Here is a 115,343-nt window from a genome sequence, read left to right as displayed (position 1 = left end):
CTTTTTCCAACTATAGATTGTTTCCTTTGTTTATATTTTCATTAGTTGACATTTCACTATGTTAAATAATATAATAAAAAATGTTCTTATAGAAAATATTAACGAGGTGAAATATTAATGTGAGGTGAGAATAATTTGACTGATGATGAAGTACTGGAATTTGTCAATGCTATGCACTTTTGTTTAAAAAAATCTCTTCCTATCCTGCATAAGCACTTCAAAAAATATAACTTAACCATTCCACAAGGACAGGTTTTAAGGTTGCTCCACCAAAAAGGTTCCTTATCGATGGTCGAAATCAGCAGGGAATTAGATTTCAAACCGAGTTCTGTAAGTGGTGTGATTGATCGTTTGGAGAAATCAGAGATGGTTACTCGCAGGAGAGATGATAAAGATCGACGAGTGGTTTGGGTTGATTTAAGCCAGAAGAGTAAAAAATTATTTGCTAACTTCCCTGCTACACAAGCTCACTATTATCGGACATACCTAGAAAAACTTACAGATGAAGATTTTCGACAACTCTCCGTTCATCTTGAAAAGCTTGTTGGGATATTAAAGGAAGGATAATCCAATGAAACGATGGTTAACTACAATTGTCGTGTTTATCGTGGTGGTGGGAATTGGGGCATTTGGTTATCAATATGTGTCTGATCAACAAACCTATATTTCTACCGATAATGCAACAGTACAAGCAGATCTATATTCATTGAATGCGACACAAACCGGTGTGTTATCTGATTGGAAAGTACAAGAGGGTGACACTGTAAAGCAAGGAGACGTTGTAGGACGCATTTCAAATAAGCCGTTAGCAACTAAGATGGATGGAACCATTGTAAAAACCAGTGTCTATGTAAAACAAAAAGTCTTTCAAGGTCAAACCATCGCGCAAATAGCTAATTTAAATGATGCCTATATACTGGCTTATATGGATGAAGATAAAATTAGCCGCATCAAGGAAGGTAAAGATGTAAAAGTGACAATCGAGTCCTTATCTGATGAATCTTATGATGGAAAAGTTGTAGAGGTTGGCTCAGCCACTGGAGAGTTCTATCAAGATTCTTCTGCTGATACAGCTAGTTCTACCGAAAAAGAAGTACAACGAATTCCGATAAAAATATCTGTAAGTAATTTACCGATTGATCGCTTAACCATTGGTGTACATGCCGAAGTAAAAATCGAAAGATAAGGTGAGATAAGAAAATGAAAACAGGAAAACTCATTGCTATCAATACATTTATATTTTTGGTTGTAGTAGTGGTTGGTATTGTTGGTATTAACTATTACCAAAATTCTGCCAATTTCATTTCTACAGACAATGCGAAAGTTAGTGGAGATATGGTCCCAGTTACCTCTTTAAGTAGCGGGAAAATAACAGATTGGAAAGCAACTGTTGGTCAACAGGTAACAGAAAATGAAGAGATTGGAAAAGTTACTGGAAAAAGCACTGTTTCAATCACATCTCCAATCGAAGGATCTATCGTTTTAAATAAAGGAATCAAAGGCGAAACGATAGCACCTGGTCAAACTCTTGCACAAGTTGTGGATCTTAACAAATTGTACGTTATTGCAAATCTCGAAGAAACCGAAATAAAAAATGTAAGTGTCGGGCAAGACGTAGATGTAGTTATAGACGTAGACAACGGTACAACCATCAATGGGAAAGTAAAAGAAATCGGCAAAGCGACAAACTCAGAATTTTCCTTGCTGCCATCTCAAAATGCCAGTGGCGATTACACCAAAGAAGTAGAGTATGTACCTGTTAAAATTGAACTTGAAAATTATTCTGATCAAGTAGTACCTGGCATGAATGCTACCATTAAGATACATCGCTAAAGGATGTGAACAAATATGACAGAACAAGCCAATCATTCTATTCGTTCACAAATTCCTTTGCTGGCCGTTATTATGCTGGGGATGTTTCTATCCGTGTTAAATCAAACATTATTAAATGTAGCCATCCCGCATTTGATTACAGAGTTTAACGTATCAACAACGGATGCAGGATGGTTGTTGACCGGATACATGCTTGTGAGCGGGATCTTGACTCCTTTATCTGCTTTTCTGATACAGCGGTTTGGGATGCGTAACTTATTTCTTACTGCCATGCTCTTTTTTACAGGCGGCTCTATTGTTTGTGGATTAGCACCTATTTTCTCTTTTTTGTTGGTTGGAAGACTGATACAAGCAGTTGGTGCTGGAATATTGATGCCATTATGTATGACTATGGTATTGTCCATTTTCCCTCCTGAAATGAGAGGGAAAGGGATGGGGATTTTTGGTCTAGGAATCTTGTTTGCCCCTGCCATTGGTCCAACACTTTCAGGTTGGGTATTAGATCACTACAGTTGGAGATTATTGTTTTATGGTATCGCTCCACTTGCTTTAGTGATATTGGTCATTTCCAGTTTTCTTTTGAAAAACTTAGGAGAAACAAATAAAAAACTAAAACTTGATTATGTAGGAACTGTTCTTTCTACCATTGGTTTTGGCGCAGCACTCTACGGGTTGAGTGAAGCAGGAAGTAGAGGATGGAACGATCTTATCGTAGATATTTCGATTGTCGTTGGAGTAGTTTGTATTATCTTGTTTGTCTTCCAACAATTGAATTCCAAACGTCCAATGCTAGATTTTCGGATTTTAAAATATCCAATCTTCACCTTATCCAATATCATTAGTATGATCACTACCATTGGGATGTATGGTGGTATGTTCCTTCTTCCTATTTATTTGCAAAATCTCCGAGGATTCACTCCATTGGAGTCGGGATTGCTTATGCTTCCTGGTGCAATTCTCATGGGAGTCTTATCGCCCGTTTCTGGTATCTTGTTTGACAAAGTAGGGCCTCGTCCCCTTGCCGTCGTAGGGATGCTGATCAACCTTGTCACAACCTATGAATTTACCAACTTAACGATAGCATCCAGTTACCAATATATCATGGTTCTTTATATGATCCAGATGATTGGTATGGGGTTACTCATGATGCCGATTCAAACAGCCGGTCTGAATCAGCTCCCTAGCGAAAAGAATCCCCATGGTACCGCATTGTCCAATACGGTACGATCCATTTCGGGATCAGTTGGTATCAGTCTCATGACTACCATCTTTACCAGTCGCACCAGCTTTCATATGGGGATATTCCGAAGCTCAGCCAATACAATGGACCCCCAATTTCAACAATCATTTCTAGATCAAGTGATCCAAATGGCTCAGCAACTCAGTATTCCTATCGAACAAGCAAAGGTTGCACTAACTAATATGCTTTATGGACAAATTGGAATACAAAGCTCTATGGCTGGAATTCAAGATTCATTTTATTGGTCTGCAGGTATTACGGTTGTAGCATTGATTCTCAGCTTCTTCTTAATAGATGTGCGCAAAAAAAGAAAAGTTGATCCCTCCGAAACAGTTCCTTCATCTTTGGAGAAACCAAAAGAGGAATCAAAAGAAGCATTAAAACCAGTAGCTACTTCATGATAAAAAAATTGCGATTGTGAATAATAAAAAACATGGTCCAAAATCAAGGCAAATAATAACGACATTAGAATCTCAAACTACACTATCCAGCTTACCTTTTCTTCTTGTTCAAACATGTGATTTGGGTACCCTACTCTAAAAAGCCCCCCTAAGAAAGGAAGATCGTTATGAATACTTCAGATCAAACCATGCAAGAAAAAACAGCATTCCGTATGTTTAGTGGTGACGGCAGCGAAAATCCATTTCCTGCATTTGCGCAGATGCGAGCAAAGGGAGCCGTTATTCCTATCTCGTTTCCGATGGGAGGGACAAATCGTCAAGCTTGGATGGTCACACGTATGGAAGAGGCAATGCAGGTTCTTAAAAATCACACCCTTTTTACTGTAGATCCCAGCTCTATTGATGGCAACAACGACTTACATCAAATTGCTACCGGAAAAGTTGACGCTACTCCTAGATTCTTGGGCGATTCCATGCTCTCTGTCGATGATCCTGATCATCGTCGGTTGCGACAATTGGTATCCAAAGTCTTCACACCCAGATTCATGGAAAGCTTACGTCCACATGTGCAAAAGATTGCTGACGAATTACTTGATCAGGTACAAGAACAAGGTGAAATGTCTCGTAAAAAACTATGCCTATCCCTTACCAATCAACGTCATTTCTGACATGCTTGGAGTGCCTCTAGCAGATCGGACAAAGATCCTTAACTGGTCTGGTGTGATCGCAAATGGTCTTGGACTTGGAAAACTAGAGCCTGGGGTTGCGGAGAACATACAAGCTTTCAACGAATACATTGCGCAGCTTGTGGCCGACAAACGCCAGTATCCTGTTGATGACTTGATCAGCCAGTTGGTAGCTATTGAAGAAGAGGGGGATCGACTCAGCGAGGCAGAACTGCTCTCTATGATTACGTTATTAGTCTTTGCTGGCCATGAAACAACCTCAAATTTGATCGCTACTGGTACTCTGATGTTGTTGGATCATCCTGAGCAATTGGAGAAACTAAAAGCTGATTTCAGTCTAGTTCCTTCAGCCGTTGAAGAACTGCTCCGCTTCAATGGGCCCTCTACAATGACGGGACCACGTTTTGCTATGGAAGATGTCGAGCTTGCCGGGCAGCAGATCAAAAAGGGAGATATGGTCATTCCTTTATCGAAATCAGCAAACCGTGATGAGTACCAGTTTGAGCATCCAGAGGCACTGGATATTACACGTAAGATCAATCGGCATCTCGCCTTTGGACATGGGATTCATAAGTGCCTAGGGGCGCCCTTGGCCCGTGTGGAAGCAGATATTGCGTTTACCACCCTTCTGAAACGTATGCCTAACCTCCATCTCAACATCCCTAGAGAAAACGTTATCTGGCACTTCACATTGTCCTCACAGGGATTAACAACTTTGCCTATCGCTTTTTAGCAAATGGAAAAGAGCTACTGGAGATATTGCCACAACAATTAAGAAATGGGAAAACCTTTATTTGTTTGGGATACAGAACGGTGGAGTAACCCACCGTTCTGTAGTTTTGCTCAAAATTCCCCAGCATAGTAGTGTTTGATCTTCCGATTATTCCTTTTTCTGCCCCATTATCTTAAATTTCTCTCGTGAGTACAAGCATTCATTGTTATCGAACTTCAAATACTTTACCTTTATGTGATTTGTGCTTTTTATATTCCTAATATTCACAATGTCTTTGTATCCATTTTTGCTTCTAAGAACCCATATCAAAAGGAAAGATACCAATGTCATATTAATCAATTTATACAAATTTTCCAGATATTCATACTCCGTTCATATAATAAAGTGATACTATGTGTATATTTTGAAATGAGGTGTTGAAAATGTCCAGAGTATTAATGGTCAATTATATGGGGGAAGGACACATTAATCCTTCTATTGGTTTCATAACAGAATTAGTAAGACGTGGAGAACATGTCACCTATTACACAAGTGATCACTACAAAGACAAGCTGGTACAAACAGGTGCAGAAGTTCGCTCGATCTCTTCAAAGGCACAAACCTTGATGAATGAGCTTATAGCAAGCTTCTTCCATAACCAAAAGGATCAAAACAGGAGTCCTATGATTGGTAATATGGACAAAATGATGCAGTCCATGGAATGGATTACAGATGAAATTTTAACAGACATTCAAAACGAAGTTTATGATTATGTTCTATTTGATGCGATGAATTCTCCTGGAAAATGGATTGCGGACATGAAGAAGTTACCATCTTATGCGATATGGTCTTCCTTTGCCTCCAATCAAAAATCCGACTTTTTCAAAAAAGTAACGGAAAAATGGTCACCCGAAACAAAAAAAGCATTTGAAGAAAAAAAAGAACAAATGATACAGCTAAACAAAAGACTAGAAAAAAAATATGGAATTTCCATCGCTGGTTTTCTAAATGGCATGACTGTGGAAGCTGACGCCCACATTGTGTTTACTTCTCGATTGTTCCAGCCTGAGTCTGAACTTTATGGAGACGATTACCTCTTTGTCGGACCTTCTCTGATAGATCGAAAAGACCAAACGGATTTCCCTATCCATGAGCTGCAAACAGAACCGGTAGTTTACATGGCTCTCGGTACAATTGTCAATAAACGAGCCGATTTATATCAAATGTGCATGGATGCATTAAAAGATCTGGATATAAAAGTGGTTCTCAGCATAGGCAATCATTTATCCCCAACAGATATTGGGCCTATCCCTGATAATTTTATCGTGCGCAATTATGTACCACAGCTAGAAGTCTTAAAACACAGTGATGTTTTTATCACCCACTGCGGGATGAACAGCACAAGTGAAGGATTATACTTTGGAAATGCCCTTGTCATGTTACCACTCGTAAATGATCAGCCTATGGTAGCAGAACGGGTAGAAAAATTAGGGGCCGGCCTCTTGCTTGATCCAGAAAATTTACAGGTGGATTCATTGCGGAATGCAGTACTAGAAGCGTTAAACAACCCCTCCTACAAACAAAACAGCTTAAAAATCAGCCGTGCTTTTCAAGAAGCTGGTGGATATGTCAAAGCTGTGGATGAATTATTAAAAAGAACAAAAAAAGACAACAAATAATATAAAAGATCAACAAAGAAACTCCTAATTCCATAACCAAAAGAATACTTTCAAATTGATGAAAAGCACTTCTGAAAAAAATTCCAGAAGTGCTTTTTCGATTTAGATCGTCATTTTAGTTTGTTTTCCATTCACTTCAGATCCGATGAACAAAATCTCAATTCTTCTTATATACAGTAAGCTCTACTAATTCTAATCCGTCTTTTCTATCCGTTACATTTGTCCAATGAATATCTATTAGGTTTTTTCCCGACTGATACGTTTCATAGATTTGCCCAGCACCTTGATCATGATCGATCGGTTCACCTAACGCTTTATGAACCTCATCATGTGAGAGCGCAAGTACTCGTTTATCTGTTGTCGTCACTTTGGATACTATACCCTTGGTAATGGTAAAGCTCACTTTACGCTTTTTGTATTCCAAATATTCCTGATAACCTTTGTATTCCTCCTTATTTTCGGGTTGTCCCCATTTTTTTATAATATCTTCCTCTTTAGAACCCAAACCAAACTGTTCACTATTGATCACTTTTCCTTGAGCAGCCAATTTTACTATTTTATCAATGGTTTGTTTGTGATCTTTTGATGTTTTATTCGTTGCATGTTGATATGCAGCATGTGCATCTGGAATCGATGTGATAACTGGAACGGCAGCTGTTACTAAAAGAGTAGTAGCAAGTAACGTTTTTGCTATTTTTTTCATCGTATCTACAACCTTTTCTTGTATATTGGGAGATATCAAATCATTCCCTTTATTCATAAATATATAATACTTACAATGGGAAATGGTTTCCAAAAAGTTAATATTTCAAAAATTAATGGAATGAATATTGAAAATGAATCAAGTTTGGCTAACCACTTGAATTTATCAGCAGCATTAATTAAGATGAAATAGAAATACAATTATAATTTGAATAGAACTAGGGGTGCCGTTAATGGTCGGCTGAGATTAAGACACGATAGTCTTTGACCCTTTAACCTGATCTGGATAATGCCAGCGTAGGAAAGTGAGCGAGTGAATACATCTAATTTTGTATTCCTAACATCGATTTGTTCGAGCACAAGTCCTCATGAGGGTTTGTGCTTTTTTATGTTTACTTGCAGGCCACTTCTTTTATCTGGAAATAATCAAGTTCTATTCACAAAGAAAGGAGCAGAGAAAATGAAAAAAGTATTAACAATAGCCGGTTCTGATTCAAGTGGCGGTGCAGGTATTCAAGCGGATTTGAAAACTTTTTCCGCTCATGGTGTTTATGGAATGAGTGTGATTACAGCAGTAACAGCTCAAAATACGCAAGGGGTGTTTGCTGTTCAAGACATGACGCCGGATTTGATTGCCAGTCAGCTTGATGCCATTTTTCGTGATATTGAAGTAGATGCCGTGAAAATAGGGATGGTCTCACAAATCGAAACGATAAAAGTAATCGTGGAAAAATTAACAAAATATGCACCAAAGCATATTGTTGTCGACCCCGTTATGGTTTCAAAAAGTGGATATGATTTATTGAGTCCAAATGCAAAAGAGGCTCTCATTCATGAACTTATCCCGATCGCAACACTTATAACTCCTAATCTGCCAGAAGCAGAAGTGATAACAGGTAGAAAAATCACTCTGCTTAAAGAAATAGAAGAAGCTGCTATTCAAATGCATGCATTGGGGGCGAAAGCTGTGCTTGTTAAAGGCGGACACCGTGAGAATGATGCAACCGACATATGTTTTGATGGTGAAGAATTTACTTATTTTCATGCAGCAAGAATAGACACAGCAAACACTCATGGTACAGGTTGTACATTATCGTCAGCAATTGCTTCTAATCTAGCAAATGATTTTCAACTAAATGCAGCGATTAAAGAAGCAAAAGATTATATCACACTTGCAATTCAGCACTCTTTTTCAATTGGAAAAGGTGTTGGGTCAGTACATCATTTTTACTCCTTGTATAACAGGGCAGGGAAACACCATGTCTAGCAATCATCTTGAAGAAATAACGAAATGGAATTTTGCAACACTATGGTTCGGAGCTGCCGTTTCCGTAGCGGAAATAATGACAGGAGCACTCATTGCACCTCTAGGTTTCTATAAAGGTTTAACCGCTATCTTATTAGGACATGTAATGGGAACGCTGCTACTTGTTTTGGGAGGAGTAATTGGATCGCGTGAACGTTTAACGGCAATGGAATCCACTAAAATTTCATTTGGGAGTTATGGCAGTTACCTATTCTCCATCTTAAACGTTTTGCAGTTACTTGGCTGGACTGCAATTATGATTTTAACAGGTGCCCAATCTGTCAATTTCGTGACTTCCAATAACTATCATGTTAATCAGCCATGGGTTTGGTGTCTGGTAATTGGTTTCTTCATTTGTATTTGGCTGTATTTTGGTCAAAATGCCTGGAAGAAGTTAAATAGTATAGCTGTGTGTTTATTATTCGTTTTAACAATCGTATTGTGTTTTGTAGTTTTTAAAAATGATGAAATTCTTTTAAAGCCAAGTACCTCAGGGTTATCTTTTGGAGCAGCGGTTGAATTATCTGTCATTATGCCATTGTCATGGCTTCCATTAATCAGTGACTATACCCGATTCGCCAAATCAACTTCGGAAGGTGCAATTGGAAGTTTCCTGGGCTATATGGTTGGCAGCTCATGGATGTATACAATTGGGCTTGGTGCTGCACTTGCATTTCATGAGTTTGATCCAGTAGCAGTACTAATGAGTGCAAACCTCGGTTTATTCGCTGTAGGAATTGTTGTTTTGGCAACTGTTACGACAACTTTTATGGATGCTTATTCTGCTGGTATTTCCGTTACAACCATCTTTCCAAAATTAAATGGAAAGCATGTAGCAATGATCCTTACGATAATGGGAACTCTGCTTGCCATCGTTTTTCCGATGGAGAGGTATGAAGGATTTTTATATACAATCGGTTCTTTTTTTGCACCACTATATGCGATCTTATTAACCGATTACTTCATTTTGAAACGCTCCAAAATACGAAAAACATTGAGATTAGATTGGCTTGCTATCGTTACTTGGATCATCGGGGTAGTTATTTATTTTAAATTCGTAGAGATCGATAGTTTTCTTGGTGCAACAGTGCCGAGTATGGTATTGATTTGTGTCATTTATATTGTTTTACAATTTTTGATTCGTACATTTGTCAGGAAACCATTAGGGAGAGATAAACATGTCCAAGATTAATGACATTAGTGAATTAGTAGCCTGTGTAAAAGAAAAAAAGCCGTTAGTTCATCATATAACAAACTATGTAACGGTAAATGATTGTGCAAATATAGTTTTAGCCTTAGGGGGTTCTCCTGTCATGGCAGATGATATAGCAGAAGTGGAAGAAATGGTAACTTTTGCATCTGCATTGGTCATTAATATTGGTACGCTTAATGATCGAACCATTCCATCTATGCTGACAGCAGGGAAAAAAGCCAATCAATTAGGTATTCCTGTCATCTTAGATCCAGTAGGTGCAGGGGCTACAACTCTTCGAACAGATACGGTTGCAAAACTTTTAAAAGAAGTCCAGTTTGCAGTTGTTCGCGGCAATATGTCAGAAATAAAAATGATTGCTGGCTTAGAAGTTCAGATTAAAGGCGTTGATTCCATTGCTGATGAAGAAAATGGTGTTGCAATTGCCAAATCACTATCAGCAGAGTTAGGATCTGTTGTTGCCATTACAGGTGCAGTTGATATTGTTGCAGATACAGATAGAGTGTGCACCATTTCAAATGGAGATAAAATGTTAGCAGATGTGACCGGAACTGGATGTATGAGTACCTCATTAATAGGCACTTATGCAAGTATAACAAATGATTATTTCCTTGCAGCAGTTGCCGGAATTACAACAATGGGTTTAAGTGGTGAACGGGCGAAGCAGCGCCTGACGGATCGAGAAGCAATTGGAACATTTAAAGTGAATTTATTTGATGAAGTGTCCAAGATGTATGCAGATACATTGTTACTTGGAGGAAAAATGAAATGGCACTAACCAAACCAATTGATTACAAACTATATTTAGTCACGAACCGGGATATTTTAGGGTCACGAGATCTCATTGAATCTGTTGAAGAAGCAATAAAAGGTGGAGTAACAATCGTTCAACTAAGAGAAAAAAACTGTAGTAGTTTAGAATTTTATCATCTAGCAATGAAAGTAAAAGAAATCACTTCAAAATACGATGTCCCACTTGTTATCAATGACCGTCTTGATATTGCATTTGCAATAAATGCTGAAGGATTGCATATCGGACAGGAAGATTTACCTATATCCGTTGCACGGAAACTTATTGGTGAAAAGATGTTTATCGGCGTGTCAGCAACTACATTAGACGAAGCCGTTCTTGCACAAGAACAAGGGGCAGACTACATCGGTATTGGTTCGGTGTATCCTACAAATACAAAGCTAGATGCAAAAAATGTATCCTTAGATGAACTTCGCATAATTCGCAAAACTCTATCGATTCCGATTGTAGGTATTGGTGGGATAAAGGAAGAAAACATATCCGAAATAATGGAAACAAATATAGATGGTGTTGCAATTGTGTCTGCAATTCTAGGGAAAAAGAATATAAAATTGGCAGCGGAAGAACTACTGAAAAAAATAAATGCTTGAACTGATCCGATTTTTACTTTCATTAAAATAATATTTACCAAAAGAACGCTGCTGTCAGCGCTCTTTTGGTGGTTATTTATTTTCCAGTACATAAACAGCACGACTTCCCCCGATTAACTTCGGTCTGGTTCTCGCCATCGTAACATAAGCTTTTCCAATATAAGGATTTTTGGGGCGTACGGGAACTGCCACAGGCTTTACATGCATTCCGATTAACGTACTGCCTATATCTATTCCCGCATCTGCCGCTATGGATTCTACTAATATACTATCGGCTAAATGACGATATGCATAAGATGCCATCGCCCCTCCAGCATGTCTTACTGGTACTGCTGCAACCTCTGTTAGATGTAATCGTGCCGCTGTTGCCCTCGATACAACAAGTGCTCGGTTGAGATGTTCACAGCATTGAAAAGCGAGCATAAATCCAAATCGCTGCATATATTCGGAGAAGACCCCATAAATAGCTTCAGCAACTTGATCACTTCCATAGCTCCCTATTCGCTCACCTAACACTTCACTCGTACTCACACCAACGACAAGCAATTTCTGGTCATCAAGTGGAAATGCATCAAGCAAATCTTGAAGAGCTGCTGCTGTTTCCTGATGAATCTGTTCCATTTAACGTAATTCCTCAAGTTTAGCGATCTTCTCGATACGCCTTTCATGTCTATTACCTTGGAAAGAAGCTTTGAGCCATGCATCCATAATCGACAATGCCAAATCTCGTCCAACTACGCGCTCACCAAGACAGAGAATGTTGGCGTTGTTGTGTTCGCGACTCATTTTTGCAGAAAACTCATCAGAAACGACTGCTGCACGAATCCCTCTAATTTTATTTGCCGCGATGGACATGCCTATGCCTGTCCCGCAAACCAAAATACCTAAATCCACTTCTTTATTTACCACTTTATTTCCTACAGGAGCTGCATAATCGGGATAATCGACAGACTCTTCCACATATGCACCACAATCTTCAAAATCGATTTCTTTAGACTTCAGATAGGCGATAATCTCTTTCTTTAAATGAATACCACCATGATCCGAACCAACTGCTATTTTCATTTTTTGAACTACTCCCTCGACCATTTTTTTATTAGGTCTTCCAGATGCTGATATATCTCTTCTGCACATCGACGATATACTTCAACAGAAGAACCATATGGGTCCATAATATCAAATGAATCATCTGTTATATATTCTGTTAGTGTATAAACTTTTTTATCCGACGCAGGTGATTCTAATAAGATTGCATTTTTATGTTGTTGTGTCATAGTAAGAATCACATCTGCCCATTCGAGTAGTTCATAATCTAACCTTTGAGCTTGATGATCTGTTTGGATACCTTCCGAAGTAAGTACTTCCTTTGCCTGTGGGCTAATATTGTCTCCAGGTACAGCATAAATTCCCGCTGAACGAACCTCTAGCGGGAATTGTTTTTGTTTCGACATATGCGTAAGAATTGCTTCTGCCATCGGGCTTCGACATGTGTTACCTGTGCAGACAAACAAAACACGTTTCAACTTATTTCCCACCTTTCTTCATTCCTTTCAGTGGGTATGCGCAAAAAAGACCCCCACTACTCATGTATAACACATTCCAAAAGTATTTGACAAATACTTACCAAATAAATTGGACTCCCAGTGTAATGAGAACAAAACCACCGAATACTTCTCCATATTTCCCGATCCAGCTACCCATTAAACGCCCAAAATATAATCCAAACCAAGACATTATTCCTCCAGCCAATCCGCACAAAAAGACCGTTAACATCGGGTCTGTTGCAAAAAAGCCTAAACTTAACCCAGCGGATAGGGAATCCAAACTTACACTGAATGCAATCAATATGACCCCAATAATCGTTTTATCACTAAATGGTAGAGTTTCTTCCCTGTCTTGAATACTCGACCAAAACATCTGTAGACCGAGTAAACAGAGCAATGCACCACCAATAATAACTGCAATATGATGAAAATAAAGACTTAAATATTGTCCAATCCAGATTCCAATCAAAGGCATGAAAACATGAAAAATAGCAATAAAACTACTGATTAATACAGCTTTGTTACGGGTAGGTTTACGCATGCCAAGACCCAATCCAAGTGAAAAAGCATCCATTCCTAAAGCGATAGCGATGATGCTGAGTGTGAAAATTTGTCCCCATGCCAATGTGCTAATATTCATGGTGAACCTCCTTGTCCTTGGTTCATAAGACAAGGTTATGCAGAGAAGAAAAAAGATAGAATGGATAAAATGGAAGACATACGAATGAGTATAAATTACGTTCCATTTTCTAGCACTAAGTTATTGTTCTTACAATTTCTACTTTTAATATCTTGAATATGCTATTATTTCATTATCATTAATTTATATTTAATGTAATTATCAATCTTCAAAAGATAATTAGTAATTCCTATTGATTTTTCCAATTTTTATCGGAAGACTCCATGAAAGGATGAACAAAATGGATTTTCATGACAAAGTTGTGATGATCACTGGAGCTGCAGGAGCGATCGGGAAAGTATTAAGCAAACGTTTTCACGAGGAAGGGGCAATCTTAGTACTTATCGATAAAGACCAGAAAGGTTTAGATGCATTAAAAGATTACCTACCAAAAGATGTAGAAGCCCTATACTTCCATGCAGATTGTACAAATGAAGAAATGGTAAAGCACTACGTAAACAAAACAATAGATTTATTCGGTGGGATTGAAGCATTTGTCCATTGCGTAGGTATTACAGGTGATGTAAAACCAGCAACCACACTTGACACATCTCATTTGATGGAAATTTACCAATCAAATGTTATAACCGCATTTTTAAATTATAAATACGTTTACCCAGTAATGCAGAAGCAGCGCTATGGTTCTATTTTGTTTACATCTGCTGTGCACGGTCTTCGCGGCCTGCCACATTTTGCAGCTTACTCTACTGCTTGTCATGCTTTGCTTGGATTTATGAAGTCCGTAGCACTTGAAGCAGCACTCACGGGTGTAAGAGTAAATGCGCTGATACCTGCTCCAACTAACTCTCCTGTGATGGAGGAAGTAGAGAAGGCACTATTCCCAAGTGATCCGCACTTAGGACGAAAGCACATTTTAGGATTTCTTCCTTATGGTCGATATGTAGAACCAGAAGAAATAGCGGAAACTGCGGTGTATATGTCTTCCCATCGAGCAAAATATATTAATGGTACATCTCATATTATTGACGGCGGTATGTTAGCAAAATAATGTATGTAAGTTTAAAATCACAACTACCTTTTCTATCATTGGTTTGTAATAGATAAATTGTGAGCAACAAACAGCAAAATGGATATACCCTATCTATTATCAAGTAAACAAGGTTGCTATACATATCCGAAGAATATAAATTCAAAAACATAAATACAAAGGGAATTCCAGCACTATTCATGTGCTAGATGTAACTGCACACTGGAAATGATTCGCTCATAAATTACTGTATTTTCCTATTTGTTTATTCAAAATAAAATAAATAGAGAGGATGGATTTAGGTGGAATTCAAAGATAAAGTTGTGATGATCACTGGAGCTGCGGGAACACTTGGGACATCATTGAGTAAACGATTTCAAGAAGAAGGGGCTTTTCTAGTCCTCATTGATAATGATAATGAAAAGTTAGATGAACTAAAAGAACAACTGCCAAATGGATCGGATTCCATTTTTATTCCAGCTGATTGCAGAGATGATGAACAAGTAAAACACTATGTTGATAAAACAGTTGATTTACTCGGTAATATTGATGTCTTAATCAATGGTGTAGGTATTTATGGCCCTATTACCCAAGCTTCTGACATTTCATCACATTACATAATGGATACGTTTGAAACCAATGTATTGACTTCTTTCTTGAATTACAAATATGTGCTGCCAGTCATGCAAAAACAACAAAGCGGATGTATCCTTTTTGTATCAGCTGTTTTTGGATTACGAGGATTGCCATTCTTTTCTGCCTATTCTATGGTATCTCATGCACTGCTTGGATTTATGAAGTCGGCTGCATTGGATTGCGTCTCATCAGGAGTAAGAGTAAACGCAGTAATTCCGGCACCTATGAAATCTTCTATGATGGATGATGTGGAAAGAATTCTCTTCCCTGATGATCCAATGATGGGAAGACAACAAATTTTAAGCTTACTTCCAATGGGACGTTATTTGGAAGCAGATGAAGTAACAGAGAGTGTTTTATTTTTAGCTTCTGACAAAGCGAAATACATCACTGGAACATCTCACATTATTGATGGTGGAATGACTGCTAAGTAGTAGGAAACAGATGGTCAAAATTAATAAACTTAATATATAACTTGATTTCTACCCACTTATTTTAAAAGTGGGTATTTTCTGCTGAATTCCTATAAAGTACAGTTAAAGACAGTATAGAATTTACTGTCAATTGGTCTACTTTTTGAAATCCCAAAGAAAGATACAGGTTAATTGCTGGTATATTAACAGAACCCGTTTGAACTTTAAATCCGCTCACTTGATTTTCATATTTATGAAATAAAAATTGGAGCATTGTTCTAGCTATTCCCCTGCGAAAATAAGTCGGATGAACGAAAACACGATAGATATCTAACACCTCTTCGATGATTTGAAAACTAATCACACCAACAAGTATTTTCTCATGATAATACCCAAAAAATGTTTCTGTTGAGCTTTGCAAACTCTCTATTGTATCTTTTAACGGCGGTATATCATCCATCCCTATTATTCGTGCTTCCACTTGGTATGCTGGAATTTGTAGTTGTAAAACTTGCTCAGCAGTGTACCTATCCGATACATCTAGCAGTTTTATCATAGCATTCTCCTAATCATGAGATTGTTCTTCCTTCTGCTGCTTTGTTTAATCGATTCATTACAGACAAATATAAACCATGCAATGGGAACGTTTCAGATAAAATAAAGTCTATATCCATTGCATCAAACTTACGTAATGCATCATATAATCCTTTTGCCACAGATGCTGGATAAGTACGACTTCCACAAACTACTATTTGAACTCCCACATATTTATCTTCATTTTCTGATGTAGTTAATATACCGACACGGTATCCAGATTTTATCTTTTCCCGGGAAATAGTTTGAATCTTTTCTGCCATGTCTTCACCTGTCACCAACCACATTTCCCCTTTCGGAGCATAATGGCGGTATTTCATCCCAGGTGATCGAGGTTTTTCTTGTAGAGCAGTATCCACTAATACATCTCCTGCTACTGCCTGTAAATCTTCTAATGTAATTCCACCTGGCCTCAGTAAAACAGGAGTCTCCCCTGTTACATCAACAACAGTAGACTCTACCCCAACTGTCGTACTTCCCCCATCTAAAATGAGATCGATGTTCCCACTCAAATCTTCTGCTACATGACTTGCACTAGTAGGACTTGGGCGGCCAGACCGATTGGCACTTGGGGCAGCAATTGGCACATTCGCCAATTCTATTAATGCTAAAGCAAGTGGATGATCAGGTATACGTATACCCACAGTAGAAAGTCCAGCAGTTACACCTGCTGCAAAACCCTCTCGGTGTTTCATTACATAGGTGATAGGACCAGGTGAATATCGCTCCATAAGTTGTCTAGCAACACTAGGGACTTCCCTTACCCACTCTTCGATCTGCTCCATCTCAGCTAGATGTACAATCAGCGGGTTATCACTAGGTCTACCTTTGGCTTGAAAAATCCGACGGACTGCTGCTTCATTGGTGGCATCTGCACCCAATCCATAGACTGTTTCAGTCGGAAATGCAACTAAGCCGCCTGTTTGTAAAAGATGGGCGGCTTTTTTTATATCGGAATGTTGAAGATAAAAGTCTCGTTTTTGATCATAGGTAAGGTTAATTACAGTTGTCACTTTGATACCCCTTGTTTTCTTATTATCTTTTCAAGGTATCGGATTGTGGATGAAAATGCAAATTAAGGATGGAGTGGATAGCTTAATAACATGCCATTTGAAGCTACTTGTCTGTAATGGGTTGAATTTACTATACTTTCCGGTACTTTCTCTGACGGTGTGAAACCCAAATCCAGCAGCCATTTCGATGTCGGTGGAACAACCAAGCAGAGTTGTTTTTTTCCTTGTTTCTGACAATACATCATCAAGTGATCGAACAAAGCACCCAATTGTTCTATTGTTGGCGTCCCATTTGCAAACCGCAGCGAATGCAAGTATCCTACGCTCTCATGTAACTCAATCGCCAACATTCCAATTGGTTTTTGATCGAGAAAGGATTGCACAATAAAATAATCATCGATTTTATGTACCGGCTCACCAGATACACTTAAATTACAAGTATTTATCCATTTTCGATCTTCTTCCACTGCTTTGCGTAGAAAAAACATCCCAAAACTCCCTTTGTTCATAGTCTTGATTTCAATCTATGAGACAAAAGCTTATTTATACCTATTTTTCTAGATGATAGACTTATATATTTTTTATAAAATGAATAACATGACTCTTTGTATAAATCCATGTTATGATGAGAAGAGAATCCCAGTCGAAAGGACACTCATGACCTTCAGTCAGCACGACTTGACGCTCGCATTCGCCAAGGCGGCGATGGGACAGACCGACAACTCCTCCCCACTCGGCAGGCAGATCGCCGGGTACGTGGAGGAAATCCGTTCCACACAGCAGTCTGGTCAGGAGCAGACGACTCGTTCCGAGCGTCAACAGACAACTCAACCCGCACAGACCTTCCAGCAGCGGCTGGCGGCGGTTCGATCCGCGCAGCAGCCCGGTCAGGAGCAGCAGCGACCGGTTCAACCCGCGCAGCAGCCTGGCCAGGAGCAGCAGCGACCGGTTCGATCCGCGCAGTCCGGACAGCGGCAGCAGCGGACCAAGACTCTGGTTGTTGGCGTGAACCACGGGAACGGCTTCACGCCTGCCCCCGGTTCCGAGATCGTCGAAGTCCAGGCGGATCGTGTTGTCTTCGGGATCAACTACAGCTGACACCTCTGTGCCAGCACAGGCGGTTCTGCATTATCCATGTGAAAACATGTCGATAAAGCAGAGCCGCCGCGACGTTTGTAAGGCTTTTTTTACTTTATTTCACCATCAATAAATGTATTCTTTTAGGAATTTGTTTAATCAAACCACGCACAATCTTTCGTGATACAATCATTTTTATCTTATTTGGAAAAAAATAAAAGGAACTCCTTTTCTAAACAATCTTGATATATTATCTAAACAATAAGACTTTAGTCTCAAATTATATCAGTCTATTGTTTGTTTTTAATATCATCCTACTGTTATATGCTCTATTTACATAATATTCAGAGGTGATCTCCTATGTCTTTCATTAAAACTTTTAAAAACACTTATGTTCAAGAGAAAGGGTTAGTTTGGACAGGTTTTATCGGTATTATAGTGGCAATACTATGTGGATGTTTGTTTATCTTTCATGGTAGTAATGATATACCTCCCGAAGGAAAATTCTCAAATGTAATTTCTTTTGATCTTGCGATTGGAATCTATGCCTTGACAACTGCCGTTCTTCTGACCACGTTACAACTTACAACACCCTTACGAAAAAAAATACTTGTGTATCCCTTAATCGTCACAGCATTGGTAGCATACATTTGTGAAACGGTACAAAACTTAAGGGGAATAAATGCCAGATTTACCCACACGAACCTTCCATTTTCTTTTTTGAATGATCTCATTACAAATGTGGCAGCCATACTGATTCTATTATTTATTATTTTTACGGTTATTATTTTCCGAACAAAAAAAGAAGAGCACCCATTGCTTCTCCTCTCTGTTAAATATAGTTGTATTGCAGTTCTTTTAGGCGGGATTGTATCAGGTTTATGGATGAGTATGGAGCAAGGAAGATGGGTTGGGGAAGCAGGAAATATTATGATCATACATTTTATAGGCTTTCATAGCATGCAAACTCTCCCGATTATAGGATGGTTCCTTCAAAATTCAACTATTTCTTTGCATAAAGCTCGAAAAGCTATCCATACTGCTGGAATTACCTGGATCGTACTCATTCTATTTTTGTTCTTACAAACAGCTTCAGGAAAATCAATTTATGATCTCACCATTTACTTGATAATCATCATTCTTTGCCTCTTGGTCTGGTTTATTTGCTTATTGTGGAGCTACTTGAAAAATCTACAGTCTCCAAGTGAAATGTAAGGCATTCTTTTTCATGAGTGTCTTTTCTAACTAATTAAAAAGGGTTTTCATTTTATCCAACAACAAGAAACGAACTTCTAAATGATTTGCTTTGACCTGTTTCTCATCTTTACCAGCCTCTGCATATACTTCCCTTTCTGGAACATCGGTAGAGAGAACCGCACCACTGTCGTTTTTCGGAAAAGCCTCTCCTTTCCCCATATCAACAAAACACAATGGAGGAAAAAGTACACACCACCAGTTACCACCCTTACCAGAGCCTATTGTTACTAAGAGAGCTTCATAATTGCCAGCTGCATATACTTGATCACCATATAATTTTGTTGGAAAAGGAACTTGTCCAAATTGGACTTTGACTGGATACGAAAAGCCGTATTTCTTAATTGTTTCTTTCGCTAGTTGTTGAAACAATGGCAGATGTTGACGAACCATTTGTCGAGCTTCCGCTATGTTTTTTGGTTTATGTACCCATGTTTTCATTTCAGTTACGATTTCATTGCGAACTTGACGCTTGAGCCACTGGTCTTGAACAGAATCACTATTGGCGAGAATTCGCAGCCTCACCGCTTCATTTGGAATACTTGGTACACTGGATTCTACTATATGGTGACTTGATACAATCCACATCGATAAGAAAAATGTTATAAGTGCAAAAAACTTTTTCATCACTTTCCCTCCTCCCTATTCAGTATGGACAAGTGAGGGGAAGTTTAGTCGTGTTATCATTCGGAAAATTTTGTTATAATTGTTATAAATACTTATCGAGGAGGAACTTCTAATGCGTATTTATCTCCTTCTGTTACCTTTTTTGCTGTCTTCACTCACAATAGGATGTACATCACACGCATCCAAACAAGCCGTAGCAACGTTGATTGATTCCAAAGGAATGAATGTAGGAACGGTGAAAATAACGGAGATTCACGATGGGGTACAAGTAGATGTTAAAGCACAAAATTTACCCGCAGGCCCTCATGCCTTCCATGTTCATGCAGTAGGTAAGTGCTCTGCACCGGATTTTAAATCAGCAGGACCTCATTTTAATCCAACAGGAAAACAACATGGCCATCTCAATCCACTAGGAAATCATGCAGGGGACTTGGGGAATATCACAGTCAAAAATGATGGAACATTTCAATTAACCAAAAAACTCGAAGGAATTACACTGGAAGCCGGACAAAAAAATTCACTCTTTCAAAGTGCAGGAACTGCTTTTGTGATTCATGAAAAACCAGATGACGAGAAAACAGACCCAACTGGAAACGCTGGTAATCGTATCGCTTGCGGGGTAGTAAAGGTTTCAAAATAAATAGTACATATCTTGTTCCATATAGAGCCGGCTCATGAAGACAAATGGATATGTCTTCATGAGCCTTTTATCCCTTATTAGAGGAGGATCGGAATACCACTTAGCTCCATCCGCTGGAGACCCTCCTTAGCTTCTGTACTGCCTAGTGGTGAAAGAAGGTAGTGTATGTTTTTATTTCTCAAGAACTTCCCTACCAATTCCTCGTGATACAACCTTTCGAGAAATGTGTTGGTGGCTTCAGGAATCTTGTCTACCTGTATTTCATTTTCACCTTGCAGCAAAAATAGGAGAACCTTCAACCGTGATTCTATAAGCAACCTATCTGAACTTGTTTCCAGTGCTACTACCAACCCCATAAACTGGTCCACCGTAATAGAAGTATTGGTTGAGCCTACTTCGATCACAGAAAGCCGGTTACTCTTCAAGCGGATTCCCAGAGCCTCGACGTATTCGGAAAGCTGCTTTATTGACCATCCATGCTTTATCCTCTCTTCACGAACATTGTCGCCAACGACTCTGGCATAATAGTTTTTCGGATAGGGGACAAGGTCTTCTCTCTCCAGAATGACAAAGTCTCCTGAATGAATCTCGTCTGAGTGATCCGTTAGCAGCCACTCAGGAGTGGTTCGAAATATTTTTGCACAGCCTATGAGCTGGTCTATGGTCAAAACAGGTGCGGACTGACCAACAGATACAGCTCTTTCGATTTCAGAGAGGCTGCTGATTCCCACTCCCAGCAAGCGAAGCATATGCTCACACGCTTGCTGGGACCAGCCCCAGTACTCCCTCTGTAGGGCGATATTCCTTCCCGCCACTCCTGAATAGTAAGTTTCCATTTCCGTACGAGGGCCATTACTCCATGCAGATGGCATTTTTTCTCCTTAAGGGATAACGACAATACAAAATGATTATACTGAAAAAGAATAGTTTTATAAATATAAATAAAAAATCACTAGTGAAATTCCATTATTAAACAGATAAAATAAAGTTTGATATAATCGATCAAACATGTTAATCTGGCCCAAAAAACAGCTGTGAGGACAATCAATGGTAAATATTCTCATCGTAGAAGATGATATTCATATTCGAAATATGCTTGCATTTTATTTAAAAAAAGAAGGTTTTGAAATTCATCAGTCGGAAAATGGCGATCATGCTCTCACTATAATATATTCTAGGCCGATCGACCTAGTAGTGCTAGACATTATGTTACCTGAAAAAGACGGATGGGAAGTTTGTCGAGAAATTCGTAAAGCACATGACACCCCAATTTTAATGGTAACTGCAAAACAGGAAATGGATCAGAGGATCAAAGGATTGGAAATCGGGGCGGATGACTATATCACAAAACCATTTGATCCATTGGAACTTGTGGCACGGGTAAAAGCGTTACTCCGACGTGCCCGCATGACATCCCGTAACTGGGTAGAAATAGGTGATACAGTTATTGATGCCAATAGTTATACCGTCAACATAGGACATCAAACGATAAAGCTCCCTCCAAAAGAATTTGAGCTTCTGTTTCAATTAGCCAGTTACCCTAGTCAGATTTTTACAAGAACCCAATTGATTGAAAGAATCTGGGGAATTGACTTTGTCGGCGATGAACGAACAGTCGATGTCCATATCAAGCGGCTTCGTCAACGCTTTGATCAAGAAACAAACGCTTTTCAAATCACGACGATTCGAGGTCTTGGCTACCGATTGGATGTGCCCTCATGATGCGCACTCTTTATTTTCGGTTGGTCATTACCTTTATTGGTGTTGTCATTATAAGCTTAGTCATTTCTTTTTTTATTGCTGATATACTGTACCGCCAAGACTTAGAAAAGCAAATTCAGCAAACTATCGTTCGCCAAGGGAAAGAAATAATATCTTTGTACCAGCAAAACCCTTCAAAAAACATAGATACCTATTTGAATAGCATTTCCCTCCTCCATTATGATATTTGGTTATTTACCAACTCAAAAAATGGAAAATATTTTAGTTTGAATCCCAAAAAAACAAGTCCACCTTTTACAAATAATGATATTCAATTTGTAAAAAAAGGAGGAATTTATTATGGAAAACCGAATACGAAATCAGTTCAAGTGGTAGGGTTACCATTCCAAATCAATAACCAGCCTTATGCACTCTTCATTAAACTAAATGAACTGAGATTTAGTGAAAAAATAAATCAAATTGTACATACCGTTCTCTACAGCGTTTTTATCATAGGCAGTATTTTGATATTAATTGCATCTCAATACCTTGTAAGACCGTTAAAAGCGATGACATCGGCAACTAAAAAACTATCCCAAGGCAACTTTGATATCCATCTGGAAGTAAAACAAAAGAACGAGCTCGGCACACTTGCACATAGTTTTAATCGAATGGCTAAGGAATTAAGTGAGCTGGAACAAATGCGCCAAGACTTTGTATCCAATGTATCTCACGAAATCCAATCGCCTCTCACTTCCATACGAGGATATTCTGAAATGTTAAAAGACCAAACCATTTCAATCGAAGAACGAACTGCATTTCTCGATATTATCCAGCAGGAAACCGAAAGATTATCTCGCTTGAGTGAAAACTTACTAAAATTGGCTTCCCTTGAATCCAATCACCACCCCTTTCACCCTGAATCTTACCGTTTGGATGAACAACTTCGGAGACTCGTAGCCTTCTTGGAACCGCAATGGTCAGAAAAACAGTTAAAAGTAACGGTGAAGCTAGAAAAAATAACGATCTTTGCTGATCAAGACCAGCTCAGTCAAGTATGGCTAAATCTGCTCAGCAATAGTATTAAGTTCACCCCAGATGAAGGCAGCATTCACATCCAACTTACAAGTAGAGAACGACAAATCATTGTCCGAATAACAGATACAGGCATTGGTATCCCAAAGGATATCCAACCGCATATTTTTGATCGCTTTTACACAGGTGATCCTGCTCGAAGTCGTCTAAAATCTGGTAATGGACTTGGATTATCCATCGTCAAAAAAATAGTAGAATTACATGATGGTGAAATAATAGTTGAAAGTGAAGAAGGGAAAATGACAACATTTACCGTTATCTTACCAGAGCAAGTATAAAGCAACCTTTTCCCAAAGGTTGTTTTTTTCATTCACTATTTTGTCAAAACTATAGTTGTTTGTTCATACTGTGTTCATCTTGAACGACTATTTTTATAACAGCAAAATAAAGGAGGAGCCCTTCGTGACAAAATGGAGCTTAAAAAATAACATTGTTATTATCTTGCTCGCCATTATTGTGATTGTTTCTGGTGTACTGGTTACTGGCAAACTAAAACTAGAAACAATCCCAGATGTAAGCAATCCGATACTTACTGTACAAGCCAATCAACCCGGTGCTAGTGCAGAAGATATAGAAAAAAATGTAACAAAACCGCTTGAAGATACGATCAAACAACAAAATGATTATGAGAGCTTTACAAGTACCTCAAGCGATAATGCAACAAGTATTCAAATCACCTATGCATATGGAACGGATTTGGATAAAAAAGAACAAGAGTTAAATAATAATTTCGCAAAAGTGGCATTGCCTGAAAAAACAGATGTTCAAATTAAACGCATCAACCTTGAAGACTTGCCAGTTTATACCGCTGCCCTTTCCACTAAATACGAAGCGGATTTGCAAAAAGAATTAGAAGATAAAATCATCCCTGAACTAGAAAAAACAGATGGGGTTAATGAAGTAACCCTGAAAGGAACAAAAACAACCAAGGTCGCAATCCAGGTAAATCTCGAGAAAGCTCAAGCAAAAGGGCTGACGCTAAATAGCATTCAACAAGCTATCCAAAACGAAGATTATGCACTGCCTGCTGGTTCAGCTGAAACAAAAGACAATACGATTGCAGTTCGTTTAGTCGGACATATTAAAAAAGCAGCTGATTTGAAAAATATCCCGATCACCCCAGCATCAGCAGGAGCAAACTCACAACTTGCTGTATCCGCAAAACCAGTCAAACTGGGAGATATTGCGGAGATTAAAACGATCTCAGAACAAAATGAGATCAGCAAAGTTAATGGAGAAAACGCCTTTCAGATCGAGGTCACAAAAGACCAAGATGCCAACACAACGGACGTCTCCAAATCTGTACGGGATATACTGACGAAGTACCAGCAAAATGTGGCTTTTAAAATCCATACGATTTCGGATCAAGGAGATGCTACGGAAAAATCCATTTCCAGTTTGATTCATGAGGCCTTATATGGAGCAATATTTGTCGTGTTGATCATTGCCCTCTTTTTGCGCAATATCCGGGCGACCATCATTGCCCTAATTTCTATTCCGATTTCCATTTTAGTGACGTTAGACTTGATGGAACCGATGGGATATACCTTAAACATCATGACCCTCGGTGGATTAGCCGTAGCTGTTGGACGGATTGTCGATGACAGTATCGTGGTAATCGAAAATATTTTCCGTTGGAAACAGCTAAAAGGAAATGAACTTTCCCAGAAGCAAATCGTACTAAGAGCAACCAAAGAAGTGGGAACTGCTGTAGCTTCTTCTACCTTTGTTACGATCGCTGTCTTTCTTCCACTTGCCTTTGTCTCTGGTATGATTGGAGAAATTTTCCGTCCCTTTGCATTAACAGTGGCTATCTCTATCCTAGTATCTTTGATCGTCGCCTTTACCTTAATTCCTATGCTGGGAGCATCGTTCTTTAAAAAAGTTGCTCATCATTCCGAAGAGACAAGACTTTCGCGCATTTATGGAAAATTACTACATGGTGCTCTGCGTCAGAAGACGTTGGTAATCATTGCGTCCCTATTCATATTGATCGGTTCGCTTGCGATGATTCCTCGTCTAGGATTTTCTTTCTTACCATCAGGAGATGCAGAACTTGTTACCTCTGAGATTACTTTACCTACTGGTACAACCCTTGGAGCTACTGAAGAACTAGCAGATAAGTTAGAGGACAAAATCAAAGACATGAATCTCTTTGATAAACGACAAGTGACAATTGGTATGTCCAATACGTTTCAGATGGCACAAACGAATGAACAAAAGATAACATTTACATTGGAATTGAAAAACGGCGAATCTGTCGATGATGCCTTAACCAAAGTAGAAAAAGAAATGACGAAAATCAGCCAAGATAAATATCCAAAAGCAAAAGTCAAAGTATCTGAGCAAGCACATGCGGGGCCAAGTTCAGGAAATGATGTCGAGGTTAAACTGTATGGAGATAACCTAAAAAATTTAACAACAGCATCGAACCAGATAGAAGATCTTTTCAACCAAAATAAAGACTTAAAAAACGTTACCAATAATAGTCAAGAAACCCGTAAAGCATGGAACATCACCTTAAATCAAGAAGGAAAAGAATTAGGTCTTACCCCTGGCCAAGTAATGCAGACAGTTAGCGAACATCTTCAACCATTAGATGTTGGAACGTACACATTAGATGGAGTGGATAAAAGTCTCGTTCTCGAATATAACGATAAAATTTCATCCGAAACACAGATAAAAGCGATAAAAATCCAAACGGCAAAAGGAGAAAAAGCATTATCGGAAATCGCAGATGTAAAATTGAGCAATGTCCCTGCATCGGTTTTGCATGAAAATGGTGAAACATATACCAAAGTAACTGCCTTAGTGAAAGGTAACAATACGTTAAAGGTCACTGATCAAATCAAACAAGATATTGATGCCTTATCTCTCCCGAGCGGCATTACTGTACAAATTGGCGGTGGGAATGAAGATATTACGGACGGACTCACCAGTCTAGGTATCTCTATAGCCATAGCGATTGGATTGGTATTTGTCATCTTGAGCATGACCTATGGTGGATTACTCACCCCATTGGTAATCTTATCCTCGCTCTTGTTTGTTCCCATTGGGGCAATAACAGGATTATTGATTACCGGACAACCAATATCGATGAGTGTAATGATCGGCTTACTGATGTTAGTAGGGATTGTCGTAACCAATGCGATTGTGTTATTAGATCGAGTCGAAAAGAAACGAAAAGCTGGCTTAGAGTTACAACAAGCCATCATGGATGCAGCAAAAACGCGTCTGCGTCCGATCTTGATGACAGCACTGGCTACCATCTGTGCCTTGATCCCATTAGCTCTGTCTACCGATTCTAGTTTGCTTATCTCCCAAGGTTTAGCAATTACAGTTATCGGTGGATTGACAACTTCAACGCTTCTTACATTGTTCTTCGTTCCGGTGCTCTATTCTCTGGTCGGAAAGTTTCGGAAAATCGAAGTTGACTCAGCAGAACTTGAGTTAGAGCAAAATGTTAATCCAGAAGAGGATAACAAGGAAAAAGCAAGGGAATTGGTAGAAGTTTAATTAAAAAATATTTTCATTCACTGATCTGCACCCCAAAAGTTGGACTAAAAAATCTAACTGGAAGGGTGCATTTTTCATGACAAAAATAGATAACGTACAAAATGTAACTTGACAATCAAACTAAATGTAACTAATATGGTTACATCAAGAGGTGAGAGAATGAGTTCCAACAGTCGATTTACAATTGCTTTACATGTTTTATCAAGAATATCAGTGGCAAATAAAAAGAATGAGGATTTTATTACATCCGATCAAATAGCAAACAGTGTCAACACGAATCCGGTATTTATCCGGCGTATCTTAGGAATGTTAAAAAAAGCAAACTTAGTGATTGTCCAGAAAGGCAGAATTCGGTCTGGTTGGAAATTAGCACGCTCACCTCTAGAAATTACGATGCTCAACGTATATGATGCAATGGAAGAAAAACCAATATTTGAAATGCATCATAGCCCTCCTAATCAAAGTTGTCTGATAGGAAAAGGAATCCAACCAGCTTTAAAAAAATTTTACAGTAATATAGACATCGCGATGAGAGATCAAATGAAGAATGTTACATTGGCAGACATAATGGAAGAAGCACTATCTTACTCAACTGATGGTCAGTTACTCTGACTGTTTCCCATATAACATAATCTTTATGTTCTTATTAATTGCGATCATTTCACTCTCCACGAAAACTATGTCCTTTAGCACTCAATAGAAGATTTATTCCTTAAGCAGCTATTTGAATGAAGATTCAATAGCTATTATTTCGGCTTTAAATGTAACTAATCCAGTTACAATAAGAGAGATTTTCATGCAAACAATAATGCACTTAAGAGAAATGAATACAGGGTTTGGTTAAGTCATTTTTGTTATTTACTATCGAGTTTTCAGCTCAGAAATTTTTCGAAAAGATAAGGAGGATAAGATTTTGAAACGTATATTACTTGCAATTGCAATCATAGCAACAAGTGCAAATATGGCTGTGACCTTATTTCCCATTTATCAAGAAAAGTTTCATACGACCAGTTTTACGATGACGAGTATCTTTGTAGTTTATATTTTGTTTTTATTGCCTTCGTTATTAGTAGCAGGTCCGCTGGGAGATTTGAAAGGATATAAATTTGTTGCCATAAGTGCCACTTTAATCGATATATTAGCTGTTGCAGTATTTGCAACTGCGACGAATTTGTGGGAAATATTTTTGGCCAGGGCCTTATCTGGAATCTCTGTTGGCTTATTTTTAGGAACAGGAAATGCTTTTCTATTGCATCATACTCCTAAATCGAAGGTTCCTTTCTCATTAAAATTTTCAGGCATCGCGACGATGGTTGGATTTGGATTAGGTCCTGCCACTAGCGGTTTAGTTCTTCAATACAGTTTGTGGAATCCAGATAGATTAGCTTTTATGTTGCTTTTACTAGCTTTAGTTATGTCGGCAATTCTTTTATTTACGGTGAAACATGCAACGGATTCCAAGAAAGAAAAGATAAAATTTCAAATAAAGCTTGGAATTCCTCAGTCTCATCAGCAACTATTTTGGCTTTTTGTCGGCCCTATTGTTTTTGCTTCGTTTGCTTTAAATGGAACAGTATTGGCCATGATGCCGATGTTTGTAAAAACAGTCCTGCACTCCTCTAATCATGCAGCTGTTGGTTTACTATTACTGCTGTTATTTGGCGGAGGAGCAATCCTTCAGTTTATTCCTATTCTAAAGAATACAATGCACCGAGCAAGGGTAGGCTTTTTATTTTTGCTGGCAGGTACATGGTTCGTGATCATGTCCGGATCGAAGGAAAGCATGAGTTTACTATGGATTGGAATGGCACTTCAAGCATTTGGAACCGGATGGGGATTTCAGGCTTGCTTAAAACTGATTGGTGCAATGGGAACTGCTTCTGATAGAGCTCGGATTTTCTCCACCTTTTATAGTTTGGCTTATCTAGGTATGTCCTTACCTACATTGGGTGTGGGTTTCCTGATGCTCAATTGGACTCTTATCCCATCGCTGATTTTACTAGGCAGTATCATGACAGCTTTTGGTATAGGAATTATAGGTATTTCTTTTGCCATATTCAAAAAGAAAGATTCTGTTGGATGGATGAAATAATTTTGATTTCTAGTAAAACACTAAGGTAAATCAGGTGCATGAAAAACCAAATTTAAAAATGATGCAAAAGAGAGGGCGAGAACGATGAATAAAAAAGTAGCATTAATTACAGGAGCAAATAGAGGATTAGGTTTGGAGATCGGAAGACAACTTGCTCAAAAAGGCATCACTGTGCTTCTAGCGTCCAGAAATTATGATAATGCAGTTGAAGCAGCTAAAACGTTGCAAAAAGAACAGTTAGATGCCCATGGTGTAAAATTAGATGTTACCAATAGCGATCATATTACTGCTGTTGCACAATGGATAAAAGAGGAATATGGTGAGCTAGATATTCTGATTAATAATGCGGGAGTTTCCTTAGATCGTACAGGTAGAAATATAGATACTCTGCGTAAAACATTTGAAGTCAATGTGTTTGCTGTTTATGAATTGACAGAGGCACTACTGCCTCTCTTAAAAGCAAGTCCCAATGGCAGAATTGTAAATCAATCGAGTATCTTTGGTTCGATTGCATCTGTTTTATCAAACAGTGAGCGATTAGGAAATCTTCCTGCATATTCAGCTTCCAAAGCAGCTCTCAATATGTTGACAGTTACTTGGGCTAATGCATTAAAAGGGACAAACGTGAAAGTAAATGCATGTCATCCAGGCTGGGTAAGAACAGATATGGGGGGGCAACATGCAGATTTAGATATCTCAGAGGGCGCGGAAACCGCTGTTCGTCTAGCCATGCTTCCAGAGGATGGACCTACAGGTGGATATTATCACAAAGATGAAGTATTACCTTGGTAAGCCATTTATAACAATATGGTAAAACGCTTGATTTCGCATAGATCAAGCGTTTTTATTTTGCTTGATGACAAATCTTTTTGAGCCATATATTCGTTATCTTGACATAGTCATATTTATACTAGTAATATTATTACTATGAAAACCCAAATAAAAAGATCACCGATTGCCTTAGCCATTCTTTCATTCTTAGTCGAAGAACCGATGCATCCATATCGTATGCAGCAATTAATTAAGGAAAGGGGAAAAGACGAGGTCATTAATGTCCGTCATCGAGCGAGTATTTATCAAACCATTGACCGCTTACATCGAGATGAAGCCATCGTTACAAAAGAAAAAACGAGTAATGAGGGGAAACCAGATCAAACCGTTTATGAAATAACAGATAAAGGGAAGAAAATCGCGTTCCATTGGATCAAAGAAATGCTGTCTACACCCAAACAAGAATTTTTAGATTTCCCAGCTGTGCTTTCTTTTCTTGCTCTTTTACCACCTGAAGTTGTTTTAGAACAGTTAAAAAAAAGAGCTAGAGCACTTGAAGAGATACAGATTCAAATCGACGATCAGTTTCAGCAATCCAAGCAGATCAATCTTCCACGTTTGTTTTTACTGGAAACAGAGTATCAACAAGCAGTTATCACAGCAGAATTAAAGTGGGTGCAGTCCATCATTCATGATATAGGAACCAAAGAGTTAGATTGGAATGATGAGTGGCTCCAAGAGATAAAACAAATATTTTCCCAATCTCACTCGTCATAAACATAATAGGGAAGGAGAAGGTTTCCACTATGTCAACATCAAATCATGCTCTTATTATTGGCGGAGGCATTGCAGGTGCTGCTATGGCGCTCTTCCTCAAGGAAATCGGCTGGACAGCTACGATATACGAAGCATACCCGCATCGTGATGATATTGGAGGAGGATTGCAAATTGCTCCTAATGGCTTAAAGATACTTCAAGCTTTAGGTATCGCAGATGAAATCATCAAAAAAGGCTCCGTTGCTTCTGAGCTATGTTTTCGTAATCAAAAAGGGAAAATATTAGCACGGATAAATAAAAATATGAGAGAAAAATTTGGGCAGCCATCTCTCAACATCTTACGATCTGCTTTGCATACAGTTATAGTGGATGAAGTACACAAACAAGGAATCGAAATCAAGTACAATAAGAGGCTTGTCAACCTCATTGATCGGGAAAACGAGCAGGTAGAAGCACTTTTTGAGGATGGTACAGTTGAACAAGGGGATATATTGATTGGTGCCGATGGTATCCACTCCCGTACAAGAGCAGCCATTCTTCCAAATGGTCCGAAGCCTGAATATACAGGTTTACAATGGATTGCTGGATTTTCGCCCAAATCAAGCATACCAGCGATTGATCCTTCCGATCATAAACTTCATATGATATTTGGACTCAAAGGATTCTTCGGATATGGAAACTTCTGTGAAGAAGAGGAAACCATCGGCTGGTGGGTCAATTTATCACGTGAGTCGGAATGGACAAGAGAAGAGATGGCAAACATCCCAACCGAAACATTGCGAGCAGAACTGCTTGAAATGTGCAAAGGATGGCATGGGCCGATAGAGCAACTGGTCGCGAATACTCCGGCGTTTATGAAAGGAAATGTACATGACATCCAGTCACTTCCAACATGGTATAAGGGTCGAGTCGTGCTGATCGGTGACGCTGCACATGCGGTTAGTCCAAATTCTGGACAAGGGGCATCGCTTGGACTTGAAGATGCTATGTACCTTGCCAAATTAATTCGTCAATTTCCCGGGAAATGGGATTTCGTATTTGAGCAATTTGAACAAGAGCGTCGGCCTCGCGTAGAAAAAATTATAGCTCAAGGTCGGAAAGCTGGGGATGATAAAAAAGAAATGACACCATCTTCCGCCTGGATTCGAGATCGAATTTTGTCCATTGTCCTTCCGCTGTTTGCAGAACGAGGAAACCGCTGGGTATATCAGTACAATATCCAGTGGGATGACGAATAGTAAAAAGAAGTTATAGTCTGTTATCCGATATAGCGTTTTTTATGAAGTTTCCACCATCTTTCCTAAAATTAACCATAAATTCCATCTTCATATAGATTTATATTACATGAAATAAAAAGACACCTCTTCTATCGGATATCGGTAAAAGAAGGTGTTTGTTTTATGAAAGAATACTTTATAAAATCAGGTTTATTCTATCCGAAAAATCGATATAATAAAATAGGATCAAATGATCCAAGATGTGTTCCTCACAGGGAGGCAAATATGCCGAGTGATGAAGCGACCGATGCCCACATGGCGTTGCAGGTGAACGCCGTAAAGGACAGGGTTCCTGCCGGCAAGTCGCAGGAGAGTGCAGATGCAAACAAGGCACTCTCCAAGTCACAGAATCCGGAGAACAGTGGGTCTAACAGCTAGCTCATGACTCACTTCCAATCCAAGTCATCTGCGGATCGACTTGGACTGGTGCCATTTTTGATCTAAATGAAGTTAATATTTTGTATTACACTATCACCTAGTGATGCCTCCCAATAAATCGTTTCAAACTTTCTTTAGATAGTATTCCAAACTCCTTATCTACCGGTTTTCCATCTTTAAACAAAACGACGGCAGGTATACTCCTTATTCCGAACTTCGCAAATGTATCTACATTTTCATCAACATTCATTTTTATAATTTTAACTCTCCGTTTCTCTTCTGCACCATATGCCTCAAGAATAGGAGCAAACATCTGGCATGGTCTGCACCAAGGCGCCCAAAAACTCACCAGTGTCAAACCTTTATTCTGTATATCTGCTTTAAGTGAAGCATCTGTCCCATGATAGATAGTCATTTAAAGTTTCCTTTCTGCTTTGATCATATTTTTATTTATATGAGTCCCTGTTTCATTGGTGAGGCTATTTCAGAACTTGTACAGATACCTATTGCTGGGACACGAACAAATGAATTTGTTACCAGCTGAATCACATCAAAAGGAAAATATGAAATCAAATTCTCCTATTCAAAAAGCAATAAAAGCATTTTTAAACAATAAAAAAACGATAAGACTCCTAGCCTTAACGTTTTTTATATCAAACACTACACCCTGACTTTTTCTAACAGTCGTTTATACTTACGCTGCCGTCTCCCATTAACCAACGTTTCTGCACATTTACTTCCCTTTTCCAATAAGGACACAGAAGGATTGTGGATCTTCTGAAACAGATAATGCCCTTGCCAAAAGCTCTGTTTTGCTAGTTTCTTTTTCTTTTGCAAATAAAATTCAAGGCTTATGTCAAACCATGTCTCAGTCAACGATTTCCCTAAGTCCGTCTCCCTCCAGCCCTGAAAATTCCTCAAGTATTTACCCCATGTTTTTGCGGTTAAAAATGCATTCCTATAGTCTTCCACAGAAATATAGAGCTTAACAAGTTGGTGAATAGCAACTACTCTATCCCAATCAATTTCTATTTCCTCTATATGTCTAATTTGATAGTGAATCGCCTTCTCTATAATTCCGGCATCTTCTGTATAATGGGATAACTCTTGATCACTTTGTTCTTCTTGGTTTTCCACTTGGACAAATAGCTTCTCTGCCTCAATGGTATCCTTTGATAGAACAGCTTGTTCGAGGTGAGTAGTTATATCTTCGTCTTCTTTTTCTCTTGGGTATCTCTTCTCCATCCCTTCGAGAAACAAGTCTATGGATTGTTCTGTATACATCCCCCGAAGGTGATCTCGATGCTCCCATAAATAAAGGTTGTCTTCTGTTATTTGCTGCTCCTCTATATACTCACATGTCACTTTTACCCCTGCTGAAAAAATAAACTCCGCATCATATCCACAGTATGTATCAAAATTCGCATACTTCGCTTTTTCAAATAGCCAGACATTTTCTACTTCTCGGTAAGAAGCCAGTAGATACGATAACAGAATAAGTGCATCGCTGTTTCCTTGGAAGGGATCACTCTGCCTGCCCTCCACCTCTTGTTCTAGTAAATATTTGATTAATGATTTATCTGATGGTAGATGATCGTATTGCAATGCGGTTGCCAATACAAATCTTTTCTGGTAGTTCACATCTTCTAACTGATCGTTTTGGACAAATGCAAACTCATCCCATAATTGTCGTGTTTTTCGGATATTGGAAATATTATTTTCCACTTCCTTTATCTCCATAATCTCACCCTTCTCTTGTTGTCTATCATAATTTTACACTTAATAAACGAAAAATTACGAAAAAATATCGAAGTTTTTACCAATTATCAACATGGTTCCATTCCTATCGTTACTTTGAAATATCGAAAATCATACTCAATCGTTTGATTTCATCTATCTTTGGTGAATCACTTACCACATCTCATTTTTTCTCTATAAAAATCGGAATTCATCAAATTTATTGCAACTAAATCATAAAAAAAATATGATAAAGATAAGTCAATAACCACCACCTACAGGAGGTTCCTGTGTCGGCTGACATGATCAACGAGCTTTTGGGAGTCGCTGTCTCGGATGACGAATTGGTGTACCCGAACTCGGGTGTCTACCTCTTCGAAGGGTATCTGTACTTCGTGGACATCGATGACGATGTCAAACCGTACCCGGTTGGAGATCCCGTCCCCAGAGTGGACCTGATCACGGGAAGGGAAATGACGGTCTTCCACATCCCGAACACCGAGCACTTCTTCTCTGTGTACCCGAATGGCGAAGTCGAGTTGAACGGCATCCTTCTGAAGAAAGCCGCCCCCGCCGCCACGAGCTGAGTCACAGGAAACTCCTCCTGTAGATGTCCCTCATCAAGGACACCTGAGCAACTGCACCCGCAGCTGCTCGGGCTCGATTATAACATTTGTTCACATAAAGAAAACCGTATGAAAATAATAGTTCATACGGTTTTTGCTATATGTAAAATCTGTATAACAACTATGTCAATGCCGTCTTCGTCTGATAAATGTCGCAGCAACATAAACGATAATAATGAAAGCAAGAAAAAAATATACAAATATGCCAGTAATTCCACTGTCTCCATTGATGTCGTTACCATGGGAAATACTTGAAGTATGGGAGTGATAGGAATGATGCGATTTAGCATAGCTTTGTTCGGTTTGAAATAATAAGAGAACAACGATAAGGGTCAAGGAGAGTAATAAAGATGTAAGACGCATCAAATAAAAACCCCCGTTAAATTAAGATAAATCTATTTTACATGAATAAAAGAAAAATAGAAGTTAGAAATAGATCAATAGAATATCAATGATTTTCAGAAGCATGTTAGAACCCCAATTTTTTCAATGCAAGCAATCATCATGCAAAAATATCAAAGTTTTTACCGATAATAAGCATCGTTCCATTCATATCGATAACCTTGGAATCTATTAAATCAAATTCAATCGTTTGCTGTTCATCTACCTTTAACGAAACCCTTTTGATATCTCGTTTTTCTTCTTTTAAAAATCGTGATTCATCAAAATAATATTCCACCCGCATTTCTACTGGGCTAATAAAGTAGTTGGATCGATCGTAAAAACGATATGTTTTATAACTATGAATCTCTTTGATAAAATCCCGCACTTTTTCATTTTCTCCTTCTACGACCAGCTTCAAAGCCATCTCATCCCCGCCATTTCCATATGTGAAATTCTTACTAACAGTCTATTAATTCACATAATATTTAGCAATAACAACATATTTTCACTTTTATTTTGTTATTTATTTATCAATTTGTAATTTATTTCAAATTCAGATAAAATCACCGGAAAACCTATTAACTATTACGGAGGAAAAAGGAGAATGGCAAAATGAGAAAAGATATCGTAGGGCCTGTCTTACTTGAAGAGAGAAAGAAACAAGGAAAAACGCAGCAAATGATGGCAGATGCCCTTGGAATAGGAACGACCACCATCAGCAGCATCGAACGAGGATTGCCAACGGTTGCCGATGAAAAATACATCGAATATGCGAAGTTTCTTGGGAAAGCAGAAGAATTATTTGGGATTATCGATGAAATGATGGAGCGGGAAAGAGGTGTGATGCAGGAATTACAGCATATCGAAGATGTCTTAACTGCTGTTCCTGAAACCGCCCTTAAGCGGATAGATGAATTCTCAGACTTACATTTGTTTCGTGATGCCAGTGCATTTGCCTCTTTCTTACGAGATCGTGCCTATTATGAACAAAAGAAATATGGCAAGGCAAAAAAACAGTTGGAGTTGACATTAAAAGCCCTTGACCAATGTCCCAATCTATCAAATTCTAACCTGCCTCCTATTTGTTATAACGACCTTGCACGTATCGCTTTTTATGAGAGTAATGATTACGAAACAGCTTGGCAAATCACCCAAAAAGCGATTGACTGCTTTGTAGATGATGGTAAAAGAAAATATTACAAGACGTATTTGTATTTCAATCAAGCACTCTATTTAGAACAACTGGGTAGAATCGAAGAAACATGTCAGTATTTGGAACACTTATTAGAAATGATAGATTTTCTCAAAGATAATTTAAAAATTCAGGTTTATGAACGTTATGCTAATCTATTAGTACGACTAGGAATGCCCTTAAAAGCTCTTAAATATGTCGATAAGGGTTTGCAAAAGCATGGGAAAATAGATCATATAGGCGATTATTTTCTGTATGGTCAACAAAAGCCCATATTTTATCTGTATTAGGAGAACTAGAAGAATCAAAAATTCGATATCGTAAAGCTTTAGATTTACTAGCTTTTGTATCCAAAAACCATTTTCTTGTTGCTGACACTTGTTATCATTATGGAAAATTATTAATCGAAATGAAAGAGTATGAGGAAGCAGAAAAACAACTGTTAAATGCTGTAGAATACTGCGATAAATCCAATGATATTGATATAAAATTGAATAATTACGCAACATTAGGAAATGTACAACTTAAATTAAATAAGAAATCATCAGCAAATGAGTCATTTAAAAAAGTAAAAGAAATACTCGATTCTGTTGGTGAAAACGTTGTACCAGTAGATATTTACATCATGACAAGTGACTTTTATAGTAGTATTGGGAATGAAACCAAGTCAAAGTTATATCAAGATCAAGCATGGAAAGCTTGGAGAAAAGGTGGTGTTTAAGTGTTGTATTATGTCCCGAAAGGTGACCCAGAACCAGATTAAGTGGAATTTTGTATGTTTATTATCCCTTGAAAAGAAGGCGGTGCTTAATATGTTGTACTATGACCCAAAAGGTGATCCAGAACCAGATAGCTAATAATTCGAAACCTTCTTACATCAGTAGGAGGGTTTTTTGTTCTCTTTACAGAGATCCACATCCCAGTCTACCGGAAAATGCAAATATTGGACTTCATAAATAGGAAAACAGCAAATCTGCGGGAAAATAATCAGAAAATGTTGATATTGTAATTATTTTATATATTATTTAAAATGTTGACAAATTTAAAAAATAGAAAACAATGGGAGGTGCTAAAATGAGTCTGTTTATTCCTAAAAGGGGTGGAGGTAATCCTTCTACCCCTAATTAGTTCATATGGGTGCGCCCCTTGAAACTTGGTTTCAAGGGGCGCAAGGAACCATGTCAGCCAAGCAGATCCCGCAGCATGTCGACGTGCGGGGCGAAGACGCGACCGCCCAGGTTGGCGATAGCGTTCTCCAGATCCGCGTAGTCGTTGGCGGGAAGCCACAGCGCCCGACGGGCGTCGTCGCTGCCGATTACCTCGGGTGGGGTGTCGGTGCGGAGGACAGCCACGCCGAGGACGGTGACAATCCAAGCGGCTCGGCCCCCGCGGGGGTCGGAAACGTACCGGCCCTTCTGCATGTCGAATTCGGACTCCGGCAGGATCAGACCGGTTTCCTCTTCCAGTTCACGAACCACCGCCTGTCGAGGCGTCTCATCCTTGTCCAGGAAGCCGCCAGGCAGAGCCCATCCGTGGCCGTCGCCCCGCTCGATCATCAACAGCTGCCGATTCCCGTCGTCGACGATGATCACGGAAGCGTCGGCCGTAACCGCCTCACCCCAGTGCCACAACTCGCCGCGACCTTCAGGTAGCCCCGGCTCGATGGGGTTAACCGGCACGCCCTTCTCGTCAAGCTCGAAGGGCACCAAGGCGCAACGCTGCTTCCCGGACCACTCGATCTCGCTGGGATCGCGGGAGTCCGGACCGTCCTGGGTGGTGAGATTGAACATGAGTCTCTCCTATCTGCTTGGTGGGTTGGCTCATCAGCTCCTGCAATTCTGCACACGAGCTGTTCGATCTTCGATCAAGCTCATTATACACAAAGCAAGGGTTCTGAGAAAGTGAAAGATACGTGGTTAATGGATTTCAAAAGGACATGTCTTTGGAATGAAAAAGGGAATCCAAGGTTAAAACTTTGGCTTGATCGTTTATTATCTGAAGGATATCCTTACCTTTTCCCCAGCAATATACTAGGTGATGGCTATCTATTTTTTCAAACCGAAGAAGACAAACAATATTACATAAATCTTATGAATGGGTTGAAAATAAATACCACCGAATATTGTTACAAATTAGGAAAAGTACTAGGATTCCCTCCGAAATCGGTAGAATTCTTCTCTGAGGTTTGGGATATGAAAGAAAACGGAATGAACACGGATCATTTGGATGATCAAACCATTGGTGCAACTGTTAGTGGTATTATGTTTTCTCTACATATACCCTATATATTAGAAGATATCACTTGGATGTGGAAAAGATATCATCAACCAGCAGCCAAGAAACACCCAACCATCTTGGATACATCATATGGTAAAATATTGATTTCACATGGAGATTATGAAGTACTTAAACATTTACATGGAAAATTAAATGAAGTTTATCATTAAGTTTGTCTTAATCAAACTAGCACTAGTCTTCTTGTTATCATCTATTTATATATCGTTAACTGCATTATGGAAAACACATTTTTTTCTAAATTTAAGGGAGAGTACTATTGTCCAAAATTAGTTCCATTGATGCTTTTCTATCGGGATATAAACCAGCTTATTTTACAACAACGGCAGTCGGTAATATAAAAGAGGAACTTTTAGCACTTGAGAGATGGAAAATATGCACTTCCCCTTACAGAGATCAAGCGGAACTCTCTATTTTGAAAGAAAAATCAATGAAGATTATCAATAATGCTCCTGTAGTTGATAAATAACAAATTCCAAGAAAAATAGAACAACCAAATAATAAGGGTTGTTCCTTTTAGGATGGGTAACTATTTTTGTTAATTACTTTATTTGATTTTATCTCTAGAAGAGGTATCTGGTAGATTAGGGTGTTGTGCGATCAAATATAAAATCTTTCCATTCAAATATATCATCTACAACCTTTCTGTACCCCCCTGCCGCTCGAAATGAATTCCCTATTTTTTGGGCATGTTGCTTGTATATGTCATCAGCTAATAGCAGCTCTGCTATTTCCCGCAAAACAGCTGGTGTTACTTGGTGGAAATCTAGCTGAATACCTGCTCCAACTTCCTCCACTCTTTTGGCAACCATCGGCTGGTCATTGGATATAGGCAGCACAGCTAATGGTGTATCAAAATACAACCCTTCGCTCACACTATTCATCCCGCCATGTGTGAAAAATACATCTGTATGCTGGAGTATTTCTAGTTGAGGTACATAGTTGCGAACAATAAAGTTATCTGGAATAGTTTCTAACTCCTCTATCTTTGTGTTCTTCCCAACAGAAAGGACAATTTTAGCATCCATACCAGCAAACGCTTGGAAACATTTTTGGTAGAACTCGGCTTGCTGATTCACAATCGTACCCATTGAAATATAAATCACTGGTTTCTCTTGTAGCTTTTCATATGGAAAGTTTTCTGTATCTTTTCGCAGGGCAATAGAGGGGCCGACAAATCGGAATGTTTCATCAAATTGTTCCGCATTTTTTTGAAAATAGTTCGATGTAAAGACGAAATTAAGGTCCCCCGGAAAAGACATGATACGCCTAAAATCATGTACAGGCATGGAATTCAAAGCATATATTTTCTTTACATCATTTAATATCTCTTTAGATTTAAGCAAGTATTCCCTATCTGCTTCGGTATAAGATTTCCGATCCACCTTCGTATTTCGTTGTTCTATCGCCAGCATGGAACAAGATGAGATTTTAGGAAGCTGCAAAATATCTGCGATGATCCAACCAGCAGCACAACTGCTGTCAAACACCACATAGTCATACTCTTCCTCTTGTACCTTAGGCAAGATCGTACGAATTCTATGTTCTGTATCCTGAAGCATGTAATAGATCATTGCCATACCAGCTATAGGGATATCAAGCGCTGTGGTTTCTTTATATCTTTTTTCATAGGCACGAAAGGTTGCACCTGTTTGTTCTATGCGATCCTGATACTCTCCAGAACAATAATACGTCACTTTCTCTCCTCGATTGACCAATTCTTTGACAATCCCCATTGTTGGATTTACATGACCATCTCTGGCGACATTAAAAAACAATACATTTGACATCACCTATACTCCTTATTGGAAAGCTGGGTTTTTATCATACACTCGTTGGAGGCATTGGCGTCTTCGACAGTAGACCAAGCGATGACCATCCGCCCCGCTCAGACTTTTGGTTTGAGCGGGGCGGCGCGCTTTTTCTACTTACCCGTTTCTAATTTATTTCCGATTTTGAACAAGGAACGATCGAACAGCGTTATTAGTATAAGAATAAAACTAATCCCACCACACAAAATAGCGACTTGGTGAATCCCTATTGTCATCGCACCTGATTTTAAAAATAATCCATTTGCCGCAGATGCAATCATAGCACCCATATACATAAATGTTCGTAACAAACCAGCAGAAGCTCCAATCTGCTCTGGGAGTGCTTGAAAAAAGACTGCATTTTGGTTGGCTAAATTCAGCAAACCTTGTGGCACCCCAAAGAGCAGAACAATCGCTACAAGAAAAATAAGATAGCTTGTAGAATTAGTAAACAGCAACAGAGCAATAGCGATGAGCTGCACCGTACTTCCAATAATCAACTTCAAACGTATGGTAAGACTTCTTTCTGTGATTTTAGAAACAATGATCCCTGTTAAAAACATAGGCAATAGCAATAAGCCTGCTTTTGCAGGAGGTAAATCCCTGCCTTTCTCCAGCCATTGAGAGAATCCATAAAGAATACTGTAGGTAACGGTAGACGAAAGTAAACCACGAGCATAAGTCAATAACAAGGGATAATTCCCTCGAAATAATCGAATATCGATAAACGGATTTTTTATATTCCACTCCAAAAAGACAAAAATGATGCCTGCAAAGATTGCTATCACTAACAAGTACAAATTCTTTATAGTCGGACCCATCAGAAAGAGTAAACCGAATATCAGAGTAATGATAAAAAGTACGATCCCCTTATAATCAATTGCCATTCTTTTTTTCTTCTCCCTATCGGAAACTGCTGACACCTTCGGGAAACGAAAATAACCCAAAAGAAGACAAGCCAAAGACAAAGGAATATTTACGAAAAATGTACTTTGCCAACCACCCATTTCAATAAGAAAACCGCCTAATGTTGGGCCAATAACAGCGATCGTTTGGGTGGCTATAGCTAATATGGTAAGAATACTTGTGGGACTTTCTTCTCCAGTTCGCTCTGCTTCTGTACGGATAAGATACATTGCAGTCGGATAGCCTGCACAAGTTCCCAAACCAAGTAGCACTCTGGAAACTACCAACCACCAGATGTTAGGAGAAAAAATCGCCATTACACTTGAGATGCCAACAAGAGATGCCGCCATTAAAAAAAGTGGCCTTGGACCATAAATGTCAACCAATCTTCCCACGATTGGTTGACCGATTGCTGTTGCTAGGTATAGAGCAGAAATAAGCCAAGCTGTTTGCGATGGTGGTGCACCAAATGCGCTCCCAATGGGAATTAAAGCAATGGAAATAATAGTAGAATTAATAGGATTCAATATCGAGCCTAAGACCATCGGTGCAATAAGTTTTCGATTAAATTGGTTATTTCTAGATGTATTCAAAACTATTCCTTCCTTCAGTAGTACCCTAGACTTCATTCAATGTGTCGATCCAAGAATCGACGGTGATAACTTCGGATTGGCGAGGGAATACTTTCTCCGTTAGGACACGATGAACTTCAGGATCGCTATCAAGACAAGCATCACTCAACACTGTTAAAGCGTAATCTTTATCTGCTGCTTCACGCAATGTCGACAACACCACACCACTTGTTGCAATTCCACTGAGAATAAGCGTATTTATTTGTTGGGAACGGAGGATCATTTCGAGCGTACTTCCGGCAAAACCACTCACCCGATACTTCGTAACTATAGGTTCATTTCCAACAGGTTTAACCGATTCATGAATTTGCGCTGCTTCATCTAAAGTAGTCATTCCTCCATATTTGGAAACATTTGAGAATGTCTTATTTTGCGGGCTTATCTCAGGATAGCCTTCACTAAATCCAAGGCGTACAAAAATAACCGAGATATTATGCTCACGTGCACTTGCCACAGCCTTCTGAACTGGAACTAACAATTCTTTGTTTTGAGCGAAACGAGATACAATCCCATTTTGCATATCCATGACCAAAAGTGCTGCTTTTTCTATATGCTTTTCCATTTGTTGCAATCCTCTTTTCATTAAGATAATCTTAAGCGGAGAACTCTATCACTTATTATAAAAGGAGAACTCTCCGTTTGTCAATGTCTGTCAGCGTATTAGGAGTGAAGATCATGAAAGACTTAGATAAAAAAAATAATCGTCTCGAACGACGTGATGCTGCTGAGAATCGTCAGCGTATATTAGAAACGGCAATGAGACTATTTGACCAATTTGGTGTAGAACAAGTGAGCATGAATCGAATAGCTACAGAGGCTCAGATCGGTCCTGGAACACTCTATCGCCGTTATCGAAACAAAGGGGAATTATGTTTAGATTTAATGAAAGATAATGTCGTTTTGTTTTTCGAAGATATTGAAACATATTTGAAGGATAACAAGAAGGAGTCGCCAGCTGCAAAATTAAAAGAGGTTCTCCATATATTCATTCGCTTTAGAGAAACGAAATCACAATTACTAAAAGGTGTAGAAAATTACGATTCGACTAACCAGTCGAAAAAGAGAACACAGAGCCCTTTATACGAAGAATTACACCAATTCTTTGTGGAGTTATTCGATGAAATGACGGAAGAAAGCAGCCAAAACAGCGTCTTTAAAACAGACATGCTACTCACAACTTTAAGAAGCGAGTTCTATTTATTTCAAAGGGAAGTAAGGGGATATTCACCAGAAGAGATTTTAGAACAACTCTATTCAGCATTTGTTCAGCATTAATTGGTTCATCTAGCAAAGTAACACAGAAAATTTCTAAGAAACTAAAAACGTCTAAAAAAAATTCATGGGATTAGTAGTTCCATGAATTTTTTTTAGATACAGGGTATATTTGTATTCTTTTGTAATAGCCCTTATCGCTAATCCCCTCTCCTATTCATAACTTCAATGAGGGCTGCAAACCGATAAATAAAAGGTAAGAGACTTTTCAGCCAATCTAGTAAATAAAGCTAAGAAAGCAGCGGGATTCCTCGTATCATCATATTTTTGCAACGTTTCATAGTAAGAAACTCGTTCCTCGACAGGCAAAATAACAGGCGGAAAGCCATGTTTCATTAGTTCAAGATTGGTAATGAGCCTTGCTGTCCGTCCATTTCCATCGATAAAAGGATGAATGCGGACAAAGTCACAATGCAAGTAAGCTGCTTGTTCTAAAGGATGAAGGGTACTCCACTGATCGTGGTATTGTTGGATGAGCTGTTCCATTTGAATTGGTACTTCCCATGGTTGTGGCGGAATATGATCACCAACCGTCACAGGTACACTTCGATATCGCCCAGCATCCGCTGGTCGAATCCGTCCAAGTACGATGGCATGCAAGTGTTTGATATGCATCTCACTCAGTCTTTCTTCTTTTTGGGCGAGTTCTTCTAAATAGAGGATTGCTTCTTTATGATCAATAGCTTCTAAATGATCTTTGAGCGATTTTCCGCCAACTGTCATTCCACTTTCCAATACTACTCTTGTTTCCATCAAAGAAAGGCTATTTCCTTCAATAGCATTCGAATGATAGGTCCAATCTACGATAAACTTCTCTCTGATACTATTTTCTGTTTCGGGATGAATTTTATTTTTTTGTCGAAGTGTTTGTAACTGCACCCTCATGGCGTCAATTTTAGCAAACATCGTATTGCTCCTCTTCTATGGGTTCCCCACAATTCTGAGAATTTGCTTTTAACTTGTATAATCCGAGTATACTTATGATTGCCCCTTTATTCAATTTCTTGTAAATAACAGATAGATATAACAGAATTGTCAATAGTTTAGCAAGTACGAGATGATATCTTTATTTGTACATCGTAGAGATGCTGGTATATCCTCACGATTAGAATATAAAAAAAAGTAAAAGTTATCAGCTTTATCCTGATATAAAACATGTCGCAATATATTTTTTTCACTCGCAAGTTTACTTATGATTTGCCCGAAAAATTCTCCCTGTGTTTCCATATCTACTGAACCTAAGTGGAATATTCCTTTTAGCTCATTCTCCATAATATATCGTAGTTGTTTTGCTAGATGAGCATCTGACAGATTATTACATACAAGATTGCTATATACATCTATTACTTTATCATTTTTTATGCTTTCTTTGATTAAATTCCATCTGGGAGAAGTTTTTCCCCATATAGCGGGAATTCGAATAATCATCACTCTCTCATCCAATATTTTTTTTAGCATATTCTCGCATTTTATTTTAAATTTCCCATAATCTGATTCAGAAATAGGTATATCTATTTCTGTGTGGGGTCTTGAAAGATCTCCATCAAATACATTTGTGGTAGAAAAGTAATACAAACGGCAACTATTATTTCGTAACACCTTAGCCAACTCTTCATGAAACTTAAATTGATGATCGAAATCTCCCCTTAAACAAGAAATCACAAAGTCAGGTTTAATTACTTGTATCATTTCCTTCATCTTCCCGATTTGCTGAACATTTAATTGGAACTGATGATGAAAGGGGAGATTGGATAACGATGAAAAGTACGTCCCATACAGTTCAAATCTAACTTTCAATTCTTCGATCAAAGCACTACCTACAAGACCACTTGCACCAAGAATAAGTACCTTTTCCATCAAAAATCCTCCCATTTATCAGTAGACGTTCTTGTCATTTATTTGGGCAAATCACACTTTGTGACATGGCTGCTGGTTCTTCTAGGCCCTACATGACAACCCCAATGCGGTTGTTCTCTTCTGTTGGCCAGAGGGGAAATTTATTTGGTGATGCCAAAATCCCTTCGATTGTTTTTGAGTACCGATGTATCGCTATCTGTGGAATCCTTGCTTCTTCATTAAGCTTGCCATGGATCGTTATCAGATTCGAGATGTTACTGCGATTCATCGTTTTCTCTTGCTCTTGTTGCTCACTTACATCTATTGCGAACGAGCGGGACATAACCACGTTTCGCAAGGGCTTTCGTTTCTTCACAGAAAGCGAAAACAGAGACTCACCGAATGGATTTATGCTCAAGCTTAGAAAGGAGCACCTTTTTCCGAAGTAAAACGTTTACTTATTATTGCTTAAAATTACATTTGGATATTTCTGTTAGTGAATTTGTTCATATAGAGTAAAAAGTTACTTTTTTCATTTTCCATTTTCAGTCGCTCTTTGATTCAAGTTACTTCTATTCATTCCCATAGGAACTTTTCTTGATGCATTAGGGGTTGCGGAGAGATACATGTAAAAATGAGACATAGGAATATTTACCAATCAATCTTAAAACGGTGGTTCTTATCTCTATAAAAGCATTCTGGCGGGGTGTTATGCATTTTTCATGCAACACCCCGCCAGAGAGTGAGCGGATCAGGGAGAACCATGAAACCATAGAGGGATACTCCACCGTTCACGATTTTCTCAGACACAGTTGCTCCTCCGCTCATAAAGTAGACTTACTGCTGGTACCTTCAATATAGCACTATCTACACTTTAAACAATTTAGATATTATGTCTAGATTGCACATGGAAATATTAAACAGCTTATGTCCTAAAATCACATGTATCTCCCCTGAACCCCAATAGAGTCCTTCTACATCCTAACTGCCATAGACAAGTTCATAACCTTAATCTAACCGTTGAGAAACCGCGTTCCTCAAAGAACGTTTGAAAGGCTTGAGCCATATGACGGGAAACTTTCACGTACGGTTCTTAGGGGGGAACGGCTCTGAAAGGAGCCTGACCTACCCGACACATAGCCTGGGGATATTTACCTATTAATCAAAGGATTCGTACACATTTTTTAGGTGAAAAGCCCATTTATAATCAAAGAGAAGGATCGTATATGATTTATCAAAATGCTTATCCTAAAAAATTTGCATATTATATAGGCACCTTCGACGAGGCATGCCAAATTGCGTTGGATGAATCATTCTGTAAACCGAATGCAACCTTTTGGATATAAAAAAGTTTACGGAATATGAATTCCGTAAACTTTTTTGTTTCCTGATCATTCATATCAATAGAAATATTCTCTAACACATATGGCATTTTCCTTGGTTGGTGAAACAACCAATATAAATTGCTTTGCCATTCTCACAAGCTCTAGCAACCCATTTTACTGAATCATGTAAGGTAACACCTTGGTGGTACTCCATCATGAAAACTGGAAATCCCAGTCCATTTGCTATTTAGGCTTTTGGGTCATCCCCTTTTATTGATGTATTATTTCCGCCAAAAATTCGTATGTTCTGCTTTATCCAGAATATTAAATGCAATCATTTTCTCCAGCAATTCGTAGTTTACTGGCTCATTCCAAGGAATTCGGAACAAGCCTTTGGTAGCACTATAGCCAGCTTGGGTGATATCATCCGCAAAATTCGTAATACCTGCTTCTTCGGGTGAAATGCTTAGATGATGCTTTGCTGTGGAAAAGCCGATAATAAAGGTGCCATGATCAGTAAACATGGGTGTATTCCATTTAATGTGTCGTTTGAGATGAGGGTATTTCGTAGCAATCCACGATAAGATTTCCTCTGTCCGATAGCGGTGTTCGGGATTGTCGATCCTAGCAAGATACGGTTCAAAAACTTCCATATTCCCCTCCTTTTATATCCCTTATATTAAATTTTATATCATTAATCTTATATTTGATGACAAAAGTGACCTGTTACTATTTTCCTCCGTTTTACCTCTATATGGGGTTGCGGGGAGATACGTGTAATTTTAGGGTGCGACACGAAGTCGCATCAGTAGCTGTGGGACATTTCGATTCCACCTGAGATTCTGCTCTCAGTTCCCTACCGAAACATGCGTATAGAGTAATCTAAAGGTTTGAAGCTTTCGGGACAATGTAGCCGCATCCATAGGATGATGTCTAAACCGTAAGGATTTAACATGACTGCTAGCACCAAAGCGGTTAGGAGCTAGGGATAGATGGTATGGTTAACGTAAGTGAACTGCTGGTAAACGTCGTGATACACAACGAGCCAAAGATGCTGGGCTCGAACCAAAAGGTAAATGGTTAGGAGCTAGGGTTCCTATTTCCCTAGACGCAGACACGAAAGTCATCGGTGGATAGGCCCCATCTGTGTACTGATGTGAAACGTGATAAGCCTCCAGTTTCCCTGTAAAGGAAGGGAAGACGTAAGTCGACCTGATGAAACTGGAGGTAAAGGAAGATGGAGAAAGCAAACGTCATTCTGTAATGGAATGAATAAGGATTGCGTTTTTTTAACAACATCATCCTATGCGAAAGCGGGCAGACTTCCATCCGGTCTTTCATCACGAAAGATTTGGCAAACTTATGAAAGGAGGAAAAGCAGATGACGGATCGCCAAACCGCAGGCGCGGTTTCAGTGACTGGTGCATCCTCCCACAAAGAGATAAACTTGGCATGCCATCGACTGGCACAAGGTTCATCTTTAGATATTATGTCTAGATTGCACATGGAAATATTAAACAGCTTATGTTCTAAAATTACATGTATCTCCCCTGAACCCCATATTTGGGTATATTCGTTGTTCCAACTTAAGTATACGAATATGAATCATTTCCTAAGCAACACTACCTAATACAAGTTACAAGACATAAAAAGACAGCAGGATAATATCCTCCTGTCTAAACTCTGTTCAATCAATCAATCCAAACACATACCGATCTCTGCCATTCATATCTTGTAATACTCTTACATCCTTACTTTTAGGCAATTGTTGTACAAGATCTGCTACCTGCTCTCCTTGCTCATCTCCAATCTCAAATGCTATCAATCGCTTTCCTCTAGCAGGCATTTTCGCTATTTGAGAAATGATTTTTCGATAGGGATATATTCCATCTTCCCCTCCATCTAAGGCAAGATGAGGTTCATAATGCTTAACTTCTTGATCCAATGTACCAATGACCTTTGAAGGGATATAAGGAGGATTGGAAACGATGACATCAGCGACTTCTTCTCTCACAGGTTCTAAAAAAGAACCTTGTAAAAAAGTAATTTTATCCGCTGCTCCATGCAGTTTTGCATTGTCTTTCGCAATTCGCAGTGCATCTGCTGATAGATCGATAGTAGTAAGGGACCAGTGAGGGCGTTCCAACTGCAACGTAATGGCAATACAGCCGCTGCCTGTACCTACTTCTACCACACGAATCGGCAGATCATCATAGAGAGCATCTGCCTTATGGATGACATGCTCCACCAACAATTCTGTTTCTGGACGAGGAATGAGAACATCAGGTGTAACACGAAAAGGCCGGCCGTAAAAATCGGCTTTGCCGAAAATGTATTGCAATGGTTCATGAGATGCTCTGCGTTCCACCCATTCTTGATACACAGCTGTTTGTTCTTCTGTCAATGTCTTGTCCCACAAAAGAAAAAAAGACGCTCGATCAACTGCTAGTAACTCGCGAAGCATCCACTCTGCCTCAAATAATCCGTCTATTCCCTTTTGCTTCAAAAAAGAGGAAGCCTGATGAAAGGCTTCCCGGATGGTGTTATTGTGCATATTTTAATTGCTCCGTCTGCTCGTGTAAGATCAAAGCATCGATGACTTCTTCCAAATCACCATCTAAGATCATGTCCAGCTTGTGCAGAGTCAAACCGATCCGATGGTCTGTCACTCTGCTCTGTGGAAAATTATACGTACGAATACGTTCACTGCGGTCTCCAGTACCTACCGCAGATTTTCTTGCATCTGCGTATTTTGCCATCTCTTCTTGCTGTTTCATATCATAAAGACGAGCACGCAATACGCGCATCGCTTTATCTTTGTTGCTTATTTGCGACTTCTCATCTTGACAAGATACTACGATACCTGAAGGAATGTGTGTGATTCGAACTGCCGATTTGGTAGTATTTACACTTTGTCCTCCAGGGCCGCTCGAACAAAATGTATCAATCCGCAAATCTTTATCATGAATCTCAATTTCTACATCTTCAGCTTCAGGCAATACTGCAACAGTAGCAGTAGAGGTGTGAATTCTTCCACCGGACTCTGTCGAAGGTACGCGTTGTACACGATGTGCTCCGCTTTCGTATTTTAGACGGCTGTAAGCTCCTTGGCCTTGAATAGAAAACACAACCTCTTTCATCCCGCCGAGTCCAGTTGAATTGGCTTCTAAAACTTCTATTTTCCAACCATGGCGTTCCGCATATCGTCCATACATCCGATATAAAGAAGCAGCAAACAATGCAGCTTCGTCTCCACCTGCTGCCCCTCTGACTTCAACAATCACGTTTTTATCATCATTCGGGTCTTTTGGAAGGAGCAAAATTTTGATTTGTTCTTCCCATTGCTCTTTTTGTTCAGACAATTCATCGACTTCTGCTTTAACGAGTTCACGCATCTCGTCATCCAGCTTTTCTTCAAACATTGCCTTAGCTTCTTGCAGGCCTTCTATTACTTGTTTATACTCCAAGTAGGCATTGTTTTGTGCTTCAAGATCACGCTGCTCTTTCGAATATGTGCGTAATTTATTTGGATTATTTATCACTTCAGGTTCACATAATAATGCACTAAGCTCTTCATAACGATTATGAATGGACTGGAGTCGATCCAGCATTTTTTCTCACTCCCATTTTTTAACCATAAGTCAATTGATTGTAACATAATTATAAGCGAGTGGAAAGGAACATCAAATCTATCTTAGAAGGGGACCCCATTTGTGTTAGATATTGCATTGCAAGTCGCGCCTTTTTTACTTGTCTATTATTTTCTCCAGTTTGGAATCAAACACCGAGATACCCATCCTAAACTATATGAATGGATTACACGTATTATTTTTACGATTATCATCGCTGCATATGGGCTGGTGGCTATCTCCAATGCAACCGCACTTTTACATCTGGATCGCATCCATGAAAAGGATGTTTTGCAGTCTTTAGCACTATTCATCGTCTCTGTGGCTGCACTATTGGTCTTTATCCCGCCAATACGCAGACTGATCAGTCATTCGATATCGATAGAACCTGATAATGATGTACATACGATTTCCCTCAGTCTCAGTTTTATTGTCTTTCATGTTTATATTTTAACTGCTTTTTCCCTAGAACAGCTAATCCAAAATACAACCGAGGGAACAACCATAGCCAGCTTGTGGACTCAAGATATTTTGCTTGCTTTGATCGCATTATTTGGGGTCGGATGGCTCCAAAAACGAGGTACAAAAGAAACATTAGCTCGTCTTGGTCTTATCCGGCCAACTTGGAAAATGCTCTTTATAGGCATATCGTTTGCCATCGGCTTTGTCCTTGTGAACATTTTATTAGAACAAATAGCCAGCATCATAGGTTTTGGGATTGACCCAAATGTGGACAAAATCACCAATCAACAGTTAGGACCATTATTTGGAACGATACCTGGTATTTTAACATTAGGATTAGCTGCTGCATTAGGAGAAGAACTGATATTCCGTGGTGCGATGCTCCCAAAGTTTGGATTGATCTATACAAGTATTTTATTTACCTTGATCCATGCCAATTATGGATGGAGCGTCGCTACCCTCATCGTATTTATACTCGCCATTACTCTGGGGATACTTCGAAAACGTCACAGTACTACGCTCACGATGATCACTCATGCAAGTTATAACATTATATTAGGATTGATCGCTCTTTTGGGTTCACATCTTGCTCAGTAAGCGATTGAAAGAAACAAAGACTTAGATTCCTCATGAGAATCTAAGTCTTTTTCTTTATAGAAAACGTTGACGTATCTCAGGTGTAGGGATCATACAGCTTTCTTGCTGTCCAAACCAGCGATAGCGATTTTTGGCAAACCAGTGGTAAAATGAATCTCGAATAAATTTCGGCACGATTTGAAACACAGACAATACTTTCCACATACCTGTTAATTTTCGAAATATCTGCAAGATAGCAGTTGATTCCGTATATACTTTTCCATCTTGAACAAATACGATAGAATCTAGTGAGATTTTTTGATTATGAGCTTGTAAGATCTCCTGACCTTCCTCTGATTGTAGAGAGGCAAACTTAAAAATTCCTTTGGGGTCACGTTTGATAATAAACTTTACCCAGTTGTTACAAACATTACATACCCCATCAAATAGCACATATGTACCTGTCGCATCTATTTTTGTATCGGTTGACATAGGATGTCATCCCCTTTGAATTTGTCCATTATTTGAATTCCCGCATTCCTTACTTTTAAAACTAGCGGATTGCCTATACTTGACATATTCATTCTACTACTTCCTTTTGCAAATTTGTGTTATTTTTATATTACGCTATTTTAAGAAAAGGGAGAGAGAACTCCTTGTCACGAAAAATACTCGTTTTTACTACAAGTGCGATATTGTCGATCGTTTTATTGGTTCATTTTAGTTTTACTTTTATCTACTTATCCCCCGCAAATCCATTTAAAAGCAAACACTGGGATACGATAATTGGCTATATGAATCCGTTATTTACTCAAAATTGGAAACTATTTGCTCCTAATCCTGCAAGCCAGCAAGCTAACTTGGATATCCGTGTTCAGTACGTTGATAACCAAGGAGCTACAAGAGAAACGGACTGGAAAAGTATCACCTTACCTGTTATCAGAGAACTGCAATCCAATCGTTTTTCCACAAATGCTCGCTTCTCCGAATTTCAAAGTTCATTGATCAGTGACTTCGTATGGGGAGAAAAGGAAGATAAAGAAAGCGCTTTTCGTTCCATGCAGACTTATGTGAAATATGTACTAGACACGAAGAAATTTACAGTTCCCGGAACTATTAACAAAATACAGCTGCGTGCGGTGATTAACAAATTTCCTGACTATGCAAATAGGGACAAGCCTGATTCAGCAGGAAAAATCTATTATTACCCTAGCAACTGGTGGGAACCTTCCAGTGTAAATGCAGGAGGTGGTAAAACATGATCAACCGACTTATCAATTTTCTCACTACCAAACAATCTCTGATTGGATTGAGTTTGGTTCGCATTATATTCGGTGTTGCCATGTTGTATGAGCTGGCACTCAATATCCCCACTCGATTTCTGCTTTGGGGGCCAAATGGAATCGTTTCTTATGAAGCCTATCAAAAAATTACAGAAAGCAATAACATACATACCTTATTTGACTTGGGTCCTGACCTTTGGGTCGTGAACGCGGTCATCTTCGGTGGGATTGCTGTCAGCATACTCTATATCATCGGTTTCCAAACCCGTATTATGGGAGTCTTAATGGCCATCTTGATGTTCTCCATCTACACACGGGATTACAGTATTACCCACGGTGGAGACAATGTATTGCGACTCTTGCTCGTTTATTTGATCTTTGCCAAAACAAATGCGTATTTCTCTGTAGATGCATGGTGGAGAAAACGGCGTAAAAAGAAGGTCTTTGCCAAAATTCGCGACAATCAAGGTATCCGCGATTTTGTAGCCATCATTCATAACTTTGCATGGATTACTTGTGTGATTCAGCTCGTATTTATGTATTTTGCTTCTGGCAGCTATAAAATCATGGGCGAACTGTGGCAAAATGGTACAGCTCTCTACTATGCCAGCCGTGTGCAAGAATTCTACACTCCAGGGATAAATGATTTACTATGGAAATACGAACCGTTGTTAATTTTTTCAACCTATGCGACGACCATTTTCCAAGTAGCATTTCCATTTTTACTGCTCAATCGATATACCAAATACTTTGCCATCTTCTCCGCTTGTCTCCTCCATATCGGAATTGCGGTCTCCATGGGACTTGTGGATTTCTCTTGGGTGATGATCGGCTGTGAATGTATGTTGTTATTCGATAAAGATTACCGTCAACTAGCTGTCTGGTGGAAACGTATTTTTAGCAATAAAGAAACATTAGCTGATGCACCGTCAGAGGGAACTGTTGCAACTTCATAATAAAACTCCGTTTATCCTTTTGAGATAAACGGAGTTTTTAGTTATGCAATTTTTTATCTTCTTCTACCCAAGACATGGAAGCAACATCTTGACAACTCCACACAGCTAAAGCCGTTGGATTCTTGGGACGATAGCCTTATGACTATTTCATTACCAAGCTAACCCCGTATGCCCCACGGTTTACGAATATTGAATTCTTCCTTGCCGCGAACAACTTGGTTTTCGTTTGTTGCGACTAGACATATATCACCATGCGAATACTTGTTTGTAAAATTGCTTTTTTCAAAAGTTGGACTGGTAAAAAAATTTCCTTCACCTCCAACACTCGCTTTCATCCCACGATTAAAACCGTGGGTTTTCTCGCTCTCAATGCTATAATTCTTGCCCAAAAAGAGTGAGACGGCCACTGGTTCCAGCCCCAGTCTCCGACTCCTTTGGCCCATCGGCTGGCCTGGAGGTCCGTCGTAACCATAAACATACACCCTCCTTGGGGTGCTTTGGATGGGCCTCTCCCATCTTGTATTATTATATTAACACAATTCAATATAGTCAAAATATAATCTATCAACAGTTGTATATTTCTTCTTTACATACTCGTCTTCGTTTCATAAATATCCATAAAAGTTCGTGCAGCATGACTCAAATATCTATCTTCTTTATAGGCGAAAACCAACGTACGAGTCAGCTCCCTTTCTAGCAGAAAATATAACATATCTGTCCGCTCTCTTGTTACCATCAATGGAACAATCGTAACACCCAAGCCTGAAACTACAAACGATTGGGCTGTCTCCATATTACTCGTCAAAAAACTAACTCGTGGCTGAAAACCAGCTTCCGCACACAAATCCAATACGATACGACGAAAACCATACTCTGCTTTTAATAATATAAAAGGTGTTTCTTGGACATCTTTTATATTAATCTTTTTTGTTTGATACGCTTTTTTTCCAGCATGCTGCACCACATTACGTAATTTTTCCGACATCCAACTCTGTTCTTTTCTTGGCACCGCTAAAAAAAGCGGCTCTGTCACCATAGGTTGAGTAGTTATTTTTTCATTTTCTACAGGCAATGACAGAATTGCAAGGTCTACTTTTCCTTCGATGATCAACTGCTCTAATTTCGCTGGTGTATCCTCTACTAGCTTTACTTCAACTTGCGGGTATGTTTCCAAATACATTTGAATAAGCGGAGGCAAAACATAGCCTCCTGTGACAGCAGGAGTTCCTATGGTCAGGGTAGATCCAATCCCTTCTCTATGATCTTTCATCTCACGCAGAAGATCATCATGAGCTTGCACGATCCTCTCTGCCCGCTTCATAAACTGGAGTCCTTCGGAAGTAGGCTCTACTTCATTTCTTGTCCGATAAAACAAAGTTACTCCTATTTCTTTCTCCAACTTTCCAATTTGCTGACTGAGTGAGGGTTGTGCAATATGCAGGCAGTGTGCCGCTTTGGTAAAACTTTTTTGTCGATATATTTCTAATGCATAACGTAAAACGCGCATTTCCATGCTGACCATCTCCATAGGTAAAAACTATGGTATTGATTATATCTATATCTTCGACTTATGAACAATCTTCTTATAAAATAAGGAAAAATGATCCATTGCATAGGAGGAAATAGGATGACATCCGCTTCTGAACAATTTGCAAAAAATCCTGAGCAATATCGAGATGATAAAGTATTTGCAGCAGGGAAAGATTTAGAAAAAATGAAACATGCTGTTGGCATTCCCCGTATTCAAACACTGTTAGACATCGGAGCAGGAGCAGGACACACTGCAATAGCCTTTGCCGATATTGCCATGCAATGTATAGGGGTTGATGTTACTCCTGAAATGGTAAACGTTGCGAATCAATTTGCCAAAGATAAAGGAGTAGAAAATGTACACTTTCAAGTGGGAGATGTGGAGTCACTTCCCTTTGCAAATGAAACGTTTTGTGTTGTCACCTGCCGGCTTGCCGCTCATCATTTTCCCAGCATTGAAAAAGCAATGAAGGAAATCAGTCGAGTATTAAAACCAGGTGGAGTATTTCTGCTAGTAGATCACTATGCACCAAATGATCAAGAACTGGATCAATTTGTGAATGAAGTCGATCAGACACGTGATCCTTCTCATGTTAGAGAATATTCCTTGGCAGAATGGAGGGATTTCTTTCGAAAAAATGAGCTGACCTATGAAGAAATCGCTAAATGGGCTATTCCACTTCATTATGATACTTGGGTAGCCCGTTCTGCTACACCAGAAGCAGCAAAACATAAGTTGCAGCATTTATTTCAATCCGCATCAACCTCAGCAAAAGATACTTTTTCTATTACCTATAAAACTGATGGGGCAGTTGATACTTTCTGTTTAAAATCGATTTTAGTTCGTGGTGTGAAAAAAAAATAAAATGAAAAAGAAGACGATCAGGTTAAGACAATCGCAGCTTCTCCACCGATGTCCCGTCCTCTGGCGGTGACCCTCAGACTGGAGACGACGATTTCTGAGCTGAAAAGGCTGGATGCTATCACGAGTATCCAGCCCAACTTTTTATTCACATCTTTTAGTTCCAATCTCTTGCAATGATTACTTTTTTACATTTTAGATCCTTGTTATATGAAATAACTGATGTTTCTCTACAAAATCAAATACATATGTTAAACTCCAAAGGTTAATAATTCAATATTTTTAATATTATTTTTTCATTTATGTGATTTATATTAACCTTATTTAGAATCATATACAGAAGTGGTAAAAGAAATCCACTCACAACTTACCGGGAGTAAGAGGCCCAGTGACAGGGTTGCTGCTATAATCAGTCAGATAAATTCCAATTACTGTAATGTTATGAACTCTGTTACTGGGCCTCATTGAATAGCTAGTGGTCGACGATCAGACCTTTGATACGATTTACTACTCAGCTGATGAAAAACCTTGATCTTCCATCATTTTCATAGGGTCATCATGTGTAATGGTAAAGACCATTTTTATGGAATCCTCTTTTAGATGTAGGATATAAAAAGAATCATGTACGAGATCAAAAGTTTGACCATTCTCTCTTTCTATTCTTATAAAGGCGTATGATTCATTTGTCAACTGGATAAATGAATCTTGGAGCAAGTCTGTCCATCGGCCAAACTTTCAATGACATCGAGGCTTCCAAGATGGGCGTTGAGGTGGACAATCTCCAGCTTTAAGGGGTATTTCCACGGCAGAACCCATGCCCATCAAGTTAAAATTCCTCAAACTGAAAAAAACGCTATTCTTCCTTTAGGAAAAAAAAAATAGAAGAGATGGCGTGTTTTCTGTGAAGAGAACCCTCAAAGAAAAGCTTCATTTATTTTCACAGGTATTGCAAAAATATCTTTCTCGACATTGCTGACAGGAGGTGTCAGTAATGTTTTCTTATAATGGAATTATTAATTCATTAGATACCAAAAAACTAGTACTGGAGCGAGTGGGATGGCTGAATTATTAATGAGTCTTATTTGGACATTATTGTCTGTAATTATTTTGACGGTACCAATCTTGATTCTTGGAAGAAAAAAATTAATTAAAATCAATGCAAAACAAAAAAGATGGTGGGTTTTTTTTCATGTCCTTTTTGTAATTATGTATTTCACAGGTGTTTTGGGAATTTTGTTTTTGACGATTATTACAACGAGTGCAAATGACCGTGAATTTATTTATGCAGCTCACTATTTCATGGAGTCATTTGATTGGTTTCTAATTATTCCTGGTGCACTTGGGAGTTTGACGACAGGGATTTGGTTAGCTATCGGAACATGGGGTTTGACGACCTATTACTGGGTAATAATCAAATGGGTAGGTAATCTAACAACTATCCTATTTGGTAGTACTTTTATAGGTTCTTGGATTCATAAATCCTTAATGATGCTCTCTAAAAAGGGGATTCATCCCGCACAAAATCCTGACTATCTCGAAAGTCAGAAGATGATATTTACTGGAATCATAATTGTGTTTGGAATTTTACTTTTCATAACTGCTGCTACTTACTTAAAACCTTGGGGAAAAAGACTAAAGTATAGAAATAAAAAGAATGCGATACACGCTGAAATATAGGAGGGATTGGGATCGATTCATTACTTTTACACCCAGTGACAGGGTTCCTGCTGCGATCAGTCACATAGGTTCCATTTAATGGAATCCTTATTTATTTCGGGGGGATGGGAAAAAATGCGGGATTTACCCGGGTTCCATTATATGGTTACGTTACCCCTCAGGCGCCTGATGCTGGTTCTACCCTTAAATCAGTACCTTACTCATTTATGGAAGTGTTTTTACCAAATGAATGGGCCCAGTGATGGATGAAAGACCCTCTAGGACGCCTACAGTTAATACCGATATCCCCATTCTCTTTTATTAGAATGTGCTGATATGTTTCATCAAAAGGTTTTTCCAGATTGTTATATTCATATTCATCATCATCCTCCAATTGAATTTGATATTTAACATAGATGTCTTAGTCATATAAAAGATGATAGTGATATACTTCATTACCCTCGCCAAGACAAAAAAACAAATCACTGCTAAACTTTTGTTTTAAATAATTACTCGCTTCTTGATGGGAATGAAACAGAGGTGAATTTCTTAACCATTCTTATATAATTTTTTCAATGTTGTATCCACTCCATTTTTTTGTTATTCAAAACGGTGACTTTGTTCAATATCCATTATGAAACCTCCAACATATCACCTTGTGCGTTTTCAAATTCCTTGAGGATTTTATAAAAAGTGTTTTTCTTTAAATTTAGAAGCTTCATAAACTAAACACCAGTTATTTCCTGCGATTTCCACCGTTTATAATTGTCCTGTAAAATCTTTTTTTGCGTCAGGGAGACCATATCTGGCACGGTAGGCCATGCATAAGGAGCAGAGCCCGAAGCCTCCGGAGGCAGAAGAAGGTGTCACACACCGCGGGTAGCTGAGAAATCTCGGTAAATAAGGTTACGCGGGGTGCAAACTATCGCACAACCCCCGATATAATCAACACTTATTTAGGATAAATCATAATAATAAAGAGAAAACCCATGGATTACTGAAATCGCCTATCTATATTCAAAACCAGAAGATTGAAATGTATAATACTTTTATATAAAATATGGATTGGGAGTGGTAAACGGAATCCACTCACAACCGACTGGGAGCTGTAAAAATGTCTATCGAAGACAAGAACACAGCAAACTGGTATTCGGCGGCTGTCGCAGGCAACTCGTCGCTGGAACCTCAGGTGAGGCAGGACGTGGCAAATGCCCCCGCCGAGATCGCCAAGCAGGAGGGCAAGGAGCCCCCGGCTGAAGACGGCAGTACCACCCGCTCCTAATAAAGCGGGATCTCAGTAAAAAAAGTTGTGCGGTGTAGAAACACCGCACAACCCCGATTTACAATACGCTTCTTTGTTTATAGAAGTTCTATATAAATTGCATATTAATTTTCAACTTAAATAAAATAGCAAATTTCAATTATGATTACATTTAGTTCTATAAAAAGAGGAGGCCACATTATATGGCCTTTTTTTCTTGTTAATTTCTTAATTAAAATTAAAGTGATCTCCTATTTCAAGAACTCCATTCATATATGAATAAAAAATTAAAAATCATAGTCTTTACTTACCATAAACTAATTTCACCTTTATCCAACCACGAACACTATTAACTAACCAAATACAACTAGCCCGCTCTAAATCCTCTCGATACATAACTCTCTCTTCCACTTCACCAGATTCCAGCAAACTCGCCCGCATTACCCCTGCCAAAAGCCCAGCATCTCGGTATGGTGTTACCAATTTTCCATCTAACTCTAGTACTACATTTCCAATCGTAAACTCGGTGAGTTCTCCTCTTTCGTTCCACAGCAAGGTATCAAAATAGCCAGCTGCTTTTTGTTCCTCATACATCTTCCTATTGGTTGTTTTATGATAGAGAAATATATTCTGACTAGAAATAGGAGTTTTTGCTAGTGTTGTGAGGACAGGCTGTGCGATGTCCTGTAATGCTTCTGCTTGTACTTCTATTTCTCCCTCAGATGAAACGAGCAGACGTACTTTGTATACTCCAGCTGGGTTTTTGCTGGACACCAAAGCCAATTGTGACCTTATTTCTTCTTCTGGAAAAGCGTAAGCAAAGTAATTTGCACTTTCGGACATGCGACTCAAATGCTTCTCCAATAAGGGATATATCCCATTTTTCAAACAAATGCTTTCCAGTAACTGATGGGTATATGGTTTTGACGCTAATATTTTCGCTTTGGTGATGACCTCTTCATACTCCCCGCCACTTGTGGAATCCCAAGTGATCCCGCCACCTACTCCATAGGTCGCTTTGCTTCGCTTCTGATCAATGAAAACTGTGCGGATACCCACATTAAAAACTGCCTCTGCCCCTGGCTTCAGATATCCGATCGTCCCACAGTATACTTCCCTTGGAGACTGCTCCAAAGAAGTGATCAGCTCCATTGTTTTTCTTTTGGGTGCACCTGTGATCGAGCCGCAAGGGAAGAGTGCTGTAAATATATCTGTTAACGTTGTGGCGGGTGGCGTTTTTGCTTTAATGGTAGATGTCATTGTCCAGAGAGTAGGATATCGTTCGACTGTAAATAGATCAGGAACATGAACGGTTCCGGGCACTGCAATCTTGCCCAGATCATTTCGCAGCAAATCCACGATCATCAAGTTTTCCGCGCGGTCTTTTGCAGATGCTAGCAGCTGTTTTGCCCGAAGTTCATCTTCTTGTTGATAACGCCCTCTCTTTGCTGTTCCTTTCATCGGGCGAGTGATCAACTGGTCTTGTTCCCAGCGGAAAAAGAGCTCTGGAGACGCAGATAATATTTGATAATCTCCAGTATCCAAATAGGCATTATACCCGGATTGTAACCTCGCTAAGTGCCTATAATACCCCCATGCATCTCCGTGGAACTCAGCCTGCATCCGAATGGAGTGATTTACTTGATAAGTATCTCCTCTTGCGATGGCAGCATGTATCGTCTGAATCGCTTGCTGATATGTTTCCTGCGAACAGTCAGGCTTCCATTTGCCTACTTGGTAATCTTCAAGTTCATTTTTTGTCCTATGATCAGGTTCTCGGAAGACAGCAAACCATGCTAGTGGTAATTTATTATCTTTATTCACCATAAGCTTTGGATCAAAAGCAGGGCCGGCCTCATAGGAAACAAACCCAACTGCATAAAACCCTTTTCTCCATAAATATTCTACTTTTTCAAGCAGAGGCTTCACATGATCCAAACTTTTTGCAACCAATATCTCTTCCACTTGATTTGTATGTAAATGAAAATCTTTAAAATCAATTGCAATCATACTCGAAAACCCCTTGCTCTAATTTTTTCCATAAAAAAAAGCAAGCAGTGTATGCTTGCCTACGATTAATCGATTTTGTATTTCTTTTTAAAACGATCTACACGTCCACCAGCGTTAGCTGTTCTTTGTTTACCGGTATAGAAAGGATGACATTTGGAACAAACATCAACTTTCAACTCATCCACAGTAGAACCAGTTTCAAAAGTAGTTCCGCATGACATGCAAGTTACTTTTGCCGTTTTATAATTTGGGTGTATTGCTGCTTTCATCTATTGTCACCTCATTTCAATCGATCCGTATAAATCCACTGGAGTATTATAGCATGTTAAACTTTAAGCTGCAAGGAACGGCGATGTGGATGCCAATTTTTACTTGAGCGAGAGAACGAACTCATTTTACAATGAAAGAGAAATAATATTATCAAAGGAAGGAGAAAAAACATGTCAGAAAATGAACCTCTCCAAACAGATAAAACCAAAGAAGAAAAGGGTTTCTGGGCTTCTTTAAGTGTGACAGACTACTTAGAGCTGGCAGCATATGTCTTCATCGCTTTTTGCTTTATAATGGGCATTATTGAGTATTTTACATCCTAACACCAAAAAAGAGACACTTTCCCTTAGGAAAATGTCTCTTTTATATACCTATCTTAATACTCGAAGAGGATTGATCACTTCACCATTTTTATGTACTTCAAAATGCAAGTGATATCCTGTAGCATTGCCGGTCTCTCCCATGTAACCAAGTCTTTGGCCAGTATCCAAATACTCTCCTATACTGACAGAGATGCGGCTAAGATGTGCATAGAGGGTAACCCATCCTCCACCGTGATCAATCATTACCATATTGCCATAACCGTTGTGATATCCTGCCTGGATTACTTTCCCACTGAGTGAAACACTGATTGGCTGCTTCGACTTCTTAGAGCTCCAAATATCAAGACCTTTATGCATCCTGCCATGCCGCCAGCCAAAATTACTGGTTATCATCCCTGAAACAGGCCATTGAAACTGGAAACTTCCAACAGAAACCTTGTCGCGCTTGCTAACCACCACTACTTTATGTTTCGTTTTTATTTTCGGCTCTTTGGGGGTTGGTTGAGGAACTGGTACTGGAACTTTTTCTTTTTCAACAATGAAAACTTTCTGTCCAGTATCCAATGGATTTAACAAATTTACCTTTGGATTTAATTTGAAAAACAATTGCAAAGACATTCGATTTCGCTGGCAAAGTTGATAAACCATTTCCCCGCCTTTGGAAGTATACTCCTTAACAGCTAATGGAATTTTTAATTTTGTTCCTGCTTTCAGTTTGTTTGGATTGGCAATGTTGTTCAACACAGCTAATTCTTGATAGGGAACTCCATACCGAAGTCCTATCGCATACAACGAATCCCCTTTGTTTACCTCATATGTGATCTTATTTCCTATGGAGATGGTCAGTTGCTTTCCTGATTGATAAAGAGTCTCCTTCGCATCAAGTGCAGCAATTCTCCCTTCTGATTTGCTCGCTGTTAGAAGTCCTGCCACAATCGGATGGGAATCTGTGTTACCAGCCCAAGCTACAGCAGTAGCAGCCGAAACTGTACATACACCGATACTCGAGGCTAGGAGCGTCTTCTTACCAGACATCACAACACCTCATATCCATGATATTGGGTACCCATGACTCCAATTTATGCAGGGTACCCACAACATATGAAAGTTTTTGGTAGAAATATCTATGTTCAACTAGAGACAAGCGTGGAGAAAAACGGCGTTAGCCCTTTCCTGCCCCTATTTCCGTTAAACTTAGGCCTTTGTCCAAACAATTAGTCACTTATCTGAATAACTAGTTAGGGAACCAAAAATGGGAGGGCTATATATGGATTATTTTGATGATTATTTCAACGCATTTGACAATGATTTTGATGATGATTTTGAAGAGGACTTCGATACGTTTGAATATGACCCAGAGTTAGCACAACAGTACCCACAAGATCAGTTTCGCAGAGATCAATTTGGCGGAGGCTATGGACCAGATCGTTTTCGTCGCGTCGCTAACCCTGTAAGAAACCAAGTGCGCTGTTGTGTGTACCGTCATCGTAGCTCTGGCAGAACAAGAAGAGTATGTCAGCACAGAGGAAGACGCTGTACAAATACACTAGGGAAAAATTGGGTACTTATCGATTCCTTCACCACAAACAATTGTAATCGCTGTATCTAATGACAAACCCCTTGTTCTATCTGTCTCAAGAGGAGAAGAACAGGGGGTATGTTATCGATTAATGGGCTTTTTTGCGTTCGGCAGGACGGGATTCTAGTGAGGCTAGAAACTCTTGATTATTTTTGCTGTTTTTCAGTTTGCGAAGAAATGCATCCGTAAAATCGTGGTTATCACTCATTCCTTTTCGGATCGACCACAGCTTATCCAACTCTTCTTTCGTAAGGAGTAAGTCTTCGCGTCTGGTACCGGATTTGCGAATATCAATAGCAGGATAGATACGGCGTTCCGCCAATTTGCGATCAAGATGGAGTTCTAAATTACCAGTTCCTTTAAATTCCTCATAAATAACATCATCCATTCGAGATCCTGTATCGACTAGTGCCGTAGCAAGAATCGTGAGGCTGCCGCCTTCTTCGATATTTCTAGCTGCTCCAAAAAATCTTTTTGGCCGATGGAATGCCGCAGGATCAATACCACCAGACAACGTTCTTCCGCTCGGGGGAATAACTAAGTTGTAGGCACGAGCTAAACGTGTGATACTATCTAACAAAATCACAACATCTCGTTTGTGTTCTACCAAACGCTGAGCACGTTCTAGTACTAGTTCTGCTACTTTGATATGATTTTCTGGCAATTCATCAAAAGTAGAACTGACTACTTCACCTTTCACAGATCGTTGCATGTCTGTTACTTCCTCTGGGCGTTCATCAATCAGCAACACAAACAATTCAATATCAGGACGATTTTCTGAAATGCTATTGGCTATCTCTTTTAATAACATGGTTTTCCCAGCTTTTGGCTGAGCTACAATCAAACCACGTTGGCCTAAGCCTACGGGAGCAATCAAGTCCATGATTCGAGTGGAAGTTTTGTGTGGTTCTGTTTCCAGTAGTAGTCGCTCTTGTGGATATAATGGGGTAAGTCCAGCAAAGTGAAGTCTCTCTCCAGCGGTTTCAGGGTCTGCACCATTTACAGCTTCTACATGCAGCAATCCATAATACCGCTCATTTTCTTTTGGAGGTCTTACTTTACCAGAAACCAAATCTCCTGCACGCAGGTCAAAACGGCGAATCTGCGAAGCAGAGATATAAATATCTTCAGAGGAAGGAAGAAAATTGATAGGACGAAGGAAACCATATCCTTCTGACAAAATGTCCAGTACACCTTCCATAAAGAAAAATCCATCTTTTTCTGCATTTGCTTTCAAGATTGAAAAAATAAGTTCTTTCTTTTTCATTTGGCCGTAATAAGGGATTTGATAATGCTTGGCCAGTTTGTAAAGCTCGGTGAGCTTTTTGTTTTCCAATTCACTTATTGTGTAATCCAATTTAGTTTCACCACTTTTTCGCAGCTTAGGTCTCTAATACCAAATTCGGTTTCTTTTCTAATCGATGAGTGCCATCAATAAATCTTACAGTTCCTGTCTTTGCTCGCATAACCAATGATTGCGTTGTTGCGATATTTCCTTTATAACGAACACCTTTTAATAATTCTCCATCTGTCACACCAGTAGCGGCGAAAATTGCGTCGTCGCCTTTCACTAAATCCTCCATCCGAAGAATGCGTGATGGGTCTGTGATGCCCATTTCGATACAACGTTGTCTTTGTGCTTCATCTTCTGGCAACAGTCTGCCTTGGAAGTCCCCGCCGAGACATTTCAGTGCCACAGCAGCTAAAACACCTTCAGGTGCACCACCAGAACCAAATAAAATGTCGACTCCAGTGTCTGGAAAACCTGTATTGATTGCTGCTGCAACATCTCCATCAGTAATCAATTTAATTCTCGCACCGGCTTTGCGAATATCTTCGATCAATTTCGCATGACGCGGACGATTTAACAACGCAGCCACTAAATCCTCTACATCTTTCCCATTTGCTTTTGCTACAGCTTTCAAATTATCTTCAACAGGAGCATCCAAGTCTACCTTGCCTACTGCATTTGGTCCAACGGCGATCTTGTCCATATACATATCAGGAGCATGCAAGAGACATCCTTGATCCGCAATCGCAATGATAGCTAGTGCATTCCAAGCACCACTAGCGACAATATTGGTTCCTTCTAATGGATCAACAGCTACATCCACTTTAGGCTCTAATCCTGTCCCTAGTTTTTCCCCGATATAGAGCATCGGAGCTTCATCCATCTCACCTTCTCCGATCACAACTGTACCGTGCATATGAATCGTATCGAACACTTTTCTCATCGCAGTAGTAGCTGCATCATCAGCTTCCATTTTTTTACCGAAACCCATCCATCTACCAGAAGCAATGGCTGCTGCTTCCGTTACTCGTACAAGCTCTATTGATAAACTTCGTTCCATAGCTTCAACCCCTTCTTCTTATGTAAGGTAACACATGCGGCGTGAATTTGGAATAATGGACTTGAGAAATTATAAAGAAAACTTACTTTTTTTGAGAGAGGTGTGAGGAGAACATAGTGGGCAAAGAAGTTTTTTTCACTTCCAATTTTCTTAGAAAACCCCATTTTTTCTGTCAGTTTTAAAAAGAATGGGCCTGACACAAAAGTGTGTCAGGGCCTATCGAAATTATTTTCGGCTTTTCCAATCAGATTCAAACTTCTCAATACCTTGAGTTGTCAAAGGATGTTGCACTAACGTTTTCACAACATTATAAGGCATTGTTGCAATATGTGCACCTGCCATAGCAGCTTGTGTTACATGGATAGGGTTACGGATACTTGCTGCAATAATTTGGGTTGGCAGGTTATGAATACGGAACAAATCTGCTACCTGCTCAATGAGATAAATCCCTTCTTCCCCGATATCATCCAGACGACCAACAAATGGGCTGACATAAGTTGCCCCTGCACGTGCTGCAATGAGCGCTTGGTTAACGGAGAAAACCAGGGTAACGTTGGTTTTGATGCCTTTTTTGGAGAAGTGATTTACAGCTTTCAGACCTTCCCAGGTCATAGGACACTTAATGGTGATCTGTGGAGCAATAGCGGCTAGCCGCTCCCCTTCTTCGATCATTCCATCTGCGTTAGGGCTCATAACTTCAGCACTTATGGAACCATCAACTAATGTAATCAGTTCTTTAAGAACATCTTCAAAAACACGGCCGGATTTTACGATTAAGGATGGGTTGGTAGTAACCCCTGCAACAACACCTAAAGGTACAACTTCTTTTACTTCATCGACATGCGCAGTATCTAAAAAGATTTTCATGAAAACAGATCCTTTCTTTATGCTTTGTGAGAACTGCCGAACAACCTCATTTTTCCTCTGACCACTTCCTTGATCGCTTCACGCGCTGGACCTAAATATTTACGAGGATCAATGAGGTCAGATTTAGAAGAGAGTAGTTCACGAACCACTTTTGCACTAGCTACTTGATTTTCCGTGTTGACATTAATTTTAGCAGCACCATAAGAAATCGCTTTCTGTATCGATTCATCAGGAACACCAGAACCACCATGCAATACGATTGGCGCTTCGATCGATTTGCTTACTTCATCGATAATATGGAAGTGTATTTTTGGCTCACCCTTATACATACCATGTGCAGTCCCTACAGCAATCGCCATCGCATCTACACGAGTCTCTTGCCAAAAACGAATAGCGTCTGCTGAATTGGCCAAAGATGCATCTTCTTCTGCTACATCAAGATCATCTTCAACACCGCCAATTGTTCCTAGTTCACCTTCTACAGAAATACCAACAGCATGTGCAGCCGCTACTACTTGCTTTGTCAAGCGGATGTTTTCTTCCAACGGATAATGAGAACCATCAAACATAACAGAAGAAAATCCCTCGCGAATACACTGCATCACTACTTCAAAGCTACTCCCATGATCCAAATGAAGTGCTACTGGTACACCAGACTCTTCTGCCGCAATACGGGCTAAAGCAACTACATTCTTTATTCCCATGTATCGAATAGCACCTTCACTTGCACCAAATATAAACGGAGATTGTTCTTCTTTAGCAGCTTCCGCAATCGCTTGAACAAATTCCAAGTTATTCATATTAAACTGACCTACGGCAAACTTCTCATTCTTTGCTCTAGGTAAGAACTCATTCATAGAGACAAGTGGCATTCTCATTACCCCTTTTATTATATGTAATCAGCAAAAAGCCAACCCCCAAAGGTCGGCCAGGCTTTCTTATATATTAGTACAATGACACAGTTTGGTCAAAGTTTTAGGGCATCCTTTATTTTTTTGTAGGGAAAAATTGGATTGACCGGAGCACTTACCAGCTGTTCAATTGACACCAAGAGGCTGGATTTCCCAGCAATTCCCCTTTTATTCTCACGTTTTTATCCTTGTACTTTTCATCCATTACACTTTTGATAAATTTCCACAAATTCACATCATTTTATGTATATCATGTTGCTTCCACTACAACATTCATTATGACACAAGTTGACGAATCACTTCCGATCGTAACTCTTCAATATCAAATGGCTTTGTAAAATGAGCAAGTGCTCCTAATTTTGTCGCTTCATCGAGCATATCCAATTCTCCATAAGCAGTCATCATAATTACTTTGGAACGGCAAGATACCAATTGCAATCTTCTAAGCAGTTCCAGTCCATCCATCCCGGGCATTTTCATATCCAACAAAATCAAATCGGGGTCTTCCAAAGAAATGATATCTAAGGCCTGCTTTCCATTTGCCGCTTGAAAGACGACAACATCGTCTTTGGAAAACACTTCTTTAATTAAAATACGTATACCAAATTGATCGTCCACTACAAGTATCTTTTTAGGATTCATCTGCGTACCCATCCTCCTCCAAAACAACTCTTACCGATTTCCTTATATATGATCATTCTGTATTTTTCCTTATAACGGTATGGTTTTCCTCCTTTTTTGAATCCAGATATTTTATATAGGTCAATGAATCCCGCGAAAACCTTCAAGAAATAAGTCCTTTCTTTGAAAATTTCATTTCGGCGCATCCTAAATTAAGGTGTTCTTTTACGTTCAACCATGTACAATAACATTATTAAAGTTAAATTTATATAGGAGGGATGCTGTATGCGTGTCCTTGTTGTCGGCGCTGGTGCAGTTGGTGGCTACTTTGGCGGTCGCCTCGTAGAAAAAGGAGCTGACGTCACCTTTTTTGTTCGAGAACGCAGAAAACAACAATTAGAGACTGGGTTGGTTATACATAGTGTAAATGGAGATGCCAGCTTCCCTGTTTCTACGATCTCCCAAGGGGAATCTGCGCTGCCTTTTGATTTAATTATTCTCACTACAAAAGCATATCATCTCGACGAAGTGCTCCCTAGCCTTTCTCCTTATGTTGCAGAGCATACCACGATTCTCCCCTTACTCAATGGGATCGCCCATTTTGAAAAACTAAAAAATTTCTTCGGGTTCGAGCGAGTAATCGGCGGTTTATGTTTTATTGAATCTACACTGAATGCCAAAGGGGAAGTAGAACATTACAGTTCACATCACCGCATCGTCTTTGGTGAATTTGATGGCAAAAAAACAGATCGCATCCGGGCGATCGAAGATTTATTTGCTGGCGCAAACGTATCTGCTGAATCCAGTGACAATATCAACAATGAAATTTGGAAAAAATATATTTTTATCAGTGCAATGGCTGGAATGACATGCTTAACAAGAAGCAGTATTGGTCCTATTCTCAAGTCACCAAATGGCATCGAAACGTATGAACGCCTGCTTAACGAAATATGTGCAATTGGGAAAGACCAAGAAGAGACACTAGATGCGGATGTATGGAATCAAACGATGGGTCGGGTGCGAAGTCTCCCCGATGAAATGAAATCTTCCATGCTTCGTGACATGGAAAAAGGACTGCCGATCGAAACCGATCATTTTCATGGCACCTTGCTTCGGCTCGCCCCGGCAGATTTAGATGTACCGTTGTTAAAAACGATCTACAGTTCCCTTTCCATCTACCAAGCAACACAAGCAGCTAACTAATTAGCCGCTTGTGTTTACATCAAAATTAACCCAACAACTGAAATAACAGCGATAAGCAGACCTAAACTTATAAAAATGATCGGAAGTGTATGCCCCTTCTCATCAAGATGCATAAAGGTATAAAGCTGTAAAAATACTTGCACGGCAGCAGCACCGAGTATAATCCAAAATGTAGTCTTCACGGCAAAATGAGGGTAAGCTACGAGATAAAAGGAAAGTGCGGTAAACAGGACCATCCACAGAAAAGACCAAACAAAACGCGATGCAGATCGTTTTTTGTTGACATTCACATGGGCTTGCTTATTTAACGACGGTTCCACTTTATTGCCCCCTCTCCCTACAGTTGGAAGCGCTTACGATCATTATAACCGAATTCCAAATTTTAAAAAAGATGGTTAGCTCGATATATCGACCCTTCTCATTTCTATGAAAAATCTCATTAAGAGTTGAAATATCTCCATTAATTTATAAAATCCAGAAACAAAAAACACATGACAAAATGGGAAAAAAACGGATAGATCAATTGATCTAAACCGCATCTTGAAAATAGCTTCTTTTATAGGTAACTTCAACTGCTATAACTTATAGAATATTAGAATTATATTATCGTTTTAACAGCTAGTCCACTAGTGGTTGAACGGCAGCTTTATCGAAAATACATACCAAAAAATATCTCCTCTCTTTTAATCTATTATCAATATATGTCAGTTAAAAGAAGAATGATTGGCATTAATTTTGTTTATTTGGGGGTAAACAGCTCTACTGTTAAGGAAGGTTTTTTGTAGTGCACACAAGTGCCCATTACTGGCTTAAGACATAAATAAAAGGAAGTACTTGTTTTCTTAAGTACTTCCTTTTATTATTTTAAGAATATTCACTTTTTTAGACCAACAGCATACAAAGGACCATTAATTGATATTGTGGATATGATACGTGCCATTTCTTGAGGAGATTCTTTCCTGCCACTATTCAACCATTGTTGAATCACTCCGATGTAGGCCGATGATAAATAAGAAACCAAATATTGCCCTGGAACAAGTAAATCCTTCTCTTCCACTAAGTAGTTTGGATTCTTTTCCATTAGTATTTTCCATATAAAATCTTTTAGTTTGGTTTGGAAAGTAACATCTCCTTTTGGACCTAACACAGCCTTCATAAACCCGCTATTTTTATTTAGATATTCAAAGATAACAGAAATAGTCGTTAAAGTTGGTGAGTTAGTATGAAGTTCAGAAATAACTTTTGGGAAGTTATGTTTAGCTATCTCGGCCATCTCTGCTAGAATCTCTTCTTGAGATCTTGTCATTAAATCAAATTTGTCTTGATAGTGTGCATAAAATGTTCCTCTATTAATCTTTGCTTTTGTTGTAATATCTTTCACCGTAATGACTTCAAAGCCTTTTTCCTCTATCAACTCTACAAATGCCTCTCGAATAGCATCTTTTGTCCGAATAACACGCAAATCTGTATCCAATTTTCGCAAATTAGTTCTCCTCCTTAAAATTTAACAAACACAAATGAAGATAGTGTTCCATAAACAACACATCTTCCCTTTTTGATTATTGAACACAACGGCTTCAAAAATTATAATTCAAAGTGTAAAGAACAACGTGTTGTTTATTATTATAACCTAAAAATCAAGGAGGTTGAAGAGTAATGAACGACTTGACATGTATCATTATCGGAGGCGGCCATGCGGGGATTGGAGCGCTCAAATCAATAAAGGAAGAAACCCAGAACATGGCGAACGGACAGCGAATTCGGTTTGTTCTGTTGGACAAGCAGCCTGGTCATGTGCGCAAAATGCTGTTATTCCGGCCAGCCGTGGGCGAGGAAGAGATTACGATTCCTTGGACGCATTATGAGTTTTCAGAAGGAGTAGAATTCGTGCAAGGTACGGTTACGTCTATGGACAGTGGAGAAAAGCAGATTCGATATGAGGATGCGCAAGGAAATCAAGCCCAAATTCGTTATGACCTTTTAGTTGTGGCGGTCGGTAGTGTCGTTCGGCAACCTGATCCTGATCAGGGTGGCATTTCGTTAAATGATCTGCAAACCGCGGCAGTCATCCAGGAGCGCTGGCGTGCCAATCTACGGCAAGCTGTCCGTGAGACCAATCCGAAAGAACGAAAGAGACTGATGACAGTTGCAGTTGCGGGGGCTGGCATCAGTGGCATCGAGACATCCTCCGAGCTGGCACTGGAGATGCAAAAGGAAGCATCGTCACTCGGACTGAACCCGTCCGATATTTCTGTCTATTTGCTAAGTGGACAGGAACGATTGTTTATGGAAGGACCTGAGAAAGTTGGGCGAAAACTGGATCAGATACTCAGTGAATGTGGAGTGAAAGTGCTTTATAACCGCAAGGTAATGCGGGAGGAAACAGGAGTGGTGACGCTCAGCAATGGCGATCGTCTGCCAGTTGGTCTATGTATATGGACGATTGGTCTGATTCCGAATCCGGCCCTTCGTACTATAGGCTTGCCGCTTACTCCTGATGGCCAAGTGCTGGTGGATGAATCGTATCGCGTCCAAGGGGCGCCGGGCGTATACAGTATTGGTGACTGTGCGAGAATTGTCGATCCAAAAACCGGCAAAGCAGATAGGATGAGATGCGCAGAAGGTGGGTTACAGGCAGATCGAATGGGGAAAATCGTGATGGCTGATCTGGAGGGTCGTCCCGCGCCTGTTCACAAATCGATGATGGATTTCTTCTGCATTGGTCTGGGGAAAAATCGTGGATTGGTGTGGGGGCACAAATGGGGACTTGATATGGTTATAACGGGAAAGCTTGCGTGGAAATTCAGGAAGATCGCATGGGATGCAGGCAGTAAGCTTCGATAGTAGCAAAGAGATCAAGATTTCCATATTTCTAACAGTTTTTTGCGATTATCGTTAATATTATTTCCTTCTGTACAACCACAACCCAAACATTTGCCAATTTCGTTTGGAATAAAGATCAATGCGAGTAAGCATGAAGAGGGAGATCAAACTATGTCAATACAGAATCATGGAGCACCTCAACTCGATTTGTTTTCTTCTGACTTTAAAGGGAAAGCCTATTCTTTTTACGCAAAACTCAGGGGAGATGAGCCCGTTTATCGTTTTCTGCATCCTAACGGTCAAATTGCTTGGCTCCTTTCACGATACGAAGATGCACAGGCAATATTAAAAGACAATCAGCTTATTAAGAATCCATATGCAATGTTGAGCCAAGAACAGATAAACAAGATGATTCCTATGCTGGAAAGGGATATATTCATTAAACTTATGCTGAACTCTGATCCCCCAGATCATACCCGCTTGCGTAACTTAGTTCAAAAAGCTTTCACGCCAAAAATGATCGAGGAATTGCGTAGTCGAATTCAAGAGATCGCTGACACTTTACTAGATGAGGTTCAAGACAAAGGGAAAATGAATATAATCGATGAATTTGCTTTCCCTTTACCTATCATTGTCATTTGTGAGATGTTAGGAGTTCCTAGCGAAGATCGTGATCTATTCCGGGAATGGTCTGACACTCTAGTTGAGGCTGCTAACCTCCCCGAGAAAATGCGGGAGGCTCGCCCAACGGTTCAGTCTTTTATTCAATATTTGGGTCATCTGATTGGAGAGCGGCGAAAAGATCCAGCGGAAGACCTTGTGAGTGCCTTGATTCAAGCTGAGGAGGAGGGAGAAAAACTTACAGAAAATGAATTGTATTCGATGATTCTTTTGCTCATTGTTGCTGGACATGAAACGACGGTTAATTTGATTGGAAATGGTGTATTCGCTTTGTTGCAGCATCCAGAACAAATGGAAAAACTCAAGAGCAATCCTGAACTTATCTCCTCTGCGATTGAAGAAATATTACGTTTTTATGGGCCTGTAGAGTTAGCGACTAATCGATGGGCAGGTGAAGATATTCGGTTACAGGAGAAGTTGATACGAAAGGGAGAGATGATTGTAGTAGCTTTAGCTTCGGCTAACCGTGATAAGACACAGTTTCAAAATCCGGATCTATTTGATATTACGAGAAAAAATAACCGTCATCTTGCCTTCGGTATGGGGATTCACTACTGTATGGGTGCTCCGCTAGCACGACTGGAAGGTCAGATTGCCCTGCTCACTTTACTGCGCAGAATGCCTAATCTTCAACTGAATCCAGATGCTGAAACATTGAAATGGCGTCCCATTTATTTGATGCGTGGATTAATGGAATTACCAGTTGTGTTTTAATGTTTGGAGTAGATTCAGCTCTACGCAAAATGACCCCGACAGCCAAATCATATTCCAATCTACGAAAAATTGATAGTTGTGAATATCACCCTTATGCTAAGAAAGGAGTATCTTCCTGAAGATACTCCCCTGTTTGGTCTTGTTATAGGACTGCCGTACCTGCTACCCAGTCATAAACATTTTTCGTCTTTTTATTAATAAAAGGAGTTATTAAATATATTATTATTGCAAAGTTGGCAGCACTTAAGATCACTTGAATGCTGAGTACAGAAAAGTCAGTCGGAAGAATTAATCTCCATATGCTAAAGTGAGCAGCCTCCCAAGGAAGGAACTTGACAGCTGTTCGAAAAACGGATCGACCGATTCCAATACGCTTATCATCATGGTCAACCACACGGATACCCATTTTCCTTTTCCCGAATGTTCCTTGCCATTTAGAACATTCGCTCAAAATAAAAAAGCCGTCTTCCGACGACTCAAATCTATATTTTTTTGATTACATTCGGGAGCCTGGACAGTAAATAAACACTGACCAGACTTTGAATTGAGGTGACCGAGTCACCTTGTTGCGAGGGTCATGACTCGCCGTGACTGGTTGAATTGCCACAGCAACGCCCCCACTGTCGACAGGGGACGCAGTTGGGGTTCAAACAACCGCACTGCGTGATCATCAGAATGACCAGCTCAAGCTCCATGGTGACCTTCCTCAAGTCATCAGCACCACTGTGGGGTACTGTATAATTTCATTATAATGCAAAACTAACTATTAAAAAAAGATATCCTGTATGAAAATAAATTATCTATAAAAAGGTTCTTCTTTGAATGAAAATAGAAATAGACCCATCCCATGATGAGCCTAATCAAGTTTTCCACTAAAACCATCGTTAAGTATGGACATCATGCCTCATCTTTTTCTTTACACCTTAAAACCTTCTCAAACTCAACGATATTATTTTCGGTTTGGCTTAATCCAGAGCGGTATTGATCTGTCGCTTGTTTAATCGCCTCATTTGCTGTATCCATGCTGGGATACGGTCCGATCAACTGAGGCGGGATACTGAGCGGTGTAGGGCGATGATCATATACAGCAAGATAAACGTAGTCGGGTGGAGTTTCTGCAATCGTTGTTTTCAACTCAGGAAATTCCTCATACGCCTCATCTTTTGTTAGGATTTTATACGTTTTTTCCGTAAGGGATGAAAACCTACCCATCGATCCAGCTCCTTTGTAGCGAACATGCTTTAAACAGATTCTACAATACATAGCAGATCTCCTACTCTTCGCTGGTTGGATGCGCATAGGCATCATAACTCATCCCGAAAATCGTGGTTTTCCCATCGCGTAAATCTACTAATTTTAAGTCCAGTAGATCTATTTCGATCTTCTTTGCTCCATACTCTGCTGGGATTTCAATGATAATCTTCGCCAGTGACTTTTTCTCTTCTGATAACCTCTTATCTGATCTTTCCACATAGCATTCCATTTTCATCTCGGTTGGATTTAATAAAAATTCATGAACGTGATAAAATCTATACCTTCTATCTTGCTTTAAATCTCGAACGTACTGTTGTACGGAACATTCTTCACCTTCCACAATAAGCCGCATCGACATTTCTCCATTCCTCCTTATGATAAGTGATTCCCTGTTAATAGTTTATGAGTATTATAAAAATTCAGCAAATACTATCTTTATTCATTTAGATGCTGCTTATTATGTAAATAATTGCAATATATCTAATAATTCTGGTAAGATGAGCAGAACAAAATTTACCAATAAACTGTTCTATAAAAGGATGGATGAAAAATGAGGAGAGATATCGTCGGAGCGATTTTAACAAAAGAAAGAAAGCGCTTAAAATTAAACCAGCAAGAAGTTGCTGATAAGATGGAGTTAGGGAAGACGACCATCAGCTATATGGAAAGAGGACTTCCCACTGTAGGCGATGACCGCTATATACAGTATTCACAATTTCTGGGGATAGCGGAGGAGTTATTTGGAGTGGTGGATGAAGCTACAGAAAGAGAACGATTTGTTTTGGAGGAACTGCTTCATATTGAGGATATTGTAATGGGTAATCCAGATGAGGCTTTGCTTCTATTGGAAGAATTGGATGTGGATATGTTTCAAACTGCGAGAGTTTTTGCTACTTTTTTAAAGGGAAGAATTGCTTTTGAACTCCAAAAAAGAGAAGAATCAAGAGCACTGTTCAAGCAAGCATTACTTGGTTTAGATGAATGCACAGACTTAGCCCATTCTAATCTACACGCAATTTGTTTAAACGATCTAGGACGTTTAGCTTTTTATGAAGAAGACTACCAATCAGCACTAGAACACACGGAAAAAGCTATTGAAGCATTTGATGATAAGTATGAAAGAACCTATTACAAGCCTTATCTATATCTCAACAAAGTAATTTATTTAGAAGAATTAGGGAGAGATGAAGAAGCATGTAGGGAACTAGAAATTCTTTATAAACACATTGACAAATTTAAAGAAAATATTGCATCTGTCATTCAGATTCATGAACGGTATGCAGCACTACTCTTAAAATCAGGACAACCCTTAAAAGCGTTAGAATACGCTAAAAAAGGACACCAACTAGCTAGAAAAAATGAAGAGCATCGAAGATTATTTTCGATATGGACACTTATAGGGAATATCCATGTTGCTTTAGGTGGATTTCAAGAAGCACAAATTTGCTATAGAAAAGCTCTTGCTTTTTCTAAATATGTTTCCGATATCCCAGATCGTATAGGAAGAACCCACCTTAACTATGGAAAATTATTAATTTCATTAGGAGATAACCAAAAAGCGGAGCAACAACTTTTAAATGCAATTAAATTTTTCAGAGAAGTAAAAAGCAAAGAAGTGTATTTAATAGAAACCTTAATTACACTTGGTCATTTGAAAAAGGATAAGCATCTATTTCGGGAAACAGATAAAATTATGTCGAATGATGAGAGTATTCATGGTGTGTCTGTTGACATTTTTCTGAAAATATGTGATTTTTATGAGAGTGAAGGTAACGAACAAAAATTTAAACATTATCAAAACTTGATGTATAAGAAATTGAAGGAGGGCTTTTCAAATGACAATGTATGGAGATGGAGATCCTCTAGGTAACAATCATCTTGAAAATGATGACGATCCAATGGGCAAAATCATATAATAAAATTCAACCAATAAATAGCATTCCTTCTAATTAGACAAAGTCAATACCTTATCCAAGGAGGAGTTGGCATGATCTTTCACGGAGGCAGCAGAAACGACGGCGATCCAGCACGTAAAAACAATTAAGAGAAAAACTAATAATATATCATCCCCTCTAATGAGACTGGGTTCTGTTTAGAGGGGATTTTCAATAGTAACTTGAGATCGTTCACCTAATATAGAGTTTAGAATATTGCCGCAATGACTTGCACAATTTGAAAAAAGTTTTCCGGAGGGTTGAATCAGATGATTATCACTAAACTAAATCAAAATCTGATACAAGACGTAGAGCAACTAATGAGACTAGGCTCCCCGTTTGTCCGTGCACGATCACAGTCCGATTATTGGCTATATGCCCACCTTTTCGCCTCGTCATGTCTAGTCGCGATATGCGAAGAACAAGTCATCGGAGTAGTTATCGCTTTTCGAAGTCAGGAGAATCCCAGTGAAGTATATGTTCAAGATTTAATGATTCATCCAGAGCATCGCAAAAAGGGGATTGCAAAAGAGATTATGGCTAGAATTCGGGCAAGAGCCATAGAGTGGGGTTGTGCTCGTCTATGGCTGACATCGGAGGCCGAGAATACAGCTGCGCATGCTCTTTGGACAACCATGGGATTTCGGAACATAGCAGGGGATAAAGTAGTCCATGGTGTATCTGTAAAAACTGGATTTAAAGGCCGTGGTAAGGATCGTGCAGTCTATGAACTTTCTCTGCAAGATGATAGATAAGGTATAGGGATGTTGAGTTGATCAAGCTCCAAAAGGAATCTCTTTATATAAAATTGAACTTAAGAGCAGTTTCGGATAGCGGACGAAATGATGGTAGTCAAGCAAGTATAAATAATTAACCCAATAAATTAAACCAAAAAACACTCTACTTTGATATGAAGTGCTTCCATAATAATCTGTATTCAAGTTTGTACAAACTAGATAAGAGCAAATAATACAAGTCCTCAAAAAAGTGGATTTCCTTCTTAGTAAACATTGTAAACACATATTATTCTGTATGGTGATATACTCTGCTTGGAAGGATTTTTTTATTTATAATCTTCAGTATCATTTTAGGAAAGTGAGAGAGGACAGATTGAAAGAAGCAACAACCAAAAATCCGTCTGCCTCAGAAAGCCTTTGGTGGAAGGACAATAAAACATATGCCATGCTATTGGCGTCCATCTTGACAATTGTTTGCATGTGTCTAAGCGGTATCCTGCGGGGTTCCTTCCCTTTCGGTGATATCACCCGAAGCGTTAATGACTTAGGGAACCAATTTGTACCCGTACATACTTACTACTGGGATTTACTGCATGGCAAAGCAGAGGGCGATCTGTTTTTCAACTGGCGAAGTGCATTTGGGACAAGCCTCTATGCGGATTTTGTTACTTATTTAAGCAGTCCATTTGAATTATTGGTCTACTTTTTCCCCCGAGATAAAGTCAATCTTGCAGTATATGTCATTACACTGCTTAAATTAGCCTCTGCTGGAGCAGCTATGAGTTTTTATCTGTCTTCTTGGAAAAAAGGATCTTGGGCATTTGCTGGATTGTTAGGTGCTTCTTATGCACTCTGTGGATGGGCAGTCGATGACAGTGCTTTTGTACCTATGTGGTTAGATGGATTGATCGCTTTTCCGCTCATTTGTTTAGTCGGGCATTGGACACTTGAAGGAAGACGCATTTATTTGGGGATATCTTTGGCAGCTCTCTGTTGGATCGCAAACTTTTACACGGCATATATGGCTACGCTCGGAGCTGTCATCGTAATTCTCATCCGGATGTTTACGATGGAAATGACAGCGAAGCAAAGAGGGATGGTGCTTCTTCGTGGTGCTGGGAGGCTGATACTTGGTATAGGAATCGCTTCTCCTCTCATCTTCCCGATCCTAAAAGCGACTTCTATCGCGCAGCCTACTTTGACCAAACCATTTGAAGCAGTACCATGGACGCATCTGCTCTCACGATTATTCCCTGCTACAGAAGGGATTGGATTAAGTCCCAGTATTTTTGTCGGCACACCAGCTCTTCTGCTAGCACTTGTCTTTCTCTTGCAAACGAACACAGCCTTGCGTACAAGGTTGATTTGGTCAATAACAACCTTAGTTGTCCTGCTGTCGTTTCAGTGGAACCCAACACAATTACTTTGGCATGCTTTTGCCAAGCCAAATGGCAGCTCATTTCGAGAGGCATTTATCTTTTGCGGTCTCTTGACCATGCTCGCTTGGATGGCTGTCCAGCATTTGAAAAAGACCAACCTTCTGTCTTTACTAGGAGCCAGCCTCCTATATGGACTGCTCATGGTGATTACCCGGAAAAGTCCACTGCTAACAGATATTACATTTGCCCTTGTCGGGGCAGTAGCCGTTGTCACCATCGTTGCACTTGGGATGATCTTGTTTTCCCTTTCCAAACAAACATATATCTGGGGAGCAATAGCTGTCTCTTTGATCATACTTGGGTTCGCCACAGAATCTTCTCTATCGTCTGTGGTGGTAGACCAAATTCGGTATAAAAGATTCACTTCCACTCCTGAATGGGGAAGCTGGCATGATCAAGTCAGACAGCAGATCGTTGCAAATCAAAACTGGCCAACCTACCGGACGGAAACCGGGACAGCTTTCATAGCCAAAAATGATCCTTGGCTTTTAGGGGGACAAGGGATTGTCTACTATAGCAGCTTAACGATGAAAGATACAACAAAATTGGTTACAGATTTAGGATTTGGCTGGGATCGATGGGGCAGAGGATTACTCAGCATGGACAATGAAGTTACAGATGCCATTTTCTCTGTTGGCAGAAGAATCATGACAACTGTTGACTCAGATGGTTCCATTCAAGTACATACAAAAAAACAAGCAGTTCCCCCACTTGTTACCGTACATGCAAATATGCCTGTTACTACCAAGCCAACATCAAATGTTTTTCAAAACCATGAGTTATTTTTAGGGACGAACATATATGATATCCCAAAACCGAAGTTCATCACTTCAAAAGATACAGCTCCAGTACGTCAAACCAAAACAGCATATATCCTATCAGCGCAAACCAATGGAAAACCGGGCACTTATACCCTACAGACTGCTTGTAAACCTAGGTCGATTGTCTATCTGTATACCCCATATCTCTATGGAAATGCGAGACTTACGAATCAGCAAACAGACGTAAAAATGCAGGGTTCAAACGCCTCTATTCGCTCACCTATCGTGAAACTAGGAAAAACACCTTCTACTGGTCAAATAGCTGTTATCCTCCACACCTACCGAGGTGGTGAGATGGGAAAACAACCGATTGCTTGTATGGATCAATCAAAATTCGATCGTACAGTAACACATTTACAAACAACAGGAGCCACTCGTGTGGAAGCATCGGCTCACTCCATCACTGCGACATTGCCCAAGGGAAGTACGGGTTCAGCTATTATTTCCATTCCCAATGCCCCGGGCTGGAAGTGTTCTAGTGGGAACGGAGAAGACAAGCAGCCAAAAAGTTTTTTGGGCCTGATTCGTATACCGATTGAAAAACATACAAGTTCCATATCATGTGAGTACACACCACCCGGATTATGGACAGGGATACTCTTAGGACTACTATCACTTGTGATTATTTTGCTATTACCTTTGCGCAAGCATATCATCCATTTTAAACGAAAGAAATGAAAAACAGTCCAAACAGAGCATTTTCTCTGTTTGGACTGTTTTTATCCGTCAATATAAATAAATCTTAGGGATGAAAATTTGTCATTGAACTCTTTAGGCAAACTGGCAATTTTCCCACCTTTAATGAGTTTAGTTCCAGTTTTTCAAACCCCTTTATTTAAACTCTTTTATATAGGCAATTTTGTTTAAAAACAATAAAAGCTGCTACTTACTTAATTTGAATGGACGTAATTTTGTTATCAAACATACGAGGTATACTGCCCTCACTACAAGATTTGTCTACCAAAAAACTTCCTTCCGCACCTTTATAATTAGCATCATTATAAAATATCATCTTCTTACCTGGTGCCAATTTCACCTTGAAAGAAGATGTTTTATTATCAAATTTGTATTTCTTCAAATCCTTCACACTATGGCAAAACGACACTGATTTCCCTCTGAAATTTTTGTATTGATACAACGTGAAACAATTTTTTGATGCATGAGCTGGAGCTGCATGAGTATAACTTGGTAATGCAACAGCACCGAGTAATGCAAGAGCGAATACAAAAGCAATAATTTTTTTCATTTCTACACCTCTTTCTTTAAACTCTTATATATTATAAGACTATTACAGTTAAAAATAAATTCAAAAAAGTAAAATAAGTATGACTATAATTACTTAAATCCTCTACGTAAAATAAAGTGACTCTGGTGTAAATTCGTCAACATATTGACAATATTATCTTTATCTATATAATAAAAACGTATAAACTTCATATGGTATCCTTCGGGGCAGGGTGAAAATCCCGACCGGCGGTGATGGTTATTTAACCTCAGTCCGTGACCCGAGTTGGCATGTGCCAAAGCGGTGGATTCGGTGCGATTCCGAAGCCGACAGTATAGTCTGGATGGGAGAAGGATAAGGAAACAGAGCAAAAAAATGATGTGTACTTGCTCTTGTTTCGATGTGCTTTTTTTCTACGTAAAAAAAGCCTGTTTCGTTATGAAATCAAACCCCCGAAAGCAAAGTCTTTTGGGGGTTTTTTATGTCCCCGAAGACCAGCTGAAAGTAAAGAAAAAGGAGAATTATTATGCAAACACGCAAGCTGGTCCTAATGTCTGTTTTAACGGCAATTGCATTACTCATGCAGTATCTGAATTTCCCATTACCACTTTTTCCTTCATTTTTGAAAATCGATTTTAGCGAAATTCCTGCGTTGATTGGAGCCTTTCTCTTTGGCCCACTTTCTGGCGTGCTTATTGAGTTTCTCAAAAATGGATTGCATTTTCTCTTGTCAGGAAGTGAAACCGGTGCTGTCCCACTAGGACAAATGGCCAACTTTGTCGCCGGCAGTCTCTTTGTGGTCACATCTGTAGGGATTAGCAAAAAGATCACGGGGCTCAAAGGTATGATCATCGGTACAACCATCGCAACTATCTTGATGACCGTATTGCTAACCATAGCCAATTACTTTGTCATCTTCCCTTTGTATAGTTATTTGATCAACTGGACAGTCACAGGTGAAGCAAAAAATATACTAATATTTTACGGAGTAGCTCCATTTAATCTCTTAAAAGGTGTCTTAATTGGTGTGTTATTTATCCCACTCTACCAAAAGTTATTTCCAATATTATCTCTACAAGCAAGAAGATAACATTGCATTTTATGTGAATTAGCCTCTCAGATCTGAGAGGCTTTGTTATTCTCCTCAAATTGTTTAAAAGTGTCATCTAACTTTAATCACCAACACAAGGGCTTTGACATAAAAAAAGCATCCCATCAAGTTGTCTTTCTTGATCAACTTTTGGGATGCACATCTTTTATTTTTGTAACCGCCCGCTTACTTGTTCCTTCCAAATCTTGATACGATGACACTTCTACACTTCCTAACTAACCCTCTACCAAATCCATACTATCTGCTGGCTACGTGTGGTTTCACTTCAGGTTTTACTTCTGGATGCACTACATCTTGAGGCTGAACATTTGGAGCTACCAAAGGAGCTACTTGTGGCTTCACTTCAGGCTTTACTTCTGGATGTACAACATCAGCAGCTTGAGGTTGTACATTTGGAGCTACTACAGGTACTACTGTTGGTTGTACATTTGGTTTCACTTCAGGATGAAGAACATCTGCATGGGAGATTGCTGGTAGAGCTGGGATTGCAAATCCAATTGCTAAAGCAGAAACCGCAATAAATTTTGTGAATTTTTTCATATAAAACCACTCTCCTAAATTTAATTGTTTTCATTTCGTATCCTGACGGTGACACTACACTTTAAACAAAAATTATCTGCCGGCTACGTGTGGTTCAACTTGAGGTTTTACTTCTGGATGCACTACATCTTGAGGCTGAACATTTGCAACTACGAATGGTGCTACTTGTGGCTTCACTTCAGGCTTTACTTCTGGATGTACAACATCAGCAGCTTGAGGTTGTACATTTGGAGCTACTACAGGTACTACTGTTGGCTGTACATTTGGTTTCACTTCAGGATGAAGAACATCTGCATGAGAGATTGCTGGTAGAGCTGGGATTGCAAATCCAATCGCTAAAGCAGAAACCGCAATAAACTTTGTAAACTTTTTCATATTAAACCACTCTCCTAAATTTAATCGTTTTCATACCTATATGGCTTCGGTGATACTTTCTAATCTAAATCAAAATTATCTGCCAGCTACGTGTGGTTCAACTTGAGGTTTTACTTCTGGATGTACAACATCTTGTGGCTGAACATTTGGAGCTACCAAAGGTGCTACTTGTGGCTTCACTTCAGGCTTTACTTCTGGGTGTACGACATCAGCAGCTTGAGGTTGTACATTTGGAGCTACTACAGGTACTACTGTTGGTTGTACATTTGGTTTTACTTCAGGATGGATAACATCTGCATGGGAGATTGCAGGTAGAGTTGGGATTGCAAATCCAATTGCCAAAGCGGAAACTGCAATAATTTTTTTAAAATTTTTCATATAAAACCACTCCTAAAATTTAATTGTTTTAATTCCTAACTTGATTATAGCAGGCGAAACCATAGAAAATACAAGTAATTGTGAATAAAAATCAAAAAAATCAAATTTTCACTAATAAATATTTAATTACATTTAATATTATTTTTTTAAAAATAATCATTTATTTTTTAGTATTTTTCTTTTGATAAAGATATATTTTATTCTAAATATGATTGAAAATATTTCTAAATCGGCCTAAAACCAGTAAACGACTACTGAGAACAATGGAATAAAAAAAAGACCGATATCTATTTTAATCGGCCTGTTACTTTACACGATTTGGTTTGATCGAGAGATTGTATGAGAAGTCTGCCCTGCTTCCATTTAAATTTTACCTAGGATTTGAAGCAGTCATGAAATTCTTTTCTTTCCAAGTGCGGTTCAAATACATACCAACATATAAACCACTTGCTGCTGCCTGTGAGAGGGAATGGGTAACACCTGAGCAATCTCCAACTGCATACAACTGGGGTATATTTGTTTCAAAATAGGAATTGGTTGTCACTTCTGTTGCGTAAAACTTGGCATCTATCCCATAGAGCAATGTATCCTTATCAATCGGTACACCTAATAGCACTTCTAAACAACTCATAAATTGTTGCAGCATATGAAGATATAAGTTTGGAACTTCTTGAAACAAATTTCCCCCATCCGCATCGAGCGTTGGGATGACGCTATTTTGCTGAATGGCAGAGAGAGAAGTGGCTTTCCCTGCTATAAAATCTCCCCACCGTTGCACGACTATGCGATCTATTCCTTGATTGATTCGTTCAATAACCGAACGAGCATAACTGTCTGCTTCCCCAGTGGTGGAAAAATAACGAGGAACAAACAAAGTGAAGTTCAAATTAGAGGTAGCCCCATCTCCTCGCTCCCGGTAATTTTGACCATCCGGCATGACCAATCCTTCTTGGTACTTGCGGATAATCCTTCCCTGGGGGTTCATGCAATACGTAGCAGCAATATATTCTCCTGCCTGATAAACGAGTTTCGTTTCAAATGTATCCTGTAAAATGGAATGAAATTGCTCTGCTTTCATTTCTACTCTTATTCCAAGATCTAAACGAGTTTGGCTGGGAGTGATTCCAAATGACTGCCATATCTGATTCAGCCAATCTGTACCTGAACGGCCAGTTGCGATTACCACTCGATCCGAGAGAATCGTTTCTTGAGCTGTAGAGATAATAAATTGATTTTTTTGTTGATAAATCGAAGTAATATCACACTGAAAGCGAAAATCAATCTTATTTTCTAGGTAATCATATATTTGTTGAAGTACTTCGATTGATAACTTTGTCCCCAAGTGCCTCACTTCTGTAGAAATCACCTTTAAACCTGCTTCTTCTGCCCGCTGGGACAGCTGAGGATCATAAGTAGTATAGGCATGTACTTTGTTCCCTCCAAATCGGCATAAAGTTTCATCTACTCTGTGCATCAAAGACCGAAATACCTCTGATCCCACCTTCTGCTCCAACTGACCTCCAAAACCATTGGAATAATTAAATTTACCCTCTGATTTCCCCAACCCGCCAAAACCATAGTAGGTGTCACAGACATCACAATTACAAGGATTCCCTTGATTCTTTGGACAAGATAGTCGATCTGCTAACTTTTTTCCCCGATCCAACAATACTACTTTCTGACCGCTGCTTGCTAATTCATAAGCTAGAAAAACTCCTGCTATCCCTGCTCCAATAATCGCTACATCGTACAAAGTTTTGTCTCCCCTCTGAAACAGAAAGACCATCTATCCGAAGTGACAGATGGTCTTAACTGTTTTTTCTTAAGAATTACTTTTGATCATTGCTTTTTCACCAAGCTTGCATTTTAAAGCTGCTGCGACAAAATCGCGGAATAATGGCTGCGGGCGATTTGGACGGGAAGTAAATTCCGGGTGGAATTGAGAAGCTACAAACCAAGGATGGTTTTTGTATTCTACAATCTCCACGAGACGTCCATCTGGAGAAGTACCAGAGAAGACATACCCTGCTTGCTCCATTTGCTCCTTGTATTGATTATTAAATTCATAGCGATGGCGGTGACGTTCATAGATTAAGTCATCATGGTAAGCATTTGCAGCTAACGTTCCTGCTGTTATTTTACAAGGATACAAACCAAGACGCATGGTTCCACCTAAGTCTTCGATATCTTTTTGTTCTGGAAGCAGATCGATGATAGGATAGGCTGTATTTGGATCGATCTCAGAACTATGTGCACCTGCAAGGTTCAATACATTGCGGGCACCTTCAATACACATCAACTGCATTCCCAAGCATATACCGAGGAAAGGAATTTGCTTCTCTCTAGCAAAACGAGTAGCGATAATTTTTCCATCGATACCACGATCACCAAAACCGCCAGGAACCAGAATCCCATCAACATCTCCAAGTAATTTTGCTACATTCGCGTCTGTTACTTCTTCCGAATTTACCCATTTGATGGAAATATCACTATTGCTTTCAAAACCAGCATGTCTCAAAGCTTCAGCAACACTTAAATAAGCGTCAGGCAGAGAAACATATTTCCCCACAATCGCGATATTTGTTTCATGTTTCAAGTTTTTCACTTTTTGAACGAGTGCTATCCATTCAGTCATGTCAGCAGGACCAGCATTTAACCCTAAGTGACGGACAACAATTTCATCCAATTTTTCTTCTTGAAGCATAAGTGGCACTTCATAAAGGGTATCTGCGTCGAGAGCTTCAATCACCGCTTCACGATCAATATCACAAAATAAAGCAATTTTCCGTTTCATTTCTTCGGATAGAGAGTGCTCAGAACGGCAAACAATCACATTTGGCTGAATTCCAATACTGCGAAGTTCTTTAACGCTATGCTGCGTTGGTTTTGTTTTTAGTTCTCCACTTGCTTTCAACATGGGAACCAATGTGCAATGGATATACATCACATGCTCACGACCAACTTCACTTTTAATCTGACGGATTGCTTCGAGAAATGGAAGACTCTCAATATCTCCGACAGTACCTCCGATTTCCGTTATCAAGACATCTGCTCCAGATTCTTTGGCAGCACGAAAAGCACGGTCTTTTATCGCATTTGTGATATGTGGAATAACTTGAACAGTAGCACCTAAGTAATCGCCGCGGCGTTCTTTATTAATGACACTTGAATAAATTTTCCCTGTCGTTACATTACTGTTTTTGCTGAGATTAATATCAATAAAACGCTCATAATGGCCTAAATCTAAATCCGTCTCTGCTCCATCATCGGTAACAAAAACTTCCCCATGCTGATAAGGACTCATTGTCCCAGGATCGACATTTAAGTATGGATCGAACTTTTGGATTGTTACTTTTAAACCACGATTTTTAAGTAATCGCCCTAATGAAGATGCAGTTATACCTTTCCCTAAGGAAGAAGCCACTCCACCAGTTACAAAGATATACTTGGTCATGTTCATATCCTCCCATTTGCTATGATTCCCAATAAAATAGAAAAAACGCCCTCAGTATGAGAGGCGTTTCGTATTTCCACAGTTATTCGCTCTTGTGGAGCCCAACAAGTATTTTATAGAAGGAACTATGCTTTGTCAATAAAGCATTTGCGTGTTCTAATATTCTTCTTCTTCCTCTTCTTCTTCCTCTTCTTCTTCGTCGTTTCCAAAACCATTGACATCTTCTTCGTCATCATCAAAATCGTTATCGCTCTCTAATTCGTCGATTTCATCGGTGAAATCGTCGTCATCCGAACCAAATAGGTCATCATCATCCAATTCAGCGTCGTAGTCATCTTTCACATTTGCAACGATCGCAGAATCTGTAGACTGTTCGATTGGATACCAATGTTTTAGACCCCATAAACTTCTTCCAACACAAACAAAACGTCCATCAATATTGATCTCCGTATAGAGTTGAGCGATGTATTGCTCGATATCCCGCTTGGTAAACCCCTTTCGATTTCCCACTGAATCCAAGATATTGCGATAAAGTTGAGGTTCTCCTAATGATTTCAAGTGATCATATGCTAAATCGACCATAGCCGTTTCGCGAATTTTTTCTGTTACATTTGCCATTCTCCGCTCATCCCCTCTAAATAAAGCTCGTATCACCTATTGTATCCAAATTGGGAACCAAGTCAAACTAGATGTATATAAATCCTCATAAAGAAAGATGATAGGACTTTTTGAAACTTTATTCCAAGCCCATCTTACCTGAAATCATCAGGATATTTCTACCCGACTATTTGAAATTTGATATCCACATTTCTTTAAAAAATTGTACCCAACCACCTCTATTCACATCATCCTAAATAATCACCATCTCAAAACAAAAAATGAATTGATTGATTTCACCCTAAAACGAATTTCCTCAGTTAACAAGAAAAAAGAGAGCCAAATACAGCTCTCTCATTCAAATACAACAGCATTTCATATTCATACATGAAATTAATTAAAACTACAGCCACCTAAAAAATTAGGAACCATTTCTTTTTTCCATCAGGTATTCATACTTGAAGTGCAAAAGTTCGACTGCTTTGATAATATCCTTATCAGACTTCAAATATATAGATACCCAATTCGAATCAGGAAACATGTGATGAGGTTGTGCAAGTCTGGCGGCTACTGCTTCCTCTCGTTTAGATTTTGGCAAGAGTAGATCAACCAGATAATCCCCGTGCAAATGCCCAATTTCTTTTCCTTCAAAAAGGAACTCAATTCCGCCAAATCGGTGAGGTCCAACCTTTACTCCAGGCCATGAAAGTAATTCATCGACTAGGACTTCCCTTCGAGCGATTGTCATCTGGTCATTCACCCTTTCTGATCATCCAGATTTTCGTTACTCCATAGCAAATCCACCATTTACTGGCGTATACGTACCAGTCACGAATTGGCTGTCATCACTAGCAAGGAATGCAATTACACCTGCAATATCACTGGGCTTCCCGATGCGGCGCAGGGGAGTAAAGCTGCTGATTGCTTGTTTTACTTGATCAGGTAAAAAGGCTGTCGCATCCGTTTCCGTTGCACCAGGGGCAACAACATTAGCCGTAATCCCCATCGGACCGAACTCATGGGCAATGTATTTGGCAAACGTGTCCACTGCACCTTTTGCTGTTCCATGGGCCAACATCCCGGAATCCGGATATTTTCCTAAACCAGCTGAAATATAAATAATTCGTCCGTATTTTTGTTCGCTCATGGAAGATATCACCGCTTTTGTCATAAGAAATGCCGATTTCAGTTCTTCATTTACCTTCTGGGAAAAATCGTTCCAAGTCATCTCAGAAAATGGCAACATAACAAAGGGAATATTTGCATTATTCACCAGAATATCAATATGACTGGAAAACGTATCTCTTGCAAACGACACAAGAGCGTTGACCTGTTCTTCATTTCGAACATCCGCTTGAAAAGCGACTGCCTCACCACCAATTGCACGTATGTCTGCCAAAACTTCCTCTGCTGCCTCTTTATTTCTTAAATAGTTTACGACTACCTTCGCACCACGTTGAGCTAGTAATTTTGAAACAGCAGCACCTATACCACGCGCACCGCCCGTTACAATCGCTACTTTGCCATTCAGATTCATTTTTTCATTTCTCCTTTTTTGGTTCGATTGGTCACTCTCATACTAGATTTTATTTCAACCTTTTCAACCAAGAAGCAAGAGCTTTCCCAACCTCATCAGGTGCATCTTCCATTGGATAATGAATTCCCGGCACCGTGACTTCTGTCTGTTCAGGCCAACTGCGGCAAAAATCCAAGTGAGATTGTGGAGTTCTTCCTTGTTCTGTATGAAGGAATAGTTTTGGAATAAGAGTGTGTATCTCGTTTTATTGTTGACTTATCTACCATTATTTATGTTGTTACCTGCAATCCTTGTTTTGATGTAACTCCTCTCTCTAATTAGTTGACTAGTAAACTATATAGAAAGCATACTGTTTTTTTGTTGATTAGTCAACTAAAAAATCATAAAAAAAAGAGAATTATAGAGTATGGTGTTTAGGGACCAATGAAACAAGAAACTAGAAAAAATATTACTGGCAATAAAATAACTAAGACAAAACGACGATTATGTCGTGTTAGCAGTATAGGATTTCAAATAATGCCAGTAAATAATATTACTACAAGAAATTGTCTTCCTAAATTTATAGCAAATCGTCCGATATCCATCATAACGAAAGAAGTTAAAAAATCTATAAACGGAAGAATCAAATAAACATTAACATGGTGACTATCGGAATTGGAGGACAAATTCACGTGGGGTGAGCCCTACTATACGTTTGAAATGGCGGTGTAAATGACTTTGATCACTAAAACCTAGCGAGACAGCAACTTCATAAACAGGTTTTCCAGTGAGTAGCAATTTTTGTGCCCTGCGTATTCTTTCCCGAATGATATATTGATGCGGCGAGAACCCTGTAGCCTTTTTAAATAGCCGTGCTAAATGAGAAGCACTTATATTTGCAGCTGTGGCAATTTCATCTAAAGTAATATCTTGCTCTAGCATTTCGTGTATATATTCTAAGGCACGGTTTAATTGATTGTGAGCGAGTTGCTGAGGACTCGATCTCAGTTGTTTAGAAGTTGTGCCATAATGATGAAGTAAATGAACAACCAGCATATGAATAAGCGAATCTGTATATATTTTTCCACCCAGGCTGTTATTTTTTAAATCCTCGAACAACCACTGAGCGAACTGAACCACACGCTCATCACCTAATCGAATATACCTTCCGAAATCCATGGTAGTGCTCCCAAGAGGAAACTCCAGTTCAGCAGAGACCTTTTTGATCAACGAAGGTGGCAAATCGAGTCGGAGAAAAGAAAGATCTTCTTCCCATCTACAAAAAGACATGTCACCAGCTGAAAAAATGTTGATGTCATTTGGTTTTGCTACCCCTTCTTTGTGATATCCATCTGCTTTCTCCAAGACTCTTACAGCTTTAGGAGTGGTATGAATAACGATCAAATGATCGGATAACGCTGGTTCAAATGCTTCTTGTGGTGATACACCTTTCCAACCAGACAATTTTATAAAAGACGAACCAAAAGCATCGCTAGATATAATAGGAGTATTCGGCAAAATAAAACCTCCAATGAGAGAGCATTTTATACCAAATCAAGATTGTTTTGTACAAGAAATAAACGACTACCTTTCTATAAAATAAGCTTAACACAACAAAAGGTAATCATGGAGGTACAAGAAATGAAATATACTCGACTCGGACAATCTGGATTAATCGTATCGAAACTCGCATTTGGTGCGATGACTTTTGGCACAGGAGATATTCCAAGTGTATATAAAGTAGCAGAAGAAGAAGCGCAAAGAATGGTAGACAAAGCTCTGGATGAAGGCATTAATTTTTTTGATACAGCAGATGCATATGCTGGTGGACAAAGTGAAGAAATGTTGGGCCGCCTCCTTCGTTCACGTCGTAAAGAGACAATCATTGCTACGAAAGTCGGGAACCGTGTTGGTTCAGGACTTACTCAAACAGGATTATCCCGCAAGCATATTTTCAATTCTGTGGGAGACAGTTTAACTCGATTAAACACGGACTATATTGATTTGTATATCGTTCATAAAACAGATCCATTCACTCCACTTGAAGAAACATTAGAAGCACTAAACGACCTTGTCCGCCAAGGAAAGGTACGTTATATTGGCTTTTCGAACTGGCCTGCATGGATGGCTGCACAAGCATTTCAAATGCAAAAGGACCGTGGATGGGCAACATTTATAAACGGTCAAATGTACTATTCCTTGATCGGACGGGATATTGAACATGAGATTACACCTTTCATGCAAAATAGTGGAATTGGCCTTACGGTTTGGGGTCCATTGGCTGGGGGATTCCTAAGTGGCAAGTATACACGGGACAATCTAAATGATCCAAATAATAGATTGAGTGGCTTTGATCTTCTCCCTCATGATAAAGAATGGGGCTTTACCGTCTTAGATACCGTCCAAGAAATTGCTAAAAAGCATGAAGTAACAGCGGCACAGGTGTCCATCGCATGGCTGTTGGCCCAATCACATGTGAACAGTGTATTGCTCGGAGCTAGTAAAACTTCTCAATTAGCAAATAATTTAAAAGTTGTAGAACTAGAATTAACAGAAGAAGATATCGCAAAACTTAATCATTTGACCCGTCCTCAATCTCTTTATCCAAACTGGTTTACAGAGATACTCTTAGATACACAAGTTGTAGAGGCTCTCAAATAAAAATCCATAGGAGGTTGAAATGAAAACAGTAATGGTAATTGGAGCAACTGGGATTATTGGTAGTGCAGTTGCTCATGCTCTTGAAACGAAAAAATATGAAGTAATACGTGTGTCACGCAGAGGAACGATTAAAGTAGATTTAGAAGATCCATCCTCGATTGAGACTCTTTTTGCATCTGTTTCTAACATAGAAGCAATCGTAGTCACAGCGGGAAGTGGCACGTTGAAACCATTTGCACAAATTACAGAAGAAGATTTCACAAATGGTATGAAAAGTAAGGTGTTGGGACAAATTGCTCTCTTACAATGTGCTGCCAATCATTTACTGGATGGAGGGTCGATCACCCTAACAAGTGGCAATATGTTCGAGAACTTGATTCCAGGAAGTTCGGTAAGTGCATTTGTGAACAATGGACTTAATGGATTCGTTCGTGCTGTGGCTTCAGAGCTGCCGCGAGGAATCCGAGTCAATATTGTCAATCCAGGCTGGGTAAAGGAGTCACTGGAGGGAATGAGTTCGAATGTCCGAAGGAGCTTAGGTTTAGAAAACGTAATGGGAACCGCTGCAAGTGAAGTGGCACCAGCATATGTTGAGTCCATTGAAGGAACGGCACAAGGAAAAATAATCACACCACAGAACGGTAAACAATGAAAGGTCTTTAGGTTGTTAAAGTATATTCCATAGGTTATTTCAACAATTTAATCCGAAAAGTTATAAATTATCAGGAAAGAAAGCAAATTTTCACTACAATAGGAAAGTGAAAATTTGCTTTCTTTGGGTTAGACGTAGGTTCATAGATGTAAAGCTAGAGCGTCGGCAGAAATAGTTTTACCCAGACAATGGATTAAAAGATTTTATTGCCAGCAACGTTTATTCCAGTTTCTTATTCCACTACTCCTCAAAATATATAAATTTCCCTTTTTTCCTTTTATTTCATCTAATTCACACCGTTAATTATTGGTTATCACTAAGATTTTCTTTTTCTGAAATATATAATTTTATGTAATTATGATAAATTAAAAGTAAGAAACAAACAGTCACCCGCTTCTAGATGGGAGCAACAAATGCGCATGCTTACCAGCATCGTCCCGGCCGTCGCTGGAAGCATTGGGTTCATCGCTCCAGCCTTCCAGTGCTTCAAGTCCATACGACAGGGCAAAATAGGGATAAAGTTCCGGTCAGGGAAAGTCGTCGAGAACAAGGACGGCTCAACCAAGATATTTGGGCCCGGCACCCACCCGAAATGGCCTGTCATCGACAACATCAGGACGATCTTCGTCAATCACACGAAAATCTATGACCCTCAGGTCGTGCTGCTTCGAGATAACACTCAGTTTGAGGTGAGGGCGAGCGTCCAGTATCAAATCATCGATCCGCGAAAGGCATTGGTGGAGATCGAAGACGTTCAAACGAGTCTGGAACATCTGTGTATGACCAAGGTACAAGAGGTACTCTCGGTACGAACATTGGAGACCCGAGAGAAGGTTGCCGACGCATTGTTGGCAGCTGTAGAGGAAGACGCTAAAAAATGGGGCGTCGAGTTCCAACGCTTCCATATCATCGACTGGCACGGTGTCGGGAACACGGACAAGATCATGTCGATGAAACCGAGAGCAGAAGCCTCTGCCAAGGGATTCAAGGTGTTCTTGAGGACATTGTTCTCTAGGTAGCCCCCTGTCGACGAGGACAACTGCGTAAGTGAACATTTACATCCCTCAAAGATCGGTGCACTGGGCGGGATCGAGGAGTCCTGGCTTCTCTTCCGTTCAAAAAGACCTGATCTCCATCCGCAAGGACAGAGATCAGGTCATCGCTTGTTTACATATTTCTTCGATACTGTCCACCAACTTCATAAAGTGCTTTGGTAATTTGCCCAAGTGTCGCTACTTTAACTGTTTCCATTAATTCTGCAAATATATTACCATTTTGATTTGCTGCTTCTTTTAATCTTATAAGTGCTTTTTCTGCTTGCTCCTTGTGCTTTGCTTGAAAGGCGAGTACATGCTCTACTTGCGACTTCTTCTCTTCTTCTGTAGCCCTTGATAATTCCATTTTTATCTTGTCAATCTTAACCTCAGGGTTCTCAAATGTATTGACTCCTATAATCGGCAGTTCTCCACTATGTTTTTTCATCTCATATAACATCGATTCTTCTTGAATTTTACTCCGTTGGTATTGTGTTTCCATCGCTCCGAGCACACCGCCACGATCACTGATCCGCTCAAATTCTTGTAAGACAGCTTCTTCTACGAGGTCGGTAAGTTCATCGATGATAAACGAGCCTTGGAGGGGATTTTCATTTTTGGCTAGACCTAATTCTTTGGTAATAATCAGTTGAATTGCCATCGCTCTGCGGACAGATTCTTCCGTTGGTGTTGTTATCGCTTCATCATAAGCATTGGTATGGAGGGAATTACATTGATCATAGAGTGCTAGAAGTGCTTGAAGGGTAGTCCGAATATCGTTAAAATCAATTTCTTGTGCATGAAGAGAGCGACCTGATGTTTGAATATGGTATTTGAGTTTTTGACTTCGTTCATTTGCTTCATAGAGCCGTTTCATCGTGACTGCCCAAATTCGTCGAGCTACCCGGCCGATCACTGCATATTCTGCATCTAAACCATTACTAAAGAAAAAGGACAGATTGGGAGCGAAATCGTCGATTTTCATCCCTCTACTCAAATAGTATTCTACATAAGTAAAAGCATTGGATAAAGTAAAAGCCAACTGAGTGATCGGATTTGCCCCTGCTTCGGCGATATGATAACCACTTATACTGACAGAATAGTAGTTGCGAATCTGCTGTTCGATAAAATACGCTTGCATATCCCCCATCATTTTTAACGCAAATTCGGTTGAGAAGATACATGTATTTTGTCCTTGATCTTCTTTTAAAATATCTGCCTGCACCGTACCTCGAACTGCTTGCAGGGTAGAGGTTATGATGGCTTTCTCTTCTTTTCTAGATGGAGCACGATGATGTTCTTGCTGAAATTTCCTGAGTTGTTGATCGATCGCCGTGTTGAGATACATCGCAAGAATGATCGGAGCAGGGCCATTGATGGTCATCGAGACACTTGTATTGACTGCACATAAATCAAAACCAGCAAATAAAGCGTGCATATTGTCCAATGTGCAGATACTCACCCCAGATTCTCCTACTTTTCCATAAATATCTGGTCTTTCTGCCGGGTCTTCTCCATATAGGGTCACACTATCAAAAGCAGTGGATAACCGTTTGGCCTGATCATTTTTGGATAAGTAGTGAAACCGACGATTGGTTCGCTCGGGTGTCCCTTCACCAGCAAACTGCCTTTTTGGGTCTTCGTCCTGCCGTTTTAAGGCAAATACACCAGCAGTAAACGGGAAATACCCAGGGAGATTTTCTCTGGATAACCAACGCAGCAAATCCCCTAAATCGCGGTAAGCAGGCAGGGAAACCTTGGGAATTTTACTTCCTGCAAGGGTTTCTGTGTACAAAGGTGTAGTAATTTCGCGATTTCTCACTTTGGAAATAAGGTTTTCTCGTTTATATTTTTCTACGACAGCCGGCCAATCTGTAAGCATTGTTTGATTTTCCGCCTTCAGCTCATTCCAAAGTTCTTGCTTTTTCTGTTCTAATTGGTCTATATCAGGAAGTAACCTTTTTACACCTTCCAGTTGATACACTTTGGTCGCAATATTCGCTTGTTCCTCTGCTTCCTGATGATACTTACGAATCGTAGAGGCGATTTCCCGGAGATAATGCATTCGTTCCGGAGGGATAATGGAACTTTTGCGCTGAACATTTTCGAGTTGAATCGCAGTAGATTCCCATTTGTCCGGTTGTTTTTCGTTCATAAGCGTGAGTAAAGCGTGATAAAAACGATTGACCCCTTGATCGTGAAAATGACTAGCCATCGTACTATATACAGGCATCTCATCGATAGAAGCATCAAACTGTTCCCGATTTCGCTGGACTTGTTTTTTTACATCACGTAAAGCATCTTCTGCACCTTTGTGATCCGCTTTATTAATCGCGATGATGTCGGCATAATCCAGCATTTCGATCTTTTCTAATTGAGAAGGAGAACCATATTCAGCAGTCATGACATAAACCGAAAGATCGCTGATGGGTACAATATCGGCATTTCCTTGACCAATACCGCTTGTTTCAACGAGGATGAGATCAAAATCAGCATATTGTAATACATCAATCGCGCCTTCGATCGCACTGCTTAGTTCTGATCGCGCTTGCCTTGTAGCTAGACTACGTAAAAAGATTTGCGGCTGATAAATCGCATTCATCCGGATGCGGTCACCAAGCAGTGCCCCGCCTGTCTTCTGTTTAGATGGGTCAATCGATAATATGCCGATACTTTTATCTGGGAAATCTTCTGTAAACCGACGGACGATTTCATCTGTCAACGAGCTCTTTCCTGCTCCACCGGTGCCTGTAATCCCAATAACCAATGCTCGTTTCTTCGCTTTTGGGACTATTCCCCCTTGTTCGACATACGTTATTGCCTGGGAAATAGCATAGTCACCGGATAATGATTGATCACTCCAAGCCGTTCCTCTTACAATCGGTTGATCCGTTTCCTCGATCATCCAATTGATCATGCCTTGGAGTCCTAGCTGTCGACCATCTTGGGGTGAAAAAATCTTTGCTACACCATAAGATTCCAAAGCCTCGATTTCAGCAGGGATAATTACCCCTCCTCCGCCGCCAAATACTTGAATATGATCTGCCCCTTTTGCCCGAAGCAAATCCATTAAATAGGAAAAAAAGGCAACATGCCCACCTTGGTAAGAAGAAAGCGCAATACCTTGAACGTCTTCTTGGATTGCAGCTGTCACAATCTCCTGCACAGAGCGATTATGCCCGAGGTGAATGACTTCAACCCCAGACGATTGCAACAATCGACGAAATAAATTGATCGAAGCATCATGTCCATCAAATAAACTTGCAGCAGTTATAAAGCGGATTGCATGCTTTGGAAATCGTCTGACTTGTTCCATACCCAAATCACATCCTTCCACTGCCCCTTATTCGCTCTCACTTGCAAATAATTGCTGTGCTATCATTTCAGCTAGTTCTTGCGGTGTTGTTTCTCCCTTCTCAAGTTCAGATACCCGCCCTCGCAAACTTTCTTTTTGCATGATCGTTTTGCGCCTCTGTTCATACAACAGTAATAATTCTTCCTCTACTTCTTGGTAAAGTTGAGCCAATCGCTGTTTTTCCCATTCTCCAGTCTGTTTGAGATATTGGTCATGTTTTTGTAAACACTCCCAAAGAGCACTTATGCCTTGGTTTTGCTGGCTGCTTGCCGCAATTACACTTGGCATCCAAGTTCCTTTCCCTCCGCTTAACTCCAACATGTCTTCAATCTCAGCGATCAAACGAGGGGCACCTGATTGATCTGCTTTGTTAACTACATACACATCAGCGATCTCCATCACGCCAGCCTTGGTAACTTGTATCATATCTCCAGCACCAGGGTGAAGTACCACACATACAGTGTCTGCAAGGTGCATAATGGAAAGCTCCGACTGGCCGACACCAACGGTCTCAATTAAGATGACATCAAACCCCGCAGCATCCAGGACACGGACACAATCTTTGGTATGGATCGAAATACCACCTACTCGCCCTCGATTCGCCATACTTCGCAAATAAATCCCTTCATCCATAGCATGACGATTCATCCGAATCCGATCTCCTAAGATGGCTCCTCCTGAAAACGGGCTCGTCGGATCGATTGCCAAAACGCCAACGGTAAGTCCCTGTTTTCTTAGATGAACGAGCAGTGAGCCAATAAGTGTACTTTTTCCAGCCCCAGGAGGACCTGTTATCCCTATGACTTGAGCTTTTGCCGTATAGGGTAAGAGCTCTTTTACCATCGACTTGGCCTCTTCATCTCGATTTTCTAGTTTGGTGATCGCTTGCGCGATCGTACGTTTATCTTTTTGGCGTAGAAGCATCAGCCAATCTTCCAACTTTTTCCCACCTTTTATCACTTTGTCAAATATTTTGCGATAACGATGCGCTGAATCTCATTGGTTCCTTCGTAGATTTGGGTGATCTTTGCGTCGCGCATCATTCTCTCTACTGGGTACTCTCGTGTATAACCATACCCGCCAAATATTTGTACTGCCTCTGTTGTGACTTGCATCGCGGTGTCCCCAGCCAACAATTTAGCCATCGCAGAGGCTTTCCCATAACTTTTGCCATTACTCTCTAACCATGCAGCTTGATAGGTTAAAAGTCTTGCAGCTTCAATTTGTGTCGCCATATCTGCCAGTTTAAACTGAATCGCTTGTTGTTCTGCCAATGTCTTGCCAAATTGCCTGCGCTCTTTTGCATAGGCTAGAGCAGCATCCAATGCCCCTTGAGCGATGCCGACTGCTTGTGCTGCGATTCCATTTCTCCCGCCATCAAGGGTACGCATTGCAATGGTAAATCCTTGTCCTTCTTCCCCCAATAACTGATCGGCAGGAACACGGCAATCTTCAAGAATAATTTCCAACGTTGGAGAAGAACGAATCCCTAATTTTTTTTCTTTCTTGCCAAACGAAAATCCAGGTGTGCCTTTCTCCACAATAAAGGCACTGATCCCTTTATGCCTTTTCGCCGGATCGGTGACAGCGAAGACGATATAGATTTCTGCTTCTCCCCCATTGGTGATAAATATTTTATTTCCATTTAACACATATTCATCACCCACACGAGTGGCTGTCGTTTTCATGCCTGCTGCATCCGAACCTGATCCGGGTTCCGTCAGCCCATATGCACCAAGCTTTCTTCCCTCGGCTAAGGGACGCAGAAAACGCTCTTTCTGAGATTCAGAACCATATGCAAAAAGTGGCCAACTGGCAAGTGATATATGTGCAGATAAAGTAACACCCATCGATCCACATACCCGAGATAACTCTTCGACAGCAATCACATAACTGAGAAAATCGCTTCCTGCTCCTCCGATCTCCTCACTCCACGGAATACCAGTCAGACCTAACTCACCCATCTGATCGAAAAGACTGCGGTCAAACCGCTCCTCTTCATCACGAATACTGGCTGTTGGGGCAATTTGTTCTTCCGCAAACTGACGAACCATCTTTTGCATCATTTCATGTTCGTCATCCCATTTGAAATTCATTTTTGTCTGCTCCTCTCCTGAGTCAAGGTGCTCGCTATCACGACACGTTGAATTTCATTGGTTCCTTCGTAGATTTGGGTTACTTTTGCATCACGGAATAGACGCTCAATCGGATAATCTCGAATATAACCATTGCCGCCAAAAATTTGCACTGCCTCAGTCGTCACTTTCATCGCCACATCAGAAGCATACAGCTTCGCCATCGAAGCTTCTTTCCGACACGCTTCTCCTTGTTGTTTATAAGAAGCAGCTCGATAAATCATCAATCTTGCAGCTTCCACCATCGTTGCCATGTCTGCGAGTTTAAACTGAATCGCTTGCTGGTCTGCTAGAGGCTTACCAAATTGCACTCGTTGTTTGACATATTGCAGACAGTGTTCTAAGGCACTCTGAGCAATACCAAGCGCTTGCGCTCCTATGCCAATTCTTCCACCTGCTAGATGCTGGAGAGCGATTTCATAACCCTGCCCTTCTTCTCCTAACAACTGACTGACTGGCACCTGAGCTTGATCAAAAATAAGTTCTCCTGTATTAGAACCATTTAAGCCCATCTTTTTTTCTTTCTTGCCAAAGGAAAAACCGGGTGTACCTTTGTCGACAATAAAACTGCTTATCCCTTTTGTACCTTTGGTCGGATCGGTAACAGCAAAGACAATGTATACATCTGCTGCTTCCGCATTGGTAATAAATACTTTGCTGCCTGTTATCACATATTTATCATTTTCCCTAACAGCCCGCGTTTGAATCTTACTGGCATCAGAACCTGCCTGCGGCTCTGTTAAAGCAAATGCACCAATCTTTCTTCCCCAGCTAAGATCACTTAAGTATCGCTGTTTTTGCTCGTCTGTCCCATAATGTAAGATCGGCATCGTAGCAACAGATGTGTGTACTGCTAATATCACTCCAACGGTTGCACTCACCCTTGAAAGTTCCTCTAAGGCAATAATATAGGTAATAAAATCTGCTCCAACTCCGCCTGCTTCAGCTGGGATGGGGATACCCATAAAACCCATCTCGCCCATCTTTTGAATGACTTCAAGCGGAAATACTTCTGCTTCTTCCATTTTGGGGATATGCGGAGGAATGTGTTGTTCCGCAAATTGACGAACCAACTTTCGCATCATCGTTTGTTCATCTGTAAACGTAAACTCCATCACTCTGCCCCCCTGTAATCATAAAATCCCCGTTTGCTCTTTCGGCCTAACCACCCTGCTGCTACATACTTTTTTAGTAAGGGACAAGGACGATATTTGCTGTCTGCAAAACCATCGTGTAATGTTTCCATGATCGAAAGACATGTGTCCAAACCGATAAAATCAGCTAACTCTAAGGGACCCATCGGATGATTCATCCCCAGTTTCATCACATCATCAACTGCTTCTGGTGCTGCTACCCCTTCATAAACAGCATAGATTGCTTCATTTATCATCGGCATCAATATTCGATTGGAAATAAAACCGGGGAAATCATTGACTTCTACCGCTTTTTTCCCCAATTTTACAGCAACGCTTAGGACAGCCTGATATGTTTCTTCACTTGTGGCCAGACCCCGAATCACTTCAACCAATTTCATAACAGGAACAGGATTCATAAAGTGCATCCCAATGACGCGGTCAGCTCGATTTGTCGCAGCAGCTAACGCCGTTATGGGAAGAGAGGAGGTGTTACTTGCAAAAATAGTAGAAGGGGGGGCCAATTGATCCAACTTAGCAAACAGCTCTTCTTTTGCCTGTTTTTGTTCGACAATCGCTTCAATGATCAGATCAGCATCCCTTACAAGACGCAAATCCGTTGTCGTTTGGAGACGGTTCAAGCACGTAGTTTTTTCTGCGACAGTCAATCTCTCTTTGACGATTTGCCGATCAAAATTTCGCGTGATTTTCTTGACACCTTTTTCTAACCAATCATCTGATTGATCGATCAAAATGACTGTATAACCAGCTCGAATCGAGACTTCTGCTATACCACTGCCCATTTGTCCAGCACCGATCACCGCTATTCGTTCCATCTCGATCCCTCCATCATCACTTCACTTCGATTAACACTGCATCTCCTTGTCCTGCGCCGCTGCAAATTGCCGCTACTCCAAGTCCTCCTCCACGGCGACGCAATTCATATGCCAAAGTAAGTAAAATTCGGGCACCACTTGCACCGATTGGATGTCCAAGTGCTACAGCTCCACCGTTCACATTTACTTTTGAATCATCCCATTCGAGTATTTTCCCCGTCGCTAAAGGGACAACGGCAAATGCTTCATTTACTTCAAATAAATCGATATCTTTTACATCTAAGTGGTGCTGGTGTAAAAGTTTCTGGATCGCATAGGCTGGAGTGACTGGGAAACGCTCCGGTTCCATCGCAACTGTAGCATGCCCTAAAATCGCAGCAAGCGCATTTACCCCGAGTTCCTCTGCTTTTGCCCGTGAACTGACAACCATCGCCGCAGCGCCATCATTGACTCCTGGAGCATTTCCAGCTGTAATCGTTCCATCTGCTGCAAAAGCGGCTGAAAGTGCTGCTAATTTTTCGCTGCTGGTATCACTGCGAATTGATTCATCTGTTATTACCAACGTCGTAGATTTGCGGTTTTTCACCTCTACCGCTGTGATTTCTTCTGCCATCCCTCCAACATTGACCGCTCTCGCTGCTAACTGATGACTGCGAGCTGCCCATGCATCTTGTTCTTCTCTACTAATCTGGTATTCTTTCGCCGTCGTATTTCCATGTATAATCATATGCACATCCTCAAATGCACACCACAAACCATCATGTATCATCAAATCAAGCAGCTGCCCATGACCCATTCGCTGTCCAAATCTCGCTTTGGGCAGGATATAGGGGGCATTGCTCATGCTCTCCATGCCGCCGGCAACGATTAACTGGCTTCCTCCTGAGCGGATAATCTGCTCTGCCAGTGTCACACTGCGAATTCCTGAGGCACAGACTTTATTGATCGTTTCTGTCGGAACATGCCAAGGGATACCAGCGAGATGTGCTGCTTGGCGAGATGGGATTTGTCCTGCTCCACCCTGTAATACCATCCCCATTAACACTTCTTCTACTAAATCAGTAGAAACACCAGCTCGCACCAGTGCCTCTTTGATCGCAACAGCCCCAAGCTCTACCGCAGGGATCGTATGAAGAGCACCGCCCAATTTTCCAATCGGTGTTCGAGCTCCTTCTAAGATCACTACTTCACTCACGACTCCCACCTCCAACAGATAGAAATAGCTGTGTTTCCAGTGAAATGAAAACGTTATCAATATTAAGGATACCTTATCGAAGAAGCATTTACAATTCCATCAAATCATCAAAAGTAACATATGGTTTCCTTCATTTTTATGTCGGTTGGAATATTTTTATTATATCTTCCTTGCGAATTCTACTTCCTTTACTAGAATCCTATATTCTCTTAAGAACCAAGACTTACCAACTTTTGTATAAGCAAAAAATCCATACATCCACTAAAATAAAAATAGAACCTACATTGGAAGGAAAGAAGAACGTGCAGAAATTTGTTACCCGACCGATGGGATTTTTGATCACCATTCTGGCGGTCACGCTATTATGGGGGAGTCCTGCTCCCTTTATCAAGTTGAGTTATACATGGTTATCGATCAGCCCAAACGAATATAGCAAAGAATTTTTATTTGCAGGTTATCGCTTTCTATTATCTGCTGTCATTCTCTATGTCATTTTAAGAGTTACAAAAAAAGAAAAAATCTTTACTCCAGCTGCTTTCCGGCATTTGAGCAAAGTAGGATTTATCCAAAACTTTTTGCAGTATCTCTTTTTTTATGTTGGGGTAAGTATCTCTTCCAGCATGGTCACGGTCATTCTCACTGGTACTGCTTCCTTGTTTCAAATTTTAATAGCCCATTTTATTGATGCAGATGATCGGTTAACTTTGCGAAAAATAGCTGGAGTAGCTATAGGTTTCCTCGGAATTTTTGTCGTCAGCCTCCACTCTATCTCTTCCGGAGTTGGCTTTGGGGCTGGAGAAATACTGCTGCTTTTAGCCAATCTAGCAGGAGCTGCCGGCAATCTATTAGCACGCCATGAGTCGAAAAGATATGACATCGGTGTTATTACCTTTTATCAACTATTTATTGGTTCCCTCTGTCTCATTGGCATAGGAATTTGGAAAACAGGTCTGGTTCCTTTTCACTTTGATCTCCAATCCGGAACTACTTTTGTTTTTTTAGCATTAGTAGCAGTCATCGGTACGTTTTTTTGGAATATTTTACTTCGCTATCATCCTGTGAGTAAGGCATCGATCTTTTTGTTTCTCATCCCGGTTTTCGGCGTTTTTTACTCATCTTTCCTGTTAGCGGAAAAGCTGAATTTGTATACGTTTATCGGCTTAATCCTCGTCTGTTTGGGGATTGTCGTCGTTAACGTGAAAAATAAAACAGCAAAAGAGCAAATAGCATCGGAAGTGTAACTTGTATAGATCATTTGGCAAACTTATGGATATTTCTTATAATAAAGAGAGACAGAGGCGATCTACAAACTTCGGGAGGAGATATGTCGCCTGATATACATCCTATGGTATGGATCAACCTTGCCATCTTGCTGGTCTTCATCGCTTGGAAAACTTACCGAATCAATGTGATAAAGGAACTCGAAGTGAGCGGGCTGCGCATCTTCGCCTGCATCGTCTTCACCTTTATCGGCATCGGTTTCATCGAAGCGAAAGACGGCGCGATGGGGGCACGATGGTTCTTTGCTCCTCTAGCAGCGGTGGTACTGGGATTCATCTTGAGGGGAAAGCCCAGGACTCCCAAGCCCCCGCCGTACTTCTTCCCCCCTGCAAAGCCAAAGAAAAAGAAAAAGCTGAGTCCAGAAGAACTGCAGGAGGAGTTCCTGAAGGAGATGCGTCGTCTTCGGCGTTCTGTTGACTATGTCGAATACGAGGTGACAGACGACCACCACCACGACCACCACTGATCGAAGAGAAGTAGATCACCCGTCGGCTGTGTGTGAACCTAACACACAGCCGACCCCGAAAAAAAAGCATGAACATATAGATAAGCCAGCTCCAGCACAATGGCAGCTGGTTTTTATTGTGTAAATAAGCAGTGGAGATAAAATGGCTTTCAATTGGAAAAAAAGGGGCAATCATCATATAATAGAAGTACACCAACGTGATCCACGACCTCCTGGGAGTTTGAAATGATTTTTCTGTACGTGCTGGGCATGACCGTCAGCATCGTTCACGAGATCTACCGTTCCGAGCAGAGGAACGGTCTCTACAAGTCCGAGCGGCTTCGTAAGCGCAATCAAGGCATCGTTCTTGCCTTCATCTGGCCGATCACCTACGGTCTGCTGTACCTGGTGGACGCCCCGATCTGGGCTCTGTTCCTCTTCTTCGTCGCTGTCGGCGCCATCGAGGTGTTCGTCACCAAGATCAGGTGGGGCATCGAATATTTCTGGGGCCTCACCGACTGGATCATCGCGGTCGCGAGGGATCTGATGGATTTGATCGCCAAGAAGACAACGGCGAAGCCGGTGTCTCTGAACAAGGCACCGGCTGCTTCTGCGCCGGCTGTTCCCGTACCGGGCTGCTCCTGCTTCGGTTGTTCCGGGCTGGCTGCTTCTGCACCGACTGTTCCTATGCCGGCTGCTTCTGCACCGACTGTTCCTATGCCGACTGCTTCTGCACCGACTGTTCCTATGCCGGCTGCTTCTGCACCGACTGTTCCTATGCCGGTGGTTCCTGCGCCAGCTGCTCCCGAATCGGATGCTGTCAAGGTCACCGACAACCGTGGTGGAGACCGGAGTTTCCTCGGCTTCAAAAAGCCCTGAGATTCCACAGGAGGGGTGGATCACAGCTGACTACATGCTACCAAAGTGTGTAGTCGGCCGTGAAAATATCATGTAAGAATATATAGAGAAACCAGCTTCTACTCATTAGAAGCTGGTTTCATTTTGTTTCTAAATAATCCTTTGACTCTAATTCGTGAGTCAACTTATTTGGAAAAAGGAAACATTTCCAATTCTGATTATTACCGATTGTCAACTAGTGCGAAGTCATACTATAATAAAAGTACGTATTCGTGATCCTTCCCTTGAAAGGGGAATCTCGTGGCTCTCATCGTGGCTCTGACCAGCCTCATCGTGCAGGCTCTCTGGCTGTACCTCGAAATCCTCAACATCCGGTACGCCAGGAAGTCGAACCTGCGGCCCCGCATCTGGAAGTGGATCGGCGCGGGCTTCCTCATCTGGCTCCTCATCGTCGTCGTACCGACCATCGCCCGCATGATCGGGGTACCCGACTTGCTCGTGCTCGTCGGAACCCTGATCGGCACGTACTTCGTGCAGTGCCGGCTCATGAAGTTCTGGGGTATCTTGAAGAAGTCCCCGAACCAGGAGGAGTCCTCGGACCCGAAGAAGTCCCCGATCACCTTCCAGGAGCGTCTCATCAAGTTCGCCGGCTGGCTCGGCGAGCAGTACCGCGGGACGAAGGAGAACTTGCACCAGCAGGCCCAGCCCACTCAGGTGCCGCCGGCGCAGGCTCAGACCGTGATCCCGCCGATGCCCAAGAACCCCCCGACCGTCTAGTAGGCTCAAACCGCTCCGGCGACCACAGCCAACTGACATCCACAAGGAAGGATCACACCGACCGTACAGCACAATCGTACGGCCGGCGTGAAATTTAATGATCCAACACATAGATAAAACCAGCTCTCATCGTTTGGGAGCTGGTTTTTGTTATATCCAAATATACCTTTAGAGAAATCACCCTCGCAGTGCGATTCAATTATTTCACATTTATTTATCAATGGGTGAACTCCATACTTTGACAACTCCACACGGCTAAAAACGTTGGATTCTTGAAACGATAGCCTCATGACTACTTCATTACCAAGCTAACTCCGTGTGCCCCACGGTTTACGTATATTGATTTCTTAATTGCCGCGAACAACTTGGTTTTCGTCTGCTGCGACTATACCTATATTTCCATCATAGGAATGTTTGTTTGTGAATTTACTTTTTTCAAAAAATGGACTGATGAAAGAAAATTCCTTCCCCTCGTCCAACACTCACTTTCATCCCACGATTTAAATCATGGATTTTCACACTCACAATGATATAATCAGAGTAAGCAAGTATTCGTGATCCACCTAGTTTCCCGGGAGGGAATATGAACTGGTTCAACCTCGCGTCTACGGTGATCGGTGTGCTGGCACTTCTGGACCTTCTCGGCATGATCATGCTGGTCTCCCTCGCGAACTTCCTGTTCCGGCGTTCGACCCTGAAGGGAAAGAACCCCAACAACTACCGCGGGCGGACCAGGCTGACCTTCCTGATCGCCTTCGTGATGCCGTGTCTCACGACACCGCTGATCACGGCTTCCGGCTACGCCTGGATGCTGATCATCACGATCCCGGCGACGGCGGTCATCGCCGGCATCATCGTGTGGCAGATCTGGAAGCGCGTCGCGGCGATCGAGCCGAGGAAGACGCTGGTCACCCAGTGACCGCCGTGATCCCGTTCTCAGCACTGCTGACCTGATCGGGATATCCCTTGTGGATCGCAGCCGGCCATAGTGAACTATGGCCGGCAGTGAATATAATGCAGGAAACCATAGAAAACAGCTCCTTTTTTGTGGAGCTGTTTTATTTATTTTATATCCATCTATAAAACTACCAGCCTTTTCGCTCGCGAAGCGACGTAATATGTGCGACATGATGCTCACTATGCCAAGCATAGACTGCTGTTGCGATATCGAGATTCAATGGTCCAAGCTCTGGATGAATAAAGACCTTTTCCCAATCAGAAGACGAAAAAGAACGCAGCAAGATTGACCAACGGTGATGTGAGCCATCTAAAATAGCAAGTGAACTGGAGATCGGAGCATGCTTCGCATCAGGAAGCTCTGCCCACTTCCCTTCGTCATAGGTGCGAATGGCAGGAGATTCCTCCGTCAATACAAGACGAGATCGGGTGTAACTATTCAAATGGCTGTCTGCCAGATGGTGAACAACCTGTCGAACAGTCCAACCTCCTTCTCGATAAGGAGTATCGAGTTGTTCCTCTGTTAAACCTTCTACTGCATTCCGCAATGATGCAGGAAGGTTTTCAATTGTTTGAATAAATTGTTCACGCAGCTCTGATGTAAACGTTGCTGGTTTTTGAAACTTTCCTATAGGATATCGAAGATCCTCCATCCATTTTCACCTCTTCACCAAATTTCACACTATGTATCTAACAATTTATATACTATGCTATTCAAAAGTATAAAAGTCCTTACTTTTTAGCAAGGACTTTGTTTATTCTTATCGCTTATCCACTTGGGATAACTCAGCTTCTTTTTTTATAAGATCCAAAACTATTTCTGCTTCCATTTTTCCTTTATAACACTGACTGTGCCAACAGCTCTGCGACATCAAAAGTTTGTACCTGTTCTTCTACTTCCATCGCTTTTGTTCCATCGGATAGCATCGTCAAGCAATAAGGACAAGCACTGCTGATGATAGTTGGAGATACTTCCAAAGCTTGCTCCGTTCTAGCAAGATTCACCCGTTTTCCTTCTGTCTCCTCTAACCACATCATCCCGCCGCCAGCACCGCAGCACATGGCATTTTCCCGATTCCGCTCCATCTCTACCAATTCTACTCCAGGAATCTGTTTTAAGATGTAGCGAGGTGCTTCGTATTCCTCATTGTACCTTCCTAAGTAACAAGAATCATGGTAGGTGATGCGCTCAGAGATGGTTTTACGAGGGATGAGTTTCTCTTCTCTCACTAACTGAGCTAACAGCTGCGTATGATGGATGACTTCGCCTTCCCAGCCTAGGTCTTTATACTCATGTTTAAATAAGTTAAAAGCATGAGGGTCAGCGGTGATGATCTTCTTCACTTGGTGTTTTTGAAACTTCTCGATATTTGCTGCTGCTTGCTGTTGGAACAAAAATTCATTGCCCAAGCGCCTTGGGGTATCTCCGGAGTTTTTCTCTTGATTTCCAAGGATAGCAAACGAGATTCCTGCATGAGTCAGCAATTCTGCCACAGCTTGGGTTACTCGTTTTGTTCTCATATCATAGGAACCCATCGAGCCGACAAAAAACAGATATTCAAAAGTCGGATTTTCTTTAACAGTTGGCACTTGTACGGTACTTTCAGACGCCCAGTTCGCCCGTTCTTTTTTGCTGAGTCCCCATGGGTTGCCTTGCCGTTCAATGTTAGTGAGCGTTCTTGAAGCTTCCGGGCGAATGCTCCCTTCCGTTAAAACCAAGTATCGGCGCATATCGATAATTTTATCGACATGTTCATTCATCACAGGACAGGCATCCTCACAGTTGCGACAAGTGGTGCAAGCCCATAATTCTTGAGGTGTTATGACATCGCCTATAAGTGATACATCTTTGCTTTGAGTTGTCGCAGCAGCTTCAGTGGCAAACGCAAATGCAGGCATCCACGGAGTGGTGGAAGTGATCGCTGCTCCTTTGGCTGTCAAATGATTGCGCATCTTCACGATCAAATCCATCGGCGATAACATCTTTCCTGTTCCAGATGCCGGACAAACAGACGTGCACCGGCCGCATTCTACACATGCATATAGATCGATCAACTGAGTTTGAGCAAAGTCTTCGATTTTCCCCGCACCAAATGTCTCCGCAGACTCATCTTCAAAATCGATCAAAGACAGCTGGGAACGATCCCTTCGCAATACCACATTCAGCGGTGCAACAAAGAGATGGAAATGCTTGGACTGAGGAACATAGAGTAAAAAACTGAACAAAACAATAGCATGCATCCACCAGCCGATATAAAACAAGACACTGCCTGCCGCTGGTGTCATCCAACCGATAAAAAAGTAAGCGATTGCAGAAGATAACGGAGCAGTCCAAGTAAGACTTTCTTCCAGCCAAACTTTTTCAAACGCAGAAGACCAAATGATGGACAAGAGCAGGGAAGTGAGGAACAAAATGACCAAACCTGAGCGGAAACCCCTCTTCAGTCTTGGAAGTTTCTCTACATAGCGACGATAGTAAGCATATCCAGTAGCAAGGAACACAAGGAAAACAGTGACTTCTTCTAAAAATTGAAATGCCGAATAATAGGGGATAGGCAGATGATTTCCCGGAAACAATCCTTTGATAAATAAATCGATTGCCCCAAATTGAATGAGGATAAACCCGTAAAACATAACCACATGCATCCAGCCGCTTTTCTTATCTTTTAACAGTTTCTTTTGACCAAAAATATAACCCCACGCACCAGCAAAATTCCATTCCCATTCTACCTTTTTTCCAAGTAAGATGTAGCGGTACCGGGTATATACAATTCTGCCAAATAAGAAGAGAACTGTTGCTGTCAACAACACAAACAACACGATGTGAATCCAATACAAAGTTTGCATTCCCATTGCTCCTTTTTGTCAAATGAGTACAAAGAAGGGCTGTTAAAACAAAACCTTACCGACTAGCAAACTCTTGCATTATTACTCCCGATGAACAAATTCACTAACATTTCGTGCAAAATCCGCTTGATATGTACGTCTTCCGCGACTGCCCACAAAAGCAACAAAGGACGCTACAGCCGTACAAAGCGAGACTAGGAACGAAGTGACGTAGCGAGACTTGTGCCCTTGTCTAAGGTACGTATCTTCGCTTGGGATTTTTTGTATCTATTTTTGCTCAAGTAGAGTTATTTAATAGGAAGCTACCTTGGAAGATGCATCCTAGACCAAAACAGCGTCAAAAACCGTATGGGACTTTTACTATAAGTATATTGTATATGTTAGTCATCTTTCCTTCCATTTTAAATTTGATCTTCTTCCGAATCGGTTGTAATTAGAGTTTATCCCCAAAATACTCTTCTTCCCATCAATCCCTTTCTACATAAGACATTCAAGCCTTCTGGAGGCACGGTTTCTGCTCTAGTCCACAGAATTATTTCCATTTGTTGGTCAAATTGCGCTTTGTTACACGAATGCTGGTCATCAGTTTTCTGAATTGTTATAATTAATAGGAGCACATGAATAAGCCTATTCGAGTAGCAGAAGGAAATGCCTTTTCCTCGTAGGCGTGGCAACCGATCAATGAGGAGTTGATCGGAATTGTGTTCGTTAGGACTCCAGACAAATCGTCTGGAGAAGTGGACCTCTCTTTGAGAGTCTCCAAGAGGATGAACCTCTAGGATGAAAGGATAACGGTGATATCTGTTCCAACTGTTCAAACCTTTCGATTCCTAGAGGATAAACCTCTAGAACGAAAGGGTAATGATGGTAACTGTTCCAGCTGTACCTACCTTCGTCGAGAAGGATCTGTCCCTCCGTGTGAAGGTCGGTGATGCTTGCGGGCTCACCTGCACCTTCTGTCACAACGAGGGGGTTCCGGTGACTTCCGACAACCGCAACCTTCTTATCAGTCCCGTCAACAAGAAGTCTGTCCCTATCTGGAAGGATGGTGGCGGGAAGTCGGGTCGACGGTCAATCTACAGCCAGACGAACGGAGTAAACTTCCTGTCCGACCTGGTAGAACCCGACGACGAGTTTATCGCAGCGCTGAACATGATTCGCGAGGTGTTCGGGACAACGGAAATCCACCTCACAGGTGGGGAACCATCCCTGCATCCCCGAGTCGCGGAAATCGTCCGAGTCGCCACAGAGAACAACTATGTGGTGGGGATGACCTCCAACGGAGAGAATCCCAAGGCCTTTCCGCCCAGTGCGGCGGCGGGTCTGGACCGTGTCAACTTCTCCATCTTTGGAACAACTCCCCAGGAGCTGGCCGAAGTACAAAACGAGAAGTTCCGAAATGAAAAGCTGGCAGAAGTGAAGCTGAGGTCTTTGGCGAGGAGCATCGATGCAGCTCTCTCCAACGGCGTCAAGGCAAGTGCGAATATCGTCGTACTCAACCACGACCACATTCCACGCGTTCATCGCCTGCTGGAAGAGTACTCCAGCGAGCTTTCCGTCCGGCTGCTCAATTCACTAGATGACGGTCAAGCATCCATCGACGCCATCAACCAGATATTCACGGACCTGAACGCCAAGCCGGTCGCGAACTACGTGACGGCAGGAGTCTCAGGCGCCCGAACCGTGTACGAACTCCCCGACAAAAGGAGGATTCAGTTCAAGAAAATCCGAACCGTCCGACTCCCCGACACCTGTCAGGGATGCAGCCTCAATAACCCCGTCGACTGCCAAGAAGGCTATTACGGCATGCGGCTCTACAAGTCTATGGGCGGAGGTTACGTAGTCGGCATCTGCATTCAGCGGATGGATCTTACTATGCCTGTGGATGAGTTCGTCAACAGCCCTCGATGCCAGGAGGTACTGGACTTCAGGGAACAGGAATACCAACAACTGAACGCGGCTGAGTAAGTCAGCCAAGCAGGAGGAGAAAGTCGCCTCCCGCTGACCAGGTTATTCGCTAGTCGATCGTATGGTTGATAAGCGAAGAGTGAGCTGAGGCTCTACCTGGGTCCCCCTCTTTTTTCGGAAAGAGGGGGACACTGATTTATAGCGTTATTTCGAATCTACTTTGGAAAACAATGTTACATAACATAAATCTTACTTCCTATGTGGGGACTGACCTCATCCAGATGAAGCGGTTGCACTTCTTTCTTCACAGTTAAAAACTCCCATCATATTTTCTTATGGGTTGTTTGTCTGTATAGAGTACATCAACCTCTGCTATTTCCAATAAAAACCGTAATCCATCTTGCTAATGCCGTAAATCTGCCTCGATCATTCTTGATATTGACAATATAACCCATATATACGGCATAATAAACAGAAAATATTGATATTTATATCGATGAATATTCTCTAATTTTATATAGTTTATAAGAGAAAGGGGGGTCGATTATAAAATGTTCATACCTAAAATTGTCAGATTTCATTATATGGCTCGTGTTCCCTCATGTCCTGCCCGTGGAAAAACAGATTACGTCATATCTGATGGTGGCGAAGAAACTCGGTGAAAATGTACAGATTGTGGGACAAAATTAATAGAAAGTTACAGAAGTGAATTCAAGTTTATGGTTTGATTTTGAAGGAACAAAAACAACAAAAGACATCTATGAAAAAGAAGATAAAATGTTAATATAAAATGAAAACAGGATATTGATGTAAAAAAATATTAGGAGTGTAACTATATGAGTGGCCCAAACAAAAAAAATGTCTTTCCTATGGAGAATATCAGAAGCTTATGTTTCTTGAAAAATGTTGTAGTGAATCCAAATATTGAAGTTGGAGATTACACTTATTATGACGATTCTGTTGATCCTTTGGGTTTTGAAAAAAATGTTCTTTATCATTTCGATTTTATCGGTGATAAATTAAAAATCGGCAAGTTTTGTGCTATAGCATCCCATGCCAGATTTATCATGAATGGGGCGAATCACAATACAAATGCTTATACTACTTTCCCTTTTGGGGCATTTGGCGGGGATTGGGAAGTTGGATTGAAAAATTTAAGTGGTGGATTCAAAGGTGATACAGTTATCGGAAATGATGTTTGGATAGGTTATCAAGCTACAATCATGCCAGGGATTCACATAGGCGATGGAGCTATAATTGCGACAAATGCTGTAGTGACCAAAGATGTACCACCTTATTCCATTGTAGGTGGGAATCCTGCTAAAATCATACGCTACCGGTTTGATGAAGAAACGATTGATATTCTGAGTTCAATGAAGTGGTGGGACTGGGATATTGAAAAAATAACCGAAGCAATTCCTATTTTGACAAGTGATAACAAAGATGCTTTAAGAGAATTAAGAAGGATACAAGATTAGATTCTTGTTTATTTATTGGATAACAGTTCTCAAACGCTGAATAGACATCACATTTTGTTTGTGCTAAACTTCAAAAAGAATTTATTTCTATTGGTGGAGGCTGGAAAGTAATGCGCAGTATTTGTTTAAATCATTGCATTTGCTTCTGTTTCATTCGTTTACGTTAGTAATAGGTACAGTACATTCAACTCAATTTTTTTTGACTTAATGAATTGAGTTTATTTACTGTGCCTTTTTCTATCTCTACAAACGATGGAAAGAGGCATTTTTTTGTGTCTAAAAATGAAAAGATTCCCCAAATGAATTCGAAAACCTACTGGACAGCGTCTGTTTATAAATAGATGTTTGATTAAAAAAAGTTATTTCATTAGCTGATATAAAGACATGAATGGGGAAATTTATCTGAATAAAATTACGGAGTGATAGATATGGAACTAAGAATGAATACGAGAGTAATAATGATTACGTTTATGATTGGTGCATTTTTTGCAGTCTTGAACGAAACGTTGTTAAATATAGCATTGACTGCGTTAATGAAGGTATTTAACGTTGATGTATCAACCGTTCAATGGATGACCACTGGATTTATGCTGGTAATGGGTATCCTAATGCCTATTTCTGCATTATTGATTCAATGGTTCACTACTAGACAAATGTTTATCAGTGTCATGACTATATTTTTGATCGGAACAACAATTGCAGCTTGTGCTGTGAATTTTCCGATGCTGTTGATAGGCCGTATGATTCAAGCGATTGGAACGGGTTTGTTGATGCCTGTTATTATGAATGCTTTGCTTTATCTGTATCGTCCTGAGGTTCGAGGAAAAGTAATGGGAACGTTTGGTTTTGTCATTATGTTCGCACCTGCAATTGGTCCTACCTTATCGGGTGTCATCGTTGACTTATTAGGATGGCGTTGGTTATTCATCTCAGTCATTCCTTTCGTCGTTTTTTCCATTCTGTTTGCGTTAAAATTTTTACAAAACGTAGGGGAAGTTACACGCCCGAAAGTCGACATAATATCCATCATATTGTCTTCAATCGGGATAGGAGGTATTGTTTACGGATTTAGCAGTGCTGGAGGAAATCCAGAAGGTTTTCTATCCATAGAAATCCTTTCGATTATCTTTATCGGTTTACTCAGTTTGTTGTTACTTGTGCTGCGTCAATTGAGGTTAGAAGAGCCATTGTTGGACGTACGTGTCTTTAAATATAAAAATTATGCATTAGGTATCAGTCTCTTTGTAATTGTCGTCATGGCAATGCTCGCTTCTGAAATCGTAATGCCTATGTATTTGCAAGGACCACTCGGTTATTCCGCGAAGTTAGCAGGATTATTGCTTTTACCAGGTGCATTATTGAACGGATTTATGTCACCCGTGATGGGAACTTTATTCGATAAATTTGGACCTAGAAAGCTGATGATTACCGGAACAATTGTACTAGTCAGTGTCATGATATTCTTCAGCAATATCAGCCCTTCGATGCATATTGTGTCATTTATCTTTGTCTATATCATTTTGATGCTGTCCATCTCAGCAATCATGATGCCTGCAAATACGAATGCGTTGAATGAATTGCCGAAGAAGTCATATCCCCATGGAACCGCAATTATCAGCACACTACAGCCAATCGCAGGAGCACTTGGGGTATCCATTTTTGTAAGTATCATGAGTCAAGGAAAGAGGAGTTATTTAGAAGGGCAATCAGGAAAGATTACAGAGAACATAATGAATGATGCGATGACTCAAGGTGTGCACCATGCTTATTGGTTTGCAGCAGCTTTATGTCTCGGAGCATTCTTCATTACCTTATTCATCAAAAAATCCATCGCACCTGATTTCGATCAAAGTTAAAATTGGGTAATCAGAAAAAAGATGAATAAACCAAACAATAGATATATCATTGATATTGCAACCCGGATCATCTATTAAAAGATGATCCGGGTTGCATTTTGTTACAAACTAATCATGTCCACTCGTGGCCCCAAGAGAACGAATGCTGCCTAGTATGCGGTAAGTTTGCGATAGAATAAAAAAATGGAAAATCCCACCTTCTAAATAAAAGGTGGGATTTCGTTTATCCTATAGAATCGCCATTTCATGTTAAACTCCCATTAGTTTTACCCATTGGATCGCTATCTGCTGAACGATATTTCATGTTAAACTTCCTTTGGTTTTACCCATTGGATCGCCATCTGCTGAACGATATTTCATGTTAAACTCCCTTTGGTTTTACCCATTGGATCGCCATCTGCTGAACGATATTTCAAGCTAATCCCACCTTGGTCTTTAGGGATTGATATATAAGATTTTGATAGTAATAAAATTTTTGTTTTTCCCCTTTACATTCATAAAAGTTACACATTTTTAGGAAAATGTCAACGGACACATGATCATTGTTATCATTATTCGACATGATTGTATCTACCATTAGAAATAGTTCCTCTGATTCTCCCGATTTATGCAAGTGACCTTTTAGACGACCAAGGGTAATCAGTGCTTCAATTCTAATATCTTCTTTTACTTTAGGGGTATTTTCCAAATATTGAACTGCATCCAGAAGGTGTTCCTCTGCTGCTTTCATTTCCCCCAGATCAAAAAGCAATTTCCCATAAGAAAATTGCGCATGTCCTATCTCATCAGGATCATTTGCCACATGATGACATAGTGCTAATGCCTTTCGATATCGCGTTTTAGCTTCTTGTGTTCTTCCTAAAATAACAAAGATATCTGCTTTAATCGTCCAAAGGAAGAATAACCTACGGTATTCCTTGTTTTCCCAAGCAATTTGCAATCCCTCTTGGGCGTATTCTAATGCTTTTAAAGGGGAACCTGACCGTATCAAAAGATTTGCAAATCTCTCATAAATTTGGGTCGTGAGCACTAGGTTTGCCTTAAAATCGTCGATGTGCTTATATAAGTATTCCAATACCTGACGTGCTTCCTCATCACGACCTAGCTTTTCCAAATAGATGACTTTATTTAGGTAAGGGTAGAACTTAAAATATAGTCTCTCTCCTTTACCATCAAATACTTGAATTGCTTGGTCAGTATAAAGAAGAGCAGTTAAATAATCACCATCGTAAAATGCAACCCTCCCTAAGTCATTCAAACAAATAGAGCGCAGGTTAGAAGTAACTAAGTTAGGACATCGATCCAAATCTGCTAATGATTTTTTGAGATACTCCTTTGCTCTGCTCCACTTCCGCAATTCAAAAGCGATTTTTCCTCGTAATAGAGTGGCAACCACCGAAAGATCATAAAACATATGTAAGTCTACATAACTTTCAATCTCTTCTAAAGCCATTTGAGGATTTCCAGATAAGATATCTAACATATTATTCTGATTTTTAAACCTATATGCAAGGAGTGTGTCTATCATATACCCATTATTTGAAATCAATGATGATGAAATTTCCATCTAAAAGATCAATGAGTTTAGACTGGATCATCGAAAATCGAACTATCCCACTTGAAGTCACCGAAATGCTTCAACAATTAGCTGATAAACATCAATACCCTGTCGATAAAATGCACCAGCACAAGCAAGAAATAGCAAACGAGCTTCAACTCATGGGC

Annotated in this window: 119 protein-coding genes, 1 pseudogene and 2 riboswitches (1 of these 122 only partly in view); of the genes and pseudogenes, 58 read left to right on the top strand and 62 right to left on the bottom strand. The window is 40.2% G+C overall.

The window, feature by feature from the left end; translation table 11 throughout:
* The first annotated feature begins 135 nt into the window (after positions 1 to 135).
* From AC5WOE_RS10780 to AC5WOE_RS10750, 7 genes are all read left to right on the top strand, one after another.
* Complete coding sequence (locus tag AC5WOE_RS10780; protein WP_496050195.1) at positions 136 to 567, top strand: MarR family winged helix-turn-helix transcriptional regulator; 432 nt, start codon at positions 136 to 138, stop codon at positions 565 to 567.
* Positions 568 to 571: 4 nt separating this feature from the next.
* A complete protein-coding gene (locus AC5WOE_RS10775) occupies positions 572 to 1,186 on the top strand; it encodes a hypothetical protein (RefSeq protein ID WP_496052571.1) in 615 nt (204 codons plus the stop codon).
* Positions 1,187 to 1,200: 14 nt separating this feature from the next.
* Positions 1,201 to 1,833 (top strand): transporter, encoded by a 633-nt coding sequence (locus AC5WOE_RS10770; RefSeq protein WP_496050193.1) that lies wholly within the window; start codon positions 1,201 to 1,203, stop codon positions 1,831 to 1,833.
* A 15-nt stretch (positions 1,834 to 1,848) separates the two neighbouring features.
* Positions 1,849 to 3,474: a DHA2 family efflux MFS transporter permease subunit gene (locus AC5WOE_RS10765; protein ID WP_496052570.1), complete on the top strand. Its 1,626-nt coding sequence runs from the start codon at positions 1,849 to 1,851 to the stop codon at positions 3,472 to 3,474.
* 167 nt (positions 3,475 to 3,641) lie between these two features.
* The gene (locus AC5WOE_RS10760; RefSeq protein ID WP_496052569.1) at positions 3,642 to 4,142 is read left to right on the top strand and encodes a hypothetical protein; all 501 of its coding nucleotides are present in this window, start codon (positions 3,642 to 3,644) and stop codon (positions 4,140 to 4,142) included.
* Positions 4,087 to 4,893: a cytochrome P450 gene (locus AC5WOE_RS10755; RefSeq protein WP_496052568.1), complete on the top strand. Its 807-nt coding sequence runs from the start codon at positions 4,087 to 4,089 to the stop codon at positions 4,891 to 4,893. Before AC5WOE_RS10760 ends, AC5WOE_RS10755 begins: the two co-directional genes overlap by 56 nt.
* Positions 4,894 to 5,315: 422 nt before the next feature.
* Positions 5,316 to 6,551, top strand: coding sequence for a macrolide family glycosyltransferase (locus AC5WOE_RS10750; RefSeq protein WP_496050190.1), 1,236 nt, complete (start codon positions 5,316 to 5,318; stop codon positions 6,549 to 6,551).
* Positions 6,552 to 6,708: 157 nt separating this feature from the next.
* Here AC5WOE_RS10750 and AC5WOE_RS10745 read toward each other — a convergent pair whose 3' ends face one another.
* Entirely contained in the window at positions 6,709 to 7,254 is a 546-nt protein-coding gene (locus tag AC5WOE_RS10745) for a DUF4309 domain-containing protein (protein ID WP_496052567.1), read from the bottom strand.
* Between the two features lie 209 nt (positions 7,255 to 7,463).
* A riboswitch (TPP riboswitch) is annotated at positions 7,464 to 7,574 on the top strand.
* A gap of 139 nt (positions 7,575 to 7,713) precedes the next feature.
* Between AC5WOE_RS10745 and thiD the strand changes: the two genes are divergently transcribed.
* The 4 genes from thiD to thiE are packed head-to-tail and all read left to right on the top strand — an operon-like array spanning position 7,714 to position 11,173.
* Positions 7,714 to 8,520, top strand: coding sequence for a bifunctional hydroxymethylpyrimidine kinase/phosphomethylpyrimidine kinase (gene thiD, locus AC5WOE_RS10740; protein WP_496052566.1), 807 nt, complete (start codon positions 7,714 to 7,716; stop codon positions 8,518 to 8,520).
* The gene (gene cytX, locus AC5WOE_RS10735) at positions 8,513 to 9,751 is read left to right on the top strand and encodes a putative hydroxymethylpyrimidine transporter CytX (RefSeq protein WP_496052565.1); all 1,239 of its coding nucleotides are present in this window, start codon (positions 8,513 to 8,515) and stop codon (positions 9,749 to 9,751) included. The genes thiD and cytX overlap by 8 nt, the downstream gene beginning before the upstream one ends.
* Positions 9,738 to 10,550 (top strand): hydroxyethylthiazole kinase, encoded by an 813-nt coding sequence (thiM, locus tag AC5WOE_RS10730; protein WP_496052564.1) that lies wholly within the window; start codon positions 9,738 to 9,740, stop codon positions 10,548 to 10,550. Before cytX ends, thiM begins: the two co-directional genes overlap by 14 nt.
* Complete coding sequence (gene thiE, locus AC5WOE_RS10725) at positions 10,541 to 11,173, top strand: thiamine phosphate synthase (protein ID WP_496050185.1); 633 nt, start codon at positions 10,541 to 10,543, stop codon at positions 11,171 to 11,173. The genes thiM and thiE overlap by 10 nt, the downstream gene beginning before the upstream one ends.
* Positions 11,174 to 11,245: 72 nt before the next feature.
* Here the strand turns inward: thiE and AC5WOE_RS10720 are convergent, their stop codons facing one another.
* The 4 genes from AC5WOE_RS10720 to AC5WOE_RS10705 form a co-directional block, all read right to left on the bottom strand.
* Positions 11,246 to 11,794 (bottom strand): TIGR01440 family protein, encoded by a 549-nt coding sequence (locus tag AC5WOE_RS10720; protein WP_496050184.1) that lies wholly within the window; start codon positions 11,792 to 11,794, stop codon positions 11,246 to 11,248.
* On the bottom strand, positions 11,795 to 12,238 hold the full coding sequence (gene rpiB / locus AC5WOE_RS10715) for a ribose 5-phosphate isomerase B (protein ID WP_496052563.1): 444 nt from the start codon (positions 12,236 to 12,238) through the stop codon (positions 11,795 to 11,797).
* 8 nt (positions 12,239 to 12,246) lie between these two features.
* Positions 12,247 to 12,696 carry a low molecular weight protein arginine phosphatase gene (locus tag AC5WOE_RS10710; RefSeq protein ID WP_496050182.1) on the bottom strand — a complete coding sequence of 150 codons (450 nt, stop codon included), beginning with the start codon at positions 12,694 to 12,696 and terminating at the stop codon, positions 12,247 to 12,249.
* A 97-nt stretch (positions 12,697 to 12,793) separates the two neighbouring features.
* Entirely contained in the window at positions 12,794 to 13,357 is a 564-nt protein-coding gene (locus tag AC5WOE_RS10705; RefSeq protein ID WP_496052562.1) for a manganese efflux pump MntP, read from the bottom strand.
* A gap of 280 nt (positions 13,358 to 13,637) precedes the next feature.
* On the opposite strand from AC5WOE_RS10705, the gene AC5WOE_RS10700 reads away from it, so the two are divergent.
* Complete coding sequence (locus AC5WOE_RS10700) at positions 13,638 to 14,405, top strand: SDR family NAD(P)-dependent oxidoreductase (RefSeq protein ID WP_496050180.1); 768 nt, start codon at positions 13,638 to 13,640, stop codon at positions 14,403 to 14,405.
* A gap of 281 nt (positions 14,406 to 14,686) precedes the next feature.
* Positions 14,687 to 15,454 (top strand): SDR family NAD(P)-dependent oxidoreductase, encoded by a 768-nt coding sequence (locus AC5WOE_RS10695; RefSeq protein ID WP_496050179.1) that lies wholly within the window; start codon positions 14,687 to 14,689, stop codon positions 15,452 to 15,454.
* 61 nt (positions 15,455 to 15,515) lie between these two features.
* Here the strand turns inward: AC5WOE_RS10695 and AC5WOE_RS10690 are convergent, their stop codons facing one another.
* From AC5WOE_RS10690 to AC5WOE_RS10675, 4 genes are all read right to left on the bottom strand, one after another.
* On the bottom strand, positions 15,516 to 15,989 hold the full coding sequence (locus tag AC5WOE_RS10690) for a GNAT family N-acetyltransferase (protein ID WP_496052561.1): 474 nt from the start codon (positions 15,987 to 15,989) through the stop codon (positions 15,516 to 15,518).
* Between the two features lie 13 nt (positions 15,990 to 16,002).
* Positions 16,003 to 17,046: an L-threonylcarbamoyladenylate synthase gene (locus AC5WOE_RS10685; protein WP_496050431.1), complete on the bottom strand. Its 1,044-nt coding sequence runs from the start codon at positions 17,044 to 17,046 to the stop codon at positions 16,003 to 16,005.
* Positions 17,047 to 17,102: 56 nt separating this feature from the next.
* Positions 17,103 to 17,528: a hypothetical protein gene (locus tag AC5WOE_RS10680; protein ID WP_496050177.1), complete on the bottom strand. Its 426-nt coding sequence runs from the start codon at positions 17,526 to 17,528 to the stop codon at positions 17,103 to 17,105.
* An 82-nt stretch (positions 17,529 to 17,610) separates the two neighbouring features.
* The gene (locus AC5WOE_RS10675) at positions 17,611 to 18,141 is read right to left on the bottom strand and encodes a hypothetical protein (RefSeq protein WP_496052560.1); all 531 of its coding nucleotides are present in this window, start codon (positions 18,139 to 18,141) and stop codon (positions 17,611 to 17,613) included.
* A 336-nt stretch (positions 18,142 to 18,477) separates the two neighbouring features.
* Between AC5WOE_RS10675 and AC5WOE_RS10670 the strand changes: the two genes are divergently transcribed.
* Positions 18,478 to 19,332, top strand: a complete 855-nt coding sequence (locus AC5WOE_RS10670; RefSeq protein ID WP_496050175.1) for a hypothetical protein — start codon at positions 18,478 to 18,480, stop codon at positions 19,330 to 19,332.
* A 30-nt stretch (positions 19,333 to 19,362) separates the two neighbouring features.
* Here AC5WOE_RS10670 and spoIIR read toward each other — a convergent pair whose 3' ends face one another.
* Positions 19,363 to 19,998 carry a stage II sporulation protein R gene (gene spoIIR / locus AC5WOE_RS10665; RefSeq protein ID WP_496050174.1) on the bottom strand — a complete coding sequence of 212 codons (636 nt, stop codon included), beginning with the start codon at positions 19,996 to 19,998 and terminating at the stop codon, positions 19,363 to 19,365.
* 112 nt (positions 19,999 to 20,110) lie between these two features.
* On the opposite strand from spoIIR, the gene AC5WOE_RS10660 reads away from it, so the two are divergent.
* Positions 20,111 to 20,638 (top strand): superoxide dismutase family protein, encoded by a 528-nt coding sequence (locus AC5WOE_RS10660; RefSeq protein ID WP_496050173.1) that lies wholly within the window; start codon positions 20,111 to 20,113, stop codon positions 20,636 to 20,638.
* 77 nt (positions 20,639 to 20,715) lie between these two features.
* On the opposite strand, the gene AC5WOE_RS10655 is transcribed toward AC5WOE_RS10660, so the two are convergent.
* Positions 20,716 to 21,510, bottom strand: coding sequence for a helix-turn-helix domain-containing protein (locus AC5WOE_RS10655; RefSeq protein ID WP_496050172.1), 795 nt, complete (start codon positions 21,508 to 21,510; stop codon positions 20,716 to 20,718).
* A gap of 175 nt (positions 21,511 to 21,685) precedes the next feature.
* Here AC5WOE_RS10655 and AC5WOE_RS10650 point away from each other — a divergent pair, with 175 nt between their 5' ends.
* The 9 genes from AC5WOE_RS10650 (at position 21,686) to AC5WOE_RS10610 (ending at position 32,245) form a co-directional block, all read left to right on the top strand.
* Positions 21,686 to 22,360, top strand: coding sequence for a response regulator transcription factor (locus tag AC5WOE_RS10650; RefSeq protein WP_496050171.1), 675 nt, complete (start codon positions 21,686 to 21,688; stop codon positions 22,358 to 22,360).
* Complete coding sequence (locus AC5WOE_RS10645; RefSeq protein ID WP_496050170.1) at positions 22,357 to 23,712, top strand: sensor histidine kinase; 1,356 nt, start codon at positions 22,357 to 22,359, stop codon at positions 23,710 to 23,712. The genes AC5WOE_RS10650 and AC5WOE_RS10645 overlap by 4 nt, the downstream gene beginning before the upstream one ends.
* Positions 23,713 to 23,836: 124 nt before the next feature.
* Complete coding sequence (locus AC5WOE_RS10640) at positions 23,837 to 26,950, top strand: efflux RND transporter permease subunit (protein ID WP_496050169.1); 3,114 nt, start codon at positions 23,837 to 23,839, stop codon at positions 26,948 to 26,950.
* Positions 26,951 to 27,109: 159 nt separating this feature from the next.
* Positions 27,110 to 27,562 (top strand): Rrf2 family transcriptional regulator, encoded by a 453-nt coding sequence (locus tag AC5WOE_RS10635; RefSeq protein ID WP_496050168.1) that lies wholly within the window; start codon positions 27,110 to 27,112, stop codon positions 27,560 to 27,562.
* 301 nt (positions 27,563 to 27,863) lie between these two features.
* On the top strand, positions 27,864 to 29,042 hold the full coding sequence (locus AC5WOE_RS10630; RefSeq protein WP_496050167.1) for an MFS transporter: 1,179 nt from the start codon (positions 27,864 to 27,866) through the stop codon (positions 29,040 to 29,042).
* Between the two features lie 84 nt (positions 29,043 to 29,126).
* Positions 29,127 to 29,834 carry an SDR family oxidoreductase gene (locus tag AC5WOE_RS10625; protein WP_496050166.1) on the top strand — a complete coding sequence of 236 codons (708 nt, stop codon included), beginning with the start codon at positions 29,127 to 29,129 and terminating at the stop codon, positions 29,832 to 29,834.
* Between the two features lie 135 nt (positions 29,835 to 29,969).
* The gene (locus tag AC5WOE_RS10620; protein WP_496050165.1) at positions 29,970 to 30,590 is read left to right on the top strand and encodes a PadR family transcriptional regulator; all 621 of its coding nucleotides are present in this window, start codon (positions 29,970 to 29,972) and stop codon (positions 30,588 to 30,590) included.
* A gap of 29 nt (positions 30,591 to 30,619) precedes the next feature.
* Positions 30,620 to 31,828 (top strand): FAD-dependent oxidoreductase, encoded by a 1,209-nt coding sequence (locus AC5WOE_RS10615; protein WP_496050164.1) that lies wholly within the window; start codon positions 30,620 to 30,622, stop codon positions 31,826 to 31,828.
* 162 nt (positions 31,829 to 31,990) lie between these two features.
* Entirely contained in the window at positions 31,991 to 32,245 is a 255-nt protein-coding gene (locus AC5WOE_RS10610) for a hypothetical protein (RefSeq protein ID WP_496050163.1), read from the top strand.
* Positions 32,246 to 32,342: 97 nt separating this feature from the next.
* On the opposite strand, the gene trxA is transcribed toward AC5WOE_RS10610, so the two are convergent.
* Together trxA and AC5WOE_RS10600 are read right to left on the bottom strand one after the other, a co-directional pair.
* Complete coding sequence (gene trxA, locus AC5WOE_RS10605) at positions 32,343 to 32,660, bottom strand: thioredoxin (protein WP_496050162.1); 318 nt, start codon at positions 32,658 to 32,660, stop codon at positions 32,343 to 32,345.
* Between the two features lie 245 nt (positions 32,661 to 32,905).
* Positions 32,906 to 33,985, bottom strand: coding sequence for a hypothetical protein (locus AC5WOE_RS10600; RefSeq protein ID WP_496050161.1), 1,080 nt, complete (start codon positions 33,983 to 33,985; stop codon positions 32,906 to 32,908).
* A gap of 287 nt (positions 33,986 to 34,272) precedes the next feature.
* Between AC5WOE_RS10600 and AC5WOE_RS10595 the strand changes: the two genes are divergently transcribed.
* Complete coding sequence (locus tag AC5WOE_RS10595) at positions 34,273 to 34,569, top strand: hypothetical protein (protein ID WP_496052559.1); 297 nt, start codon at positions 34,273 to 34,275, stop codon at positions 34,567 to 34,569.
* Between the two features lie 165 nt (positions 34,570 to 34,734).
* On the opposite strand, the gene AC5WOE_RS10590 is transcribed toward AC5WOE_RS10595, so the two are convergent.
* Together AC5WOE_RS10590 and AC5WOE_RS10585 are read right to left on the bottom strand one after the other, a co-directional pair.
* On the bottom strand, positions 34,735 to 34,971 hold the full coding sequence (locus AC5WOE_RS10590) for a hypothetical protein (protein WP_496050159.1): 237 nt from the start codon (positions 34,969 to 34,971) through the stop codon (positions 34,735 to 34,737).
* Positions 34,972 to 35,110: 139 nt separating this feature from the next.
* Entirely contained in the window at positions 35,111 to 35,416 is a 306-nt protein-coding gene (locus tag AC5WOE_RS10585; protein ID WP_496050158.1) for a hypothetical protein, read from the bottom strand.
* Positions 35,417 to 35,604: 188 nt separating this feature from the next.
* Between AC5WOE_RS10585 and AC5WOE_RS10580 the strand changes: the two genes are divergently transcribed.
* Complete coding sequence (locus AC5WOE_RS10580) at positions 35,605 to 36,474, top strand: helix-turn-helix domain-containing protein (protein ID WP_496052558.1); 870 nt, start codon at positions 35,605 to 35,607, stop codon at positions 36,472 to 36,474.
* The gene (locus AC5WOE_RS10575; RefSeq protein WP_496050430.1) at positions 36,459 to 36,905 is read left to right on the top strand and encodes a tetratricopeptide repeat protein; all 447 of its coding nucleotides are present in this window, start codon (positions 36,459 to 36,461) and stop codon (positions 36,903 to 36,905) included. Before AC5WOE_RS10580 ends, AC5WOE_RS10575 begins: the two co-directional genes overlap by 16 nt.
* Before the next feature lie 460 nt (positions 36,906 to 37,365).
* Here AC5WOE_RS10575 and AC5WOE_RS10570 read toward each other — a convergent pair whose 3' ends face one another.
* Positions 37,366 to 37,974 carry an NUDIX domain-containing protein gene (locus tag AC5WOE_RS10570; RefSeq protein ID WP_496050156.1) on the bottom strand — a complete coding sequence of 203 codons (609 nt, stop codon included), beginning with the start codon at positions 37,972 to 37,974 and terminating at the stop codon, positions 37,366 to 37,368.
* 111 nt (positions 37,975 to 38,085) lie between these two features.
* On the opposite strand from AC5WOE_RS10570, the gene AC5WOE_RS10565 reads away from it, so the two are divergent.
* Complete coding sequence (locus AC5WOE_RS10565; RefSeq protein ID WP_496052557.1) at positions 38,086 to 38,631, top strand: hypothetical protein; 546 nt, start codon at positions 38,086 to 38,088, stop codon at positions 38,629 to 38,631.
* Between the two features lie 107 nt (positions 38,632 to 38,738).
* Positions 38,739 to 38,948 carry a hypothetical protein gene (locus tag AC5WOE_RS10560; RefSeq protein ID WP_496050154.1) on the top strand — a complete coding sequence of 70 codons (210 nt, stop codon included), beginning with the start codon at positions 38,739 to 38,741 and terminating at the stop codon, positions 38,946 to 38,948.
* 115 nt (positions 38,949 to 39,063) lie between these two features.
* Here AC5WOE_RS10560 and AC5WOE_RS10555 read toward each other — a convergent pair whose 3' ends face one another.
* From AC5WOE_RS10555 to AC5WOE_RS10545, 3 genes are all read right to left on the bottom strand, one after another.
* Positions 39,064 to 40,269: a macrolide family glycosyltransferase gene (locus AC5WOE_RS10555; protein ID WP_496050153.1), complete on the bottom strand. Its 1,206-nt coding sequence runs from the start codon at positions 40,267 to 40,269 to the stop codon at positions 39,064 to 39,066.
* 134 nt (positions 40,270 to 40,403) lie between these two features.
* Complete coding sequence (locus AC5WOE_RS10550; RefSeq protein WP_496050152.1) at positions 40,404 to 41,789, bottom strand: MFS transporter; 1,386 nt, start codon at positions 41,787 to 41,789, stop codon at positions 40,404 to 40,406.
* 25 nt (positions 41,790 to 41,814) lie between these two features.
* The gene (locus AC5WOE_RS10545; protein ID WP_496050151.1) at positions 41,815 to 42,390 is read right to left on the bottom strand and encodes a cysteine hydrolase family protein; all 576 of its coding nucleotides are present in this window, start codon (positions 42,388 to 42,390) and stop codon (positions 41,815 to 41,817) included.
* Between the two features lie 113 nt (positions 42,391 to 42,503).
* Here AC5WOE_RS10545 and AC5WOE_RS10540 point away from each other — a divergent pair, with 113 nt between their 5' ends.
* Positions 42,504 to 43,103 (top strand): TetR/AcrR family transcriptional regulator, encoded by a 600-nt coding sequence (locus tag AC5WOE_RS10540; protein WP_496050150.1) that lies wholly within the window; start codon positions 42,504 to 42,506, stop codon positions 43,101 to 43,103.
* A 162-nt stretch (positions 43,104 to 43,265) separates the two neighbouring features.
* Here the strand turns inward: AC5WOE_RS10540 and AC5WOE_RS10535 are convergent, their stop codons facing one another.
* The 4 genes from AC5WOE_RS10535 to AC5WOE_RS10520 all read right to left on the bottom strand — a co-directional run bounded on the left by AC5WOE_RS10535 (position 43,266) and on the right by AC5WOE_RS10520 (position 46,914).
* Positions 43,266 to 44,006, bottom strand: a complete 741-nt coding sequence (locus AC5WOE_RS10535) for a Fic family protein (protein ID WP_496050149.1) — start codon at positions 44,004 to 44,006, stop codon at positions 43,266 to 43,268.
* 129 nt (positions 44,007 to 44,135) lie between these two features.
* Positions 44,136 to 44,957, bottom strand: a complete 822-nt coding sequence (locus tag AC5WOE_RS10530; protein WP_496050148.1) for a sugar nucleotide-binding protein — start codon at positions 44,955 to 44,957, stop codon at positions 44,136 to 44,138.
* Between the two features lie 88 nt (positions 44,958 to 45,045).
* Entirely contained in the window at positions 45,046 to 45,279 is a 234-nt protein-coding gene (locus AC5WOE_RS10525; protein WP_496052556.1) for a hypothetical protein, read from the bottom strand.
* A gap of 1,263 nt (positions 45,280 to 46,542) precedes the next feature.
* A complete protein-coding gene (locus AC5WOE_RS10520; RefSeq protein WP_496050146.1) occupies positions 46,543 to 46,914 on the bottom strand; it encodes an iron chaperone in 372 nt (123 codons plus the stop codon).
* 728 nt (positions 46,915 to 47,642) lie between these two features.
* Between AC5WOE_RS10520 and AC5WOE_RS10515 the strand changes: the two genes are divergently transcribed.
* Complete coding sequence (locus AC5WOE_RS10515) at positions 47,643 to 47,891, top strand: hypothetical protein (RefSeq protein WP_496050145.1); 249 nt, start codon at positions 47,643 to 47,645, stop codon at positions 47,889 to 47,891.
* Between the two features lie 57 nt (positions 47,892 to 47,948).
* Here the strand turns inward: AC5WOE_RS10515 and prmC are convergent, their stop codons facing one another.
* Positions 47,949 to 48,815, bottom strand: a complete 867-nt coding sequence (gene prmC / locus AC5WOE_RS10510; RefSeq protein ID WP_496050144.1) for a peptide chain release factor N(5)-glutamine methyltransferase — start codon at positions 48,813 to 48,815, stop codon at positions 47,949 to 47,951.
* A complete protein-coding gene (gene prfA, locus AC5WOE_RS10505) occupies positions 48,805 to 49,872 on the bottom strand; it encodes a peptide chain release factor 1 (protein WP_496050143.1) in 1,068 nt (355 codons plus the stop codon). Before prfA ends, prmC begins: the two co-directional genes overlap by 11 nt.
* Positions 49,873 to 49,974: 102 nt before the next feature.
* On the opposite strand from prfA, the gene AC5WOE_RS10500 reads away from it, so the two are divergent.
* Entirely contained in the window at positions 49,975 to 50,949 is a 975-nt protein-coding gene (locus AC5WOE_RS10500; protein WP_496050142.1) for a CPBP family intramembrane glutamic endopeptidase, read from the top strand.
* Positions 50,950 to 51,003: 54 nt separating this feature from the next.
* Here the strand turns inward: AC5WOE_RS10500 and AC5WOE_RS10495 are convergent, their stop codons facing one another.
* Complete coding sequence (locus AC5WOE_RS10495) at positions 51,004 to 51,420, bottom strand: thiol-disulfide oxidoreductase DCC family protein (RefSeq protein ID WP_496050141.1); 417 nt, start codon at positions 51,418 to 51,420, stop codon at positions 51,004 to 51,006.
* A 164-nt stretch (positions 51,421 to 51,584) separates the two neighbouring features.
* On the opposite strand from AC5WOE_RS10495, the gene AC5WOE_RS10490 reads away from it, so the two are divergent.
* A complete protein-coding gene (locus tag AC5WOE_RS10490) occupies positions 51,585 to 52,190 on the top strand; it encodes a DUF5819 family protein (RefSeq protein ID WP_496050140.1) in 606 nt (201 codons plus the stop codon).
* Positions 52,187 to 53,167: an HTTM domain-containing protein gene (locus tag AC5WOE_RS10485; protein ID WP_496050139.1), complete on the top strand. Its 981-nt coding sequence runs from the start codon at positions 52,187 to 52,189 to the stop codon at positions 53,165 to 53,167. Before AC5WOE_RS10490 ends, AC5WOE_RS10485 begins: the two co-directional genes overlap by 4 nt.
* Before the next feature lie 331 nt (positions 53,168 to 53,498).
* On the opposite strand, the gene AC5WOE_RS10480 is transcribed toward AC5WOE_RS10485, so the two are convergent.
* Entirely contained in the window at positions 53,499 to 53,639 is a 141-nt protein-coding gene (locus tag AC5WOE_RS10480; RefSeq protein ID WP_496052555.1) for a hypothetical protein, read from the bottom strand.
* A gap of 114 nt (positions 53,640 to 53,753) precedes the next feature.
* Complete coding sequence (locus tag AC5WOE_RS10475; protein WP_496050137.1) at positions 53,754 to 54,680, bottom strand: LysR family transcriptional regulator; 927 nt, start codon at positions 54,678 to 54,680, stop codon at positions 53,754 to 53,756.
* A gap of 114 nt (positions 54,681 to 54,794) precedes the next feature.
* Between AC5WOE_RS10475 and AC5WOE_RS10470 the strand changes: the two genes are divergently transcribed.
* Positions 54,795 to 55,562: a class I SAM-dependent methyltransferase gene (locus AC5WOE_RS10470; protein WP_496050136.1), complete on the top strand. Its 768-nt coding sequence runs from the start codon at positions 54,795 to 54,797 to the stop codon at positions 55,560 to 55,562.
* A gap of 17 nt (positions 55,563 to 55,579) precedes the next feature.
* Here AC5WOE_RS10470 and AC5WOE_RS10465 read toward each other — a convergent pair whose 3' ends face one another.
* Entirely contained in the window at positions 55,580 to 55,711 is a 132-nt protein-coding gene (locus AC5WOE_RS10465) for a hypothetical protein (RefSeq protein WP_496050135.1), read from the bottom strand.
* Positions 55,712 to 56,615: 904 nt separating this feature from the next.
* Here AC5WOE_RS10465 and AC5WOE_RS10460 point away from each other — a divergent pair.
* Positions 56,616 to 57,236 (top strand): DUF2269 domain-containing protein, encoded by a 621-nt coding sequence (locus tag AC5WOE_RS10460; RefSeq protein WP_496050134.1) that lies wholly within the window; start codon positions 56,616 to 56,618, stop codon positions 57,234 to 57,236.
* A gap of 611 nt (positions 57,237 to 57,847) precedes the next feature.
* Here the strand turns inward: AC5WOE_RS10460 and AC5WOE_RS10455 are convergent.
* Positions 57,848 to 57,979: pseudogene (locus tag AC5WOE_RS10455) on the bottom strand (recombinase family protein); the annotation flags it as partial.
* Between the two features lie 350 nt (positions 57,980 to 58,329).
* Here AC5WOE_RS10455 and AC5WOE_RS10450 point away from each other — a divergent pair.
* On the top strand, positions 58,330 to 58,497 hold the full coding sequence (locus tag AC5WOE_RS10450) for a hypothetical protein (protein ID WP_496050133.1): 168 nt from the start codon (positions 58,330 to 58,332) through the stop codon (positions 58,495 to 58,497).
* Between the two features lie 282 nt (positions 58,498 to 58,779).
* On the opposite strand, the gene pabB is transcribed toward AC5WOE_RS10450, so the two are convergent.
* Both pabB and rpmE read right to left on the bottom strand, forming a co-directional pair.
* Positions 58,780 to 60,486, bottom strand: coding sequence for an aminodeoxychorismate synthase component I (pabB, locus tag AC5WOE_RS10445; RefSeq protein WP_496050132.1), 1,707 nt, complete (start codon positions 60,484 to 60,486; stop codon positions 58,780 to 58,782).
* A 65-nt stretch (positions 60,487 to 60,551) separates the two neighbouring features.
* Positions 60,552 to 60,755: a 50S ribosomal protein L31 gene (gene rpmE / locus AC5WOE_RS10440; protein ID WP_496050131.1), complete on the bottom strand. Its 204-nt coding sequence runs from the start codon at positions 60,753 to 60,755 to the stop codon at positions 60,552 to 60,554.
* Positions 60,756 to 60,926: 171 nt separating this feature from the next.
* Between rpmE and AC5WOE_RS10435 the strand changes: the two genes are divergently transcribed.
* A complete protein-coding gene (locus AC5WOE_RS10435; protein ID WP_496050130.1) occupies positions 60,927 to 61,079 on the top strand; it encodes a hypothetical protein in 153 nt (50 codons plus the stop codon).
* Positions 61,080 to 61,127: 48 nt separating this feature from the next.
* On the opposite strand, the gene AC5WOE_RS10430 is transcribed toward AC5WOE_RS10435, so the two are convergent.
* Entirely contained in the window at positions 61,128 to 62,114 is a 987-nt protein-coding gene (locus tag AC5WOE_RS10430; RefSeq protein WP_496050129.1) for a peptidoglycan DD-metalloendopeptidase family protein, read from the bottom strand.
* A gap of 232 nt (positions 62,115 to 62,346) precedes the next feature.
* Between AC5WOE_RS10430 and AC5WOE_RS10425 the strand changes: the two genes are divergently transcribed.
* Positions 62,347 to 62,688, top strand: coding sequence for a hypothetical protein (locus tag AC5WOE_RS10425; protein ID WP_496050128.1), 342 nt, complete (start codon positions 62,347 to 62,349; stop codon positions 62,686 to 62,688).
* Between the two features lie 58 nt (positions 62,689 to 62,746).
* Here AC5WOE_RS10425 and rho read toward each other — a convergent pair whose 3' ends face one another.
* The 5 genes from rho to AC5WOE_RS10400 all read right to left on the bottom strand — a co-directional run bounded on the left by rho (position 62,747) and on the right by AC5WOE_RS10400 (position 67,429).
* On the bottom strand, positions 62,747 to 64,015 hold the full coding sequence (gene rho, locus AC5WOE_RS10420) for a transcription termination factor Rho (protein ID WP_496050127.1): 1,269 nt from the start codon (positions 64,013 to 64,015) through the stop codon (positions 62,747 to 62,749).
* Between the two features lie 25 nt (positions 64,016 to 64,040).
* A complete protein-coding gene (glpX, locus tag AC5WOE_RS10415; RefSeq protein WP_496050126.1) occupies positions 64,041 to 65,009 on the bottom strand; it encodes a class II fructose-bisphosphatase in 969 nt (322 codons plus the stop codon).
* Between the two features lie 225 nt (positions 65,010 to 65,234).
* On the bottom strand, positions 65,235 to 65,876 hold the full coding sequence (gene fsa / locus AC5WOE_RS10410) for a fructose-6-phosphate aldolase (RefSeq protein ID WP_496050125.1): 642 nt from the start codon (positions 65,874 to 65,876) through the stop codon (positions 65,235 to 65,237).
* Positions 65,877 to 65,893: 17 nt separating this feature from the next.
* Entirely contained in the window at positions 65,894 to 66,748 is an 855-nt protein-coding gene (gene fba, locus AC5WOE_RS10405; RefSeq protein WP_496050124.1) for a class II fructose-1,6-bisphosphate aldolase, read from the bottom strand.
* Between the two features lie 315 nt (positions 66,749 to 67,063).
* Positions 67,064 to 67,429: a response regulator gene (locus tag AC5WOE_RS10400; protein ID WP_240875413.1), complete on the bottom strand. Its 366-nt coding sequence runs from the start codon at positions 67,427 to 67,429 to the stop codon at positions 67,064 to 67,066.
* Between the two features lie 264 nt (positions 67,430 to 67,693).
* Here AC5WOE_RS10400 and AC5WOE_RS10395 point away from each other — a divergent pair, with 264 nt between their 5' ends.
* Complete coding sequence (locus tag AC5WOE_RS10395; RefSeq protein ID WP_496050123.1) at positions 67,694 to 68,611, top strand: ketopantoate reductase family protein; 918 nt, start codon at positions 67,694 to 67,696, stop codon at positions 68,609 to 68,611.
* 14 nt (positions 68,612 to 68,625) lie between these two features.
* Here AC5WOE_RS10395 and AC5WOE_RS10390 read toward each other — a convergent pair whose 3' ends face one another.
* Both AC5WOE_RS10390 and AC5WOE_RS10385 read right to left on the bottom strand, forming a co-directional pair.
* The gene (locus tag AC5WOE_RS10390) at positions 68,626 to 68,931 is read right to left on the bottom strand and encodes a cytochrome C oxidase subunit IV family protein (RefSeq protein ID WP_496050122.1); all 306 of its coding nucleotides are present in this window, start codon (positions 68,929 to 68,931) and stop codon (positions 68,626 to 68,628) included.
* A 554-nt stretch (positions 68,932 to 69,485) separates the two neighbouring features.
* Positions 69,486 to 70,094: a TetR/AcrR family transcriptional regulator gene (locus AC5WOE_RS10385; protein ID WP_496050121.1), complete on the bottom strand. Its 609-nt coding sequence runs from the start codon at positions 70,092 to 70,094 to the stop codon at positions 69,486 to 69,488.
* A gap of 173 nt (positions 70,095 to 70,267) precedes the next feature.
* Here AC5WOE_RS10385 and AC5WOE_RS10380 point away from each other — a divergent pair, with 173 nt between their 5' ends.
* Together AC5WOE_RS10380 and AC5WOE_RS10375 are read left to right on the top strand one after the other, a co-directional pair.
* Positions 70,268 to 71,455, top strand: a complete 1,188-nt coding sequence (locus AC5WOE_RS10380) for an NAD(P)/FAD-dependent oxidoreductase (protein ID WP_496050120.1) — start codon at positions 70,268 to 70,270, stop codon at positions 71,453 to 71,455.
* A 150-nt stretch (positions 71,456 to 71,605) separates the two neighbouring features.
* Positions 71,606 to 72,829, top strand: a complete 1,224-nt coding sequence (locus tag AC5WOE_RS10375; RefSeq protein WP_496050119.1) for a cytochrome P450 family protein — start codon at positions 71,606 to 71,608, stop codon at positions 72,827 to 72,829.
* A 142-nt stretch (positions 72,830 to 72,971) separates the two neighbouring features.
* Here the strand turns inward: AC5WOE_RS10375 and AC5WOE_RS10370 are convergent, their stop codons facing one another.
* From AC5WOE_RS10370 to AC5WOE_RS10360, 3 genes are all read right to left on the bottom strand, one after another.
* Positions 72,972 to 73,280, bottom strand: coding sequence for an RDD family protein (locus AC5WOE_RS10370; RefSeq protein WP_496050118.1), 309 nt, complete (start codon positions 73,278 to 73,280; stop codon positions 72,972 to 72,974).
* 446 nt (positions 73,281 to 73,726) lie between these two features.
* Positions 73,727 to 74,041: a hypothetical protein gene (locus tag AC5WOE_RS10365; RefSeq protein WP_496050117.1), complete on the bottom strand. Its 315-nt coding sequence runs from the start codon at positions 74,039 to 74,041 to the stop codon at positions 73,727 to 73,729.
* A 61-nt stretch (positions 74,042 to 74,102) separates the two neighbouring features.
* Complete coding sequence (locus tag AC5WOE_RS10360) at positions 74,103 to 74,441, bottom strand: hypothetical protein (RefSeq protein ID WP_496050116.1); 339 nt, start codon at positions 74,439 to 74,441, stop codon at positions 74,103 to 74,105.
* A 192-nt stretch (positions 74,442 to 74,633) separates the two neighbouring features.
* On the opposite strand from AC5WOE_RS10360, the gene AC5WOE_RS10355 reads away from it, so the two are divergent.
* The 3 genes from AC5WOE_RS10355 to AC5WOE_RS10345 all read left to right on the top strand — a co-directional run bounded on the left by AC5WOE_RS10355 (position 74,634) and on the right by AC5WOE_RS10345 (position 79,692).
* Positions 74,634 to 75,953 carry a helix-turn-helix domain-containing protein gene (locus AC5WOE_RS10355; protein WP_496050115.1) on the top strand — a complete coding sequence of 440 codons (1,320 nt, stop codon included), beginning with the start codon at positions 74,634 to 74,636 and terminating at the stop codon, positions 75,951 to 75,953.
* A gap of 333 nt (positions 75,954 to 76,286) precedes the next feature.
* Positions 76,287 to 76,772: a GNAT family N-acetyltransferase gene (locus tag AC5WOE_RS10350; protein WP_496050114.1), complete on the top strand. Its 486-nt coding sequence runs from the start codon at positions 76,287 to 76,289 to the stop codon at positions 76,770 to 76,772.
* 355 nt (positions 76,773 to 77,127) lie between these two features.
* Positions 77,128 to 79,692 carry a YfhO family protein gene (locus tag AC5WOE_RS10345; protein WP_496050113.1) on the top strand — a complete coding sequence of 855 codons (2,565 nt, stop codon included), beginning with the start codon at positions 77,128 to 77,130 and terminating at the stop codon, positions 79,690 to 79,692.
* Positions 79,693 to 79,900: 208 nt separating this feature from the next.
* Here the strand turns inward: AC5WOE_RS10345 and AC5WOE_RS10340 are convergent, their stop codons facing one another.
* Positions 79,901 to 80,260 carry a beta/gamma crystallin-related protein gene (locus AC5WOE_RS10340; RefSeq protein ID WP_496050112.1) on the bottom strand — a complete coding sequence of 120 codons (360 nt, stop codon included), beginning with the start codon at positions 80,258 to 80,260 and terminating at the stop codon, positions 79,901 to 79,903.
* A 193-nt stretch (positions 80,261 to 80,453) separates the two neighbouring features.
* Positions 80,454 to 80,598: riboswitch (FMN riboswitch) on the top strand.
* A 167-nt stretch (positions 80,599 to 80,765) separates the two neighbouring features.
* On the opposite strand from AC5WOE_RS10340, the gene AC5WOE_RS10335 reads away from it, so the two are divergent.
* A complete protein-coding gene (locus AC5WOE_RS10335) occupies positions 80,766 to 81,329 on the top strand; it encodes an ECF transporter S component (protein ID WP_496050111.1) in 564 nt (187 codons plus the stop codon).
* Between the two features lie 258 nt (positions 81,330 to 81,587).
* On the opposite strand, the gene AC5WOE_RS10330 is transcribed toward AC5WOE_RS10335, so the two are convergent.
* The 9 genes from AC5WOE_RS10330 to AC5WOE_RS10290 all read right to left on the bottom strand — a co-directional run bounded on the left by AC5WOE_RS10330 (position 81,588) and on the right by AC5WOE_RS10290 (position 89,728).
* Positions 81,588 to 81,890, bottom strand: coding sequence for a hypothetical protein (locus AC5WOE_RS10330; RefSeq protein ID WP_496050110.1), 303 nt, complete (start codon positions 81,888 to 81,890; stop codon positions 81,588 to 81,590).
* A 72-nt stretch (positions 81,891 to 81,962) separates the two neighbouring features.
* Positions 81,963 to 82,265: a hypothetical protein gene (locus AC5WOE_RS10325; protein ID WP_496050109.1), complete on the bottom strand. Its 303-nt coding sequence runs from the start codon at positions 82,263 to 82,265 to the stop codon at positions 81,963 to 81,965.
* A gap of 75 nt (positions 82,266 to 82,340) precedes the next feature.
* Positions 82,341 to 82,643 (bottom strand): hypothetical protein, encoded by a 303-nt coding sequence (locus AC5WOE_RS10320; RefSeq protein WP_496050108.1) that lies wholly within the window; start codon positions 82,641 to 82,643, stop codon positions 82,341 to 82,343.
* A 370-nt stretch (positions 82,644 to 83,013) separates the two neighbouring features.
* Complete coding sequence (locus tag AC5WOE_RS10315) at positions 83,014 to 84,396, bottom strand: NAD(P)/FAD-dependent oxidoreductase (RefSeq protein ID WP_496050107.1); 1,383 nt, start codon at positions 84,394 to 84,396, stop codon at positions 83,014 to 83,016.
* A gap of 69 nt (positions 84,397 to 84,465) precedes the next feature.
* Positions 84,466 to 86,097, bottom strand: a complete 1,632-nt coding sequence (pyrG, locus tag AC5WOE_RS10310; RefSeq protein WP_496050106.1) for a CTP synthase — start codon at positions 86,095 to 86,097, stop codon at positions 84,466 to 84,468.
* A gap of 156 nt (positions 86,098 to 86,253) precedes the next feature.
* Complete coding sequence (rpoE, locus tag AC5WOE_RS10305; RefSeq protein WP_496050105.1) at positions 86,254 to 86,715, bottom strand: DNA-directed RNA polymerase subunit delta; 462 nt, start codon at positions 86,713 to 86,715, stop codon at positions 86,254 to 86,256.
* 400 nt (positions 86,716 to 87,115) lie between these two features.
* Positions 87,116 to 87,442 (bottom strand): luciferase domain-containing protein, encoded by a 327-nt coding sequence (locus tag AC5WOE_RS10300; protein WP_496050104.1) that lies wholly within the window; start codon positions 87,440 to 87,442, stop codon positions 87,116 to 87,118.
* 36 nt (positions 87,443 to 87,478) lie between these two features.
* Positions 87,479 to 88,231: an SDR family NAD(P)-dependent oxidoreductase gene (locus AC5WOE_RS10295; protein ID WP_496050103.1), complete on the bottom strand. Its 753-nt coding sequence runs from the start codon at positions 88,229 to 88,231 to the stop codon at positions 87,479 to 87,481.
* A 645-nt stretch (positions 88,232 to 88,876) separates the two neighbouring features.
* Positions 88,877 to 89,728, bottom strand: coding sequence for a helix-turn-helix domain-containing protein (locus tag AC5WOE_RS10290; protein ID WP_496050102.1), 852 nt, complete (start codon positions 89,726 to 89,728; stop codon positions 88,877 to 88,879).
* 123 nt (positions 89,729 to 89,851) lie between these two features.
* On the opposite strand from AC5WOE_RS10290, the gene AC5WOE_RS10285 reads away from it, so the two are divergent.
* The 3 genes from AC5WOE_RS10285 (at position 89,852) to AC5WOE_RS10275 (ending at position 92,542) form a co-directional block, all read left to right on the top strand.
* Positions 89,852 to 90,871 carry an aldo/keto reductase gene (locus AC5WOE_RS10285; RefSeq protein ID WP_496052554.1) on the top strand — a complete coding sequence of 340 codons (1,020 nt, stop codon included), beginning with the start codon at positions 89,852 to 89,854 and terminating at the stop codon, positions 90,869 to 90,871.
* 19 nt (positions 90,872 to 90,890) lie between these two features.
* Positions 90,891 to 91,523: a short chain dehydrogenase gene (locus AC5WOE_RS10280; protein WP_496052553.1), complete on the top strand. Its 633-nt coding sequence runs from the start codon at positions 90,891 to 90,893 to the stop codon at positions 91,521 to 91,523.
* Positions 91,524 to 91,936: 413 nt separating this feature from the next.
* Positions 91,937 to 92,542, top strand: coding sequence for an SPFH domain-containing protein (locus AC5WOE_RS10275; RefSeq protein WP_496050099.1), 606 nt, complete (start codon positions 91,937 to 91,939; stop codon positions 92,540 to 92,542).
* A gap of 148 nt (positions 92,543 to 92,690) precedes the next feature.
* On the opposite strand, the gene icmF is transcribed toward AC5WOE_RS10275, so the two are convergent.
* The 6 genes from icmF to AC5WOE_RS10245 are packed head-to-tail and all read right to left on the bottom strand — an operon-like array spanning position 92,691 to position 101,211.
* Positions 92,691 to 95,873, bottom strand: a complete 3,183-nt coding sequence (gene icmF / locus AC5WOE_RS10270) for a fused isobutyryl-CoA mutase/GTPase IcmF (RefSeq protein WP_496052552.1) — start codon at positions 95,871 to 95,873, stop codon at positions 92,691 to 92,693.
* 27 nt (positions 95,874 to 95,900) lie between these two features.
* Positions 95,901 to 96,851, bottom strand: a complete 951-nt coding sequence (gene meaB / locus AC5WOE_RS10265; protein ID WP_496052551.1) for a methylmalonyl Co-A mutase-associated GTPase MeaB — start codon at positions 96,849 to 96,851, stop codon at positions 95,901 to 95,903.
* 17 nt (positions 96,852 to 96,868) lie between these two features.
* Entirely contained in the window at positions 96,869 to 98,008 is a 1,140-nt protein-coding gene (locus AC5WOE_RS10260) for an acyl-CoA dehydrogenase (protein WP_496050096.1), read from the bottom strand.
* Complete coding sequence (locus tag AC5WOE_RS10255) at positions 98,005 to 99,162, bottom strand: acyl-CoA dehydrogenase (RefSeq protein WP_496052550.1); 1,158 nt, start codon at positions 99,160 to 99,162, stop codon at positions 98,005 to 98,007. Before AC5WOE_RS10255 ends, AC5WOE_RS10260 begins: the two co-directional genes overlap by 4 nt.
* The gene (locus AC5WOE_RS10250; RefSeq protein WP_496052674.1) at positions 99,162 to 100,022 is read right to left on the bottom strand and encodes a 3-hydroxybutyryl-CoA dehydrogenase; all 861 of its coding nucleotides are present in this window, start codon (positions 100,020 to 100,022) and stop codon (positions 99,162 to 99,164) included. The genes AC5WOE_RS10255 and AC5WOE_RS10250 overlap by 1 nt, the downstream gene beginning before the upstream one ends.
* 10 nt (positions 100,023 to 100,032) lie before the next feature.
* A complete protein-coding gene (locus tag AC5WOE_RS10245; protein WP_496052549.1) occupies positions 100,033 to 101,211 on the bottom strand; it encodes an acetyl-CoA C-acetyltransferase in 1,179 nt (392 codons plus the stop codon).
* Positions 101,212 to 101,513: 302 nt separating this feature from the next.
* On the opposite strand from AC5WOE_RS10245, the gene AC5WOE_RS10240 reads away from it, so the two are divergent.
* From AC5WOE_RS10240 to AC5WOE_RS10220, 5 genes are all read left to right on the top strand, one after another.
* A complete protein-coding gene (locus AC5WOE_RS10240; protein WP_496052548.1) occupies positions 101,514 to 102,452 on the top strand; it encodes a DMT family transporter in 939 nt (312 codons plus the stop codon).
* 83 nt (positions 102,453 to 102,535) lie between these two features.
* Complete coding sequence (locus AC5WOE_RS10235) at positions 102,536 to 102,958, top strand: hypothetical protein (RefSeq protein WP_496052547.1); 423 nt, start codon at positions 102,536 to 102,538, stop codon at positions 102,956 to 102,958.
* A gap of 225 nt (positions 102,959 to 103,183) precedes the next feature.
* Positions 103,184 to 103,816: a hypothetical protein gene (locus tag AC5WOE_RS10230; RefSeq protein ID WP_496052546.1), complete on the top strand. Its 633-nt coding sequence runs from the start codon at positions 103,184 to 103,186 to the stop codon at positions 103,814 to 103,816.
* Positions 103,817 to 104,095: 279 nt separating this feature from the next.
* Entirely contained in the window at positions 104,096 to 104,572 is a 477-nt protein-coding gene (locus tag AC5WOE_RS10225; RefSeq protein WP_496050090.1) for a hypothetical protein, read from the top strand.
* A 583-nt stretch (positions 104,573 to 105,155) separates the two neighbouring features.
* Positions 105,156 to 105,491 (top strand): hypothetical protein, encoded by a 336-nt coding sequence (locus tag AC5WOE_RS10220; RefSeq protein WP_496052545.1) that lies wholly within the window; start codon positions 105,156 to 105,158, stop codon positions 105,489 to 105,491.
* 166 nt (positions 105,492 to 105,657) lie between these two features.
* Here AC5WOE_RS10220 and AC5WOE_RS10215 read toward each other — a convergent pair whose 3' ends face one another.
* Together AC5WOE_RS10215 and AC5WOE_RS10210 are read right to left on the bottom strand one after the other, a co-directional pair.
* Positions 105,658 to 106,182: a YfiT family bacillithiol transferase gene (locus AC5WOE_RS10215; protein WP_496052544.1), complete on the bottom strand. Its 525-nt coding sequence runs from the start codon at positions 106,180 to 106,182 to the stop codon at positions 105,658 to 105,660.
* 184 nt (positions 106,183 to 106,366) lie between these two features.
* A complete protein-coding gene (locus tag AC5WOE_RS10210) occupies positions 106,367 to 108,376 on the bottom strand; it encodes a (Fe-S)-binding protein (protein WP_496052543.1) in 2,010 nt (669 codons plus the stop codon).
* 861 nt (positions 108,377 to 109,237) lie between these two features.
* Here AC5WOE_RS10210 and AC5WOE_RS10205 point away from each other — a divergent pair.
* The 3 genes from AC5WOE_RS10205 to AC5WOE_RS10195 all read left to right on the top strand — a co-directional run bounded on the left by AC5WOE_RS10205 (position 109,238) and on the right by AC5WOE_RS10195 (position 113,618).
* Positions 109,238 to 110,344, top strand: a complete 1,107-nt coding sequence (locus AC5WOE_RS10205) for a radical SAM protein (RefSeq protein ID WP_496050087.1) — start codon at positions 109,238 to 109,240, stop codon at positions 110,342 to 110,344.
* 776 nt (positions 110,345 to 111,120) lie between these two features.
* On the top strand, positions 111,121 to 111,762 hold the full coding sequence (locus AC5WOE_RS10200; RefSeq protein WP_496050086.1) for a CatB-related O-acetyltransferase: 642 nt from the start codon (positions 111,121 to 111,123) through the stop codon (positions 111,760 to 111,762).
* Between the two features lie 428 nt (positions 111,763 to 112,190).
* Positions 112,191 to 113,618 (top strand): MDR family MFS transporter, encoded by a 1,428-nt coding sequence (locus AC5WOE_RS10195; RefSeq protein WP_496052542.1) that lies wholly within the window; start codon positions 112,191 to 112,193, stop codon positions 113,616 to 113,618.
* A 412-nt stretch (positions 113,619 to 114,030) separates the two neighbouring features.
* On the opposite strand, the gene AC5WOE_RS10190 is transcribed toward AC5WOE_RS10195, so the two are convergent.
* Positions 114,031 to 115,071, bottom strand: a complete 1,041-nt coding sequence (locus AC5WOE_RS10190) for a hypothetical protein (RefSeq protein ID WP_496050084.1) — start codon at positions 115,069 to 115,071, stop codon at positions 114,031 to 114,033.
* Positions 115,072 to 115,172: 101 nt separating this feature from the next.
* On the opposite strand from AC5WOE_RS10190, the gene AC5WOE_RS10185 reads away from it, so the two are divergent.
* Positions 115,173 to 115,343, top strand: the 5' portion of a protein-coding gene (locus tag AC5WOE_RS10185; protein WP_496052541.1) for a hypothetical protein. 102 nt of this gene lie beyond the right edge of the window; only the first 171 of its 273 coding nucleotides appear in the window; the start codon lies at positions 115,173 to 115,175; its stop codon lies beyond the right edge, outside the window.

This window comes from Shimazuella sp. NTD248 (assembly GCF_059510395.1).
The sequence above is the reverse complement of the archived record's forward strand: the minus strand, read 5'-3'. Positions and strand labels throughout refer to the sequence as shown.

What these genes read in the sequence shown, in the direction of transcription:
- AC5WOE_RS10775 (WP_496052571.1), top strand. Translation starts at nt 572, where the DNA reads ATGAAACGATGGTTAACTACAATTGTCGTGTTTATCGTGGTGGTGGGA.
- AC5WOE_RS10770 (WP_496050193.1), top strand. Translation starts at nt 1,201, where the DNA reads ATGAAAACAGGAAAACTCATTGCTATCAATACATTTATATTTTTGGTT.
- AC5WOE_RS10765 (WP_496052570.1), top strand. Translation starts at nt 1,849, where the DNA reads ATGACAGAACAAGCCAATCATTCTATTCGTTCACAAATTCCTTTGCTG.
- AC5WOE_RS10760 (WP_496052569.1), top strand. Translation starts at nt 3,642, where the DNA reads ATGAATACTTCAGATCAAACCATGCAAGAAAAAACAGCATTCCGTATG.
- AC5WOE_RS10750 (WP_496050190.1), top strand. Translation starts at nt 5,316, where the DNA reads ATGTCCAGAGTATTAATGGTCAATTATATGGGGGAAGGACACATTAAT.
- AC5WOE_RS10745 (WP_496052567.1), bottom strand. Translation starts at nt 7,254, where the DNA reads ATGAAAAAAATAGCAAAAACGTTACTTGCTACTACTCTTTTAGTAACA.
- thiD (WP_496052566.1), top strand. Translation starts at nt 7,714, where the DNA reads ATGAAAAAAGTATTAACAATAGCCGGTTCTGATTCAAGTGGCGGTGCA.
- cytX (WP_496052565.1), top strand. Translation starts at nt 8,513, where the DNA reads ATGTCTAGCAATCATCTTGAAGAAATAACGAAATGGAATTTTGCAACA.
- thiM (WP_496052564.1), top strand. Translation starts at nt 9,738, where the DNA reads ATGTCCAAGATTAATGACATTAGTGAATTAGTAGCCTGTGTAAAAGAA.
- thiE (WP_496050185.1), top strand. Translation starts at nt 10,541, where the DNA reads ATGGCACTAACCAAACCAATTGATTACAAACTATATTTAGTCACGAAC.
- AC5WOE_RS10720 (WP_496050184.1), bottom strand. Translation starts at nt 11,794, where the DNA reads ATGGAACAGATTCATCAGGAAACAGCAGCAGCTCTTCAAGATTTGCTT.
- rpiB (WP_496052563.1), bottom strand. Translation starts at nt 12,238, where the DNA reads ATGAAAATAGCAGTTGGTTCGGATCATGGTGGTATTCATTTAAAGAAA.
- AC5WOE_RS10705 (WP_496052562.1), bottom strand. Translation starts at nt 13,357, where the DNA reads ATGAATATTAGCACATTGGCATGGGGACAAATTTTCACACTCAGCATC.
- AC5WOE_RS10700 (WP_496050180.1), top strand. Translation starts at nt 13,638, where the DNA reads ATGGATTTTCATGACAAAGTTGTGATGATCACTGGAGCTGCAGGAGCG.
- AC5WOE_RS10690 (WP_496052561.1), bottom strand. Translation starts at nt 15,989, where the DNA reads ATGATAAAACTGCTAGATGTATCGGATAGGTACACTGCTGAGCAAGTT.
- AC5WOE_RS10680 (WP_496050177.1), bottom strand. Translation starts at nt 17,528, where the DNA reads ATGTTTTTTCTACGCAAAGCAGTGGAAGAAGATCGAAAATGGATAAAT.
- AC5WOE_RS10670 (WP_496050175.1), top strand. Translation starts at nt 18,478, where the DNA reads ATGTCTTTCATTAAAACTTTTAAAAACACTTATGTTCAAGAGAAAGGG.
- spoIIR (WP_496050174.1), bottom strand. Translation starts at nt 19,998, where the DNA reads ATGAAAAAGTTTTTTGCACTTATAACATTTTTCTTATCGATGTGGATT.
- AC5WOE_RS10660 (WP_496050173.1), top strand. Translation starts at nt 20,111, where the DNA reads ATGCGTATTTATCTCCTTCTGTTACCTTTTTTGCTGTCTTCACTCACA.
- AC5WOE_RS10655 (WP_496050172.1), bottom strand. Translation starts at nt 21,510, where the DNA reads ATGCCATCTGCATGGAGTAATGGCCCTCGTACGGAAATGGAAACTTAC.
- AC5WOE_RS10650 (WP_496050171.1), top strand. Translation starts at nt 21,686, where the DNA reads ATGGTAAATATTCTCATCGTAGAAGATGATATTCATATTCGAAATATG.
- AC5WOE_RS10645 (WP_496050170.1), top strand. Translation starts at nt 22,357, where the DNA reads ATGATGCGCACTCTTTATTTTCGGTTGGTCATTACCTTTATTGGTGTT.
- AC5WOE_RS10635 (WP_496050168.1), top strand. Translation starts at nt 27,110, where the DNA reads ATGAGTTCCAACAGTCGATTTACAATTGCTTTACATGTTTTATCAAGA.
- AC5WOE_RS10625 (WP_496050166.1), top strand. Translation starts at nt 29,127, where the DNA reads ATGAATAAAAAAGTAGCATTAATTACAGGAGCAAATAGAGGATTAGGT.
- AC5WOE_RS10620 (WP_496050165.1), top strand. Translation starts at nt 29,970, where the DNA reads ATGAAAACCCAAATAAAAAGATCACCGATTGCCTTAGCCATTCTTTCA.
- AC5WOE_RS10615 (WP_496050164.1), top strand. Translation starts at nt 30,620, where the DNA reads ATGTCAACATCAAATCATGCTCTTATTATTGGCGGAGGCATTGCAGGT.
- AC5WOE_RS10610 (WP_496050163.1), top strand. Translation starts at nt 31,991, where the DNA reads ATGAAAGAATACTTTATAAAATCAGGTTTATTCTATCCGAAAAATCGA.
- trxA (WP_496050162.1), bottom strand. Translation starts at nt 32,660, where the DNA reads ATGACTATCTATCATGGGACAGATGCTTCACTTAAAGCAGATATACAG.
- AC5WOE_RS10600 (WP_496050161.1), bottom strand. Translation starts at nt 33,985, where the DNA reads ATGGAGATAAAGGAAGTGGAAAATAATATTTCCAATATCCGAAAAACA.
- AC5WOE_RS10590 (WP_496050159.1), bottom strand. Translation starts at nt 34,971, where the DNA reads ATGCGTCTTACATCTTTATTACTCTCCTTGACCCTTATCGTTGTTCTC.
- AC5WOE_RS10585 (WP_496050158.1), bottom strand. Translation starts at nt 35,416, where the DNA reads ATGGCTTTGAAGCTGGTCGTAGAAGGAGAAAATGAAAAAGTGCGGGAT.
- AC5WOE_RS10580 (WP_496052558.1), top strand. Translation starts at nt 35,605, where the DNA reads ATGAGAAAAGATATCGTAGGGCCTGTCTTACTTGAAGAGAGAAAGAAA.
- AC5WOE_RS10570 (WP_496050156.1), bottom strand. Translation starts at nt 37,974, where the DNA reads ATGTTCAATCTCACCACCCAGGACGGTCCGGACTCCCGCGATCCCAGC.
- AC5WOE_RS10555 (WP_496050153.1), bottom strand. Translation starts at nt 40,269, where the DNA reads ATGTCAAATGTATTGTTTTTTAATGTCGCCAGAGATGGTCATGTAAAT.
- AC5WOE_RS10545 (WP_496050151.1), bottom strand. Translation starts at nt 42,390, where the DNA reads ATGGAAAAGCATATAGAAAAAGCAGCACTTTTGGTCATGGATATGCAA.
- AC5WOE_RS10540 (WP_496050150.1), top strand. Translation starts at nt 42,504, where the DNA reads ATGAAAGACTTAGATAAAAAAAATAATCGTCTCGAACGACGTGATGCT.
- AC5WOE_RS10535 (WP_496050149.1), bottom strand. Translation starts at nt 44,006, where the DNA reads ATGTTTGCTAAAATTGACGCCATGAGGGTGCAGTTACAAACACTTCGA.
- AC5WOE_RS10530 (WP_496050148.1), bottom strand. Translation starts at nt 44,957, where the DNA reads ATGGAAAAGGTACTTATTCTTGGTGCAAGTGGTCTTGTAGGTAGTGCT.
- AC5WOE_RS10525 (WP_496052556.1), bottom strand. Translation starts at nt 45,279, where the DNA reads ATGTCCCGCTCGTTCGCAATAGATGTAAGTGAGCAACAAGAGCAAGAG.
- AC5WOE_RS10520 (WP_496050146.1), bottom strand. Translation starts at nt 46,914, where the DNA reads ATGGAAGTTTTTGAACCGTATCTTGCTAGGATCGACAATCCCGAACAC.
- AC5WOE_RS10515 (WP_496050145.1), top strand. Translation starts at nt 47,643, where the DNA reads ATGACGGATCGCCAAACCGCAGGCGCGGTTTCAGTGACTGGTGCATCC.
- prmC (WP_496050144.1), bottom strand. Translation starts at nt 48,815, where the DNA reads ATGCACAATAACACCATCCGGGAAGCCTTTCATCAGGCTTCCTCTTTT.
- prfA (WP_496050143.1), bottom strand. Translation starts at nt 49,872, where the DNA reads ATGCTGGATCGACTCCAGTCCATTCATAATCGTTATGAAGAGCTTAGT.
- AC5WOE_RS10495 (WP_496050141.1), bottom strand. Translation starts at nt 51,420, where the DNA reads ATGTCAACCGATACAAAAATAGATGCGACAGGTACATATGTGCTATTT.
- AC5WOE_RS10485 (WP_496050139.1), top strand. Translation starts at nt 52,187, where the DNA reads ATGATCAACCGACTTATCAATTTTCTCACTACCAAACAATCTCTGATT.
- AC5WOE_RS10480 (WP_496052555.1), bottom strand. Translation starts at nt 53,639, where the DNA reads ATGGTTACGACGGACCTCCAGGCCAGCCGATGGGCCAAAGGAGTCGGA.
- AC5WOE_RS10475 (WP_496050137.1), bottom strand. Translation starts at nt 54,680, where the DNA reads ATGGAAATGCGCGTTTTACGTTATGCATTAGAAATATATCGACAAAAA.
- AC5WOE_RS10470 (WP_496050136.1), top strand. Translation starts at nt 54,795, where the DNA reads ATGACATCCGCTTCTGAACAATTTGCAAAAAATCCTGAGCAATATCGA.
- AC5WOE_RS10460 (WP_496050134.1), top strand. Translation starts at nt 56,616, where the DNA reads ATGGCTGAATTATTAATGAGTCTTATTTGGACATTATTGTCTGTAATT.
- AC5WOE_RS10450 (WP_496050133.1), top strand. Translation starts at nt 58,330, where the DNA reads ATGTCTATCGAAGACAAGAACACAGCAAACTGGTATTCGGCGGCTGTC.
- pabB (WP_496050132.1), bottom strand. Translation starts at nt 60,486, where the DNA reads ATGATTGCAATTGATTTTAAAGATTTTCATTTACATACAAATCAAGTG.
- rpmE (WP_496050131.1), bottom strand. Translation starts at nt 60,755, where the DNA reads ATGAAAGCAGCAATACACCCAAATTATAAAACGGCAAAAGTAACTTGC.
- AC5WOE_RS10435 (WP_496050130.1), top strand. Translation starts at nt 60,927, where the DNA reads ATGTCAGAAAATGAACCTCTCCAAACAGATAAAACCAAAGAAGAAAAG.
- AC5WOE_RS10430 (WP_496050129.1), bottom strand. Translation starts at nt 62,114, where the DNA reads ATGTCTGGTAAGAAGACGCTCCTAGCCTCGAGTATCGGTGTATGTACA.
- AC5WOE_RS10425 (WP_496050128.1), top strand. Translation starts at nt 62,347, where the DNA reads ATGGATTATTTTGATGATTATTTCAACGCATTTGACAATGATTTTGAT.
- glpX (WP_496050126.1), bottom strand. Translation starts at nt 65,009, where the DNA reads ATGGAACGAAGTTTATCAATAGAGCTTGTACGAGTAACGGAAGCAGCA.
- fsa (WP_496050125.1), bottom strand. Translation starts at nt 65,876, where the DNA reads ATGAAAATCTTTTTAGATACTGCGCATGTCGATGAAGTAAAAGAAGTT.
- fba (WP_496050124.1), bottom strand. Translation starts at nt 66,748, where the DNA reads ATGCCACTTGTCTCTATGAATGAGTTCTTACCTAGAGCAAAGAATGAG.
- AC5WOE_RS10400 (WP_240875413.1), bottom strand. Translation starts at nt 67,429, where the DNA reads ATGAATCCTAAAAAGATACTTGTAGTGGACGATCAATTTGGTATACGT.
- AC5WOE_RS10395 (WP_496050123.1), top strand. Translation starts at nt 67,694, where the DNA reads ATGCGTGTCCTTGTTGTCGGCGCTGGTGCAGTTGGTGGCTACTTTGGC.
- AC5WOE_RS10380 (WP_496050120.1), top strand. Translation starts at nt 70,268, where the DNA reads ATGAACGACTTGACATGTATCATTATCGGAGGCGGCCATGCGGGGATT.
- AC5WOE_RS10375 (WP_496050119.1), top strand. Translation starts at nt 71,606, where the DNA reads ATGTCAATACAGAATCATGGAGCACCTCAACTCGATTTGTTTTCTTCT.
- AC5WOE_RS10365 (WP_496050117.1), bottom strand. Translation starts at nt 74,041, where the DNA reads ATGGGTAGGTTTTCATCCCTTACGGAAAAAACGTATAAAATCCTAACA.
- AC5WOE_RS10360 (WP_496050116.1), bottom strand. Translation starts at nt 74,441, where the DNA reads ATGTCGATGCGGCTTATTGTGGAAGGTGAAGAATGTTCCGTACAACAG.
- AC5WOE_RS10355 (WP_496050115.1), top strand. Translation starts at nt 74,634, where the DNA reads ATGAGGAGAGATATCGTCGGAGCGATTTTAACAAAAGAAAGAAAGCGC.
- AC5WOE_RS10350 (WP_496050114.1), top strand. Translation starts at nt 76,287, where the DNA reads ATGATTATCACTAAACTAAATCAAAATCTGATACAAGACGTAGAGCAA.
- AC5WOE_RS10340 (WP_496050112.1), bottom strand. Translation starts at nt 80,260, where the DNA reads ATGAAAAAAATTATTGCTTTTGTATTCGCTCTTGCATTACTCGGTGCT.
- AC5WOE_RS10335 (WP_496050111.1), top strand. Translation starts at nt 80,766, where the DNA reads ATGCAAACACGCAAGCTGGTCCTAATGTCTGTTTTAACGGCAATTGCA.
- AC5WOE_RS10330 (WP_496050110.1), bottom strand. Translation starts at nt 81,890, where the DNA reads ATGAAAAAATTCACAAAATTTATTGCGGTTTCTGCTTTAGCAATTGGA.
- AC5WOE_RS10325 (WP_496050109.1), bottom strand. Translation starts at nt 82,265, where the DNA reads ATGAAAAAGTTTACAAAGTTTATTGCGGTTTCTGCTTTAGCGATTGGA.
- AC5WOE_RS10320 (WP_496050108.1), bottom strand. Translation starts at nt 82,643, where the DNA reads ATGAAAAATTTTAAAAAAATTATTGCAGTTTCCGCTTTGGCAATTGGA.
- pyrG (WP_496050106.1), bottom strand. Translation starts at nt 86,097, where the DNA reads ATGACCAAGTATATCTTTGTAACTGGTGGAGTGGCTTCTTCCTTAGGG.
- rpoE (WP_496050105.1), bottom strand. Translation starts at nt 86,715, where the DNA reads ATGGCAAATGTAACAGAAAAAATTCGCGAAACGGCTATGGTCGATTTA.
- AC5WOE_RS10300 (WP_496050104.1), bottom strand. Translation starts at nt 87,442, where the DNA reads ATGACAATCGCTCGAAGGGAAGTCCTAGTCGATGAATTACTTTCATGG.
- AC5WOE_RS10295 (WP_496050103.1), bottom strand. Translation starts at nt 88,231, where the DNA reads ATGAATCTGAATGGCAAAGTAGCGATTGTAACGGGCGGTGCGCGTGGT.
- AC5WOE_RS10285 (WP_496052554.1), top strand. Translation starts at nt 89,852, where the DNA reads ATGAAATATACTCGACTCGGACAATCTGGATTAATCGTATCGAAACTC.
- AC5WOE_RS10280 (WP_496052553.1), top strand. Translation starts at nt 90,891, where the DNA reads ATGAAAACAGTAATGGTAATTGGAGCAACTGGGATTATTGGTAGTGCA.
- AC5WOE_RS10275 (WP_496050099.1), top strand. Translation starts at nt 91,937, where the DNA reads ATGCGCATGCTTACCAGCATCGTCCCGGCCGTCGCTGGAAGCATTGGG.
- icmF (WP_496052552.1), bottom strand. Translation starts at nt 95,873, where the DNA reads ATGGAACAAGTCAGACGATTTCCAAAGCATGCAATCCGCTTTATAACT.
- AC5WOE_RS10260 (WP_496050096.1), bottom strand. Translation starts at nt 98,008, where the DNA reads ATGAATTTCAAATGGGATGACGAACATGAAATGATGCAAAAGATGGTT.
- AC5WOE_RS10255 (WP_496052550.1), bottom strand. Translation starts at nt 99,162, where the DNA reads ATGGAGTTTACGTTTACAGATGAACAAACGATGATGCGAAAGTTGGTT.
- AC5WOE_RS10235 (WP_496052547.1), top strand. Translation starts at nt 102,536, where the DNA reads ATGTCGCCTGATATACATCCTATGGTATGGATCAACCTTGCCATCTTG.
- AC5WOE_RS10230 (WP_496052546.1), top strand. Translation starts at nt 103,184, where the DNA reads ATGATTTTTCTGTACGTGCTGGGCATGACCGTCAGCATCGTTCACGAG.
- AC5WOE_RS10220 (WP_496052545.1), top strand. Translation starts at nt 105,156, where the DNA reads ATGAACTGGTTCAACCTCGCGTCTACGGTGATCGGTGTGCTGGCACTT.
- AC5WOE_RS10215 (WP_496052544.1), bottom strand. Translation starts at nt 106,182, where the DNA reads ATGGAGGATCTTCGATATCCTATAGGAAAGTTTCAAAAACCAGCAACG.
- AC5WOE_RS10210 (WP_496052543.1), bottom strand. Translation starts at nt 108,376, where the DNA reads ATGCAAACTTTGTATTGGATTCACATCGTGTTGTTTGTGTTGTTGACA.
- AC5WOE_RS10205 (WP_496050087.1), top strand. Translation starts at nt 109,238, where the DNA reads ATGATGGTAACTGTTCCAGCTGTACCTACCTTCGTCGAGAAGGATCTG.
- AC5WOE_RS10200 (WP_496050086.1), top strand. Translation starts at nt 111,121, where the DNA reads ATGAGTGGCCCAAACAAAAAAAATGTCTTTCCTATGGAGAATATCAGA.
- AC5WOE_RS10195 (WP_496052542.1), top strand. Translation starts at nt 112,191, where the DNA reads ATGGAACTAAGAATGAATACGAGAGTAATAATGATTACGTTTATGATT.
- AC5WOE_RS10190 (WP_496050084.1), bottom strand. Translation starts at nt 115,071, where the DNA reads ATGGCTTTAGAAGAGATTGAAAGTTATGTAGACTTACATATGTTTTAT.